Below are 113,331 nucleotides of genomic sequence, written 5' to 3'. Positions count from 1 at the left end.
CGGCCGCCACGGTGACCTTCCCCTACTTCTCCAGCAACGACAACCCGGTCCGCCTCCAGCGGGTGGCCGACTGGATGCTGGAGGCCAAGTGGCTGACGAAGGCCATCGACGTCAAGACGCTCATGTCGCCCACCACGTCCGGGTGAGCGCCCAGACCCTGTCCCCCGCCCGCCCGGCGTCGCCGGCCACCCGGTGGTCGCGCCGGGCGGCCGGGGCGCTCGCCTTCGCCGCGCTGATCGAGCTGCTCAGCAGGACAGGGCTCGCCGACCCCGAGTTCCTGCCCCCCGCCAGCGAGATCGTCGCCCGCGCGGTCACGCTGCTGGCCGACTCCGCCTTCCAGGCCCACGCCCTGACCAGCGCGCTCGCCTGGGCGATCGGGCTGTGCCTGGCGGCCGTGCTCGCGGTGCCGCTCGGCCTGCTGCTGGGCAGCGTGCCGATCATCGACGCGGCCACCCGCTCGGTGGTGGAGTTCCTGCGGCCGATCCCGTCGGTCGCGCTGATCCCGCTGGTGGCGCTGGTGATCGGCACGGGGCTGCAGCACCGTGTCGCGCTCGTCGTCTACGCCTCGCTCTGGCCGATCCTCTACAACACCATGTACGGCCTGCGCGGCGTCGACCCCCTGGCCAAGGAGTCGCTGCGCTCGTACGGCTTCGGCCCCCTGTCGGTGCTGCTGCGCGTCAGCCTGCCGAGCTCGGCGCCCTTCATCCTCACGGGCGTCAGGCTGGCCGCGGGGGTGGCGCTCATCCTCACCGTGAGCACCGAGATCGTGGCGGGACGCGGGGAGGGCATCGGCGTGTTCATCTTCTTCGCCGGCATCGCGGTGCCCGCCCGCATGACCGACATCCTGGCCGGGGTGTTCTGGGTGGGCCTGTTCGGCGTCGCCGTCAACGCCCTGCTGGTCTGGGTGGAGCGGCGCGCCTTCCGCTGGCACCACGAGCAGCTCGGGGAGCGCGCATGAGGAGGAGAGGCATGCGTACGGCCGTCTTCCGCGTCCTCGTGCTGGCCGGCCTGATCGCGGTGTGGGAGGTGGCCACGCTGCTGGCCGCCAGCCCGTTCTTCCCGACGCCGAGCACGATCGTGACCCGGATGCACGCCATGTGGTTCTCCGGCTCCCCCGCCACGCTCTTCCTGACCGACGCGGCCATCGGCAACATCCTGCCCAGCCTGGGCAGGATGGCGCTGGGCTTCGCCGGCGGCGCGCTCGCCGGGGTGCTGCTCGGCCTCGCGATCGGCCTGTCGGCCCGGGTGTACGACTACCTCGACGGCGTGCTGCAGTTCCTGCGCGCCATCCCGCCTCCCGCGCTGGTGACGGTGTTCCTCGTGGTGTTCGGCTTCGGGATGCGGATGCAGCTGGCGTTCATCGTCTTCAGCATCGTCTGGCCGGTGCTGCTCAACACCGCCGACGGGGCCCGCTCGGTAGAACCGCTGCACCTGCAGACCTGCCAGGCGTTCCGGCTGTCGCGGGCCGAGCGGCTGCTGCGGGTGGTCGTGCCCGCCGCGCTGCCCAAGATGTTCGCCGGGCTCCGGCTGGCCCTGTCGCTGTCACTGATCGTCATGGTCTTCTCCGAGCTGCTGCCAGGCACCACCAACGGCATCGGCTTCCAGCTCACCGACGCGTACTCGACGTTCGACCTGCCCGCCATGTGGGCCGGGATCGTGCTGCTCGGCATCCTCGGCTACCTGCTCAACGAGCTGTTCCTGGTCGTCGAGCGGCGCGTGCTCGCCTGGCACCACGCCGCCAGGGACCTCGTCGGTTAGAGTCCCTGAGGTGCGGACGATGATCGTGGGCGGCGGCATCGGGGGGCTCAGCACGGCGCTGAGCCTGCACGCCGCCGGGCTCGACTGTGTGGTGGTGGAGGCGGCCCGCTCGCTGCGACCGCTCGGCGTGGGCATCAATCTGCAGCCCCACGCCGTACGCGAGCTGACCGAGCTGGGTCTCGGCGGCGTGCTGGCGGAGCTGGGCGTGGAGACGACCTTCATGACCTTCGCCGACCGGCATGGCAGCGTCATCCTGGCCCTGCCGCGCGGCAGGTCGGCGGGTTACCGGTGGCCCCAATACAGCGTGCACCGCGGTGAGCTGCAGCTCGCGCTGCTCGCGGCGGTCGAGGAGCGGGGCGTGCCGGTGCGCACGGGCGTCAGGTTCGAGGACCTCGCACAAGACGGCGACGGCGTGCGCGTCACGCTGCGCGAGGGCGGCCGGGTGGTCGAGGAGCGGGCCGACGTGCTGGTCGGCGCCGACGGCGTGCAGTCGGCGGTGCGGGCGAGGCTGTGGCCGCAGGGCGGCCCGCTGCTGTGGTCGGGGATCCGGATGTGGCGCGGGGTGGCCGAGGGCGAGCCCATCCTGGACGGCGCCACCGTCCTGGTGGGCGGCTCCAACCGGGCCGGGAAATTCGTCACTTATCACATCTCGGCGCGTAATCCGCGGCTGATCAACTGGGTGGCCGAGGTGAAGGTGGGCGAGCCAGGAGCCGTTCCCGAGGCCGGCTGGCACCGCGAGGGAAGATTGGCGGAGGTGCTGGCGCATTTCTCGTCATGGAAGTACCGCCCCGCCGGCATCCATGCTTTGCTCTCCGCCACCGACCGGATACTCGAATATCCGATGGTCGATCGTGATCCGCTGCCGCAATGGGGGCGCGGACGGGTGACGCTGCTCGGCGACGCCGCCCATCCGATGTACCCGATCGGCTCCAACGGCGGGTCCCAGGCGGTGCTCGACGCACGGGTGCTGGCCAGGTGCCTGGCGACGTACGACGACCCGGAAAGCGCGCTCGCGGCGTACGAGGAGGAGCGCCGCGAGCCCACGTCGAAGCTGGTGCTGGCGCACCGGGCGCTGCCCATCGACGAGACGGTCACGCTGGTGACCGAGCGCGCGCCCCACGGGTTCACCGAGATCGGCGACGTGCTGACCGAGGAGGAGCTGGCCGCCATGGCGGGCGCGCAGCGGCGCATCTCCGACGCGGACGTGCGCGCCCTCAACGAAAGGGAGTCCTGGAGTGTGTGAACGGTCGATGGCCGTGACGTTCCGGCGAGAGTAAGATCGCGCCCTGAATAGGGTTACCTGACTGACATGTCCATCATTTACCGCTCCGCTAGAGTCATTTCCGGCTCTGAAAGAGTTGCCGCACTGCCCGCGGTCTCGCCCCCCTAGGAATTCCATTGCTCGAGATAGAGAACCTTTCCCATGTGTACGGCGGCGGTACTCCCAACGCGCACCACGCCATCGAAGGACTCAACCTGAGCGTCGCCGAGGGCGAACTGCTCTGCATCGTCGGCCCGTCGGGCTGCGGGAAGTCCACACTGCTGCGCTCCATCGCCGGCCTGATCACCCCGACGGGCGGGCAGGTCAAGGTCGAGGGCAACCTGGTCCGCCAGACGCCCGACAACCTCGCCGTGGTCTTCCAGGACTACAGCCGCTCGTTGTTCCCCTGGATGTCGGTCGCCGACAACGTGGCGCTGCCGCTGCGCCGCAAGAACATGGACAAGCGCCGGCGGCGCGAAGCCGCCCAGGAGGCGCTGGAGTCGGTGGGCCTGGAGGGCGCCGGGCGCAAATACCCGTTCCAGCTCTCCGGCGGCATGCAGCAGCGCGTCGCCATCGCGCGGGCGCTGGCCTACCGGCCCACGCTGATGCTCATGGACGAGCCGTTCGGCTCGGTGGACGCCCAGACCAGGGAGGACCTCGAAGACCTGGTGCTGAAGGTGCGCGGCCACCACCAGATGACGATCGTGCTCATCACCCACGACATCGACGAGAGCGTCTACGTGGGAGACCGGGTGGTCGTGCTGTCGAAGGCGCCGGCGCACGTCGTGGGCGACCTGAAGGTGGACCTGCCCGCCCCGCGCGACCAGATCAGCACCCGCGAGCACCCCGACTTCGTGCATCTGCGCGCCGAGGTCGGCAGGCTCGTCCGCGGCCACGCCACGGTCTAGCCGCTCACGACAGAGCTCACGACAGAGCTCACGACAGAGCTCATGACAGAGCAGGGTGCCGCCCGGCGATCGGGCGGCACCCTGCCGTGTCGTCAGACCGGTGAATGCATGTGGCGGGTCAGGGCGTGCTCCACCAAGGTGATCAAGGTGGACTTGACCGACTCGCGTTGCCGGGCGTCGAGCCGCACGATCGGGATGTGGTCGCCGATCGACAGCGCCTCCCTGATCTCGTCCTCGGCGTGCGCGAACTGGCCGTCCCAGCCGTTGATGCCGATCACGAAGGGCAGCTTGGCCTCTTCGAAGTAGTCGATGGCCGGGAAGCTGTCGGCGAGCCTGCGGGTGTCCACGAGGACGACCGCGCCGATGGCGCCGCGGACGAGGTCGTCCCACATGAACCAGAACCGGTGCTGCCCGGGCGTGCCGAACAGATAGAGGATCAGGTCACGGTCGAGGGAGACCCGGCCGAAGTCCATCGCGACGGTCGTGGTCGTCTTGTTCGGCGTGAGCGAGACGTCGTCGACGTGCGCCGAGGCGTCCGTCATGACCGCCTCCGTGGTCAGCGGCAGGATCTCCGAGACCGCACCCACGAATGTCGTCTTCCCCACGCCGAAGCCCCCGGCCACGACGATCTTCGTCGAGGTTAGGCCGGGGCTAGAGCCTGCGAAGTCCACTGAGCACCCTTTCGAGCAAGTTGAGGTCCGGCTTTCCCGCGTCCAGCGCAGGCTGGTGCACGCGGATCAGGCCTTCCGACGCCATGTCGGCGATCAGCACCCGGACCACGCCAAGAGGCTGGCGTAAAAGGGCGGAGATCTCGGCAACCGACCGGACGTTCCGAGTCAGCTGAATGATCGCCTGATACTCCGGACTTAGTAGGGAAATGTCTTGGTATTCAGACGTCACGGAGGACACGAGTGCCTCCATGGCGAACTTCATCCGCGGCGCCGTGCGCCCCCCGGTCACGGCATAGGGCCGTACCAAGGAGCTCGGCTTCTGCGGACGGGGAGCCGCCGGATGCGGCGGAGTGCTATCACCAGCCCAACCCTGCTGACCTGACACCATGTTCTCCTGTCACCGCCCGATTCAGCGGGGGCGGGCCGCTTGCAGCTCAGCGCGTACGGCCGGCGTCAGCACCTGACCGGCCCGCTCGACCAGCAACGTCATCTGGTACGCGACCAGACCCATGTCGCAGTCGGGAGCCGCCAGGACGGCCAAGCAGGATCCATCACTGATCGACATGATCATCAAGAGCCCACGCTGCATTTCGATAACGGTCTGGGTCACCATACCGCCCTCGAAAACCCGCGCGGCGCCCTGGGTCAAGGAGATCACGCCGGAGGCCACGGCGGCGAGCTGGTCGGCCCGGTCCTTGGGAAAACCCTCGGAGAAGGCCAGCGGCAACCCGTCAGACGACACCACGACCGTGTGGGCGACGCCTGGCACGTTGTTCACGAAGTCCGTGATCAGCCAGCTGATGCCGCGCGCTCCCTGGCTCATTTCTCTCATTTGTCCTCCTCATTCTCTTCTCCGCGGGTGAACGCCCGGCCTTGCCGGACACCCTGCTGGAAGCTGGAGAGCCGGCTGCGCAACCGCTCGGGTGAGATCTGCGGTGCTGGTGAGGTCGCCTGGGGCTCGGCCAGGCTGGCCGTACCGGGCACCAGGTTGGCCTTGGGAACGCGGCGCGGCAGGCCCGACGGCGTCGTGCCGCCCTGCTGCGGCTGGACCGCGGCCTGTGCGGCCTGGAAACCGGAGTCGGCGGGCGACGACCAGGACGCGCCCACGCCCGACGCTCCCGGCTTGCGCTGCGGGAGCCCGGACCTGCTCACGCCGCCCTGAGCCGTGCTCTGGCTCGGGCCGCCCTGAGCGGCCGCCTGCGGCGGCGGCCCGTCGGTCACCGGCGGGTGCACCGCGGTGATCTCGTGCTCGGACTCGGGCTCGATCTCGTGGCGCGGCGGCTTGAGCGCCTCCGGGTCGGGACGGCGGAACCAGTCCGACCCGACCGAGGAGAAGATCGGCAGGAACTCCTCGTTCTGCTCCTCCATCGGCGAGTTGCGGACCGCGGGAAGCGGACCGGTCATGTCCTGGGAGGAGTAGTCGCCGGGGCCGAACGGGTTGTAGGCGGAGTGCCCGTTCTGCTCGAACTGGTCGGCCGGCTTGGGCTCGTCGGCGAACGGCGAGCGGTAGCCGTCGCCGAACTGGGGCTTGACCCGGTCGTCCGACTCGAACAGCGACCTGCGGGGCGCCGGGTCGGCGAACGACGACCAGCGCGGCTCCTCCTGCTGCGGCTGCTGCTGGGGCGGCTCGGTCGCGAAGGACGGCCACTGCGGCTCGTCGTTCTGCAGAGGCGGCGGCTGCTCGGCGAACGACGGCCACCGGTTGTCCGCGAACGGCTTCGGCTCGGCCGCGGGCGGCTGCTCGTCGGCGAAGGACGGCCAGCGCTGCTCGCCCAGGGGCTGCTGCGGCACGTTGTTCTGCGGAGCGGGCGCCTCCTCGGCGAACGACGGCCAGCGCGGCTCCTCGGCCCGCGGCGGCTCGCCGAACGCGGGCGGCTGGTCGCCGCCGAAGACCGACGGCTGGTCGCCGAACGCGGACGGCGCCGGGTCGGGGAAGGACGGCGACTGCTCGCCGAAGGACGGCCAGTTGCCGGTGCCCGGCGCGGGCAGCGAGCCCGGCCACTGCGTGTCCATCACCTGGTCGGGCATGTCGTCGAACGACGGGTGACCGTTGCGCGACGGCTGGCCGAGCGAGCTCGGGTCGAACGTGGTGAACGCCTCGTACTGGCCCTGCCGGCTGCCCTGCCCGTTGCTGATGAGCATGTCGGGCATCATCACCAGGGCGCTCAGGCCCCCGTGCTCGCGCATGCTGAGCTGGACGCGGACGCCGTGGCGCAGGGCCAGGCGGCCGACCACGAACAGGCCCATGCGGCGGGAGACGGACACGTCCACGACCGGCGGGTTGGCCAGGCGCCAGTTGGCCTCGGCCAGCTCCTCCTGGCTCATGCCGATGCCCTGGTCGTTGATCGTGACCAGCACGCCGCCCTCGGCGGGGGTGCTGGTGACGGTGACCTTGCTCTCGCGCGGGGAGAAGGAGATGGCGTTCTCGATCAGCTCGGCGAGCAGGTGGACGGCGTCCGTGACGGCGGGGCCGACGATCTGGGTGCCGGACGGGATCTGGATCTGGACCCGCTCGTAGCCCTCGACCTCCGACAGCGAGGCGCGGGCGATGTCGACCAGCGGCACCGGCTCGCTCCACTTGCGTGCGGCCTCCTGGCCGGCGAGGACCAGGAGGTTCTCGCTGTTGCGGCGCATGCGGGTGGCCAGGTGGTCGAGGCGGAAGAGGTTGGCGAGCCGCTGCTCGTCCTCCTCGCCCTGCTCCAGGCCCTCGATGAGCTGCAGCTGCCGCTCGACCAGCGTCTGGCTGCGGCGGGAGAGGTTGACGAACATCGAGTTGACGTTGGCGCGCAGCTTGGCCTCGTCGCCCGCCAGCCGGATCGCCTCGCGGTGGACCTCGTCGAACGCCCGCGCCACTTCACCGATCTCGTCACGGGTGTTGACGCCGACCGACGGCACCTCGGGCACCTGCGCGCCCTCACCCGACTCGCGCAGCACGCGGACGGTCTCGGGCAGCCGGGTCGTGGCGACCTGCAGCGCCTCGGCACGCAGCCGGCGCAGCGGGCGGACCAGCGAGCCGGCCACGCGGGTGGTGATGATGAGGACCAGGAGCAGCAGGACCAGGATCAGCGCACCGGAGATGATGGCGTTGCGCTGCTCGGTCGCGCTCAGGTCGCGGGTCGTCGTCACGATCTTCGTGGCCAGGCCGTCCTCGACCTTGCGCATCGCGTTGGCGACGGTGGTGGTGCTCTCGTACCACTCGTTGAGGTCGCGGTGGGTGGTGACGTCGAGGTCGCGGATGCGGTTGGTAGCGCTCACCTGGGCGAGCGCCCGCTGCCGCATGGCGTCGGCGAGGTCGATCTGCGGGCCCTTGACGGTGTCGCGGTAGTTCTTGAGGTCCTGGGCGGCGGCCTCCAGCTCGAACGAGGTCAGCTCGGTCTGCTGCTTGTCCCAGGAGCCGAGGAAGTCCGACCAGTCGGAGCTGTCGACCTTGGTCCCGGGCTGCACCAGCATGTTGATGAGCAGGATCTGCTGGCGCGCGGTCTCCTCCTTCATCCGCTGGAGCGAGCCGAGCGCGGCCACGTCACCCTGGAGGGCGTCGTCGCTGACGCCGTCACCGAGGTCGCTCTGCAGCGTGGAGAACGTCTCGATCATCGTGCTGTACGTGCCGACGACGGCTCGGGCGGGGACGCTGCCCGTCATCGACTCCCGGAGGCTGTCGAGCCCTTCGAGCCAGCGGCGCATGTTCCTGACGCCGTCGCGCACGCGGGTGGAGTGGGAGGCGTCGATGGCCGCGGCGGCCGACAGCACCTGCTGCTTGGCCTTGTCGGTGGCCTGCCGCTGGGTCTTGAGCTGCACCAGGCGGCCGCCCCTGCGGCGGTCGGCGACGTACCAGGCGGTGAGCGTGCGCTCCCTGGCCAGCTCGTGGTTGAGGCCGCCGACGCGCTGCACCAGCTCGGCCACCTGGGTGAGCCGCTGGTACGCGGCGCTGGTGCCGATGGCGTTGGCCAGCTGGACGCCGGCGAGCAGCACACCCACGACGGTGGGGATGAGGATCAGCGCGACCAGCCTTGAGCGCACACGCCAGTTCGCCAGCCGGAACCGTCCGCCTGTGTACTCCCCTGACCTGGTGTGCCTGGGGTCTTTCGTCCTCACTGAGTCTCGCAACCTCTCGCCGGTACGTGCTCGAAGAAAATCAGACACGCGTGTGGCGCATGGGATTCTGTCCGGCCGGGTAATTGGAACACAACCCGTACCAGATCGGCCAACCGAACATATCCCATCACATGCGCCCAAAGAGGCACTTTGGGCACGATAGCGCCACCACGTTTTCAGGCGGGGCGGAACGAATCCCGCTCGGCCGGTGCCGCATGCTTCACCATCAGGTGCCGCGTCACCGAGTACTCCTGCACCGCCTCCTGGCTCATGTCCTTGCCGAACCCGCTGCCCTTCACCCCGCCGTGCGGAGCCTCGCTGGCGATGGGCAGGTGGTCGTTGACCCAGGTCACTCCCACGTCCAGCCGGTGTGATACGCGCATCGCGCGAGCCACGTCACGCGACCACACCGACGAGGCGAGACCGTATCTAGTGTCGTTGGCCAGCCGGACCGCTTCGTCCTCGCCATCGAACGGGAGCGCGACCAGGACCGGTCCAAACAGCTCACCTTGGACGATCTCGCTGGTCTGTGCGACATCGGTCACAAGCGTGGGTGGATAGAAAAAGCCGGAGCCCCCGATCGGGGAGCCGCCGTGCAGAACGCGCCCTCCGGCCCGCGCCACGAAGCCGTGCACGCGGTCGCGGTGCGCGGCGGAGATCAGCGGGCCGATGTCCGTCGCCGGGTCCCAGGGGTCGCCGGCGGTGATGCCGGCCAGGGTCTCCTTGATCGCCTCCACCGCGTCGCCGTAGACCTCCCTGGCGACGTAGACGCGGGTGGCCGCGGTGCAGTCCTGGCCGGTGTTGTACGTCGCCCCCATGGCGACGCCGCGGGCCATCTCCGCCAGATCGGCGTCCTCGAACACCAGGGCGGGCGCCTTGCCGCCGAGCTCGAGGTGGACCCGCTTGAGCGTGGCGGCCGCGCCGCTCATGACGGCGCGGCCGGTCTCGGTGGAGCCGGTGACGCTCACCATGTCCACGCCGGGGTCGGTGACCAGGGCCTGTCCGACCTCGGCGCCGCCGGTGACCGCCCGCACCAGGCCATCGGGTGCGCCCGCCGCGCCGAACAGCTCGGCCAGGCGCAGCGTCGTGCGCGGGGTCTGGGGGGCCGGCTTGATCACCACGGCGTTGCCCGCGGCCACCGCCGGACCGACCTTCCAGACCGCCATCACGAACGGGAAGTTCCACGGCGCGATCGACCCCACCACCCCGACGGGGCGGCGCAGCAGGACCGAGGTGTAGCCGGCGCTGAACACGCCGGCCCCCGTGCCCTCCAGCGACCGGGCGGCGCCGGCGAAGAAGCGCAGGTTGTCGACGGCGAAGGGCAGCTCGCCGTCGCGGAAGACCGCCGCCGGCTTGCCCGTCTCCTCGACCTCCAGCCTGGTCAGCTCCTCGGCCTCGGCCTCCACCAGGTCGGCCAGGCGCAGCAGCACCCGGGCGCGCTCGCCGGGAGTGGCCTGCGACCACTCCTCGTACGCCGCGCGCGCGGCCGAGATCGCCTTCGCGACCTCCTCGACAGGCGTGTCGGGGACCTCGGCGAAGGGCAGGCCGGTGGCGGGGTTGATCAGTTCGCGCATCAGGAAGACTTCAACTTTCGGGTCGTGCTACTGGCCGAGCTGCTCGATCAGGTCGGCGGCCTTGCGCAGGCCGTCGCGGCGCCTGATCTCCTCGCCCGCGGCGGCGAGCCGCGCCCGCAGCTCGGTGTCGCCGAGCAGCTTCGCGATCGCCCCTGTGAGTTCTTCGTCGGTGAAGGTGTAGGTGGAGAGCCTGACACCGTAGCCGAGCTCATCGACCCTCTGGGCGTTGTCGTACTGGTCCCAGAAGAGCGGCAGCAGGATCATCGGCTTGCCGAAGTGCAGCGCCTCGGTGGTCGTGTTGTTGCCGCCATGGGTGATGACCAAGTCACACAGTGGGATGATCTTAGTCTGCGGGAGGAACTCCTCGCCCCACATGTTGTCGTGCAGCTTGATCTCCTCGTGCAGCGGGCCCTTGGAGACGACGTACTGGTGCGGGGTGGTGCCCAGCACGTCGATCACCCGCTGCATGAGGCCCACGTCGGCGGAGCCGAGCGAGCCGAGCGAGAAGTAGATCAGCGCGTGCTCGTTGCGCTCGAAGGGCAGCTCGAAGTCCTGCTCCGTCTCGCGCACCGAGGAGTCGAGCCGGTGCCACGCCGGGCCCAGGGGGCGCTCGGCGACGTAGTCGAGGATCTCCGGGTAGACGTAGAGATTCAGGTCGCCCTCGTGGATGAAGTCGAGGTCGGGCAGCGGCGGCGTGCCCTGCTCGACGCACCACGCGTTGTAGGCGGTCCACAGCTCGCGGTGGGTGCGCTCGTACTCGGCGCGGAAGGCGTCCCACTCGGAGCGGTCGTTCGCGGGCAGGCCGGAGAAGACGGGCGGGATGTTCGGGCCGCGCACCTCCAGCGGCTGGCAGGAGACGATGCGCACGAACTTCTTGCCGGCGGTGATGAGAGCCGGGAACGTGAGCACGTTGTCCTCGATGATCACGTCCGGGTTCACCCGCTCGATGATGGCCTTGAGCTGGGGCTCGCAGTATTTGGCCCCGTCGATCAGCTCGGCCCAGATGGGCTTGGTGACGGTCTCCAGCTGCTCGCGCGTGCTCTTGCGGTACTCCGGCGCGGTGTCGCGGATGAAGTCCTTCCAGAACTGGCCGGGGTCCTGCTCCTCCTCGGACGGCGGGGCCAGGTCGACGAGGTCCTCCTCGAAGCCGAGCGCTTCGAGCTTGCCCTTCCAGGAGGCCTCGGCGGCGAAGACGACGCGGTGGCCGCGCTTGCGCAGGATGTCGCCGATGCCGATGGAGTTGTTGGTCGGTCCGTACGCGCTTTCCGGCATGAACAGGAAGGTGAGAGACATCGAAGCTCCGGGAGAACTCGTCATTTTGAAGGTGAATTCAAAAAGGGATCTAGCGTGAAGGTCAAGTTAAGGGCACTATGGTCAACGGCCAACTGAACAGTGGCCTAAGGAGTGAAGGTGGTGAGGGTGGCTCAGCGCAAGAGCCGCAGTGACCGGCGCATCGATTTGATCGAAGCCGCACGCAGGGCCATCATCCGCCATGGCATCGACGGTGTACAGCTCTCGCACGTCGCCGAGGAGGCCGGGCTGACCTCCGGCGCCGTGCTCTACCACTACCCCGACCTCAGCGAGCTGCTGGTCGAGGCGCAGCAGGCGGGCATGGAGCGCTTCTACGAGCAGCGGCTGCGCCAGCTCGCCACGATCACCGACCCGGTCGAGAAGCTGGTCGTCACGATCAGGTCGGGGCTGCCCACCGGGCCGCTCGACCCCGACGTGCGCCTGCTCAACGAGCTGGGCGGGGCCGCGGGCCGCAACCGGGTCTACGGCGTGCTGCTCACCTCCCTGTACGACCGGCAGGTCTCGATGTACCAGGCGATCCTGGACACCGGGGCCGCGCTGGGCGTCTTCAGGCTGAGCGCCGACTCGGTGACGATCGCCCGCAACCTGGTGGCCCTGGAGGACGCCTACGGCTACCGCATCACCGCCAGGCACCCCCTGATCGGCCCGGCCGAGGCGGCCGAGCTGATCCTGTCCTACGCCCGCGCGGCGACGGGCAACGACCTGGTTCACTGACCGGCCGCCATGATGACCGCGTCCTCGGCGTTCCAGCGCACCTTGACCTTGGCTCCGGCCTTGATCGCGCCGGCGCCCTGGACGGCGGCGAGCACCGGCTTGTCCTGACCCTCGACCTGCACCGACAGGTGCGAGACACCGCCGAAGAAGCTGACGTCGAGCACGGTGCCCGGCAGCCCTCTGGTGGCGCTCTCGCCGGCCAGCTCGATCTTCTCGGGCCGGACCGCCAGCAGCGCCTCGGCGCCCGCCTCCAGCTCGTCCAGCGGCGTGCCGGCGAGCATGCCGAACGTCGCGCTCTTGATGCCGTCGAGGCCGCTCGCGGTGCCGGTGAACAGGTTGTTGGCGCCGACGAAGTCGGCCACGAAGGGCGAGCGGGGCCGCTCGTAGAGGGCGATGGGCTCGTCCACCTGGCGGACCCGGCCGCTGTCGAAGACCGCGATGCGGTCGGCCAGCGACATGGCCTCCTCCTGGTCGTGCGTGACGACCACGAACGTGATGCCCACCTCGTGCTGCAGCCGCTTGAGCTCCAGCTGCATGTCGGCGCGGACCTTCTTGTCCAGGGCCGACAGCGGCTCGTCGAGCAGCAGCAGCCGGGGCCGCTTGACGATGGAACGGGCCAGCGCCACGCGCTGCCGCTGGCCGCCGGACAGCTGCGCGGGCTTGCGCCCCGCGTGCGCCGACAGGCCCACCGTCTCCAGCACCTCGCCGACGCGCTGCTTGACCTCCTGGCGGGGCAGCTTCTCCCGCTCCAGCCCGTACGCGACGTTCTTCGCCACGGTCATGTGCGGGAACAGCGCGTACGACTGGAACATCAGGCTGATCGGCCGCCGGTTCGGCGGCTTGGCCAGCAGGTCCTCCCCGTCGAGCGTGACACCGCCCGCGTCGGGCGTCTCGAACCCGGCGATGATGCGCAGCAGCGTGGTCTTCCCACAGCCGGAGGGCCCGAGCAGGGCGAAGAACTCCCCCTGCTCGATCTCCAGCGAGACGTCGTCCAGCGCGGTGACACTGCCGAACTTCCGGGTGATCCCGTCAATCTCGAGCACGCGATTCCCCGATCTTGGTCAGGCGCTGCCCGGCGATCACGGCCGTGAAGCTCACCAGCAGCACGATCGCGGCCAGCGCATTGATCTTCGGAGTGACCCCGAATCGGATCATGGAGTAGATGACGATCGGCAGCGTCTGCTCGCTGTTGCCGATCGTGAAGAACGCGATCACGAACTCGTCCAGCGACAACGTGAACGCCAGCAGCGCGCCGGCCACGATGCCCGGCATCAGCTGCGGCAGCGTGATCTTCATGAACGTGGTGACCGGTCCCGCGCCGAGGTCACGTGACGCCTCCTCCAGCGACGTGTCCGCGCCCGTCAGCCGGGTGCGCACCACCGCCGCCACGAACGCCATCGCGAACACGCCGTGGGCCAGCACGACCGAGTACAGGCCGAGCGTGAGCTGGATCGTCCCGTACAGGATCAGCAGGCCGATGGCGATCACCAGGTCGGGCAGCACGGCGGGCATCAGCGCGACCGCTTCGAGCACCTTGGACCTGGTGTGCCGGACCAGGCCGACGGCCAGCAGCGTGCCGAGCACGGTGGCGATCACCGTGGAGCCGGCGGCCACGATCAGCGTGTTCACCACGCCGGACAGGACCCGGTCGTCGCGGGCCAGCTCGCCGTACCACTTGAGGCTGAAGCCGTCGAAGCTGTACGCCGAGTCGCCCACGTTGAACGACATCACGACCAGGACGGCGATCGGGAGGTAGAGGAAGACGTACGTGGCCCAGAACGGCACGTACAGGAGCTTCGACCTACGCACGGCGCGTCACCCATGCCTGGATCATGAGCAGCACGATCAGCATCGCGATCACCGCCAGGGCCAGCGTCGAGCCGAACGGCCAGTCGCGCGCGGTCAGGAACTGCTGCCTGATGAGGTTGCCCACCATGATCGACTTGCTGCCGCCGAGCAGCTCGGGGATGACGAAGTTGCCCAGGCTCGGCACGAACACGAACATGCTCCCGGTCAGCACGCCGGGGATGGTCAGCGGCAGCGTGACCTTCCTGAACGTGGTGAACGCCGAGGCGCCCAGGTTGGCCGACGCCTCCCGCAGTTGCGGGTCGAGCCGCTCGATCGCGGCGTACAGCGGCAGCACCATGAGCGGCAGGTACGAGTACAACAGCCCCGTCACGATCGCGCCGTCGTTGTAGAGCAGCTGAAGGGGCTCGACGCCCAAGACGTCCAGCGCGCTGTTGATCAGCCCTGGGCCGCTCAGCAGGATGATCCACGCGTAGACGCGGATGATGAAGTTCGTCCAGAACGGCAGCACGACGGCGACCAGCGCGATGGTCTTCCACTTGCGCGGCAGCTGCGCGATCAGGTACGCCGTCGGATAGCCGATCAGCAACGCGATCACGGTCGTCACCGCCGCGATCTTCAGCGACTGCAGCACCACGCCGAAGTAGAGCGGGTCGATCAGCCGGCTGAAGTTCTCGGTGGTGAACTCGTAGACGACGCCGCCGAAGCGCCCCCGCTGGAACACCGTGTAGCTGAGCACCAGCGCCAGCGGCACCAGCAGCAGCACCAGCAGGTAGACGAGCCCGGGCGTCAGGAACACGAACGCGCCCAGCCGACGCCCTCGGGAACGGGACGCCGGCCGGGCCTTGACCTCTGACTTCACTACAACGACAACTACTTCGCCTGGATGTCGGCGGACAGGCGGGTGTACTTGGTGGACGCCTGTCCCAGGTCGATGATCGACTCACCGTCGAGCAGCTTGTCCGGCGCGATGCCGAGCAGCGAGCCCTTGGGGATCTTCACCTGCTCCATGGCCGCCTTGTTGGGGACCTTGTAGTTGATGTTCACGGCCGCCCAGCTGTGCACCTCGGGGCTCAGGATGTAGTTGATCAGGGCGTGCGCGGCCTCCTTGTTCTTGGAGGACTTCAGGATCACCATGGTGTCCACCCAGAGGTCGCTGCCCTCCTTCGGGTTCGCGAAGCCGATGTTGCCCTTGGGGTCGGTGGTCGGGCACCAGCCGTCCCACGCCTCGACCATGACGGCCTCGCCGTTGATCAGGCGGTCACCGAAGGTGGTGTCGTCGTAGGTGAGCAGGTGCGGCTTCTGCTCGACCAGCAGCTCGCGAGCCTTCTCGATCTCCTCGTCCTTGTCGGTGTTGACCGAGTAACCGAGGGCCTTGAGCGCGGGCAGGGCCAGCCAGCGCTCGGTGGTCATCATGGTGACCTTCTTCTCGGCCCAGGCCGGGGGCTTGAGAATATCGTTCCAACTGTCCGGGACCTTCTTCACGAGGTCCTTGCGGTAGCAGATGCCGGTGGTGCCCCAGGTGTAGGGCACGGAGTACTTGTTGCCCTTGTCGTAGGACAGCTGCGTGGCCTCGGGGTAGAGGTTGGCCAGGTTGGGGATCAGCTCGGGGTGGATCGGCTCCAGCAGGCCCATCGCGTTGAGCGCCTGGGCGTACTGGCCGGACACGAACGCCACGTCGATGCCACTGTCACCGGGGGCGGTGAGCTTGGTCATCGCCGTCTCGTTGGTGTCGTGCAGCTGGATCTTGATGTCCTTGACCTTGAGGGTCGCCTTGACCCTGTCGGCCAGCTCCTTGGGCAGATAGCCATCCCAGACCGTGACCTGCAACGACTGCTTCGTCAGGTCCGCGTTGGGCTTGAGCTCGGCCGCCGCCCCCGTCGTCTCCTGTGAACTTGACGAGGCCCCACCGCCGCACGCCGCGACGGCAAGCGCGAGGCCGACCACCGCGACGGTGGCCGGGAGACGACGGGTGAACCGGGAACGGGACACGGCCGCTACTCCTTCTGCAATTGAGATGTAAGAGGGGTCGCGCGACCTTACCGGACACAGCCGACCAGAGCAGGAGTGTTGCAGCAGAAATCAACATGAGCAAGACTTTTCATGACATTGCTACCTGGAAGTTTGGTCCGCGAGTTGAATTGGGATTCAATACACCGACGAGTGATCTCGCTCGGTGAGAGGCCGCTCACCCCACGAGATCGGGGGCTCAGCGCCGCCCTCGTGGCGTGCCTCGGGGAGGAGGCGCCGGAGCCGCTGTCCGTACGACGTTTTCTGCCGTTGCCCACCCTCTCGTACGGCTCTGCAGATCTCCACACTGGGGTCCCAGGTGAGCGCGATTTCGGTGCGCATGTGGATCAGACGAACCACTCGGTGATCGTGGACGAGCAGGTCGTGGTGAAGTGGCTCACCCCTCCCGCGCCGCTGCCGCATCCCGCCCCCGACATCCTCGCCCATCTGGTTGAGGCCGGATTCAACGACACCGCCCCTCCTTACGCGGCTCTGACCGGTGTGGTGGACGGCCGCGAACACCTCCTCGCCCTGGTGACCGGTTACCTGCCGGACGCCAGGGACGGCTGGGAGTGGTGCGTGGACGAGGCCGTCGCCGGCACCACCGCGTTCGCCGCCGCTGTCGGCCGCCTCACCGCCGACCTCCACCTCGCCCTGTCCACCCTCCCCCACTCCCCGACGACGGCAGAGACGGAGGGGACCGCCACGGGGCTGCCTGCCCCGCTTGGGGTGGGGCTTGTGGAACGGGCGGAGGCGGCGCTGTCCGAGGCGCTGGCGGTGACCGATGGCGAGGACGGGGTCTGGCTTGCTGAGCGGGCCGAGGTCATGCGGCGGGAGTTGGACGCCCTGACCGCGCCCGTCACCAAGCCCGTCACCACGCCGCTGATCAGGATCCACGGGGATCTGCACGTCGGCCAGATTCTCCAGTGGCGCGACGGCTATGCGGTCATCGACTTCGACGGCAACCCCACGGTGGCCGACGCCGGCCCTCGTCAGCCGGCCGCCCGTGACGTGGCGCAGCTCACCACCAGTCTGGAACACGTGGCCCAGGTCGCGATCAAGCGCCGCGGCACCCCTCCTGACCAGGCCGCCGCGTGGGCCCGCCGCGCCCGCGCCGGACTGCTCGCCGCCTACCGCGACCGCCTGGCCGCGCGGCACCGTCCCGACCTGCTGGACGAGCGGCTGATCCGGCCGTTCGAGGTGGAACAGGAGTGCCGCGAACTGATCTACGCCGCCCGCCATCTCCCCCGCTGGCGCTACGCCCCCATGGGCGTCCTGCACACCTGGTACGACGCCCAGAAGACGTCCGCAGACACCCCCGCGGCGACCCCCACGCCGAACCCGGCGCGGAAACCTGAGGAGAACATCGCGTGAAATCCGAGCTCTACCTGACCGACCTGGAGTCCAAGCCGCAGGCGCTGGCCGGCCTGGCCGCCGCGCTCAGGACGGCCGACCCCTGGGCCGGGCTGCCGCAGGGCGTCGACCGGGTGCTGTTCCTCGGCATGGGCAGCTCCCGTTACGCGGCGGGCGTGGCCGCCCGGCGCCTGCGCGCCGCCGGGGTGTCCGCCTTCGCCGAGTACGCCTCCGCCGCCGCCGCGCTCCCACCGGCCAAGGGCACCCTGGTCGTGCCGATCTCGGCCACCGGCGGCAGCCGCGAGACGCTCGACGCGATCGAGGCGTACGCGGGCGGCCCCTCCTTCGTCGCGGCGCTCACCAACCAGCCGGGCTCCCCGATCACGCAGGGCGCCGACCAGGTGGTGGAGATGCGGGCGGGCGAGGAGCGCGGCGGGGTCGCCTGCCGTACGTTCCAGCACACGCTGGCCCTGCTGCTCGCCCTGGAGAGCCGGCTCACCGGCCGCGCGCACGACCTGCCCGCCCTGGTCGAGCGGGCCGCCGAGGCCACCGCCGACCTGCTGGAGCGCAGGGACGAGTGGCTGCCGCTGACCATGGAGCTGCTCGACGGCCCGCACGGCGTCTACACGATCGCCCCCGCCGAGCGCCTGTCGTCGGCCGAGCAGTCGGCACTGATGCTGAGGGAGGGCCCGCGCCGCCCGGCCGACGCCTGCGAGAGCGGCGACTGGTCGCACGTGGACGTCTACCTCACCAAGACGCTCGACTACCGCGCCCTGCTCTTCCCCGGATCCCGCTACGACGAGCAGGCCATGGACTGGGTACGCGAGCGCGGTTCGACGGTGGTCACCGTGGGCGGCGAGGTGAAGGACGCCGCCGCGGCGATCCGCTACGTCCACGACGACGACCCCGACGTCGCGCTGCTCACGGAGACGCTGGTGGCCGAGCTGGTGGCGGCCTACTGGTGGTCGGCGCAGTAGCGGGGCCTCATGCCGACCGTACGGTGAGCGCGTGCTCCACCAGCGTGATCAGCGTCTGCTTGACCGCAGGCCGGGCCCGCGCGTCCGTCCGCACGATCGGCACGTGCCCGGAGATCGTCAGCGCCTCCCGCACCTCGTGCTCGGCGTGCGGGAACTCGCCGTCCCAGCCGTTCAGCCCGATGATGAACGGGATGCCGGAGTTCTCGAAGTAGTCGACGGCGGGAAAGCTGTCGGCCAGCCGCCGCGAGTCGACCAGCACGACGGCCCCGATCGCGCCGCGCACGAGGTCGTCCCACATGAACCAGAACCGGTGCTGCCCCGGCGTGCCGAACAGATAGAGAATGAGGTCCTGGGCCAGCGAGAGCCGGCCGAAGTCCATCGCGACGGTCGTGGTCGTCTTGCCCGGCGTGTGGCCGAGGTCGTCGATGCCGGCCGAGGCGTCCGTCATCACGGCCTCGGTCGTGAGCGGCATGATCTCCGACACCGCGCCGACGAACGTGGTCTTGCCCACGCCGAATCCGCCCGCCACGACGATCTTGGTGGCGGTGAGCCGGCTAGAGCCTTCGAAGTCCACTGAGCACCCTTTCGAGCAGGCCCCTGTCAGGCAGCCCCGCCTCAAGCTGCGGCTGGTACACCTTGACCAGCCCGTCCGCCTCCATGTCGGCGACCAGCACCCGCGCCACCCCGAGGGGCACGCTGAGCAGCGCCGAGATCTCCGCCACCGAGCGCACCTGGCGGCACAGCTCGCTGATCGCACGGTACTCCCGCGTGTACGTCATGCCCAGCTGCGCCGAGGTGGCCGATGACACGAGGGCCTCCATGGCGAGGTTCGTCCGTGGCGTGGTGCGGCCGCCGGTGACGGCGTACATGCGGACGAGCGAACTGCGCTCGGGCTCCTCTTCCCCGTTGTGCCACGATGCCAAGGTTCACTCCCATCACCAGGGGCGCACGGCGGACAGCTCCGCTCGCACGGCAGGAGTGAGCACCTGCCCCGCGCGCTCGACCAGGATCGTCATCTGGTAGGCGACCAAACCCATGTCACAGTCGGGCGCGGCCAGCACCGCGAGGCAGGATCCGTCGCTGATCGCCATCACCAGCAGCAGACCGCGTTGCATCTCCACGAGGGTCTGAGTGACCTCGCCACCGCCGAACACCCGCGCCGACCCCGCCGTCAGGCTCACCAGGCCGGCCGCGATGGCGGCGAGCTGGTCGGCGCGATCCTGGGGGAAGCCCCTGGAGTAGGCCATGGGGAGCCCGTCGGCCGAGACCACCACCGCGTGCGCCACGCCGGGGACCTCTTCGACGAAGCCGGTGACCAGCCAGTTGACGTCTCTGGCGGCCTGGCTCAGCTCCTTCATGCGTCCTCCTCGAGCTCGGCGCGTCCCTTGCGTACGCCCTGCTGGTAGCTGGCGAGCCGGCTGCGCAGCCGGTCAGGGGACACCGGAGGAGCGGAAACGGGCGGAGGTTGCGGGTTCGCGGTCCCCGGTACCAGGTTCGCGCGCGGGGTCCGCTTCGGCAAGCCGGAGTTCGTGGTGCCGTTCCTGACCGGCTCGGCGGCGGCGCCCGCGGCCTGCCAGCCCTGGTCGGCGGGGGACGACCAGGACGGGTCGCGGTGGTCGGCGGTGGGCGCCGACCTGCTGAACCAGCTGCTCGCCTCGGCAGCAAGCTCAGGAGCGAGCTCAGGGGCGGGCTCCTGAGCCGCGGGTTCCGGCGGGGCGATGCCCAGCTCGGCGGCGGGCGCGCTCAGCGGGTCGGGGAAGGACGTCACCGGCTCCGGCGCCGCCTGCTCCACCGAGTGCGAGGGGGTGTGGGTGACACTGAACCACGACGAGTCGGCCGCGTCCTGGCTCGCGGGAGTGGCGTTGCAGGACGGGACGCTCTCGTACGACGGCGGGGCCGCGGTGTCGAAGGAGGGATGTCCGCCGGAGAACGACGGCATGGACCGGGGAGCCGGGGCCGCATGCGCAGGCGCGTGCGCCGGCGCATGCGCCGGGTGGGGCGCCCGGTGCCGCTGTCCCGCTCCCGGCACCGGCCCGGGCACGCCGGTGAGCAGCGCGGGCGGGACCAGCACCATGGCGGTCAGCCCGCCGATGTCCTGCCGCCGCAGCTGCACCCTGATGTTGTGCCGCAGCGCCAGCCGGCCGACCACGAACAGGCCCATCCGCCGCGACACCGACACGTCCACGACGGGCGGGTTGGCCAGGCGCCAGTTGGCCTCGGCCAGCTCGTCGGGCGTCATGCCGATGCCGTGGTCGGTGACCGACAGCAGCAGGCTGCCGCCGTCGATGCGGCTGCTGGAGATGATGACCTTGGTGTCCCGGGAGGAGAACGACACGGCGTTCTCGACCAGCTCGGCGAGCAGGTGCACCACGTCGGTGACGGCCTGCCCGGCGATGGCGACGTCCGACTGGACCTGGATGCTGACCCGGTCGTAGCTCTCGACCTCGCCCAGCGCGGCCCGGACGATGTCCATCAGCTCGACCGGCTCCGTCCACTTGCGCGCGGCCTCCTGGCCGGCGAGGACGAGCAGGTTCTCACTGTTGCGCCGCATGCGGGTGGCGAGGTGGTCGAGCTTGAACAGGTCGCCGAGCCTGGCGTCGTCGCGCTCGCCGCGCTCCAGCTTCTCGATCAGGGTGAGCTGCCGTTCGACCAGGGTCTGGCTGCGCCTGGACAGGTTGACGAACATGGCGTTGACGTTGGAGCGCAGTTTGGCCTCGTCGCCGGCCAGCCGTACGGCCTCGCGGTGCACCTCGTCGAAGGCCCGCGCGACCTCGCCCACCTCGTCCTTGGTGAAGATGCCGATGGGCGGCACCTCGGCGTTCACCGCGCCGTCGCGGGACTCGCGCAGGTGCTGGACGAAGTCGGGCAGCCGCTTGCCGGCGATCTCCAGGGCCTCGCCGCGCAGGCGGCGCAGGGGGCGGACGAGGGAGCGCGCCACCCCGGTCGTGATCAGCAGCACGGCCACGAGCAGGGCGAGCACGGCGGCGGCGGTGATGACGGCGCGCTGCCGCTCGTCGGAGCTGAGCGCCTCGCTGCGCTGCACGATGCCCTCGGCCTGGCGCTGCTCGACCTTGCGCATGGAGTCGACGACCACGCTCGCCGCGTCGAACCACTCCTTGGCGTCGTCCTTCCTGGCGAGGTCGAGGCCGCGCAGCGGCAGCCCGGTGGTGGCCCTGATGAGCACCAGCTCGCGCAGGAACAGCATGCGGTCGGCGGAGCGGCCGTTGACGGTCTCGTCGAAGAAGCGGCGCTCCTCCGCGGCGGCCTCGGCGGCGAAGCCCCTGCGCTCGTTGGCCTCCCTGGACTGCTCGCCGAGCAGCCGCTTGAGCGATTCCGGCTCGAACGCGCCCTCGACCAGCGCCACGACGACGAGGGCCTGCTGGTACGACACGCTCTCCTTGGCCCGCGCGAGCGCGTCGAGCATGCGCGTCTGGCGGAACAGCTCGTCGTCCACGCTGCCCTTGACCAGCTCGTTGTGCACCGACAGCAGGCCGTTGACGATCACGGTGTAGAGCTCGACGGCCGGTCCCGGCAGCAGGTTGGCGTCCAGGGCCTGGCGACGCAGGGAGGTCAGGTCGTTGAGCCGGTTGAGCAGGTTCTCCAGCTGGTCGGCGGTGCGGCCGGTGGCGTCGGCGAGCAGGGCCCGGGCGACGTCGCGTACCTGCTTGGCGGACAGGTCCACCTGCGCCATGTGGGACTGCACCTCGGCGAAGGCGTCGGCGGGCCGGTCGCGGGCGATGTACCAGGCGGTTCTGGCGCGCTCGGTGGAGACGAGGTGGGTGAATTCGCCGAGTTCGGCGGACAGGCGGGCGAACTGGTTCGTCCTGGCGTAGTCGGAGGCGGCGGAGGTCGAGTTGAGCACCTGGACGCCGCCGAGCAGGACGGCGGCGGCGGTCGGTACCAGGATGAGGGCCACGAGCCGCGCGCGGACACGCCAATTGCGCAGCCGCCAGCCACCCTCGCTGGCCTGCCTGACGCCCACCTGTGTACTCACCGAACGCACCTCGTCGAATCGGCCTATATGCGGGCCGTGTGCCCTGGGGAAATCAGCAAGTGCCGGGTAATTGGAACACATCACATGGCTTGTGGCCAAGCGAACATAACGCGACAAATGATGGTCTGCGTGACTCATGAGGATAGAAGCTGGCACTCCATGCGGGAAGTGCTCGCGGCACGAAATAAACCTTCAACACGATAAATGTCCGCTTATGGGCGATTTGCTCGTTCCAATCGCGTAACGCGACCGGCGCGCAGTGATCTCCGGAAGGTCACGCCGTTGAGAATCACGCTATTCACCACATATGTTGAGCCACGTCAAACGAGGAGGCGAGGGTGGGAGATTCTCCCGGCAACGCGGCAATCACCGTTGCGGGCCTTTGGAAGATCTTCGGGCCGAAGGCGCAAAAGGTGCTGGACAGTGATGACAGACATCTGGCACCTGCCGCGCTCAGGGAGAAGACCGGCTGCACCGCCGCCGTCCGCGACGTGAGCTTCGAGGTACGCCCCGGCGAGGTCTTCGTCGTCATGGGCCTGTCGGGCAGCGGCAAGTCCACCCTCGTCCGCTGCCTCACCAGGCTCATCGAGCCCTCCGCAGGCCGGGTGACGATCGCCGGCGAGGACATCGGCGCCGCCTCCCCCGCCCGCCTGCGCGAGATCCGCCGCCACCAGGTCAGCATGGTCTTCCAGCACTTCGGCCTGCTGCCGCACCGCAAGGTCATCGACAACGTGGCGTACGGGCTGGAGATCCAGGGCGCCGCGAAGGCCGGCAGGCACGCGCGGGCCGCCGAGATCCTCTCGCTCGTCGGCCTCGACGGCTACGCCGACGCCTACCCCGACCAGCTCTCCGGCGGCATGCAGCAGCGCGTCGGCCTGGCCAGGGCGCTGGCCGTGGAGCCCCAGGTGATGCTGTTCGACGAGCCGTTCAGCGCGCTCGACCCGCTGATCAGGCGCGACATGCAGGCCGAGGTGATCAGGCTGCACCGCGAGGTCGGCAAGACGATGGTCTTCATCACCCACGACCTGTCCGAGGCGCTCAAGCTCGGCGAGCGCATCGCGATCATGCGGGCGGGCTCGATCGTGCAGCTCGGCACGGCGGAGGAGCTCGTGGGCGCGCCGGCCGACGACTACGTGGCCGACTTCGTCCGCGACGTGCCGCGCAGCCACGTGCTGACCCTGCGCTGGATCTGCCGCGACCCCGAGCCGGGCGAGCCGCTGGACGGGCCGGAGCTTCCCGTCACCACCGTCATCAAGGACGCCATCGGCGTCGCGTCGGGCTCCTCCCGCCCGATCAAGGTCGTGGACGGCGACGAGCTGGCCGGCGTCGTGGACCGGGTGGACTTACTGGGCTTCCTGGCCGGTCAGGACCCCGCCATGAAGGCGCCGGCATGAGCAGCACGGCCGTCACCACGCCCTCCGGGCTCGGCCTGCCGAGGTGGACGGCCCCCGCCGGGGTGGCGGTGCTGTTCGTGGCGGCGTACCTGGTCTTCCGAGGCTCGGGGACGCTGCCGCACGACAAGGAGGCGCCGCAGTTCCTCGCGGTGACCGAGCTGCGCGAGTGGATCGACGACCACCGCAACGACAACCCGCTCTTCCTGTACTTCCTCAACTACATCAGGCTCCTCGTGGGCCAGCTCTACACCCTTTTCCAGGCCACCCTGTACGCGCTCGGCTGGCCCGGCATCACCGGCGTCATGGGCGCCCTGGCCTGGCTGGCGGGCGGCTGGCGGATCGCGCTGCTCGCGGTCGGCGGGGTGAGCGCGTTCGGCGTGCTGGGGCTGTGGGAGTCGAGCGTCGACACGCTGGCCCTGGTCGGGGTGGCGGTGCTGCTGTCGCTGGCGATCGGGATCCCGATCGGCGTGTGGGCGGGCCTGTCCGCGCGGACGCGACGGGCGATCACCCCTGTGCTCGACGTCATGCAGATCATGCCGACGTTCGCCTATCTGGCGCCGCTCGCGCTGTTCTTCCACATCGGGGCGCCCGCCGGGGCCATCGCCACGATGATCTACGCGATCCCGCCCGCCATCCGCATCACCGCGCTGGCGATCTCGTCGGTCTCCCCCACGGCGGTCGAGGCGTCCACCTCGCTGGGCGCCACCAGGCGGCAGACGCTGTTCAAGGTCTATCTGCCGCTGGCCAGGTCCACGATGGCGCTGGCCATCAACCAGACCATCATGATGGCGCTGTCAATGGTGGTCATCGCGAACCTGATCTCGGCCCCCGGCCTGGGCGGCGACATCATCCGTGGCCTGTCGCGGGCGCAGGTCGGCATCATGCTCCCGGCCGGCGTGGCCATCGTGATCATGGCGGTGATGCTGGACCGGATGATGATGGCGGTCGCCCGCCGCGACGCGCACGCCAGGCTGCGCAGGACCGACCTCGTCGGCGCGGGCGTGCTGGGCGTGGCCGGGCTCGCGCTCATCCCCCTGCTGCCGCCGATCTGGCCGGAGAGCCTGACGGTGAACGTCGTCGCCGAGGTCAACGCGGCCGTGAGCTGGGCCGAGACGAGCTGGTACCCGGTCACCACGTTCATCAAGGACGTCACCTCGCACGCGCTGCTCAACCCGCTGGAGTCGCTGCTCACCGCCGCGCCGTGGTGGCTGGTCGCGCTCGCGGTGCTGAGTCTCGCCTGGCGGGTCAGCGGCACGCGCCCTGCGCTCATCGCGCTGGCCTGCCTGCTCGGCATCGCGCTGCTCGGCGTGTGGGAGCACACCATGCAGACGATGACCACGGTCGCCGTCGCGGTGCTGGTCACGCTGCTCATCGGCCTGCTGCTCGGCGTGGCGGCGGCCCGCTCGCCGCGCTACTCCGCCATCCAGCGCCCGCTGCTGGACGCTGCCCAGACCATGCCCGCGTTCGTGTACCTGCTGCCGGCGCTCGCGCTGTTCGGCACCACCCGGTTCACCGCGATCTTCGCGTCCATCATCTACGCGGTGCCGCCGGTGGTGCGCCTGGTCGAGGACGGCATCAAGGGCGTGCCCGCCACCGTCGTCGAGGCCGCCACCTCGGCCGGCTCCACCTCCGGCCAGCTGCTGTGGAAGGTGCAGCTGCCGATGGCCAGGCGCGCCATCCTGCTCGCGGCCAACCAGGGCATCGTGATGACGCTGGCCATGGTCGTCGTCGGCGGTCTGGTCGGGGCGGGGGCCCTCGGCTACGACGTGGTCGCCGGCTTCTCCCAGCGGACCGACTTCGGCATGGGCTTCGTGGCCGGCATCGCGACCGTGCTGCTCGGCGTCATGCTCGACCGCATCACGCAGGGCGCCGACACCAGGCGCCCGTCCCCCCGAAAGAGGAAGTTCACATGAAGATTCGCCTGCTCGCAGGCCTGCTCGCCTTGGGGCTCGCCGCCGGTTGCGGTGGGGCCACCGTGGAGACCTCATCCAGCGCCTCCGCGCCGGCGGCCGGGGCCAGCGCCTCCGGCGGGTCCGCCGGGACCGTGAAGATCGCCATCAACCCGTGGGTCGGGTACGAGGCCAGCGCGAACGTCGTGGCGTACCTGCTGAAGAACGAGCTGAACTACGAGGTGGAGCTGCCCGAGATCAAGGAGCAGCTGGCCTGGGAGGGCTTCGAGACCGGCGACGTCGACGTCATCATCGAGAACTGGGGTCACCCCGACCTGAAGAAGCAGTTCATCGAGGAGAAGAAGACCGCCCAGGAGGCCGGCTCGACCGGCAACAAGGGCGTCATCGGCTGGTACATCCCCAAGTGGATGGCCGACGAGCACCCCGGCATCACCGACTACAAGAACCTCAACAAGTACGCCGGCCTGTTCAAGACCTCCGAGTCGGGCGACAAGGGCCAGCTGCTGTTCGGCGACCCCTCGTACGTCAGCAACGAGGAGGCGCTGATCAAGAACCTCAAGCTCGACTACAAGGTCGTGGTCGGCGGCAGCGAGGCGGCCCTGATCAAGAGCGCCCAGCAGGCGCAGGAGCAGAAGAAGCCGCTGCTGTTCTACTTCTGGGACCCGCACTGGCTGTTCAGCAAGACCGAGCTGGTCCGGGTGAACCTGCCGCCGTACACCGAGGGCTGCGACGCCGACCCGAAGAAGGTGGCCTGCGACTACCCGGAGATGGACCTCGACAAGATCGTCAGTACGAAGTTCGCGCAGTCCGGCGGCAAGGCGTACGAGCTGATCAAGAACTTCAACTGGACCAACGAGGACCAGAACGCCGTGGCCGACGACATGACCAACGGCGGCATGACCGGCGAGGAAGCCGCCAAGAAGTGGGTCGAGGCCAACCCCGCCAAGTGGCAGGCCTGGATCCCCCAGTGACCCCCTCCTGACCCCCCATGACCGCGCGCCCGCTCGGCGCCGGCGCGCGGTTCCCGGAGACCTCATCATGATCCGAGTCAAGACGCTCGCCGGCCCGCTTGCCGCGGCCCTGCTGCTGACCGCCTGCTCCAGCGGTGAGCCCGGGACCACGGCCCAGGCCAAGGGGACCGTGAACATCGACGTGCACGGCTGGGTCGGGTACGAGGCCCAGGCGGCCGTGCTCGGCTACCTGCTGGAGCACGAGCTGGGCTACAAGGTCAACAAGCGGGCCGTGAAAGAGGACCAGTCCTGGCGGGATTTCGAGTCGGGCAAGGTCGACGTGATCGCGGAAAGCTGGGGTCACAACGACCTGAAGAAGGAGTACATCGAGGAGAAGAAGGTCGCGCTGTCGGCGGGGCTGACGGGCAACAAAGGCGTCATCGGGTGGTACGTGCCCGAGTGGATGGTCAAGAAGTATCCCGACATTACGGACTACCGAAACCTCAATAAGTACGCCGCCCTCTTTCGGACCGAGAAAACCGGAAATGCCGGACAAGTGCTCGACGGAGATCCGACATTCGTCACCAACGACGAGGCTCTCGTCAAGAATCTGGGGCTCAATTACAAGGTCGTCTACTCCGGCAGCGAGGCGGCGCTCATCAAGGCGGCACAGGAGGCGACGAAGAATCGGACGCCGCTGCTGATGTATTTCTACGAACCGCAATGGCTCTTCAGCAAGATCAAACTCGTCAAGGTCGCGCTGCCGCCCTACGCCGTGGGCTGTGACAGCGACCCGGCGAAGGTCGCCTGCGACTATCCGCCGTACCTGCTGGACAAGATCGTCAGCCGGCGGTTCGCGGAGACGGGCGGGCAGGCGTACGAGCTGGTCCGCAACTTCACCTGGACCAACGACGACCAGAACGCCGTGGCGAGCGACATGATCAACGAGCGGATGACCGCGGAAGAGGCCGCCGAGCGGTGGGTGCAAGAGAACAAGATCGTGTGGAAGGACTGGATTCCGCGTTGAGGTTCGACTTCGTCATCGTGGGCGGCGGGTCCGCCGGAAGCGCCCTGGCCAACCGGCTGAGCGCCGACCCCTCGACGTCGGTGCTGGTGCTGGAGGCAGGGCGTCCCGACTACCTGTGGGACGTCTTCATCCACATGCCGGCCGCGTTGATGTTCCCCATCGGCAACCGCTTCTACGACTGGAAATACGAGTCCGAGCCGGAGCCGCACATGGGCGGCCGGCGCATCTACCACGCCCGCGGCAAGGTGCTGGGCGGCTCGAGCAGCATCAACGGGATGATCTTCCAGCGCGGCAACCCGCTCGACTACGAGCGCTGGGCCGCCGGCCCCGGCATGAAGAGCTGGGACTACGCCCACTGCCTGCCCTACTTCAAGCGCATGGAGAACTGCCTGGCCGACCCCGGCAGCGACTTCCGCGGCGGTGAGGGGCCGCTCAGGCTGGAGCGCGGCCCGGCGCGCGGCCCGCTGTTCGAGGCGTTCTTCCAGGCCGTGCAGCAGGCCGGGCACCCCCTGACCGACGACGTCAACGGCTATCGCCAGGAGGGCTTCGCCGCCTTCGACCGCACCATCCACCGGGGCCGCAGGCTCAGCGCCGCCCGCGCCTACCTGCACCCCGTACGCCGGCGCGAGAACCTCACCGTCAGGACCCGTGCCTTCGTGGAGAAGGTGCTCTTCGACGGCACCCGGGCGATCGGCGTGCTGTGCGACGGCGAGCGCATCGAGGCAGGCGAGGTCATCCTGTGCGGCGGCGCCATCAACACCCCGCAACTGCTCCAGCTGTCGGGGGTGGGGCCGCGCGCGCTGCTCGAACCGCTCGGCGTCGAGGTCGTGCACGACCTGCCGGGCGTCGGCGAGAACCTCCAGGACCACCTGGAGGTCTACGTCCAGCACGCCTGCACCAAGCCGGTGTCCCAGCAGCCCTCGCTGGCCATGTGGCGGCGGCCGTTCATCGGGGCCGGCTGGCTGTTCCTGCGCGGCGGGCCGGGCGCGACCAACCACTTCGAGGCAGGGGGCTTCATCCGCTCCAACGACGAGGTGGCCTACCCCAACCTGATGTTCCACTTCCTGCCCATCGCCGTGCGCTACGACGGCACGGCCCCGGCCGGCGGGCACGGCTACCAGGTGCACATCGGGCCGATGTACTCCGACGCCCGCGGCTCGGTCCGCATCACCTCCGCCGATCCCCGGCACAAGCCCGCGCTGCGCTTCAACTACCTGTCCACCGAGCAGGACCGCCGCGAGTGGGTGGAGGCGATCAGGCACGCCAGGAAGATCCTCTCCCAGCCCGCCTGGGCGGACCTGGACGGCGGCGAGATCTCCCCCGGCCCGCGGGTGCGGACCGATGAGGAGATCCTGGCCTGGGTCGCCAAGGACGGCGAGACGGCCCTGCACCCGTCGTGCACCTGCAAGATGGGCACCGACGAGCAGTCGGTGGTGGATCCGGAGACCATGCGCGTGCACGGCCTCGACGGGCTGCGCGTGGTGGACGCCTCGGCCATGCCGTACGTCACCAACGGCAACATCTACGCCCCCGTGATGATGCTCGCCGAGAAGGCCGCCGACCTCATCCTCGGCAACACCCCGCTACCGCCCGAACCGGTGGAGTTCTACAGGGCCCACTGACCTCACCTGTCCAGCCGCTGGTAGAGGCGGACGGACAGCGTGAAGAAGACGACGGTGACGACGGCCGGCCAGACGAGAGCCATCAGCACGGCGTGCTGGGCCACCCAGGAGTCGCCGCCCCAGCCCGGGTTGCCGAACAGTTCCCTGGCCGCCGCCACCGTCGCCGACAGCGGGTTCCACTCCGCGACGGCGCCGAGCCAGCCCGGCATGGTGGCGGGGGCGACGAAGGCGTTGGACAGGAAGCCGATGGGGAACTCCATGGTCTGGATCGCCACCGCCGCCCCCGGGTCCTTGGTGCGCAGCCCCAGGTAGACGCCCGCCCACAGCAGCGAGAAGCGCAGGAACAGCAGCAGGCCGACCGCGCCCGCCGCGCCGGGGAGCGTCTCCGGGCGCCAGCCGACCGCCAGGCCGCAGAGCAGCAGGGCCGCCAGGATCAGGACCGAGTGCAACAGGTCGGCGACGGCCCGGCCGGTGAGCACGGCGGAGGGCGCCATGGGCAGCGACCTGAACCGGTCGGTGACGCCCTTGGCCGCGTCGGTGGTGACGGCGATCATGGTGGAGCTGAGGCCGAAGAGTATCGTCATGCCGTACATGCCAAGCCGCCCACCTCAGCGCACCCGCCCGAGGGGCGCAGGAGGGTGGTGAGGATGCGCACGGTGGTGCTCTTGCCGGCGCCGTTGGGGCCCAGCAGGCCGCAGACCGTGCCGGGGGCCACGTCGAGGTCGATGCCGTCGAGTGCCGCCTTCTCGCCGTAGGTCTTGCGCAGTCCCCGTACGCGTACCGCTGTCAAATGCCGCCTCCTCACTCCGCCGTACGCCGTACCGTACAGCATACGGTGGAGGAGGGCAAGCGTACGGTGTACCGTACGAAGGTGAGCGTTGAGTACTCGGGCAAGGGCGACCCGGCGCGCAGCCTCGCGCTGCTCTGGCGCACGAGCGAGCCGACCGGCCGCAAGGGCAAGCCGGAGCTGAGCGTCGAGCGGATCGTGCGCGCCGCCATTGAGGTGGCCGACGCCGAGGGGCTGCAGGCACTGTCCATGCGCCGGGTGGCCGAGCGGCTGGGCGTCGGGACGATGTCCCTCTACACGTACGTGCCGGGCAAGCCGGAACTCTTCGACCTCATGCTCGACACGGTCTACGGCGAGACCGCCAGACCGGCGGACGTGCCGGGCGGCTGGCGGGGCAGGCTGGAGCAGATCGCCAGGGAGAACTGGGCCCTCTACCTGCGCCACCCCTGGCTGCTGCAGGTGGCGGCGAACCGGCCGGTGCTGGGCCCCAAGCTCACGGCCAAGTACGACTACGAGCTGAGCGCGGTCGACGGCATCGGCCTGACCGACGTCGAGATGGACTCGGTGATCACCCTGATCACCGGCTTCGTGCACGGCACCGCCAGGGGCGCCGTGGAGGCCGCGCAGGCCGAGAGCATGACGGGGCTGAGCGACGAGCAGTGGTGGGCCGCGCACGCGCCCTTCCTCAGCCGCATCGCCGACACGGCGCGCTTCCCCACCGCCTCCAGGGTCGGGCAGGCGGCGGGCGAGGCGCTCAACTCGGCCTACAGCCCGGAGCACGCCTTCGAGTTCGGGCTCCAGCGCGTGCTCGACGGCATCGAGGCCCTGGTGAAGCAGCGAACCGGCGGCTGAGGCTCCAGCACGCCGGCTCGGTCGGGCTTCAGTAGGCGGCGGGCGCGGCGCGCAGGCGGACGACGTGCTCGACCAGCGAGATCAGCGTCGCCTTGACCGACTCGCGACTACGCGCGTCGGTGCGCACGATCGGCACCTGCGGCGAGAGCGCCAGCGCCTCCCTGACCTCGTCGTCGGAGTGCGGGAACTGGCCGTCCCAGCCGTTGACCCCGATCACGAAGGGCAGCTTGGCCTCTTCGAAGTAGTCGATGGCGGGGAAGCTGTCGGCCAGGCGGCGCGTGTCGAGCAGCACGACCGCGCCGATGGCGCCGCGGACGAGGTCGTCCCACATGAACCAGAACCGGTGCTGCCCGGGCGTGCCGAACAGGTACAGGATCAGGTCGCGGTCGAGCGAGAGCCGGCCGAAGTCCATCGCCACGGTCGTGGTCTGCTTGTTCGGGGTCAGGCCGAGATCGTCGATGCCCGCGGACGCGTCGGTCATCACCGCTTCCGTGGTGAGCGGGAGGATCTCGGACACCGCCCCCACGAAAGTCGTCTTCCCGACGCCGAAACCACCGGCGACGACGATCTTCGTCGACGTGAGGCCGGGGCTAGAGCCTGCGTAGTCCACTGAGCACCCTTTCGAGCATGTTGAGGTCTGGCTGTCCCTGGCTGAGGCGTGGCTGGTGCAGGCGGACGAGCCCTTCGTCTGACATGTCCGCCACGAGCACCCTGGCCACGCCCAGCGGGACGCGGAGCAGGGCCGAGATCTCGGCGACCGACCGGAACGACCTGCACAGCTGCATGATGGCCTCCTGCTCGGGGGTGAGCATGGCCATCTCGTCGTCCGGGATCGACATCGACGAGATCAACGTCTCCATCGCGAGGTGGTAGCGCGGCTCAGACCTGCCGCCCGTCACCGCGTAAGGACGGAACAGGGGCTCTTCTTCCCCGATTCCGTCAGCGCCGTACACGGCCCGCTCCCATCAGTTCCATCACATCACCGGGTCCTGGCGGCCTGCAGCTCCGCGCGCAGGGCCGGCGTCAGTGCCTGTCCAGCCCTGTCTACCAGCAACGTCATCTGATACGCCACGAGTCCCATGTCACAATCAGGACCCGCCAGAACCGTGAGCACCGAGCCGTCACTGATCGCCATGACGAGCAGCAGACCGCGCTGCATCTCGACCACGGTCTGCGTCACCGCGCCGCCCTCGAACACCCGCGACGCGCCCACGGTCAGGCTCAGCAGCCCCGCGGAGACCGCGGCGAGCTGGTCGGCCCGGTCCGGTGGGAACCCCTCGGACGCGGCCAGGCAGAGCCCGTCGGCCGAGACGACGACGGCATGGGCCACTCCGGGCGTGTGCCGGACGAAGTCGGTGATCAGCCAGTCGAACCTGTGGGCCTCACTGCTAAGGGTTGTCACGCATCCTCCCCGGCGGGACGCTTACTCACTCTTGTCCTCCTGTCCACGAATCTCCTGGCGACCCCTGCGCACACCCTGCTGGAAGCTGGCCAGCCTGCTGCGGATCCGGTCAGCGGAGACCGGAGGCGGCGGTGGTGCCTGCCGCTGCTGCTGCGGTGCCTGCGCGGGCCGGCTGCTCGCGGTGCCAGGCACCAGGTTGGCCTTGGGGGTGCGCTTGGGGAGCCCGGCGGCGGTGATGCCACCGAGGCTTGGCTCGGCGGCCGCTTTCGCCGCTTGCCAGCCGGCGTCCGCGGCCGTCCGCCACGCTTCCTCACCAGAGGGTACGGCGTGCGCGGCCGTGGGCTCTCCCGGCCCCTCCGCCGCCTCGCCCGGCGGCCTGCGGAACCAGGCCGACTCCACCGCGGCGAAGATCGGCAGGTAGTCCTCCCGCCCCTGCTCAGGCGGGGTGTCCGCCGAGGGGGCCGGATCGGGCGTACGCACGTCGTTGGTCGAGTAGGACGAGGGCGGCGGCGTCTGGAACGCGCCATTACCAGATGCGGCGGGAGGAGCGCCGGGGTACGAGGGGTAGGCGCCGGAGTCGTACGTCCCCTGACGCCTGCGGTAGGCGCCGCCGTCGGTGTCGGCGGTGAAGCCGTTGACCCCGGCACGACCAGGGTCGGAGGGGAACGATCCGTACGAGGGCCCGCTGTCGAACGACCGCGCCCCGGTCTCGGGCCCGGTCTGGGGCCCGGTCTGGGGGGCCGCAGGGCCGCCGTTCGCCGGAGGAGTCTGCGGCGGTGCGCCGTCGAAGGACCTCGGCCCCTGTCCAGGCGCGCCGTCGGACGAGCCGGGCGAGCGCCTGGGCAGGCCGCCCGGCCTGACCTGGCCACCATTGAGGGGCCCGTTGAGGGGCCCGTTCACGGGCCCGTTCACGGGGCGCGCCGGCCCGCCCTCGGCCGGACTGCCGGGGGCGCCGTCGAAGGACGGAGGCCCCTGCCTGCCGGGTCCGCCGTCGAACGCGGACGGGCTTTGCGGTGCGGGACCGCCGCCGAAGGCCGGGGCGCCGGGCCGCACGGGACCGCTGTCGAACGTCGAGGGACCCTGCCGCGCGGGGCCGCTGTCGAACGTGGCGGGTCCAGGCCGGTGTCCGTTGTCGAAGGAGCCCGCGCGGGGCCCCGCCGCGTCGAAGGAGTCGAAGCTGGCGAACGACCGGAACGACCCGTTCTGCACGGGCGCGCCCGCCTGCGACGGCACGGTCCCGCCACCGAACGCGGGCCGCTGCGGCAGCGGCTGCTGCTGGGTGCCGTCGGCGATCAGCGTCGGCGGCAGCAGCACCATGGCGATCAGGCCGCTGCCCTCGCCCTTGCGCAGCTGCACCCGGATGCCGTGGCGCAGTGCCAGGCGGCCGACCACGAACAGGCCCATGCGCCGGGAGACCGACACGTCCACGACGGGCGGCTCGGCCAGGCGGCGGTTGGCCTCGGCCAGCTCCTCCTCGGTCATGCTGATGCCGCCGTCGGTGACCGACAGCAGGGCGCCGCCGCCCTCGATGAGGCTGCTGGTGACGGTGACCTGGGAGTTGCTCGGGGAGAACTGGATGGCGTTCTCGACCAGCTCGGCGACCAGGTGGACGAGGTCGTTGGCGCAGCTGCCGAGCACGGAGGTGGCGCGGTGCACCCGCACCTGGACCCGCTCGTAGCCCTCGACCTCCGACAGCGCGGCGCGGACGACGTCGACCAGCTTGGCCGGCTGGCTGCGCCGGCGGGTGGCGTCGTGGCCGGCGAGGACCAGGAGGTTCTCGGAGTTGCGGCGCATGCGGGTGGCCAGGTGGTCGAGCTTGAACAGGTCGGCCAGCCGGCCGCCGTCCTGTTCGCCCTTCTCCAGGCCGTCGATGAGCGAGATCTGCCGCTCGACCAGCGTCTGGGTGCGGCGGGAGAGGTTGACGAACATCGAGCTGATGTTGCTGCGCAGCTCGGCCTCCTCGCCCGCCAGGCGGACGGCCTGCCGGTGCACCTGGTCGAAGGCCCTGGCCACCTCGCCGATCTCGTCGTCGCCGTCCACGGCGATGGGCTGCACCTCGCGCACGGAGGCGGGGTCGCCGCTGACGCGCAGCTGGCGCACCACGTCGGGCAGCCGGAACCCGGCCACCTCAAGCGCCTCGGTGCGCAGCCGCCGCAGCGGGCCGACCATCGAGCGGGCGATGGCCACGGTGAGCAGCAGCACGACCGCGAGCAGCGCGAGGATGAGGATGCCCGCGATGATCGCGTTGCGGATCTCCTGCGAGCGCAGCTCCTGGCTGCGCAGGTTCACCTTGTCCGCCAGGCCCTTCTCGATGCCGTGCAGCAGGTCGATGGCGGCGGTGTTGCTGTCGAACCACTCCTGCCGCTCGGCCCTGGCCGAGATCAGGTTGTCGACGATGCGGGCGCCCGGCTCCTTGCCGCTGACCAGCGCGATCGCCCGGGACTTGGTGAGCTGGATCTTGACGTACTCGGGCTTGGAGGCCAGCGCCTTGGACAGTTCCAGGCCGACCTCGACGCCGGCCTCGGCGCCCACGGTGGCGATGTCGCTCTGCTGGCGGGCGTTGGAGGCGATGAACTGCTCGACCTCCTTGGCGTCCACGCTCGCGGCGTCGTAGGACGCCTGCAGGAGCTGGACGCGCTGGCGGGAGATCTCCTCCTTGGCCGCGACGAGCGCGCTCAGGCCGCGGAACTGGCCGACGATCTGCGAGTCGTCGGACATCAGGGCCAGCTCGTCGTGCAGCTTGATCAGGGTGTCGGTGAGGAAGTCGTAGCGGATGGTGTTCTTCTGGCCCTCTTCCCTGATCTTGGGCAGCCGGCCGAGGTCGTACCTGACCTGCTCGGCGGCCTTGACCACGCGGGGGCCGTAGGACTCGTCCATGGTGTCGAGGTCCGCGCGGACGGCCTTGACCAGCGTGTCCACGGCGGCCTTGCGCTGGGCGAGCGGCGTGGCGAGCTTCTTGCGCATGGTCCGGCTCGCGCCGGCCCAGCCGCCTGTGTCGCGCTCCATCCCCAGCGCCTGCACCAGGTCGCGGATGCGGCCGGCCTGTTCGGCCGCGGTGGCCGTGCGGTCATAGACGGAGATGCTCTGGACCGAGCCCACCACCCGCGCTCCCCCGAGCACGACGGCGGCGATGGTCGGCACCAGGATGAGCGCGGTGAGCCGCCACCGCACCCGCCAGTTCCGCAGGCCGAGCCGCTGCAGCAGCCGCTTCGCGCGGTCTGGCCGCGCGGCCGGACCGCTGCCCGAATTCCCCGTAGTCACCGCTCCCGCTACCCCTCAATCGTCCCGTCCGCAACGGGTCGTCAGACCGTCCACAAGGTATCCGCAGCATCTGACTTAACAGGCATATCGGACACAATCGTTACAAACGTGACCGGTTGTCGTGTGTTGTTGGTTATCGCAGTGCGGCAAGGACTTGATCGCGGACTTGGGCCCTTTGCGCGTCGTCGCTGAGGGGGCGACCAGCGCGGTCCACAACGTAGAAGACGTCCACCGCCTCCGCGCCGAGAGTCTCCACGCGAGCGGCCCTCACGTCAAGACCGCACTCACCGAACGCCCGTCCAATGCGCCACAGGAGCCCCGGCCTGTCATGGGCCCTGACTTCGACCACCGTGGCGGTCGCAGAGGCGTCATCCACCAAGGTCACGCGGGGCGGAGCCACCGGTACGCGGGGCGGCCTGACCGCCCTCGCGCGGCGGGCCAGTCGTTGCTCTATGTCAAGACGGCCGGCAAGGACGAGACGGAGATCGGCTTCGAGGGTCGCGGGGTCCGGCGGGGAGCCGTACTCGGGGATGACGGAGAACTCGATCACCGCAGTCGAGCCGGCGGACGCCGACGACGCCGAGCGCACCACGAGCCGGTGCGCCGACAGCACACCGGCGGCGCTCCACAGCAGGCCCACCCGATCGGGCGCGACGACCGTGACCGCTCCCCCGTGCACCCGGACGGCCCCGCCTCCGTGGCGGGCGAGACCGGCCTGCTCGGGCGAGAGCGTCGGCGGCTTGGGAGGGGGCGAGCCGGCCAGCACCGAGCGCACCCGGCGGACCAGGTCGGCCACCAGGCCGGCCTTCCACGAGTTCCAGGCGGCCGGGCCGGTCGCGATGCCGTCGGCCACGGCCAGCGCGGCCAGCAGGTCGAGCACCTCGCGCGAGCCGACCGTGCCCGCGACCTTCTCGATCGTGACGGGGTCGTCGAGATCCCTACGGGTGGCGGTCTCGGGCAGCAGCAGGTGGTGGCGTACGACGGTGGCCAGCGTCTCGACGTCGGCGGGCGGCAGGCCGATGCGGGTCGCGATGTCGCGGACCACCACCTCGCCGGTCGCCGAATGGTCGCCCGGCCAGCCCTTGCCGACGTCGTGCAGCAGCGCCGCGATGAGCAGCAGGTCGGGCCTGGAGACCTCGCGGGTGTGGCTGGCGGCGTTGGCCGCGGCCTCGATCAGGTGACGGTCGACCGTGAAGCGGTGGATCGGGTTGCGCTGGGGGCGGTGGCGGACGCGCTCCCAGTCAGGAAGCAGCTTGACAAGGATGCCCGCCTGGTCGAGCTCCTCCCACACGGGCACGGCGGCGCGGCCCGCGCCGAGGATCGACACCAGCGCGTCGCGGGCCTCCTCGGGCCAGGGCACCGGCATCGGCGCCGACTGAGCTGCGAGCACGGAGACCGTCGCGGGCGCGAGCGGCAGCCCCGAGTCGGCCGCGGCGGCCGCGGCGCGCAGCACCAGGACGGGATCCCTGCGCGGATCGACCCCCCTGGCGAGCACGACCTCGCCGCCGTGCTCCACCACGCCGTCGGCCAGCGGGCGGCGCCCGCGTGGAGCCGGGCCTGACACCAGCCTGTCAACAGTGCGCCAGGTCGCGTCGAAGGCGTGGGAGATCGTGCGGCCCGCCTCGGCCAGCCGGCGCATCAGCGCCTCGGCGTCGAGCAAGCCGAGCAGCCCGGCCACCGCGTCCTGCTCCTGGAGCACCAGCCGGTCGGTGCCGCGGGCGGTGACGACGTGCAGCGCGTGCCGCACGTCGAGGATGAACTCGTACGCCTCGCGCGCCCGCGGTCCGGGGGCCGAGGCGACCCATGCGGCGGCCACCGCCTGCATGGCCTGGACGTCGCGGAGCCCGCCGCGGCCGTCCTTGAGATCGGGCTCCAGCAGGAACGCCAGCTCCCCGCTGACCTGCGCCCGCTGGTCGGCGGCCTCCCGCAGCTCGCCGAGCCGGCGCCGCGAGTCGGCCCGCCATTCGGCCAGCACCGCCTCCCTGGCCTTCCTGGTCAGGTCGGGGTCGCCGGCCACGTGCCTGGCCTGGATCAGGCCGAGGACCGCCTTGAGGTCCTGCCTGGCGACCGAGACGGCCTCTTCCACCGTGCGCACGGAGTGGTCGAGACCGACCGCCGCGTCCCAGATCGGATACCAGATCCGGTCGGCGATCCTCGCCACGTCGGCGCGGCCGGTGTGGAGCAGCACCAGGTCGAGGTCGCTGCCCGGCGCCGGCTCCCCCCTTCCCAGGCTGCCGACGGCGACCAGGGAGACCTGGTCGCCGTCGCTCGCCGTGCGGAAGAGATCCTTGAGCCAGCGGTCGGTGTCCGCGGTCCGCTCCTTGCGGGCCGCGGCGTACGAGCGGGCCTCTCCCCTCACTGCAGTGCCCCCTTGCAGAGCTCCGCCCGGACGCCCTCGTCCGGGCTTCGCCTCGAGTCCTTCCCCCTGTGAACCCCCCGCCGGACGTCGTCGGCCGGTCGGGCCTCGCTCCGCGCGGACGCCCCCGGGAGGGTGCCCGCGCTTCGCCGCGGATTCATCACAGGGCTTCCGGACCCCGTTCGCCGGTGCGTACCCGGATGACGGTGTCGACGGGCACGGACCAGACCTTCCCGTCGCCGATCTTGCCGGTGTGCGCCGCCTTGGTGATGACGTCGATCACGTCCTCGGCGTCGTCCTCCTCGATGAGGACCTCGAGGCGCACCTTGGGCACCAGGTCGACCTGGTACTCGGCGCCGCGGTAGACCTCGGTGTGGCCGCGCTGCCGGCCGTAACCGCTGGCCTCGCTGACCGTCATGCCCTTGATGCCGAACTGTTCGAGCGCGGCCTTCACGTCATCGAGCTTGAAGGGCTTGATGATCGCGGTGATGAGCCTCATGCGTCCACCTTCTTCGTGGCGGGAGCCGTGACGGGGCCGTTGGGGGAGCTCACGCCGGAGGCGTGAACGGTGCCGAGGTCGTAGCCGGTCTCGGCGTGCGTGGTGATGTCGATGCCGGTGATCTCGTCCTCGGCCTTGATGCGGAAGCCCATCGTCTTGTCGATGATCTTGCCGATGATCCACGTGATGACGAAGGAGTAGAGGCCCACGGCCACCGGGCCGAGCACCTGGAGTCCGAGCTGGCCGAAGCCGCCGCCGTAGAACAGGCCCTGGCTCTGCTCGTCGGTGGCGGGGTAGGCGGCCACGAAGCCGAGCGCGACGGCGCCGATCACGCCGCCGACCAGGTGCACGCCGACCACGTCGAGCGAGTCGTCGTAGCCGAGCTTGTACTTCAGGCCCACGGCGTAGGCACAGACGGCGCCGGCGAGCAGGCCGATGAGCATGGCCGCCCAGGGGTCGACGAAACCACAGGCCGGGGTGATGGCGACCAGACCGGCGACCGCGCCGGAGGCCGCGCCGAGGCTGGTGGCGTGGCCGTCACGCAGCTTCTCCACCGTGAGCCATGCGCCGACCGCGACCGCGGTGGCGATCTGCGTGTTCATGAAGGCCAGACCGGCGATGCCGTCGACCACCAGCTCGGAGCCGGCGTTGAAGCCGAACCAGCCGAACCACAGCAGCGCCGCGCCGAGCAGCACCAGCGTGAGGTTGTGCGGCCGCATCGGCTCCTTGCGCCAGCCCTGGCGCTTGCCCAGCACCAGCGCCAGCGCCAGCGCCGCGGCTCCCGCGTTGATGTGGACGACCGTGCCGCCCGCGAAGTCCTCGATGCCCATCGAGTTGAGCCAGCCGCCGCCCCACACCCAGTGGGCGACGGGGAAGTAGACGATCGTGGCCCAGATGACGCCGAACAGCATCCACGCGCCGAACTTCGCGCGGTCCGCGATGGCACCGCTGATCAGCGCGACGGTGATGATGGCGAACGTCATCTGGAAGGCGGAGAAGACGAGGCTCGGCATGCCGGTGCCGTCGTCCTTGGTCGCGGTGTCGACCAGGCTCTGCAGGCCCAGGGCGTCGAAGCCGCCGACGAAGCTGTTGAGCGCTGAACTGGGGTTCTCCGTGAAAGCGAGCGAGTGACCGTAGAGCATCCAGGTGACGCTCACGACGACGATGGCGCCGAACGACATCATCATCATGTTCAGGACACTCTTGGCCCTGGTCATGCCCCCATAGAAGAACGCGAGGCCCGGAGTCATCAACAGCACCAACGCGGTGGCCGCGAGCATCCAGGCAGTCGTGCCGCTGTCGATCTTCACGACGCGACCCTCCTTACATGTGACGTGTGGCCACAGCGTGTTCTCCCGGGGTTTCGTGGCTCGACCAGGTGTGTTTCACATTCGTGAATCTCGCCGCACAGGTGTTTCGCACGCGTTTCGGACGTCTCACAGAACGCTTTTGAGCATGGCGATATCGGTCGTGCGATACTTAGGTTTGCCTTACCTAACGATCAAGGAACGCCCATGCGCCTACGCCTGGCCATCGCCGCCATGCTGCCCGTTCTCGCCCTCGCCGCCTGTGGCACGTCCACCACGGCCGAGGACGCGGGCCCCACCCGTACCGTCAAGCACGCCATGGGTGAGACGAAGGTGCCCATGACGCCGAAGCGGGTCGTCGTGCTCGACACCGACAAGCTCGACTCCATGGTCTCGCTCGGCCTCGCGCCCGTCGGAGCCGCCCAGGCCCAGGAGAACCAGACCTGGCCCGAATACCTCGGCTCCGCCCTGGCCGGCACCAAGCCCGTCGGCACCCTCCAGCAGCCGAACATCGAGGCCATCATCGCGCTCAAGCCCGACCTCATCCTCGGCTCGAAGTTCCGCCAGGCCGCCTTCTACGACAAGCTCTCCAAGATCGCCCCGACTGTGTTCACCGAGCGGGTCGGCATCACCTGGAAGGAGAACTTCCTGCTCGACGCCGAGGCGCTGGGCAAGAAGGAGCAGGCGCAGCAGTTGCTGACGGCGTACGAGACGCGGGCCAAGGAGGTCGGCGCCAAGTACTCCAAGCTGCAGGTCAGCATCGTCCGGTTCATGCCGACCGAGATCAGGATGTACGGGCCGCAGTCGTTCAGCGGCATCGTGGTCGGCGACGCCGGCATCCCGCGGCCCGACGTGCAGCAGCTCAACGACCAGGAGGACCGGCGCTTCGGCAAGCTGAGCCAGGAGAACATCGCGAAGGCCGACGGTGACGCGATCTTCTACAGCGCGTACGGGGAGAACGCCGCGAAGGCGCAGGCCGAGGTCACCGGCGGCCCCCTGTGGAAGAACCTCGGGGCCGTCAAGTCCGGCAACGCCCACAACGTGGACGACGAGATCTGGATGACCGGCATCGGCGTCACCGCCGCCGGCAAGATCCTCGACGACCTCGACAAGCACCTCGCCCCGCTGGCGTGACTCCGAAGGTGTGGGCCGGGGCGTTCAGACGAGGGTGGCCCGGTCGCCCTTCCTGACGCGGCCGGGGCGGGTCACCCGCGCGTACACGCCGGCGCACGGCTGCGGCCCCATGTCGAACACCGGCACCCGGTTGTGCCTGGCCACGGTGCGCAGCGCGTCGGTGTCGCGGGCCAGCGCGCCGTGCTCCAGCGTCGGCATCGCGCAGCGCGGGCTGGCCACGATGACGTGCAGCTCCACCTCGTCGCCGACGCGCAGCCGCCGGTCCACCCAGCCGTTCTCGACGAACCCCTCCCCCTCGGTGGCGATCACCAGGTTGGGCCGGTAGCGCACGTCCTCGACCCGCCCGCGCGGCCCGAGCGCGCCGATCGCGCCGAGGGCGGAGGTGGTGATGAGGTGGACGGGCGCGAAGTCGAAGAACGTGCCCGCGGGAGCGCCCGCCCCCAGCGTCCCCACCGTGTACGGCACCTCCGCCTCGATCCCCTCGGCCAGCACCCGCTCCGGCACCGACCGCTCCAGCTCGGCTCCCTCCGGCGGCACGTCGATCACCCGCACCTCGCGCCCGAGCAGCTCCGACAGCTCGGCGTCACCGGGCACCCGAGCACCTTCGAGGGTGAGCAACCGCCGCCACAAGCGCGGGTTCTTGGCACTGGCGATCTTCCCGGTGGCCACGTCGAGCACCGCCCGCGCCCGGTCACCGGCCAGCCCGCGCTCGCTCACCACGCTCTCGGCGAGCTCTTCGCCCAGCATCGACTTCACGGGATAACGGCGCAGAATCTCCACATGCATGCACAAAAGCCTAGGGCCCGCCGACGTGCCTCCCCCTCCGGGACGTCGGCGGGCCCTCGGCTCGGTCGTCAGGCGGCGGCCGTGGCCATCTTGCGCAGGCGGGCCAGCGCGTCGCGCTCGATGCGGCGGGCGCGGTCGCGGCCGATGCCGTAGCGCTCGCCCACCTCGGTGAGCGTGTGCTCGCGCCCGTCTACCAGCCCGTAGCGCCAGCGCAGCATCTCGCTGGTCGGCCCCTCAAGGCCGGTGAGCCACTGGTCGAGCCGCTCACGCTCCAGGATGTCGATGGCCTGCTGCTCGGGATCGGCCCACGTCTCGTCGGCGATCATGTCGCCCAGCTCGGTCTCGTCCTCATCACCCACGCCGAGCTGCAACGACACCGGGTCGGACGCCCAGCGGCGCAGCTCGCGCACCCGCTCGATCGGCAGGTCGAGGATGCCGGCGAGATCGTCGTCGGTCGGCTCGGCGTCGAACTCGGCCAGCATGTCGCGCCTGACCCGCATGAGCCGGGTCATCTGCTCCCCCGCGTGGGTGGGCAGCCGCACCGGGCGGGCCTGCTCGTGGATGGCCCGGCCGACGGACTGCCTGATCCACCACGTCGCGTACGTCGAGAACTTGTAACCCCGCCGGTAGTCGAACTTCTCCACCGCCCGCACCAGGCCCAGGTTCCCCTCCTGGACGAGGTCGATCAGCGGCATCCCCCGGCCGGAGTATTTCCTGGCCACCGCCACCACCAGGCGCAGGTTGGCCTGGATGAACTCCTCCTTCGCCCGCCGGCCGGAAATGGCCAGCCGCTCAAGCTCCTCGTCGGCCGCGTCCCCGATGCGCGGCTCCGTGCCCCCGCTGTCGAGCAGCTGCTCGGCGAACAGGCCCGCCTCGATCCGCTTGGCGAGCTCCACTTCCTCCTCCGCCGTGAGCAGCGGGACCCGGCCGATCTCGGCCAGGTAGGTCCCCAGCAGATCGCGCTCGGCGACGTGCTGCTCCTGCGTGCGACTCCCCGTAGGCCTTGCCATCCCCTGGCACCTCGTTCCGCAGCTGCGTTCTATACCCGGCCAACGTCCGGCCAGAAGCAAAGATTCCCTAAAGCACTACGTCTGCGGGAGGGTTCTGGATGTCCTCCTCAAGGAGGAGAGCGCGCTGAAACCCCTGGTGAACGAGGGACGGGCCGGGCCGCCCTGCCGGGAGGGCACGCCGGGGCCACCCTACGTCCCCACGGCCGCGCGCGCGGGCCTCAGTTCACCGGACCGCCCCTGGGACGCAGGGTCAGCTCGGTGAGGTGCGCGTCGGGCCCCGCGGTGATCGTCGCGACGATGGCCCGCGCCACGCTCTCCGGCCGCAGGTAGCGCTCGGGCTCGAACTCCCCGCCCTCGTACGCCCGCACGCCCCGCTGCATGTCGGTGGCCGTCCTGCCGGGATAGACGGTGGTGACCCTGAGCAGGGGCTCCTCCAGCCGCAGCACGTCGGCGAACGCCTTCAGGGCGAACTTGCTCGCCGCGTACGAGCCCCAGTCGGGGTTGGCCCGCTGCCCGGAGCCCGAGTTCACGCACACGACGTGCCCGCCTGCCTGCCTGAGCGCGGGCAGCAGCAGCCTGGTCAGCTCGGCGACGGCGACCACGTTGACCTCGTACGTGCGCCGCCAGACGTCGGCGCTCTGGTCGGCGATGCGGCCGAGGGTGGCCACGCCGGCGGAGTGGACGAGCACGTCGAGCCGGTCGATGTCCGCGACGTCGGCCTGCGTGACCCCGGTCAGCTCCACCGGCCAGGGCCGCGCCCCGGGCAGCTCGGCGGCGAGCGCGGCCAGCGCCTGCTCGTCACGGCCGCCGAGCAGGACGTCGTGGGTGGGGGCCAGGGCCCGCGCGACGGCCGCGCCCACCCCTCGGGAGGCGCCGGTGACCAGTGCCTTCGGTCGTTCAGTCATAGCGGCAGCTTATTGACCTTGAGCGCCGCGCGGACGCACGGCGGGCTGGGCACGGGGCCTTGAGGTCCTGTCCGCCGCCGGGTCAGGCGGGGTCGCCGGTCAGGAAGGTGCCGGTCTCCTCGGTCATCCGCTCGTACTCCTCCAGCCTGGCCCGCGTCCGCAGCGGCACGGCCTCGGCCATGGCCTCCACCAGCGCCATGGCCAGCATCAGCGGCGCGGCGTGCGAGTTGAAGACGAAGCCGTCGCCCACGGGCGCGTCGAGCACGACCTCGGCGGGCAGCCCCGCCCTGTCGGTGATGGCGGCGACCCGCAGGCCGAGCTTGGTGGCGTACTCCAGGGCCTGCAACGTCTCGGCGGGATAGCGCGGCAGCACCACGGCCACCACCCACTCGGCGCCCGACCGCTGGGCGGCGTGCAGGCCCTCGGCCAGCTCGGAGCCGCCGTGGACGAGCAGCCGCACGTCGGGGTGGATGCGGCGGGCGTAGTAGGCGAACGTGGTGGCCAGCCCGCACGAGGTCCGCAGGCCCAGCACCGGCAGCGGCTCGGTGGCGGCGAGGTGCTCGCCCAGTTCCTTGAGCGGGAAGTGGGACAGGCGCTCCCTGACCGCGGCGAGGTTGCGGATCTCGCAGTCGATGGCGGTGCGCAGCAGGCTCTCGTGCGGCGACTCCGCGCCCCCGCCGAGCACGAGGGGGCGCAGCGCCTGCCGCAGCTCGGGGTAGCCGGTGAAGCCCAGCACCATCGCGAAGCGGGTCACGGAGGGCTGGCTGACCCCGGCCCGTTCGGCCAGCTCGACGCTCGACAGGAAGATCGCCTCGTCAAGGTGTTCGCTGAGGTAGTCGGCGATCCTGTGCTGTACGGGCGACAGCCTCCGGCCATCCAGCAGCATCTCAAGCCCACCGTGATATCCGTCCGCCACGCCACCCTCAACGCACGGGACCCGCCGTTCTCATCCCGCCCACCCGTGCGCCCACTCTCCATCAGCAACGTTTTCCCTGGTCAGAGCCCGTCAGCCGACCAGGAACTGGGTGGCCGCCAGCTCCCTGTAGAGCTCGTCGGAGCCCACCAGCTCGTCGTGGCTGCCGACCGCGCGTACGCCGCCGCCCTCCATCACCACGATCCGGTCGGCGCCCGTCACCGTCGAGAGGCGGTGCGCGATGACCAGCACCGTGGTCTCCGCCGCGACCTCGGCGATGACCTCGCGCAGCCGCAGCTCGTTGACCGCGTCGAGCTGAGAGGTGGCCTCGTCGAGCAGCAGCAGCCTGGGCTTGCGCAGCAGTGCCCTGGCGATGGCCACGCGCTGCCGTTCGCCGCCGGACAGCAGCACGCCGCGGTGGCCGACCGGGGTCTCCAGCCCGTCGGGCAGCCGGGCGACGAGGTCGTCGAGCCGGGTGCGCGCGATCGCCGCCCGCAGCTCCTCCTCGGTGGCGTCCTGCGCGGCGAAGAGCAGGTTCTCCCGCAGCGTGCCGGCCAGGACGGGGGCGTCCTGCTCGACGTAGCCGAGCGCGGCGCGCAGCTCGCCGAGCGGCCAGTCGCCGATGTCGCGGCCGTCCACCAGAATCTGCCCGCCCTGGTGCTCGTAGAAGCGTTCGAGCAGCGCGAACACCGTCGACTTGCCCGCTCCGGACGGGCCCACCAGCGCGGTCAGGCCGCCGGGCGGAACCTCGAAGGTGACGCCGTCGTGCACGACGGGCCGGTCCTCGCCGTACCGGAAGACGACGTCGCGGAACTGCACGCCGATCGGCCTGGCGTCCTCGCGCGGGACGACGCCGGCGGGCTCGGCCGGCAGGTCCTCGACCTCCTTGATCCGCCGCAACGCGGCCAGCCCCTGCTGGAGCTGCACCCCGCCCTGCACGAGCTGCCCGATCGGCGGCACCAGGTAGAACAGGTAGAGCAGGAACGCGATCAGCGACGAGACCTCAAGCGTGCCCGACGAGACCCGCGCGCCGCCGACGCCCAGCACGGCGAGGAACGCGATCTGCACCGCCATCCACGTCGCCACTCCCGCGAGCGACGTCCAGCCGGCGACCTGCAGCCCGCGGTCGCGGGCGCGCATGGCGGCCGCGCCGACCTCGGCGATCTCCCGCTCCTCCGCGCCGCTGGCCTTGACCGTCCGGTACGCCTGCAGCGCCCGGTCCAGCACGGCACCCATCTCGCCCACGGCCTCCTGGGCCTGCGTCTGCGCCCGCTGGATGCGCGGCATGATGAGCGCGACCAGCCCGCCGATCACCACCACGACGAGCAGGGTGACGAGCAGCAGCACGCCGTCCATGGCGGCCATCAGCACGATCGCGCCGACCAGCATGAACGCCGAGCTGACCGAGTCCACGACGCCGTTGGTGAGCACCGAGCGCAGCAACGTCGTGTCACCGGTCACCCGCGACAGCAGGTCGCCGGGCTTGAGCCGGTCCACGTCGGCCACCCTGAGCCGCAACATCCGGTCCACGAGCCTGCGACGGGCGCCGAGCACGATGCCCTCGCCCGTACGTTCCATCAGGTAACCGCCTCCGGCCGAGACCACGGCTCCGACCAGCACCGCGACGGTCAGCCCGAGTAACGGCCCGGCCAGGGAGCCGTTCTGGCCGAAGGCGTCCACGACGTACTTCGCCAGCAACGGCATCGCGAGGCCCGCCGCCGAGCCGATCAGGCCCAGCAGCCCGCCCACAAGAAGGATCTTCCTGTGCGGGCGCAGGTAGGCGAGCAACTCCTTGACCACCACATCTCCTCTCACGACATTTCTCGACTTGCCCAACGAACGGGACCACGCGAACCGCACCCCCGACACCGGTCAACCTAAATTGACGACCTGAGTATGTCAACTTTGGTTGACACCTCCTCCTTGAGGAGGAGCTGAAATCTCCTGCATCCAACGGCCACCGCCGGACGAATAGGGCGTCGAGGAACCCGGCCGGATCCCTCGTACGTCACGACCAGCCCTTCGAAAGGACCGAACATGGAGCTCCGGATCAACCGGCGCGCTCTAGTCGGGCTTGGCCTCGCCGCAGCGGTCGCCGCGTCGTCCCTGGCCGCGTTCCGCACCGACTCCGGCGACGCTTCCTCGCACCGCGAAGCCCCGATGATCTCGGGGGACCCTCAGCACGACAACACCGACGTGTACGCGTTCGTGAGCCCCGACAAAGCCGGCACCGTGACCCTGATGGCGAACTGGATCCCGTTCCAAGAGCCCAACGGCGGCCCGAACTTCTACCCGTTCGCCACCAGGTCCCGGTACAACATGAAGATCGACAACGACGGTGACGCCAAGACGGACGTCACCTACCAGTGGACGTTCCGCAACGAGGACAGACGCGGCACCACCACGTTCCTCTACAACAACGGCCCCGTCACCTCGCTCGACGACCCCAACCTGCTCTTCCGCCAGCGCTACACGCTCAAGCGGATCACCCCGGGCGGCACGAAGACGCTGGTCTCCGACGGCGTCGTCGCCCCCAGCAACGTCGGCCGCGCCTCGATGCCCGACTACGGCGCCCTGCGCGACCAGGCCATCAAGACCCTGCCGGGCGGCGGGAAGAGCTTCGCCGGGCAGTCGGACGAGGCGTTCTTCCTCGACCTGCGCGTGTTCGACTTCCTGTACGGGGGCAACCTGTCCCTCGTCGGCCAGGACACGCTCAAGGGCTACAACGTCAACACCGTGGCCGTCCAGGTCCCCGCCGCCGAGGTCGCGCTCAAGGGCGACCCCAAGCGCAACCCCGTGATCGGCGTCTGCTCCACCACCGACAAGTTCAACGGCAGCTCGTACGTGCAGGTCTCCCGCCTGTGCAACCCGCTGGTCAACGAGCTGGTGGCCGCCGCCGGGCTCAAGGACGCCTACAACGCGCTCGACCCCTCCAAGGACGCCGGCGTCAAGGCGCTCGTGGACCGCGTCACCGACCCCGAGGTGGCCAGGCTGCTGCAGGCCGTCTACGGCATCAAGGCGCCCGCCACCCCGCGCGCCGACCTCGTCGAGATCTTCCTGACCGGCATCGCCAAGCAGAACGGCCCCATCAAGGCCGACCTCAACTCGCAGGTGCTCAACAAGGACGCCGGCAAGCTGCGGCCCTCGGAGATGCTCAGGCTCAACATGTCGGTCCCGCCGGCCAAGGACCCGAACCGGCTCGGCGTGCTCGGCGGTGACCTCCAGGGCTTCCCGAACGGCCGGCGGCTCACCGACGACGTCGTGGACATCTCGCTCCAGGCCGTGGCCGGGGCCGCGCAGAGCGGCAAGCTGGTGGCCGGACTGACGGACAAGGTGGACGCCAACGACAAGCCGATGCTGCCCGCGTTCCCGTACATCCCGCTGCCGAGCAACGTGGCCGTCAACCAGCGCTGACGATCGTCGACCGGCCGGTCTCCTCTCCGAACCGGCCGGTCCTCCCCCGGCGGCAGACCTCCCGTCTCCCAACGTCTGCCGCCACCGGAAAGGAGCCGGCCGGCCGTGCCCCCGTCACAGCCGGCCGGCTCACCCCACCCGCCGCGGCCCCCTCTGGAGGCTCAGCACATGCGTGCCCTCGCCCTCTTCGCCGGACTCGCCCTCGTAGGGGCGGTGCTCATCACCCTCGTCTCCTTCTCATCGGCCCCGACGCCCGCGCCGGCGGCCGGCCCGCCCCGCCGGGAGACCCTGCAGGAACGGCTCAGGCGGCTGCCCGGCGACCACAGGGGCTGGGCCGAGCTCGCCATCCGCCACATCGACCAGGCACGCCTCACCGGCGACCCATCCGCGTACACGAAGGCGGAAGGCGCGCTGGCCACGGCCGCGAAGATCGCCCCGAAGGACGACGCGGTGCTCACGGGGCAGGCCGCACTGGCGGCGGCCAGGCACGAGTTCGCCAGGGCCGCCGAGCTGGCCGGGAGCGCCATCGCCGCCAACCCGTACGCGGCCGCCGCGTACGGCGTGCTCGCCGACGCCCGCACCCAGCTGGGCGACCTGCGCGCCGCCCAGCAGGCCGTGGACACGATGATGGCCCTGCGCCCGGGTGTGGCCGCCTTCACCCGCGCGTCCTACGCCGCCGAGCTGCGCGGGGACGTGGAGACGGCCCGCACGTACCTCGACTACGCCCACGAGGACGCCTGGCTCCCCGCCGACCGCGCCTACGCCCGCTACTACCAGGGCGAACTGGCCCTCCACGAGGGAGACGTGGAAACCGCCGCCCGCCACTACGCCGACGCCCTGAACACCTACCCCGCCTACACCCCGGCTCTCGCCGGCCAAGCCAAGGTCGCCGCCTTGGACGGCCGCCTGACCGAAGCCCTGTCCCTGTACGACCAGGTGGTCCAACGGCTCCCCCTCCCCCAGTACCTCATCGAGCAGGGCGAGATCCGCATCAAAGCCGGCCTCCCCGCCGACTGGACCCTCCTCGAAGCCCAGCGCAAGCTCTACGAGGCCGCCGGAGTGCGCGACGACCTGACCTGGGCCGAGTTCGAAGCCGACCACGGCGACCCGAAGGCCGCCGTCCGCCACGCAAGGGCGGAATACACCCGCAACCCCAACCTGGTGGCCGCCGACGCCCTGGCCTGGTCCCTCTTCAAGGCCGGCGCCCCCGAGAAAGCCCTCCCCTACGCAGAACGCGCCACCGGAACAGGCTGGAAGAACCCGCTACACACCTACCACCGCACCCGCATAGAACGCTCCCTCGGCCTCACCAAGACCTCCTACGCGCACCCCGGCCGCGGCTTCGACCCCGACCTCCCGGCCCTGGCGAGGTTCTCATGAGACGCGCCCTCCTCCTCACCGTCACCGCCCTCCTGACCTTGGGCCTGTCCCTGAGCCTGTCTCTGGGCCTGCCCCTGGGCGGCGCGCTGCCGCCCGGCGACACCGCCGCCGCTCAGGCGAGCGCGCCGCAGGTCGGCGTGGTGGCGCATCCGCTGGGGCGGTTCACGGTCAATCACTACAACGGGCTGCGGGTCACGCCCGCCCACGTCCGGAACCTCGCCGTCGTGGATCTGGCCGAACTGCCCACCGTTCAGGCCGAGCCGGAGGTGAGCGCCGCCGGCTCCGCCTACGCCGCCCGCCGATGCGCCGCGCTGGCCGCCGCCCAGCGGCTCCAGGTGGCGGGCCGGGTCGTGCCGTGGCGGGTGGAGTCCGCGGCGTTCGCGTACGCGCCCGGTGAGGGCGGGCTGCGGACCAGCCGCCTGTCCTGCCGGCTCGTCGCCGAGGTCCGCGCATCAGGGGCCGTGACCTTCACCGACGGATTCGAGCAGGACAGACTCGGCTGGCGCGAGATCACCGCCACAGGGGACGGCGTGCGCCTGACCGCCTCCTCGGTGCCTGCGACGAGCATCAGCCAAGAACTGCGCACCTACCCCGACGACCTCCTGACGGACCCCCTCGACCAGCGCACCGCCACCTTCACCGTCTCCCATGCCACAGACCCACCACCGCCCGGCAGCGAAGGGAACGAGACCGCCGCCACGCCGCCCGGCAGCCACAAAGCCGACCCCGGCGACGCGCTACCCGGCGGCGCAGGAGGCGGGCCCGGCGCCACGCTGCCCGGCGGGCTGGGGATCGAGATCGGCGGGCCGGTCGGGGCTGCGTTGGCCGCCTTGGATCGCACGTTCACCGCGCTGATCGGCTCGGACACGCTGACGGTGCCGTTGGGGCTGCTGGCGGTGGGGCTGGCGGTCGTCCTCGGGGCAGGGCACGCGCTGATCCCGGGCCATGGCAAGACCATCATGGCCGCGTACCTGGCCGGTCGCCGTGGACGCCCCCGCGACGCCTTGGTGGTGGGCGCGACGGTGACGGCCACCCACACGGCCGGAGTGCTGGTGGTGGGCCTGCTGCTGACCGTCTTCACGGCGCTGGCCGGCGAGACGGTGCTGGGCTGGCTCGGCGTGGCCAGCGGCGCCCTGATCGCCCTGATCGGCCTCCGCCTCCTCCTCACCACCCGCCACCACCCAGAAGACCACCACGAACACACCCACCCCCACACGTCCGGCCACGGCCACGGCCATGGGCACGGCCACACTTTCGGCCGTGGCCATGGGCACGGTGGTAGGCGGGGTGGGTTGGTGGGGTTGGGGGTGGCGGGAGGGCTGGTGCCGAGTCCGTCGGCGCTCATCGTGCTCCTCGGCGCGATCGCGCTCGGCCGGACCTGGTTCGGGGTGGCGCTGGTCACCGCCTACGGTCTCGGGATGGCGGCGACGCTCACCGTGACCGGCCTGCTCCTCGTCAGACTCGTGGACCGGCTGGAGCGGCGGGCCGCGAAGGGACGGCGGCTGGCCGCGCGGTTGTCGGGGCTGGCGCCGATGGGGACTGCTGCGATGGTGATCGTCCTGGGCACGGGGCTGGCCCTGCGCTCGGTGGCCGCCCTGTAAGCCCGTGCCCGGCCGTAGACCCTACGCCCGGTGTCTGCTCCAAGCCCATGTCACGGGTGCGCCGAGCCGTCCTGAAGTCACATCGTTGAACGCCTCACGTTCGGGAGCGACGAGTGCGGCGGGTGGAGGGGAGGTCGTGGCGGCCGGAGAGGAACTCCTGGAAGGCGATTTTCGCCCGGATGACCGGCCGGCGCCATCGTTCCTCCCGGTGTACGGCCTTGGCGAGCTTGCGGGGCGACCGCCCGGCGAGGAACCAGCGGGCCCACGGGGAGCCGGGCCGCGCCAGCCGGATGGCGCCCACCAGCAGCATGGGCGGGACGAACAGCCCGGCCATGCCCGTCCAGATCTTGCCCTTGAGCAGAGTGACGACGGCGAGGACGAGGTTGGCCACGATGAGCGCGGCCGGGTTGACGACGGGAGTGCCGTAGTCCCAGGTGAGGGGCCGCAGGCCGATGAGCAGCAGCCCGCTGACGGCGATCGCGATGAACACGGCGTCGACCGAGGTGCGCCCCTCCTCCTCCCAGTAGACGTCGTGCAGGTGCAGGATGAGCGCGAACTCGTCGAGCACGAGCGCGGACCCCACTCCGAAGACGGACGCGGCGGCGGCGGTGCCGACCTGGGAGCCGGGCGAGACGATGAGCGCGACGCCGCCGATCAGCATGAGCACGACGCCGAACACCACGTGGTGGATGTGCATCTCGCCGACGGTGAAGTTACGGAACCAGCCGATCTTCGCCCTGATCAGCCGGACGTTGATGCGGGTGGCGATGAAGGCCACGATGAGCATGACGAAGTAGCAGAACAGCGGAAGCCGTCCTGTGGCGACGATGCTGTGCTGAAACCAGTGCCCCATGACCTTGAGATCGATGGTACGAGCCGCACAAACCGGTCGGGTCACGCCAGGAACGCGCGCAGCAGCGCGGCGGTGCCCTCCAGGTGCTCGGCGACGGCCCGCCTGGCGGCGTCGGGGTCGGCGGCGAGGATGGCGTCCACGATGGCCCGGTGCTGTACGGCGGCGTGGTCGAGGTTGACCTGCAGCATGGGGATGGCGTCGAGCAGGTCGCTGACCCGGGAGCGGGCGTCGGCGCAGCTGGCGGCGAGCAGGGAAGAGCCGGTCAGCTCGGCGATGGACAGGTGGAAGGCGGTGTCGAGGCGGCGATAGTCGTCGAGCCCGGCGGCGTTCAGCTCGGTGAGCCGGCGCAGCAGCGCCTCGCGGGTGGCGTCGCTGAGCGGCGAGGCGGCGAGCACCTGGGCGGCGCCGCATTCGACGGCGAGCCGGAAGGTGAGCGCGTCGGACAGCTCGTCGGCCCCCATCTCCTGGAGGGCCTCGCGGGCCTTGCCGGCGTCGGGCTCGGGCGGCCGGTACGTCACAAAGGCCCCGCCATAGCGCCCCCTGCGCACGTCGAGGTACCCGGCGTCGGACAGCGCCCTGATGGCCTCACGCAAGGTGACCCGGCTGATGCCGAGCTGGACGGCCAGCTCGCGCTCGGGCGGCAGCTTGCCCCCCGGCGGGACGACGCCGAGCTTGATCGCCTGGAGCAGCCGCTCGACCGTCTCCTCGAAGGCGTTGCCGGCCCTGACCGGCCGCAACACCGTCATCAAACGCGCCGACTCGTCCAACGTGTCCTCAGGCCTTGACAAGTGATCCCACCATGCACATCAATGGTCTGAGACTAGCCCAATCAGCGGGAAAGCGCGTCAGGCCAGATCGGAGCGACGTAGCGTGAGCGATCGTGCGAGCAGCGGCTTCCTGTCCGTGACCGAGCTGCGCGACGAGATCGCCGCCGGCCGGATCGACACCGTGCTCCTCGCGCTCGCCGACATGCAGGGCAGGTTGCAGGGCAAGCGGCTGTCCGCGCGCTACTTCCTCGACGAGGTGCTGCAGCACGGCTCCGAGGGCTGCACCTACCTGCTGGCCGTCGACGTGGACATGAACACCGTCCCGGGTTACGCCATGTCGTCCTGGGAGCGGGGTTACGGCGACTTCGTCATGAAGCCCGACCTCTCCACGCTGCGCCGGGTGCCCTGGCACGAGGGCACCGCGCTGGTCATGGCCGACCTCGCGTGGGAGGGCGGCGCCGAGGTGACCGCCTCGCCGCGTCAGATCCTGCGCCGCCAGCTCGCCCGGCTGCACGAGCGGGGCCTGGCCGCGTACGTCGGCACGGAGCTGGAGTTCGTCATCTACGACGACACCTACGAGGACGCCTGGCGCCGCGCGTACCGCGACCTGACCCCCGCGAACCTCTACAACGTCGACTACTCGCTGCTCGGCACCGGCCGCGTCGAGAAGCTGCTGCGCCGGATCAGGCGCGAGATGGAGGGCGCGGGCCTCTACGTCGAGTCGGCCAAGGGCGAGTGCAACCTGGGCCAGCACGAGATCGCCTTCCGGTACGCCGAGGCGCTGGCGACCTGCGACAACCACGTCATCTACAAGACGGGCGCCAAGGAGATCGCCGCCCAGGAGGGCCGGTCGATCACGTTCATGGCCAAGCCGAACCAGCGCGAGGGCAACTCCTGCCACATCCACATCTCGCTGCGCAGCGTGGACGGCGACCCGGTGATGGCGGGCGAGGGGCCGTACGGGCTGTCCCAGCTCGGTGCGGGCTTCGTGGCCGGGCAGCTGGCCGCGATGCGGGAGCTGACCCTGCTGTACGCGCCCAACATCAACTCCTACAAACGTTTCGTGCCCGGCAGCTTCGCCCCCACGGCGCTCAAGTGGGGCGTGGACAACCGCACCTGCTCGCTGCGCCTGGTCGGCCACGGCCTGTCGCTGCGGGTGGAGAACCGCGTGCCGGGCGGCGATGTGAACCCGTACCTGGCGGTGGCGGGGCTGATCGCGGCGGGGCTGCACGGCATCGACGCGGAGCTGCCGCTGGAGGATGCGTACGCGGGCAACGCCTACGCCTCGGGGGCGGAGCGGGTGCCGGCGACGTTGCGCGAGGCGCTGGCCGTGTTCGAGGGGTCGAAGCTGGCCAAGGAGGCGTTCGGCGAGGACGTGGTCGAGCACTACGCCAACAACGCGCGGGTGGAGCTGGCCGCATTCGACGCGGCGGTGACGGACTGGGAGATGTTCCGTGGTTTCGAGCGGATGTGACGGGCTCGCATGAAGATCGTGAATCCGGCCACGGAAGAGGTGCTGGCCGACGTCGAGCTCGCCGACGCGGCCGAGGTCGACCGGGCCGTGGAGCGTGCCAGGAAGGCGTACGCGGGCTGGCGCGCGGTCGCGCCGGGTGACCGGGCGAGGCTGCTGCGCAGGTTCGCGGACCTGGTGGACGCGCACGGCGCGGAGCTGGCCGAGCTTGAGCTGGCCAACGCCGGGCACCCGATCGGCAACGCCCGCTGGGAGGCCGGCGCCGTACGCGACGTGCTGCACTTCTACGCGGGCGCGCCCGAGCGCGAGCACGGCAGGCAGATCCCGGTCGCGGGCGGCGTGGACGTCACCTTCCACGAGCCGCTGGGCGTGGTCGGGGTCATCGTGCCGTGGAACTTCCCGATGCTGATCATGTCGTGGGGCGTGGCCCCCGCGCTGGCGGCCGGCAACACGGTGATCGTGAAGCCGGCCGAGTGGACCCCGCTGACGGCGCTGAGGCTGGCCGAGCTGGCCTTGGCGGCGGGCCTCCCCGAGGGGGTGCTCCAGGTGCTGCCTGGGGCAGGGGAGGTCGCGGGCGCCCGCCTGGTCGAGCATCCCGGCGTGGCGAAGATCGTGTTCACCGGCTCGACCGAGGTGGGCAAGGAGATCGCGGCGAAGGCGGCGCGCCAGGTCAAGCGGGTGACGCTGGAGCTGGGCGGCAAGTCGGCCAACATCGTCTTCGCCGACGCCGACCTGGAGAAGGCGGCGGCGACGGCGCCGTACGCGGTGTTCGACAACTCGGGCCAGGACTGCTGCGCCCGCTCCCGCCTGCTCGTCCAGTCGAGCGTGTACGACGAGTTCATGTCGTTGCTCGCCCCCGCCGTGCTGGGCGTCAAGGTCGGCGATCCGCGCGACGAGGCCACCGAGATGGGCCCCCTCATCAGCGCCGAGCACCTGGCCCGCGTCGCGAGCTTCGTCGACGGCGACCCCTACGTGCAGGGCTCGTGCCCCGAGGGCAGGGGCTACTGGTTCCCGCCGACCGTGCTGACCCCCGAGGTCACCGACCGGGCGTTCACCGAGGAGATCTTCGGGCCCGTCCTGTCGGTGGCCAGGTTCGAGGACGAGGCCGACGCCGTCCGCATCGCCAACGACACCCCGTACGGGCTGAGCGGCTCCATCTGGACCCGCGACGTGGGGCGGGCGCTGCGGGTGGCCAGGGCCGTCGAGTCGGGGGCGCTGTCGGTCAACTCCCACTCCTCCGTCCGCTACTGGACCCCGTTCGGCGGCTTCAAGCAGTCCGGACTCGGCAGGGAGCTCGGCGCGGACGCCCTGGCGGCGTTCACCGAGGTCAAGAACGTCTTCATCGCAACGGAGTGACACGGGATGCAGCGGTTGCAGGATCGGGTGGCGGTCATCACGGGCGCGGCGGGCGGCATCGGGCTGGCCACGGCCCGCCGGTTCGCCGAGGAGGGCGCCAAGGTCGTCTGCGCGGACGTCGACGAGGAGGCGGGCAAGCAGGCCGCGAGCGAGGTCGGCGGCCTGTTCGTGCGGGCCGACGTCACGAGTGAGGACGACGTCGTCCGCATGTTCGCCACCGCGTACGAGACGTACGGCAGCGTGGACATCGCCTTCAACAACGCCGGCATCTCGCCGCCCGACGACGACTCGATCCTGGAGACCGGCATCGACGCCTGGCGCCGCGTCCAGGAGGTGAACCTGACCAGCGTCTACCTGTGCTGCAAGCACGTCATCCCGTACATGCGGCGGCAGGGCAAGGGCTCGATCATCAACACGGCGTCGTTCGTGGCGGTGATGGGATCGGCGACCTCGCAGATCTCCTACACCGCCTCCAAGGGCGGCGTGCTCGCGATGTCGCGTGAGCTGGGTGTGCAGTTCGCCAGGGAGGGCATCAGAGTGAACGCGCTGTGTCCAGGCCCGGTGAACACGCCCTTGCTCCAGGAGTTGTTCGCCAAGGACCCGGAGCGGGCGCAGCGGCGGCTGGTGCACGTGCCGGTCGGCCGCTTCGCGGAGGCGTCGGAGATCGCGGCGGCGGCGGCGTTCCTCGCCAGCGACGACGCCTCGTTCGTCACGGCCAGCGAGTTCCTGGTGGACGGCGGCATCTCCGGCGCGTACGTCACGCCGCTCTAGAGGGGGGCACGCCATGCGGCGTCCGGTCATCGGCATCACCTGCTACGTCGAGCAGGCCACGTTCACGGTGTGGCGGGACACGCCTGCCGCGCTGCTGCCGTACGCGTACGTGGAGAAGGTGGCGGCGGCCGGCGGGCAGCCGGTCGTGCTGCCGCCGGCCGGTGAGCCCGCCGCGCTCGTGGGCCGGCTGGACGGGCTCGTGCTGGCGGGCGGCGGCGACATCGACCCGGCCAGGTACGCCGCGGCCCCGCACGAGCGCACCGGCTACGTGCGGGAGTTCCGCGACGAGGCGGAGTTCGCGCTGCTGCGCGCGGCGCTCGACGCCGGGCTGCCCTACCTGGGCGTCTGCCGGGGGCTCCAGGTGCTGAACGTGGCGCTCGGCGGCAGCCTGCACCAGCACCTGCCGGACGTCGTGGGCCACACCGGCCACTGCCCAGGCCCTGGGCGCTTCGGCGACCTGCCGGTGACGCCCGTCCCCGGCTCGCGCCTGGCGAAGGCGCTGGGCACGGAGCCGCTGCCGGTGCCGCACTACCACCACCAGGGCGTGGACCGGCTCGCGCCTGACCTGTCGGTCACCGCGACGGCGGCGGACGGCACGATCGAGGCGGTGGAGCTGGAGGGCGCCGGGTTCGCGATGGCGGTGCAGTGGCACCCTGAGGTGGCGGAGGATCGGGCGCTCTTCGAGACGCTGGTCGCGGCCTGTTGAACTGCGAACGCGACAACAGCCCCATATCCCCACTAGGCTGGCGGACATCACCGACGAAACCGTGCGGGAGAGTGCCCTGACAGCCGGTCAGGGCCCCTGAAGGAGCAAGCCCTCCCCGCGAACCTCTCAAGGCAAAGGACCGCACGGCTACGGTGTCTCTGGAAAGCAGGCCCCGCGGCCTCGCCGAAGGTGAAAGTCCGGCAAAAGTCGGGCGAAGCTCTCAGGCACCGATGACAGAGGGGGAGGATGCTGGCATCCACTCCTGTCCTGAGGTGCGTCCAATGTCCCGACCGACACCGCTCCGAGACGTTCACGAGAGCCTCGGCGCCACCCTGACCGACTTCGCCGGCTGGCTCATGCCCCTCCGGTACGGCAGCGAGTCCGCCGAGCACCGAGCCGTCCGCGAGGCGGCCGGTCTGTTCGACCTGTCGCACATGGGCGAGATCTTCCTGACCGGCCCGCAGGCCGCCGAGGCGCTCGACTACGCGCTGGTCGGCCACCTGTCGGCGCTGGCCGCCGGCCGGGCCCGCTACACCATGATCGTGAACGAGCGCGGCGGCGTGCTCGACGACCTCATCGTCTACCGGCTCGGTGACGAGGAGTTCATGGTCGTGGCGAACGCCTCCAACTACGAGAAGGTCGCCCGCGAGCTGCAGGAGCGCGCGAAGGCGTACGACGCGGTGGTCGAGGACCGCTCCGGCCGGTACGCGCTGATCGCCGTCCAGGGCCCGCGCTCGCAGGAGATCCTGGCCACGCTCACCGACGCCGACCTGGCCGGGCTCAAGTACTACGCCGGCCTGCCCGGCACGGTGGACGGCCGGCAGGCGCTCATCGCCCGTACCGGTTACACCGGCGAGGACGGCTTCGAGCTGTTCGTCGCGGGCGAGGACGCCGTCCCGCTCTGGCACGCGCTCACGGCGGCCGGCGAGCCGTACGGGCTCAAGCCCGCGGGCCTGTCCAGCCGCGACACGCTCCGCCTGGAGGCGGGCATGCCGCTGTACGGCAACGAGCTCAACGCGGAGCTGACCCCGTTCGACGCGGGGCTGGGCAGGGTGGTGAAATTCGACAAGCCCGGTGACTTCGTCGGCCGGTCTGCGCTCGAGGCGGTCAAGGACGACCAGCCACGGCGCCGGCTCGTCGGCCTGGTCGCGCGGGGCCGCCGGGTGCCGCGCCACGGTTACCCGGTCACCCGAGACGGCGCCGTCGTCGGCGAGGTCACCAGCGGTGCGCCTTCCCAGAGTCTGGGCAAGCCCATCGCGATGGCCTACGTGGACACCGGCGCCGATTCAGGTCTGGCTGTGGACATCCGGGGCAGCCATGAACCTGTGGACCTGGTCGAGCTGCCCTTTTACAGGAGGAACAAGTGAGCAACATCCCTGACGACCTGAGCTACACCAAGGAGCACGAGTGGGTGCGCGGTGTCGAGGACAGCGTCACCGTGACCGTCGGCATCACGGCCTTCGCCGCCGACTCCCTTGGTGACGTCGTCTACGTGCAGCTCCCCGAGGTCGGCAGCAACGTCGAGCCGGGTGACTCCGTCGGCGAGGTGGAGTCGACCAAGTCGGTGAACGAGATCTACACGCCGGTCGGCGGTGAGGTCGTCGAGGTCAACCAGGCGGTCGTGGACGACCCGAGCCTGGCCAACAGCGACCCGTACGGCGAGGGCTGGATGTTCAAGGTCCGCGTGGAGGGCGACCCCGAGGAGCTGCTCTCACCTGAGGAGTACACCGCCCTGACCGCGGGCGACTCCTGACCCACCCGCCGGGGCCCGCCGAGCTGCCCGCCGAGCCGGGCCCCGGCCCTTCATGAAGGGCGCACATCAATGGCGATCAGCGTCTTCGACCTCTTCAAGATCGGCATCGGCCCGTCGAGCTCCCACACGGGCGGCCCGATGGCCGCCGCCCACAAGTTCGCCCGCGGCCTGCACCAGGACGGCCTGCTCGACCAGGTGTCCCGCGTGGAGGTCATCCTGTACGGCTCGCTCGGTCTGACCGGCAAGGGCCACGGCAGCGACAAGGCCGTCCTGCTGGGACTGTCGGGCGACAAGCCCGAGCTGGTCGACGTCGACACCGTGGACGCCCGCATCGCCGCCATGCGCGAGTCGGGCACCGTCTCGCTCTTCGGCACCCGCGAGATCCCGTTCGTCGTCGGCGAGCACCTCGTCTTCGAGCGCAAGATCTCGCTGCCCGAGCACCCCAACGGCATGCGCTTCACCGCCTGGGACGCCTCGGGCGAGCGGCTGCGGGAGAAGGTCTACTTCTCCGTCGGCGGCGGCTTCGTGGTGGACGAGCAGGCCACCGGCGCCGACCGCATCAAGCCCGACGACACCGTCCTGCCCTACCCGTTCACCACCGCCGAGGAGCTGCTCAAGCACTGCTCCGCCACCGGCCTGTCGATCTCCGCGCTGATGCTGGAGAACGAGAAGGCGTTCGGCCGCACCGAGGAGGAGATCAGGGGCGGCCTGATGAACCTGTGGCGGGTCATGTCCGAGTGCGTCACGCGCGGCATCGCCAAGGAGGGCGTGCTGCCCGGCGGCCTCAAGGTCAAGCGCCGCGCCAACCAGCTGCACCGCCGCCTGCAGTCCGAGCCGCCGGAGAAGGACCCGTTGCAGGCGATGGACTGGGTGACGCTGTTCGCGCTGGCCGTCAACGAGGAGAACGCGGCGGGCGGCCGGATCGTCACCGCCCCGACCAACGGCGCCGCCGGCATCATCCCGGCCGTCCTGACCTACTACACCCGGTTCGTTCCGCACGCCGACGACGACGGCGTCATCAGGTTCCTGCTGACGGCGGGCGCGATCGGGGTGCTGTTCAAGGAGAACGCCTCGATCTCCGGCGCCGAGGTGGGCTGCCAGGGTGAGGTGGGCTCGGCCTGCTCGATGGCCTCGGCGGGGCTCACCGAGGCGCTGGGCGGCACGCCCGAGCAGGTGGAGAACGCCGCCGAGATCGGCATCGAGCACAACCTGGGGCTGACCTGCGACCCGATCGGCGGCCTGGTGCAGATCCCGTGCATCGAGCGCAACGCGGTGGCCTCCAACAAGGCGATCACCGCGGCCAGGATCGCGCTGCGCGGCGACGGCAAGCACTTCGTCTCGCTCGACCGGGCCATCAAGACCATGCGCGACACCGGCCGCGACATGCTCGACAAGTACAAGGAGACCTCGCGCGGCGGCCTCGCGGTCAACGTGATCGAGTGCTGACCTGACGCCGTACGTGCAGGCGGACCACGGCGGGGCACTCGTCGTCGCGGACCTCGCGCCGGATCCGCCCCACGATGTCCTGGTCCAGCTTGCTCACGATCGCGCCGACGTCGGCGGCGGCCGGGCAGGTCAGGCCGATGCGCAGGCCGTCGGCGGCCACGCGGACGCCTGCCCTGCCCAGCCCGTCCACGCCCTTGAGCCCGACGAAGAGCATCGCGGTGCCGGTGCCGTTGTGGGTGCCGCGGCGGCCCCAGCCGAGGCTGAGCAGCAGCCAGCGCAGCGCGAGCAGGGTCAGGAACAGCAGGGCGAAGGCGACGAACCAGAGCGGCCACGGCTCCTCGGCCAGCGTCCTCCTGGCGGCGGCGGGCAGCACCTTGGCGCCCGGCGGCAGCTCGAAGAAGCGGTTCTGGCCGCGCAGCCACGCGTACCCGCCGAGAGCCAGCAGGATCGCCCCGACGACCGCGAGGCCCACCCGGTTGCCCGCGTACTGGCGCATCAGGCGGCCCTCCTGCGCAGACGGACGACGACCTCGCAGGTGCTCAGCGTGCCGACCCCGGCCAGGCGGTCGCCCACGACGGTGCCGACCTGCCTGAGCATCTGCCCCGAGCTCTCCCCGCTGGTCATGACCGTGACCTCGATCGTGCGGCGGCGCAGCCTGACGCTCGCCCGGTCCACGCCGGCCACCTGCTGGGCGGCGGCGCGCAGGGTGCGGCGCAGGCCCGCGCGGGTGATGCCGATGACGATGAGCGGGTCGTTGGTCTCCACCGGCACCAGCCGGGTACGTCCCGGCATGATCGCGAGCAGCAGCATGAGCGCGCCCGCTCCGGCCAGGCCCATCGCGACGGTCTCCAGCTCCGGCCAGGTGCTCCGGCCCGCCAGCTCGATCAGCTCGTTGACCGGCACCCAGCCGAGCGGCCTGCCGAGCAGCGCGGCGACCACCTCGGCCGCGGTCGCCCCCAGCCCGGTGGCCAGCGTGAGCGCCACGAGGGCGCCGGGGACGGTACGCGCCGGCCGCAGCGCCCTGGTCGCCCGGCGCAGCCCGGTGTTCCGCGGGGCGACGACGGCACCGGGCAGGAGCTGCTGAAGCGTGGTCATCACACCGACAGACGTACATGCAGGGCGCCGGGGCGGTACCGCGCCCTCGCCGCCGGTTTGCCCGATCATTACGGGGACCGCAACTAACACGAACAAGCCTCATGTTAATTTGCCCGATATGCGGATACGCTGCCGGTATGGATGACCGGCAGCGGTACGACCGGGCCACCGCCGCCCTCGAACCGCCGTTCGCGCTGCTCGACCTCGCCGCCCTGCGGGCCAACGCCGCCGGCCTCGTACGCCGCGCCGCCGGCAAGCCCATCAGAGTGGCCACCAAGTCCGTACGCAGCCGGGCACTCCTCGACCGCGTCCTCGCCATGGGCGGCTTCCGCGGCCTCATGGCCTTCACCCTGCCCGAGGCGCTCTGGCTCGCCGGGCACGGCCACACCGACATCCTCGTCGCCTACCCCACCGCCGACCGGCACGCCCTGGCCGCACTCGCGGGAGACGCGCAGGCCGCCGAACGGATCACCGTCACCGTCGACTCGGCCGCCCACCTCGACTTCATCGAGGCCGCCGTGGCGGGCGTCCGGCCGCGCGCCGAGATCAGGCTCTGCCTCGACATCGACGCCGGCTACGTCGCCTTCGGCGGCAGGTTCAGGGCGGGCGCACTGCGCTCCCCCATCCGCGAGCCCGGCCAGGCCGCCGACCTGGCCGCGAGCATCGCCAAGCGGCCCGGCCTCCGCCTCGCCGGGCTGCTGGCGTACGAGGCGCAGATCGCCGGGGTCGGCGACGACCCCCCGGGCAACGCCGCCTACACCCGGCTCATCAGGCTCATGCAGGCCCGCTCCGCCAGGGACCTCGTCCTGCGCAGGGGCAGGATCGTCAACGCCGTACGCCAGGTCGCCGACCTCGAGTTCGTCAACGGCGGCGGCACCGGCAGCGTCGAGCGGACCGTCCGCGAGAAGGCCGTCACCGAGGTGGCCGCCGGGTCCGGCCTGTTCCATCCGCGGCTCTTCGACTTCTACCGCGGGTTCACCGGGGTGCCCGCCGCGCTCTTCGCGCTCCCCGTCGTACGCCGCCCGGCCAGGGACGTCGTCGCCGTGCTCGGCGGCGGTTACATCGCCTCAGGGCCACCGGAGCCCAGCAGGGCGCCGCAGCCGTACCTGCCGGCCGGGCTGCGCTACGCGCCCGACGAAGGCGCGGGCGAGGTGCAGACCCCGCTGCTCGGCCAGGCGGCCGAGGACCTGCGGATCGGCGACCGGGTCTATTTCCGGCACGCCAAGGCGGGCGAGCTGTGCGAGCGCTTCGACACGCTGCACCTGGTCGAGGGCGACACGCTGGTGGAGTCGGTGCCGACCTACCGGGGCGAGGGGCGTACGTTTCTCTGAGGCGTCGGCGGCTGAGCGGTCAGCGGCGCTTGCGGCGGCGGCGCATGAGCACGATGGCCGCCCCCACGACCAGCACCGCGCCGATCCCGATCAGCACCGGCCCCAGGTCGGGCCGCTCGTCGTCCCACATCTGGTCGGGGTTGTCGCCGAACTCCGCGGGCCTGGCCGTCACCCCCAGCGCGTCGCCCACCGACGCGACGAAGTGCCCCGCCCTGGTCTTGACGTCTTCCACCGTGCGCTCGGCGACCCGCTTCGGGCTCACCCGGTCGGCGATGGCGTCGACCGTCCGCGCCAACTCCGCGCGCGTCCGCGCGATCTGCCGCTCCAGCTCATCGGGATCGGTGTCAGCCATGGCTCTCCTTTCGACCGTACGCGTGCCCTCAGCGGCGAGGCGTCCGTTCTGGTCGTGATCAGTCTGTCAGGTCGGCGCCCCGGACGGCACGGCGGCCGCACAGTGAGTCGGGCCGGTAGGTTGGTGGCAGTTCATCAGGAGGGCCCAGTGACAGAAACCAAGCTCGCGCCCGGCGACGCCGCACCCGAGTTCGCGCTTCCCACCGCCGACGGCGGCACCGTCTCACTCGACGACTACCGCGGCAAGCGCGTGATCCTCTATTTCTACCCCGCCGCGATGACCCCCGGCTGCACCAAGCAGGCGTGCGATTTCCGCGACAACCTCGGGCAGCTGACCGACGAGGGTTTCGTCGTCCTCGGCGTGTCGAAGGACAAGCCGGCGAAGCTCGCCAAGTTCGCCGAGCGCGACGCGCTGACCTTCCCCCTGCTGTCCGACCCCGAGCTGACCGTCCATCAGGCCTACGGCGCCCACGGCACGAAGAAGCTGTACGGCAAGGAGGTCGTGGGCGTGATCCGCTCGACGTTCGTCATCGACGGCGACGGGAAGATCGAGCAGGCGCTCTACAACGTGAAGGCGACGGGTCACGTGGCCTCGCTGAAGAAGAAGCTCGGCCTCGCCTAGACCTCCCCGGCGGGCGGCGTTATTCGTGTGATAACGCCGCCGACCGGGCGGGCGCCGGATCGCGTACGCAGGCGGTAAGATTGGCGGCACGTGGCACTTCCCGTGCCCGAATTGTCATTTCCCGACCGAAATCTCGGGGCATGGCAATGGCAAAGGGGTCGTAGCCCAATGGCAGAGGCGCAGTCTTTAGGTGGCTGTTAGTGTGGGTTCGAATCCCACCGGCCCTACGAGCGATTGTGTTTCCACGCCCCTGACCGGCCGTTTCTCAGTCGTCGTAGGGGGGCGCGACGAGCGCCGCAGGGGCGTCCCCGGGGCGCGGCGGTCGCGGCACGCGGGGCGGCGAGGGCGCACTGCAGCGCACCTCATTCTCGCGCTCCCAGCAGCTCACGTCGGGCACGGCGTGGACGCGGAAACGGTCCGGGCGCGGCATGTCATACCAGACGTCGAACCTGCCGTGATCATGGTCGGCGTCGTTGACGGCGGCCACGCTCACACCGCCGATCAGAACTCCCGCGAGCAGTCCGACGAGTCCCGCGCCGATGAGCATCTTGCGCCCGCGACCGCCACCGCTCCGCGGCGTCTCCCAGTCGACGCGCTGCGTGGGAGGGATCTCGGCGTACGCCTGATCGGCCTGTTCGCCGTACTTCAGAGCCGGCTGCTCGGGACTCGGGCCGCGCGGCGCTTCCTCATCGCCGCGCGACCCGGCATCGCGATCATGATCCGCCATCACGATCTCCCTTTACTCGCCCCGCAGGGGGCGCTCCCGGTAATGAGAATGCCAAATCCACCGTAAGCCGTGCGTAAGCTCCCCGTCATGTAAGACCTGGGTCGTACTCACACTTCAGTCTTCAGGTGGACAGAAGCTTTGGGTGCGCTGCATATCGTGAGGATGTGTTCGGCAGGGTACGGGCGTGGTCGCGACGCCACGAGAAGCTGGCCAACGCCCTGTGGGCGAGCCCTCTGGCGCTGTTCTGCGTCCTGACCGGGGTTGCGGCGGAGGGCTCCGCGCAGCTGGGCGCCGGTTCCGCGCCCGGCCTGCCCGGTTACCTCGCCCTGACGGCGCTTCTGCTGCTGCCGCTGGTGTGGCGGGAACGTCCGCTGCTGTCGTTCTCGGCCGTCGCGCTGGTCAGCTTCGGGCAGTGGCTGGCCGGCCTGGCCCCGGTGCCCGCCAACCTGGCCGTGCTGGTCGCGCTCTACGCGGTGGCCTCGCAGTGCCTGTTCCGCTGGGCGATGGCGGCCTGCCTGGTGGCGGAGCTGGGGGTGGCGCTGGCCATGGTCAACTGGTACCGCCCCACGTTCGGCATGTTCTTCAGCTGCTCGATCCTCGTGGTGACGGTCTGGCTGACCGGCCTGTACGCCAATACCCGCCGCCGCTACCTGGAGAGCCTGGAGGAACGCGCCGAGCGCGCCGAGCGCGAGCGCGACCAGCAGGCCAGGATGGCCGCGGCGGCCGAGCGGGCCAGGATCGCGCGGGAGCTGCACGACGTCGTGGCCCACAACGTCAGCGTCATGGTGGTGCAGGCCGACGGCGCGAACTACGCCCTCGGCACCGACCTCGACCAGGCCCGCGCGGCCGTCGCGACCATCTCGGCCACCGGCAGGGCCGCGCTGGCCGAGATGCGCAGGCTGGTCGGCGTGCTGCGCGAGAACGAGAGCGCGCCCACCGACTACACCCCGCAGCCGGGTCTCGGCCAGCTCGACGAGCTGGTCAGCGGCTTCGCGGTGCCCGCCAGCCTGCGCGTCGCGGGGACGCCGGCCGAGCTGCCCGAGGGCCAGCAGCTCGCCGTCTACCGCATCGTCCAGGAGGCCCTGACCAACGCGCTCAAGCACGGCGGCCCCGGCGTCAGCGCCACCGTCGAGATCGACTACAGCGGCACGGACGTGCTCGTCCGGGTCACCGACGACGGCAGGGGCGCCGCCGCGCCGCGCGGCGCCGGCGGCCACGGCCTGATCGGCATGCGCGAGCGGGCCGGCATGTACGGCGGCGCGGTGTCGGCCGGCCCCCGCCAGGGCGGCGGCTTCGAGGTGCTGGCCAGGCTGCCCCTGGCGAAGGAGGCGGCGTGATCAGGGTGATGCTGGTCGACGACCAGGAGCTGCTGCGGGCCGGCTTCAGGATGGTGCTCGGGGCGCAGCCCGACATCGAGGTGGTGGCCGAGGCGGGCGACGGCGCGGCGGCCCTGCGGCTGCTTGAGCGGGTCGAGGTGGACGTCGTGCTCATGGACGTCCGCATGCCGGTCATGGACGGCGTGGAGGCCACCAGGCTCATCAGAGGGCCACGGGTGCTCATCCTGACCACGTTCGACCTCGACGAGTACGCCTTCGCGGCGGTCAAGGCGGGCGCGGCCGGGTTCCTGCTCAAGGACGTGCCGCCCGCCGACCTGGTCAGCGCGATCAGGGTGGTGCACGCCGGCGAGTCGGTCATGTCGCCGAGCACGCTGCGCCGCATGCTCGACCGCTTCGCCGCCCAGCTCCCCAGCGGGCAGGCGCCGCCCGGTGCGGGCGACCTGACGCCGCGCGAGCGCGAGGTGCTGCTCATGGTGGGGCGCGGGCTGTCGAACGCGGAGGTCGCGGCCCGCCTGGAGGTGGCGGAGGCGACGGTCAAGACGCACCTCGGCCGGGTGCTGGCCAAGCTGGGGCTGCGGGACCGGGCGCAGGCGGTCGTGTACGCCTACGAGGCGGGGTTGATCGTCCCCGCGCAACCACCCGCGCAACCGCCCGCGCAACCGCCCGCCCAGCCGCCCGTGCATCGGCCGGAAGGCTGACCCGGGGTCAGCTGGCGGCGTACACGAAGTCCCTCCTCAAGGCCCAGGGAAAGGGACATTTCCCCTCCTAGCGTTGGTCGCGTTCCACGACCCCCGCGACCAAGGAGTGAACGTGACGCTCACCGAGACCCGGCGGCAGGCACCGGCCGCCGTGGTGGCAACAGAACTGACCAAGGTGTACGGCCAGGGCGACGCCCAGGTCCACGCGCTGCGCGGGGTGAGCGTGTCCTTCGCCACGGGGGCGTTCACCGCGATCATGGGGCCGTCCGGGTCCGGCAAGTCGACGCTCATGCACTGCCTGGCCGGGCTCGACACGGCCACCTCCGGCACCGTGCACGTCGGCGACGTCGAGCTGACCGGGCTGAGCGACCGCCGGCTGACGTTGCTGCGCCGCGAGCGGATCGGGTTCATCTTCCAGGCGTTCAACCTGCTGCCCACGCTGACCGCCGAGCAGAACATCCGCCTGCCCCTCGACATCGCGAGCCGCCAGGCCGACGAGACGCTGTTCGAGCGGGTCATCGACACCGTCGGGCTGCGCGAGCGGCTCGCGCACCGGCCCGCCGAGCTGTCCGGCGGCCAGCAGCAGCGGGTGGCGGTGGCCAGGGCGCTGATCAGCAAGCCGCAGGTCATCTTCGCCGACGAGCCCACCGGCAACCTCGACTCGCGCAGCGGCGCGGAGGTGCTGGCGTTCCTGCGGGCGTCCGTACGCGAGCTGGGCCAGACCATCGTCATGGTCACGCACGACCCGGTGGCGGCCTCGTACGCGGACCGCGTGGTCTTCCTGCGCGACGGCGAGCTGGTCACCGAGGTCGCCGCGCCGACGCCGCAGTCCGTGCTGGACACGCTCGTCCGGCTGGAGGCGTGAGGTGCTGAGGACCACGGTGGCCGGGCTGCGCGCGCACCGGCTGAGGTTCCTGCTGACGTCGCTGGCGATCCTGCTCGGGGTGGGCTTCATCGCGGGCACGTTCGTGCTGAACGACACCGTCGAGGCCGGCTTCGCCCAGCGGGTGACCGCCGACGCGGGCAAGGTGGACGTGGCCGTGCTGCCCAAGGGCTCCGGCGAGCCGCTGCCCGCCGCCCTGCTCGACCGGATCAGGAGCCTGCCTGGCGTCACCGACGCGCAGGGCATCGTACGCGGCGCCGCGCCCCTGCTCGGCAAGGACGGCAAAGCCGTCGGCACCCTGCCCACCACGGCCGTCTCGGTCGTCACCGGCCCGCTCGACCGTACCGACGTGGTCGCGGGCACCGGGCCTGGCACCGACGACCACGCCGCCGTCCTGGACGAGAACACCGCCGAGGCCCAGGGCCTGCGCCCCGGCGACACGATCACCGTGCTCGACTCCCGCCGCAGGCCGCACCCCTTCCGCCTGGTCGGGCTCATCGACACCGGGCTCGACCAGCAGCTCGCCTTCACCGGCGCGGTCGGCTTCACCACGGACACCGCGCGGCGCATGACCGGCGCCAAGGGGTACGCCGAGATCGACGTCAAGGGCTCCGGCCCCGGGCTGAAGCAGGCCGTCGCGGCGGCGGCCGGCGGCTCGTACACGGTCAGGACCGGCGCCGAGCTGGCCGACGAGCTGGCCGCGTCCGCCGGCGTGGACGCCCGGCTGCTCACGGTGGGGCTGCTGCTGTTCGGGCTCGTCGCGATGCTGGTGGCCGCGCTCGTCATCTACAACACCTTCACCATCCTCGTCGCCCAGCGCACCCGCGAGATGGCGCTGCTGCGCTGCATCGGGGCGACGCGGGGGCAGGTGTTCTCCCAAGTGCTGCTGGAGTCGGCCGCCGTGGGCCTGCTGGCCTCGCTGGCCGGTCTCGCCACCGGGTACGGCCTGGCCGCGCTCACGCTGACCGTGCTCGGCGCGCTCGACGCCCCGCTGCCCACCGACGCGGCCGTCACGCTCTCCCCCGTCACCGCCGGCATCGCCCTGACCGTCGGCGTGCTGGTCACGGTGGGCGCGGCGCTGCTGCCCGCGAGGTCCGCCACCCGCGTGGCGCCGGTCGCCGCGCTGCGCAGCGAGCCGGAGGAGCGCACGTTCCGCGCCGGGCGGGCGCGGATGCTGTTCGCGGCGCTCTTCCTGCTGGCAGGAGCCGGTACGACCGGCGCGGGCGCGTTCGCGCTGCCCCCTGGGCAGGTCGCGCTGGTCGTCGTCATGGCCGGGGGCGCGCTCACCTTCCTGGCGGTGCTGATACTCGGGCCGGTGCTGGTCAGGCCGCTGAGCGCGGTCGTGGGATGGGTGCCGCGCCGCTCGTTCGGGGTGCCGGGCCGGCTCGCGGTGGAGAACTCCGCCCGCAACCCCAGGCGGGCGGCCACCACCACGGTCGCGCTGACGATCGGGGTGACGCTGATGACGCTCATCTCCGTGATCACCGCCTCGACCCGGCTCACCATGACGGCCAAGCTGGACGACCAGTTCCCCGTCGACTACCTGCTGGCCGATCAGGAACGCGAGCCGCTCATCCCGCGCTCGGTGGGCGAGGAGCTGCGTACCCGGCCCGAGCTGGCCTCGGTGGGGCAGATCCGCCGGGTCGAGGCCGGCTTCGGCGGCAGGACGCAGAGCGTGGGGACGTTCGCCGGGCACGTGGAGCCCTACGTGACGGCCGGGTCCCTGCGCGGGTTCGCGGCCGGGCAGGTCGCGGTCGATGAGCGGACGGCGGCCCGGCTCGGGCTGCGGCTCGGCGGCACGGCCACGCTCGCGACCAAGCGAGTGGGCACGGTCTCCCTGCGGATCGTCGCGCTGCTCGACGGCGACCAGACGATGCTGCCCTCCGTCACCGTGCCCGAGCGCGCGTTCGACGCCTACTTCGGCGCGGTGCCCGACGCGCAGGTGCTCGTCACGATCAAGGACGGCGTGTCCCCCGCGCGGGCCCGCGCGGTGGTGGACGCCGCCGCGGCCCCCTATCCGACCGTGATGGTCAACAGCGCGACAGAGGTACGCGGGCAGTTCGACGAGACGCTCGACATGGTCCTGATGATCATGACGGGACTGCTCGGGCTCGCCATCCTCATCTCGTTGCTCGGCATCGCGAACACCCTGTCGTTGTCCGTCCACGAACGCACCCGCGAGTCCGCCCTGCTGCGCGCACTCGGCCTGACCCGGCCGCAGCTGCGCCGCATGCTGTCCGTCGAGGCGCTGGTGCTCGGGCTGATCGGGGCGCTGGTGGGCGTCGCGCTCGGGCTCGTCTTCGGGTGGGCGGCGATGCGGGCGATGCTGGAAGGCTCGCAGTACGCGGTGCCCGTCCCCCAGGTGCTGCTGTTCGTGGTGCTGTCGGGGGCGGCGGGGGTGCTGGCGGCCGTGATCCCGGCGCGGCGGGCGGCGCGGGCGTCCATCGTAGGGTCGCTCGCGGCCGGCTGACCGGGACGAATAGCGACATTGTCGAATAAACCCGAAAAAGCCGGATAGAGGGTAGGAAGCAGGTCGGGCGTCCGATGGGGGCGACGCCCGGCCTCGCCCGCGCACCTCACACCCTTCGGGTGGTCAGCGAGGGGTGCGGCCGGGCCACAACTCCGCGACGGTCTCCACGTCCAGCAGCGGGCGCGCCACCACCTCGCCGGTCGCTCTGTCGATCACGATGCAGGCGCCGCCGGCCGTCTCCGGCAGGCTGGCCGGGTCGTCCGGCTCCAGGTCGCGGACCCAGCCGACGTAGCCGCCCTCGAAGCCGTAGACGCCCACGGGGACCGCTTCCCCGGGCGGGCGCACCCCGTTGAAGTACTCCTCGGCCAGCGCCCTGGCCTGGTCCAGGTTCATCGCGGACGCCCCCACCGGTCAAGGATCACGCAGAACACCCCGGTCACCGTCCGGTACGGCGGCTCGACCGACATGTGACCCCGCTGCGCGTCGATCCAGATGACCTCGCCGTCGAAGTTGACCGCGTTCCAGGCGTGACTCCCGCCGCCCGGCCAGCGCACCACGATCACCGCGCTCGCCCCATGGCCGGCCTCGACGAGCCGGTGGGCGATCATCGGGTAGGCGTGCCGTCCCTGCCCGGCGTACTGGAGACGGTGGCCCACCCAGCTCTCGATCCTGGCCACGCTCCCCTGCTCGCCGGTCAGCACAGGGCGGCCGATCCGGTCGTACTCGGGCAGCCGGGGCGCGGCCGCCGCGGGCTCGCCGTGCCAGGTGGACAGCACGGCCAGCGCGCAGTCGGCGGCGTTGGAGGCCCGGAACGGGTCGTCGGCCGGGCCGCCGCCGTTGACCAGGCGCACCCAGGTGCCGCGCGGGTCGGGAAAACGGGCGCCGCCGCGTACGGCTTCGGCGAGGTCCCGCTCCACCTGCGGGTCGGGCTGCGCGAGCCCGCCCGGCACGCCGTACGGGCGGCTGTCGGCCAGCCTGGGCGGCCGGTGCGGCCCGTCGAACCAGTCACCGTCCTCGGCAGCGATCAGAGGCTCGGCAGCGAAGGACCCTGCCGAGGACCCTGCCGAGGACCCTGCCGAGGACGCGGCTGAGGACGCTGCCGAGGATCCTGCGGAAGACTCGTCAGAGGGGGCTGCAGGCGAGTCGGCATCGCTCTCGGCGGCGTGCTCGTAGTCGAGCCACCGCATCCCGTCGGCCACGACGGGGTTGTATCGGCCATCTGGAAGAACCCATCGGACACTCGGCTTGTGCTCGCGGAACACGGCCTGCCTCCTGTCATGCTTCAACGAACGATCGTAGAGGCGACGCGGTGACAAGGGGGCGAAGTCGGCGAGATTCCCCGTCCGAGCTGGGGGCTCTACCTGGGCGAACGGGGCATACCTCAGCTCACTTGCACGGTGACCGTGTGCCAGCCGGTGGCACCGTCGGGGGCCGGCGGGGCGAGCTGGTCGGTCTGCGTACGCCCGGCCGCGTCGGTCGCGCGTACCTGGATCGCGTGCTCGCCCGGAGTCGCGTCCCAGTCGATCGACCACTGCCGCCAGGTGTCGGGCCCCGGCACCTCGGCCAGCTTCGCCACCCGCCACTGGCCGCTGTCCACCCGCACCTCGACGGCGTCCACGCCGGTGTGCTGCGCCCAGGCCACCCCGGCGATCGTGGTGCGGCCCGCCTTGAGCCGGTCGCCGTAGCCGGGGATGTCGATGCGCGACTGGGTCTTGATCGGGCCCTTGGCGGCCCAGCCGCGCGGCGTCCAGTACGCCTCGTCCTCGTCGAACCTGGTCACCTTGATGTCCACGACCCACTTGGTGGCCGAGACGTACCCGTACAGGCCGGGCACCACCTGACGTACCGGGAAGCCGTGGTCCACCGGGAGCGCCTCGCCGTTCATCGCGATCGCGAACAGCGCGTCGCGGCCGTCCATGACGACGTCCACCGGGGTGCCGCAGGTGAAGCCGTCGGCGGAGGTGGACAGCAGCATGTCGGCGCCGGAACGCAGGCCCGCCTCGCGCAGCACGTCGGCCATGCGCACGCCCAGCCAGCGGGCGTTGCCGACGTACGGGCCGCCCACGTCGTTGGAGACGCAGGTCAGGGTCACGTCGGCCTCGGTGAGCGGGCGCCCCAGCAGGTCGGCGTAGGTGAGCTCGACGGGACGATCGACCAGGCCGTGGATGCGCAGCGTCCAGTCGTTCGGGTCCACCTGGGGGACGACGATCGCGGTGTCCACCCGGTAGAAGTCCTTGTTCGGCGTGACGAACGGCGACAGGCCCGGGAGCTTGAAGTCGACGCCCGCGGGGAGCGGCTTTGCCGGGGTGGCGGGCTTGGGCAGGGCCACGCTGGTCCTGGCGGCGTCCACCGCCTGCCGGCCGCCGAACTCCCGGCCCAGCCAGGTCGCGGCGCCCGCCACGACCACGCCGCCGGCGACGCCGGTCAGCAGCCGCCGCCGGTCGAATTCGGGCACCCAGCCACCGGCCCGCATCACCGCCGGACGCTCGGGCCCGTCCTCCGGCCCCTCTGCGGGCCCCTCCTCGGGCGCCTCTTCGAGCCGCGCGTCCTCGTCGTCCACAGATGCGCCCGGCACCATCGCGGGCTGGGGAGCCCGATCGTAGGCGGAGGCCAGGGCGGGGGTGAACGTGGTGGCACGGCGCAGCAGCCATCTGAGGGCCCACGCGCCGGCGAGCGTACCCACGACGGTGGGCAGCAGGTCGAGCACCCCCGTGTCGGGCCTGGTGAGCACGGCCAGCAGCCCGACCACCCCGAACACCGCGAACCCGGCGAACCCCAGGCTGAGCCGACGCCTGGCCAGCACCCCGATGAACGCCGCCACTACGGCCAGCACCACCAGCACGCCACCGACCAGCACGGCCTTGTCGTTTTCGCCGAACGCGGCGATGGCGAAATCCTTGAGCGGCGCGGGCGCCGCGTCCACAGCGGCATCTCCGACGGCCACCACGGGAAACGCCGCGGGCCCGACGGCCCCGGCCACGAGCTGCGCGACCCCGAGAGCCACACCACCCGACACCAGCCCCACAAGCCAGCCCGCCCAAGCGGGAACGCGCACATTCCTCATCACAACCCGACGCTACGCCCCCGCACGCGGCAGGTTTCTTACGCGATGGTTACGGGTGCCACGAGCCCAGGAAGGCCACCCCCCACGACCACCAGGCAGCAGGCCCGCCATGAGCGCGGGGCCGGAGGGGTCAGGAGCGGCGAGGGCTCCCCAACGTCTCCGCCGTGTTCACTCGTGAGCGGGCCATTCCTCGGCCAGGAGCGCGTATGAGAGACCGTCGAGCCATCCCTTGGTGCGGTGGAGTGAGTCTCTCACCGTGTGCTGTTCGCGGCGCATCCCGACCCGCTCCATCAGCCGCCACGAGGGTTCGTTGTCATAGAAGCAGTCCGCGTGCAGGCGGCGCAGGCCAAGACGCCTGAAGGAGATGTCGATGAGGGCGCGTACCGCTTCTGTGGCGTAGCCCTGGCCGCCGTGGGCGGGATCGAGCGTCCACCCGAGCTCTCCCTGGACGTTCTTTGCCTGGTCAGCGACCTCTTCCTGAGCCCAAGCGTCCTCGACCCTCAGCATCAGGTCGCCGATCACCCGGCCGTCCAGTTCGACGATGAGCAGGTCCGCGAGGCGCTCTTCGCGGAGGAAGCGCTCGCGGTAGTCGGCGTAGGTCTTTGTGGCGGCCGTGATCCACTCGTGGATCTCCGGCAGCTGCCGGAAGGCCCACGTCGCGTCCACGTCGTCGGGGGCAGCCCGGCGCAACAGCAGCCGCTCGGTGAAGATCGGCCAGTCCAGCGTGTCAAGAGGGTGACGCATGGACCCTCATACTGACAGCGGGCTGTCGTGACCGACAAATGGATTTATTGCGGACGGCGTCTCCGGCAACGCATCAACCGCGAACGCCGCAAAGCGATCGCCCCACAGGAACCGACCGCCGAGAGCACGAAGGCCGGGTGGGGTGGAAAAGCCACCCCATCACCGCCGAAAGCACGAAGGCCTGGTGGGGTCAGGTGGTGAGGAGGGTTCTGACCATGGGAGCGAGGGCGCGGAAGGCGCGGCCGCGGTGGCTGATCGCGTCCTTTTCCTCTGGCGCCATCTCCGCTGTGGTGCGCTCTTCGCCCTCGGGGATCAGGATCGGGTCGTAGCCGAAGCCGTTGGTGCCCCGGGGTGTCTTGATCAGGCGGCCAGGCAGGGTGCCGCCGGCGACGCGGTGCTCGCCCGAGGGCAGGGCCAGGGCGGCGGCGCAGGCGAAGTGGGCGGTGAGCTTGTCGTCCGGCACGTCGGCGACCTGGGCGAGCAGCAGCTCAAGGTTGGCCTGGTCGTCGCCGTGGCGGCCGGCCCAGCGGGCCGAGAGGACGCCGGGCATGCCGTTGAGCACGTCGACGCAGAGCCCCGAGTCGTCGGCGACGGCGGGCAGGCCGGAGCCCTGGGCCACGGCGTGCGCCTTGAGCAGGGCATTTTCCTCGAACGTGACCCCGGTCTCGGCGACCTCGCCGATCGAGGGGAACTCTTCGAGCCCGACGATGTCGAACCCGTCGAGGATGCGGCGCAGCTCCGCGATCTTGCCCGCGTTGCGGGTGGCCAGCACGATCTTCATGACGCCAGCGCCTCCTGCTGCAGCAGGGTCAGCTCGGCGCAGCCGGTGACGGCGAGGTCGAGGAGCTGGTCGAGCACGCCCCGGTCGAACGGTGTGCCCTCGGCGGTGCCCTGCACCTCGACGAAGCGGCCGTCGCCGGTCATCACGACGTTCATGTCGGTCTCGGCGGCGACGTCTTCGCCGTAGCAGAGGTCGAGCATCGGGACGGTGCCGACCACGCCGACGGACACGGCCGCGACGGAGCCGATGAGCGGCTCACCCGGGCACATGCGGCGCTGGCGCATCCACGCGACGGCGTCGGCGAGCGCGACGTAGGCGCCGGTGATGGCGGCCGTCCTGGTGCCGCCGTCTGCCTGCAGGACGTCGCAGTCGAGCAGGATGGAGTTCTCCCCCAGCGCCTTGTAATCGACGCAGGCCCGCAGCGACCGACCGATCAGCCGGGAAATCTCGTGGGTGCGGCCGCCGATTTTCCCGCGGACCGATTCGCGATCGTTACGGGTATTGGTCGCCCGCGGCAGCATCGCGTATTCGGCCGTAACCCAGCCCTGGCCGCTGCCCCTGCGCCAGCGAGGCACGCTGTCCTGCACGGACGCCGCGCACAGGACCTTGGTGCCGCCGAACTCGACCAGCACCGATCCTTCGGCGTGGGCCAGCCATTGCCGGGTGATGGTGATGGGACGGAGCTGGTCAGGGTTGCGGCCATCCTGTCGGGACATACTGCGGCCATCCTGTCGGGACATACAGATCACCCTATCTCCGCGCCACCGCACGCTTGACCAAATGTGTCCGCCACATGGATCCTTACGCAATGACAACGGGGGTGTTGCGTAACCCTGACTTCCTCCGGTTCCTCAGCTCGCACGCCGCGAACGAACTCGGAGCGAACATTTCGCGTGTGGCGCTGCCGCTCGTCGCGGTCATGACGTTGCACGCCGGTCCGGCTCAGGTCGGTCTGCTGTCGTCGCTGCAGACGGTGGCGTTCCTCCTGCTCGGCCTGCCTGCGGGGGTGTGGGTCGACAGGCTGCGCAAACGCCGCGTCATGATGGCGTCGGACCTCGCGCGGTTCGTGCTGCTCGGCAGCATCCCGTTGGCGGCCGGTCTCGACCTGCTCAGCATCGAGCTGCTGTTCGTGGTGGCGCTGCTGGCGGGCGTCTCGCAGGTGTTCAACGACGTGGCCGACTCGACGTACCTGCCCAACCTGGTCAGCACCACGCAACTGAGCGACGGCAACGCGAAGCTGGAGACCGTACGGGCGAGCGCGTTCCTCGCCGGCCCCGGCGTGGGCGGGGCGCTGGTGCAGTTACTCGGCGCGCCCCGGACGGTCCTGACCACCGCTCTCGGGGCGCTCGCGTCAGTGTTCTTCCTGTCCACGGTGAAGGTGCCGGACAAGCCGCCGGCCGACACCGAGCGCGGCCCGATGCTGCGGGGCATCAAGGAAGGACTGGCGTACGTGTGGCAGGACCGCCTGATGCGGGCCTTCGGCGCCTCGTCCGCGCTCGGCAATCTGTGCGTGAGCGGCGTGCTCGGCCTGTCGGTGCTGTTCCTGGCGGAGACGGTCAAGCTGGCCCCGGGCGCTGTCGGGGCCTTACTCATGTCCGGCGGCATCGGCGGGGTGCTGGGCGGCCTGACCGGCGGATGGCTGTCACGCAGGTTCGGCAGCGCCAGGACGACCCTGGTGGCCACCGCCGTCGGGGCGCCGTTCGGGCTGCTGCTGCCGCTGACCGAGCCCGACTGGCGGGTGGTCTGCTTCGCGCTCGCCTCGATGGGGATCTCGTGGGCCGCGGCCATGTCGAACGTCGGCCAGAGCACCTATCGCCAGACCGTCACCCCCGATCACCTGCTCGGCCGGGTGAACGCGTCCGTGCGGTTCGTGACGTGGGGCGTGATGCCGCTGGGCGCGCTGCTCGGGGGCATCGTGGCGCAGCAGATCGGGGTGCGGCAGGCGCTGTGGCTGCTGATGGTGGGCAGGGCGGTGGCGTTCGTGCCGCTGCTGTTCTCGCCGCTGCCGCGGATGCGTGACTTCGCCGACGCACGGCCTCACCAGTGACGGGCTCGCGAACGGGCCGGGCTCAGGCCAGTTCGTAGACGGCGCCGCTGCGGGCCAGCTCGACGGGCCCCGCGAAGCCGCCCGCCGACGCCTCCTCCAGCACGGTCGCCGAATCGTTCCACGGCACGAGGTGGGTCAGCACGAGCCGGCCGACGCCCGCCTTCGCGGCGTGCTCGGCCGCCTGCCGGCCGGTCAGGTGGAGGCCGGGCGGCAGGTCGGGGCCCTCGACGAACGACGCCTCGCACAGCAGCAGGTCGGTGCCCGTCGCCAGCTTGACCAGCTCCTGCGACTCGCCGGTGTCGCCGGAGTAGGCGACGCTCCTGCCGCGGTTGGCGACGCGGAAGCCGTACGCCTCGACCGGGTGGTTCACCAGGCCGGCGGTCAGCGTGAACGGGCCGATCTCGAACGAGCCAGGACGCAGCGGGACGAACTCGAAGGCCGTCTCCAGCGCGGGCTCCTCCGGCATGCCGTACGCGCCCGCCAGCCGCCTCGGCGCGTCGGCCGGGGCGTAGACGGGGACGAGCGGGTAGGGCGCGGCCGGCCCGTACGTCCTGGCCACGTGGTAGCCGCAGATGTCGAGGCAATGGTCGGCGTGCAGGTGGGACAGGCAGATCGCGTCCACGTCGTACAGGCCGATGTGGCGTTGCAGCGCGCCCAGCGAGCCGCTGCCGAGGTCGAGCACCAGCCTGAACCCGTCGGCCTCGAGGAGGTAGCAGGACGCGGGACTGTCGGGCCCGGGGTAGCTGCCCGAGCACCCGACGATGGTCACCTTCATGTGGGCCTCCCGTTAAAGGTAGTACCCCCCACTGGTGCGACTTCGACCGCGTCGATCTCCGGCCCCAGGAAACGCCGCCCGAGCCGGGCGAAGAGCAAAGAGTCGCCGGTGGCGCGGAAACGGTGCCGGGGGGTGGCCTCGCCTCCTGCCGCCAGTCCGCGGTCGTGCAGGATCCGATAGACGTCCTTGGCCGTCTCGTCGGCGCTGGAGATGAGCGTGACCCCCTCGCCGGCGACGTAGGAGATCGCGCCGGCGAGCAGCGGGTAGTGGGTGCAGCCGAGGATGAGCGTGTCGCAGCCGGCGGCCCTGACGGGCTCCAGGTAGCCGCGTACGGCCTCGATCAGCTCGTCGCTCATCGTCTCGCCGCGCTCGACGTACTCGACCAGGCGCGGGGCGGCCACGCCGGTGAGCTGCACGTCTGGGGCGGCGGTGAAGGCGTCGTGGTAGGCCATGGACTCGATGGTGGCCCTGGTGGCGATCACGCCGACCTTGCCGTTGCGGGTGGCGCGCACCGCCCGCCGCGTGGCCGGCATGATCACTTCGACGACCGGGACGTCGTACCGCTCACGAGCGTCGCGCAGCACGGCCGCGCTGGCGCTGTTGCAGGCGATCACGAGCATCTTCACGTTCTGCTCGACCAGGTGGTCCATGACCTCCAGCGCGTACGCCCGCAGCTCAGCGATGCGCTTCGGCCCGTACGGCTGGCGGGCCGTGTCGGCCACGTAGGTGATGGACTCGTGGGGCAGCTGGTCGATGATCGCTCGCGCGACCGTAAGTCCGCCCACCCCGCTGTCGAAGATCCCAATGCTCGCGTCCGGCACGCTCTTGAGGGTAGGCGACCTGCACGATCAGCACTGCGTAAGAATGCTCACACCTGCGACACATGAGCATGATGCGGTGTTGCCTTGGTCACAGGCCGACCTTCAGCCTCTTCCGACGCGGGCGAGCTGGCGCGACTGGGCGACGAGGCGGCCGGTGGAGTCGCGTACCTCGACCTCCTCGTCGAACCAGCCGTCGGCGACCAGCCGGCCGCTGCCGAGCAGCGTGAGCCAGCCGGGGGCGGGCAGGGCGCGCAGGTGCCAGGTGAGGTCCACGGTGGGCGCCCAGCCCCGCGAGCCGGAGGAGAAGATGACCGGCGGCAGCACGTCCACGGCCAGCGCCAGCACGTACGGGTCGGCGTCCTGCGGCTCGGCCATCCTGAAGTACGCCCGCGACTCGGGCCTGCCGCTGGGCTTGCCGTGCAGCCAGCCGATGGTGGGCGGGTCGAAGCGCAGCTCCATCTGGGCGTTGAGGGTCATGCCCGACTCGGGCTTGGGGTCGGGCAGCTTGGCGCACTCCTCGACGGGCGGCATCTCGAAAGCCGGTTCGTCAGCATAGATCGGCTCGACGTCCTGCAACGTGGCCGTCGTGATCAGGCTCTCGATCTGCGTCACGCCGTCCTGCACCAGCCTCGCGCGCGCGAACGCCACCGTCCTGCCCGCCTTCAGCGGCTCAACGACGACCTGCGCGGGACCGGCCACGGGCGCCTTGTGGAACTGCGCCGTCGTGCTCACCGGATGCTCGAACGGCGAGGCGTCCACCGCTGCCCGCAGGATCACGGCCATCAGATAACCGCCGTTGAGCGGCCCGCCGATCGCGTATCCGGGATCGAGACAGACGTCATAGGTGTGCTCGTCGACCCTGATCGCCTGCGTCGCCTCGTCGAACTTCGTCATCAGTCCCGCCTCATGTCCGAACTATGTTCTAGACATGCTAGAGCATTCGCCCATCAGCGCGCCTACCTGCGAAAACGTGATTCGGCTGACAACGTTTGATCATGGCAAGTGTCACCGAACTCATCGGTCAGTCCGTTTGGGACTCCAACGGGGTGTGGGTCGGTTTCGTGGTGGACATCCGCGTGGTCAGGCACAAGGGCGAGCTCCAGCAGAGCCACACCGTCTACGGCCTCGTCGTCTCCGGCCTGCGGGCGCCGTTCCTGCTCGGGCTCACCCGTGATCGCCAGGGCCGATCGGCGTGGTTGTCACAGCTGCTCGCCCGGGTCGTGTACGCGGGGTGCACGTTCGTCCCGTGGGACAACGTCGTCGATTACGGAGGAGGGGAGGTGTACATCGATGTCCTGAGAAAAGAGCTGAATCGGGTCTAATCGCAACTTCAGTACATTGCAAGCGCCCGTCTAGCAACATCAGCTACCTTCTCTGTGGTCAAAAGTCCACATTGTGAGTTGAGTGATGTCTGCTAACAATCCCCCCTATGGCCAGGATCCTGACCGGACCACGGCGTACAACTGGAACCAGGGGCAGCAGCCGGAGGGCGCGCCGGCGGCGCAGTATCCGGGGCAGCCTTACCCTCCCCAGCAGCCTTACGGGCAGCAGCCGGCTCAGGGGCAGGGGGCCTACGGCCAGCAGGCGTCCTACGGCCAGCAGCCCCCCTACAACCCCCAGTACGGCCAGCAGCCCCCTCAGCAGCAGCAGCCGTACGGCGGCCAGCAGGCCCAGGGCGGCTGGCAACAGCAGCCCCAGCAGCAGTACCCCCAGCAGGGCGGCTGGGACCAGCAGCAGCAGGGCTGGCAGTACGAGCAGCAGGGCCCGCAGCAGGGCCCGCAGCAGGGCGGCTGGCAACAGCAGGGCTGGCAGCAGCAGGGTCCTGAGGGCTTCGGCCCGGCGGAGCCCGCCAAGAAGGGCCGCAAGAGCTGGATCATCGCGGTGGCGGCGGCACTGGCCGTCGTCCTGCTCGGCGGCGGCGCGGTGTGGGCCGTGGGCGCACTCGGCGGCGGCGGCACCCAGCCGAGCGACGTCCTGCCGGCCGACGCGATCGCCTACGCCCGCCTCGACCTCGACCCGGCCGCGAACCAGAAGGTCGCGCTGTTCCAGCTCGCGAGCAAGTTCACCGCCACCAAGGACTCCTTCACCGGGGACGACCCGCGCAAGGCGCTGTTCGACCTGCTGAACGAGGACGGCGACAGCAAGATCGACTTCGCCAAGGACGTGGACCCCTGGCTGGGCAGCCGCGTCGGCTTCGCCGCCATGCCGTCGGGCAAGACGCAGCCCGACTTCGCGGTGGCCATCCAGATCACGGACGAGGAGGCCGCCAAGGCCGGCATCGCCAAGATCATGGAGAACGACAAGTACGGCATCGCCTTCCGCGACGACTACGCGCTGCTGACCCCGACCCAGGACCTCGCCACCAAGTACGCCCAGGCCGAGGGCAGCCTGTCGGACAACGCCGGGTTCAGCGAGGACATGGGCGCCCTCGGAGAGCAGGGCGTGCTGTCGTTCTGGGCCTCCATGGGCGGCCTGATCGAGCTCGCCAAGAAGGAGGTCCCGGCCGACCAGACCGCGATGCTCGACCAGGTCAAGGACGCCAGGTTCGCCGGCGCGCTGCGCTTCGACAGCGCCTACGTCGAGCTGGCCGGCGTCGTGCGCGGCGCCAAGGGCATGGCCCCGGAGGGCGACCTGCCCAAGGCGAACATCGGCACGCTGCCCGCCACCACGGCCGGCGCCGTCTCGATCTCCGGCCTCGACCAGGTGCTCACCAAGCAGTGGGCCGAGATCGAGAAGCAGGCGAGCGCGACCGGCGGCGCCCAGGTCGCGCAGATGCTGCAGCAGGTCAAGACCCAGTTCGGGCTGAGCCTGCCCGGTGACCTCGCCACCGTCGTCGGCAAGAACTTCACCGTCGCCGTCGACAGCGAGGGCCTGGACACCAACCAGATCAAGGGCGGCGTGCGGGTCGCCACCGACGCGGCCAAGGCGCAGGCGATCGTGGACAAGGTGCTGAACGCGATGTCGCAGAACGGCCAGCCCGCGCCGCAGATCGCCAAGGTCGCCGGCGACGGCGTCTTCACCGTGGCCACCTCCCAGGACTACGCGAAGAAGCTGGCCGAGGAGGGCACGCTGGGCGAGTCGGAGACGTTCCGGACGGCCATCCCGAACGCCGACGACGCCAACTACGCCATCTTCGTCGACCTGGACAAGATCGAGAAGCTGTACCTCGCGTCGATGCAGGGCGACGACAAGGCCAACGCCGAGGTGCTGCGGGCGGTCGGCCTGAGCGGCAGCCAGACCGACACCGAGGCGACGTTCTCGCTGCGCCTGCTGTTCAACTGACCCACCCGGAGAGAACGCGAAAGGCGGCCGGCCCCCTGAGGGGACCGGCCGCCTGGCGTTTCCGTGGAAATCAGGCCCAGAGCTGGCCTTCGAGGCGTTCCTCCGCCTCGTCGAGCGTGCCTTCGTACGCGCCCGTCGACAGGTATTTCCACCCGCCGTCGGCCACCACGAACACGACGTCGGCCCGCTGCCCCGCCTTGACCGCCTTCTTCGCCACCCCCAGCGCCGCGTGCAGCGCCGCGCCGGTGGAGACGCCGGCGAAGATGCCCTCGGCGGCCAGCAGCTCGCGGGTGCGCCGCAGCGCGTCGGCCGAGCCGACCGAGAAGCGGGTGGTCAGCACGGACTCGTCGTAGAGCTCGGGGATGAACCCCTCATCGACGTTGCGCAGCCCGTAGACCAGCTCGCCGTAACGCGGCTCGGCGGCGACGATCTGCACGTCGGGCACGTGCTCGCGCAGATAGCGCCCGACGCCCATGAGCGTGCCGGTGGTGCCGAGCCCGGCCACGAAGTGGGTGACCGTGGGCAGGTCGGCGAGGATCTCGGGGCCGGTGCTCTCGTAGTGGGAGCGCCAGTTGGCCGGGTTGCCGTATTGGTAGAGCATCACCCACGACGGGTTCTTCGCCGCCAGCTCCTTCGCCACCCGCACGGCCTCGTTGGAGCCGCCGGCGGCGGGCGAGGAGATGATCTCCGCGCCCCACATGCGCAGCAGCTGGCGGCGCTCCTCGGAGGTGTTCTCCGGCATCACGCAGATCAGCTTGTAGCCCTTGAGCTTGGCCGACATGGCGAGCGAGATGCCGGTGTTGCCGCTGGTGGGCTCAAGGATCGTGCAGCCGGGGGTGAGCAGCCCGTCCTTCTCGGCCTCCTGGATCATCCAGAGCGCCGGCCTGTCCTTGATCGACCCGGTCGGGTTGCGGTCTTCGAGCTTGGCCCAGACGCGCACCTCGCCGGAGGGCGACAACCGGGGCAGCCCGACCAGCGGGGTGCGCCCGACCGAGTCGATCAGCGAGTCGAAACGCATGTCATCCGCCGGCGACGGCAGGCAGGACGGTCACCGTGTCGCCGTCGGCCAACGGGGTGCCGAGACCGCCGAGGAAGCGGACGTCCTCGTCGTTCAGGTAGACGTTGACGAACCGGCGCAGGCTGCCGTCGTCGACCAGGCGGTCCTTGATGCCGGGGTGGCGGGACTCGAGATTGCTGATCAGCTCTTCGAGCGTGGCGCCCTCGGCGTTCACGGCCTTCGCGCCGTCGGTGTAGTTGCGCAGGATCGTCGGAATGCGTACCTCGATGGCCATCGCGGTCAGTCTCCTCAAGGTGTCAGTCGTCGTCCCATCGGCAGCAACACCGATGGAGGGGTGGGGATTCCATGGGCTCGTACGCCGATGGCGCCACGCGCGGACGGAGGTCCTACGGGCGGGAAACCGGCGGTTCGCCCGCCGGACAGTCGTAGACGACGACGGCAGGAGTGTGTGCGAACAGGAAGCTCTGCACAGGCCTGACCATCATGGGAGAAACCTTACCTCTTCCTCGGTGATCTGCCCGTCGAGGATCCGGTAGGAGCGGAACTCCACCTCGTTCTCGTCCCGCGTGGAGACCAGCACGTAGTGGGCGTCGGGCTCGGAGGCGTAGGAGACGTCGGTGCGCGACGGGTACGCCTCGGTGGCCGTGTGGGAGTGGTAGATGACGACGGGCTCTTCGTCGCGTTCGTCCATCTCCTTCCACACCCTGAACTGTTCCATCGAGTCGAAGCGGTAGAAGGTGGGCGAGCGCTCGGCGTTCTCCATCGGGATGAAACGCTCGGGCACGCCGTTACGGCCCGCGATGACGCCGCACGCCTCGTCGGGATGATCGGCGCGGGCGTGGGCGACGATCTTGTCCGCCAGTTCCTGCGAGATCGACAGCATGCCCGGAAGCTACCAGAGGGCCCGGACCAGGCTGTCCTGGAGGTAGGTCAGCCAGTCGTAGGTGACGTAGGCCGGGTAGCGGGGGTCGTCCTCGGACATGACCGCGATCTCGTCGTGGACCTCCTCGGTCACGTCGAGCTTGGTGCCGAGCGTCAGGCGCAGGTCGTTGAGCGAGCGCAGCCACGCCTGCGCCTCCTCGGCCGACAGCTCCGCCCGGCCCGCCCTGGCCGTGGCGTGCACGGTCTGGGCGTCGGCCCGCTTGCCGTCGCGCAGCGTCGCCTCGGTGTAGCGCCGGAACTCGGCGGAGTCGTCGTCGTCCTCGTACGCCGAGGGGAACAGCCTGGCCAGCACCGGATCGGACGGCGCCGCGCTGTCACCGATGCCGAGCGCCCGCTCGAGCGGGTCGTCGCTGGTCCGACCCGGCGAGACGATGCCCAGCATCATGGAGACCAGCGAGCGCAGCAGCGAGATCTCCGCCGCCTCGAACTCGGCGACGACGCCGCCGTCCTTGCCCCGCGAGAACCCCGAACTCACCTGTGCCTCTTCCCGGTAGGAGTGCCGTGACCCGTGGATCTCACTTGACCGAGTCCGGCTGGAGCGTCGCCCACAGGCCGTAGGAGTGGAGAATCTGCACATCCCTTTCCATCTCCTCGCGCGTGCCGCTGGACACGACGGCCTTGCCCTTGTGATGCACGTCGAGCATCAGTTTCTCGGCCTTCTCGCGGGTGTAGCCGAAGACCGTTTGGAAGACATAGGTCACGTAGGACATGAGGTTGACGGGGTCGTTCCAGACGATGGTCACCCATGGCAGATCGGGCCGGACGTCCGATGACGGACGCTCAACGGCGATTGGAGCGGTGCTACCCACATCCCCGAGTCTGCCCTATCTGGGCCGTAGTCTTCGAGTCGTGAGAATGACCATGAGCACTGCGTTGCTCACAGATCACTATGAGCTGACAATGTTGCAGGCCGCCCTGCGCAGCGGTGCGGCGCACCGGCGGGCGGTTTTCGAGGTGTTCGCCCGGCATCTCCCCGGTGGACGGCGTTACGGTGTCGTCGCAGGTATCGGGCGCGTCCTGGACGAGCTGGAACACTTCCGTTTCGGTGACAATGAACTCACCTTTCTGCGCGACCACCACGTCGTGGACGAGGCGACCCTGGCGTTTCTCGCCGATTACCGGTTTTCCGGCAACATCTACGGCTATCTCGAAGGCGATCTCTACTTCCCCGCCTCCCCGATCATGGTCGTGGAGGGCACGTTCGCCGAGGCCGTGCTGCTGGAGACGCTCACGCTGTCGATACTCAACCACGACTGCGCCATCGCCTCCGCCGCCTCCCGCATGACCAACGCGGCGGGCAAGCGGCCGATCATCGAGATGGGCTCGCGGCGTACGCACGAGCACGCCGCCGTGGCCGCCGCCAGAGCCGCCTACATCGCCGGGTTCGCCTCCACCTCCAACCTGATGGCCGGTCACCTGTACGGCGTGCCCACGGCCGGCACGGCGGCCCACGCGTTCACGCTGCTGCACGACAGCGAGCGCGACGCGTTCAAGGCCCAGATCGCCTCGCTGGGGCCGGAGACGACGCTGCTGGTGGACACGTACGACGTGGCCGAGGCCGTGCGCACCGCCGTCGAGCTGGCAGGACCCAAGCTGGGCGCGGTCCGCATCGACTCGGGCGACCTGGCCGCCGCCGCCCAGGAGGTACGCGAGCAGCTCGACTCGCTCGGCGCCTTCGACACCCGCATCCTCGTCACCTCCGACCTCGACGAGTACGCCATCGCCGCGCTCGCCGCCGCCCCCGTCGACGGCTACGGCGTCGGCACGTCCCTGGTGACCGGCTCAGGGGTGCCGACGGCGGCCCTGGTCTACAAGCTGGTGGCCCGCGAGACGGCCACGGGCAAGCTGGAGGCCGTGGCCAAGCGGTCGGTGGGCAAGCCGTCGCGCGGGGGGCGCAAGGACGCGTACCGGATATTCGACGCGGCCGGCCACGCCGAGACCGAGCTGATCACCACCGGCGGGCTCGTCCCCGAGGGCGGGGTGCCGCTGCTGCACGAGCTCGTCCGCGACGGCGAGGTCGTCGGCCGCGAGCCGCTGCCGGCCGCCCGCGACCGCCACGCCGCCGCCGTAGCCACCCTTCCCCAGGAGGCGCTGCAGCTCGGCAGGGGGTACGCGGCGATTCCGACCGAGTTCGCCTGACGTATGGTGCTACCTATGGGCACCGCGTTGATCATCGTTGACGTGCAGAACGACTTCTGCGAGGGCGGCAGCCTGGCCGTCGCGGGCGGGTCGCAGGTGGCCGCGGCGATCAGCCGCCACGTGGCCGGCCGCCCCTACGACCACGTCGTGGCCACCCGCGACTACCACGTCTCCCCCGGCGACCACTTCGCCGAGACCCCCGACTACGTGGCCGGCTGGCCCGCCCACTGCGTGGCCGGCTCGCCCGGGGCCGAGTTCCACCCCGACTTCGACGTCTCGAAGGTTGAGGAGGTCTTCAGCAAGGGGGCCTACGAGGCGGCCTACAGCGGCTTCGAGGGCGCCTCCGGCGACGAGGTGCCGCTGGATCAGTGGCTGCGCGAGCGCGGGGTCACGGAGGTCGACGTGGTGGGCATCGCGACCGACCACTGCGTCCGCGCCACCGCCCTCGACGCGGTCAAGCACGGCTTCGCGGTGCGGGTCCTGCTCGACCTGACGGCCGGCGTGGCCCCCGCGACGACGCAGGCGGCGCTGGCGGAGATGGAGCAGGCGGGCATCACCCTCAAGGGCGCCCCCGCCGTCGGCTGAGCCGATAACGATACGTACACAGTTTGCAACGCTGCGGTCATGTGATATCGAGGAGAACGGACCCCGCTCCGAAGCCGGAGTACCACGGAGAGTGATCACTCTTCCAAGCGGTGGGAGGTTCTCCATGCTGCCTCTGTCCCTCGGCGTGGCCTGGCTCGTCCTCGGGCCCCTCGCCCTGTGGTTGCTGGTCAGGGGCACCACGATCGACCGCGCCGCAGCCGTCGTGACACTGGTCCTGCTGGAGGCGGGCACCGTCGCCATGAGCGCGCTGCGCCCGCCGCCCGCACCCGCCGCCGAGCCCTCCCCGCCGGCCGCGACTGTCGCCGCCACCCCGGCCGTGCCGTCCTGCCATGGGCGCGCGCCCGTCCCCCGCACAGCCGACGTGAGCCGGCATCTGGTGCTGACGTGGCCCGCGGTCCCCGGCGAGTGCCGCACCGCCGAGGTCGTCGTGCTCCCCCGCGGCCACAAGCTGCTCATCTGGCTGTACGCGGCCGGCCGCACCGGCCGGGCACCCTCGCGCCACTCCTACACCCGGCCCGTCCACGTGAAGGACGGCACCGCCTCGCTGACGGTGCCCCTGCACCCGGAGACGGGCGTGGTGCCGGTCGACGGCCGCACCGGCCGCCCGATCCCCTCACGCGCCGCCTGAGCCGCGTCAGGCGTGGGTGACGGCCAGCCGCAGCGCGTCGTCGATCCTGGCGTACACCTCGAACGCGTGCCGCAGCCCCGTGATCGACAGCACCCGCGCCATGACCCCCTGCACCCCGCCCAGCACCAGCCTGGTGCCGCCCGCCTCGCAGTGCTGCATGAGGTGGACGAGCTCGTTCATGCCCATGGAGTCGCAGAACGAGACCTCGCTGAGGTCGAGGATCAGGAAGGGCTGGGGCAGCAGCTCCCAGATCTGCTGCAGGTGCTCCTGGAAGGTCGGCAACGCGTTGACGTCCAGCTCGCCTTCGAGCCTGACGATGATGGCGTTTCGAGAGAGGCCTGCAGTGACGGTGAGCGTCGGCTTGCCGGTGGCCTCAGACGACATGGGCAAAGTCCTTCTGCGTATCCCAAGACAGCCAAGAGTGGTTGTTGCCGGTTCCGCCGAGCTTCTAACAGAAGGCCAGTGCTCTGTGACCAAATGCGCATAGTCACGTACCGTGACGGCCATCCCCACCCTTGCTGACCTGCGCCTCGGCCGGCGGGCGCGCCCGCCGGCCGTGACGGTCAGCGGCGCTGGGTGGCCCAGCGGCGGATCATGGCGATGCGCTCCTGGATCTGCTCCACCGTCGCCTGCGCGATCGGCGGCCCGCCGCACGCCCGCCGCAGCTCGTTGTGGATCACCCCGTGGGGCTGGCCGGTGCGGTGGTTCCAGGCGCCGACGAGGCCGTTGAGCTCGCGCCGCAGCTCGGCGATCTGCTCGTGGGGCGCGAGCTCCTGCCGGGGCTCAGCGGTCTGCTGCTTACGCCTGGCCGCCTGCTGGTCGGACTGCCGCTTGCGCAGCAGCGTGGCCACCTGGTCGGGCTCGAGCAGGCCGGGCAGGCCGAGGAAGTCCTCCTCCTCGGCGGAGCCGATCTCCGCGCCCGTGCCGAACTCACCGCCGTCGAACAGCACCCGGTCGAACGTCGCCGACGTCTCCATGGTCTCGAACGGCAGCTCGTCGCCGAGGACGTCGGGGTTGTCCTTTTGCCGGTTGGCCTGGTCGAGCAGGGTGTCGTCGAGGCCGTCCTCGGGTGGCCGCTTGTTGAGCACATGGTCGCGCTCGGCCTCCATCTCGTTGGCCAGGCCCATGAGGGTCGGCACCGAGGGGAGGAAGACGGACGCGGTCTCGCCGCGCTTGCGGGCGCGCACGAAGCGGCCCACGGCCTGGGCGAAGAAGAGCGGGGTCGAGGTGGAGGTGGCATAGACGCCCACGCACAGGCGCGGGATGTCGACGCCCTCGGACACCATGCGGACGGCGACCAGCCAGCGGTCCTCCGAGGCCGCGAACTGCTTGATCTTCTTCGACGCGCCGGGGTCGTCGGACAGCACGACCGTGGCGCCCTCGCCGGTGATGTTGCGCAGGTGGCGGGCGTAGGCGCGGGCGGTCTCGTGGTCGGTGGCGATGACCAGGCCGCCGGCGTCGGGCACGCCTCTGCGCACCTCGGTGAGCCGGCGGTCGGCGGCCTGCATGACCTGGCGGATCCAGTCGCCCTTGGGGTCGAGCGCGGCCCGCCACGCCTGGGAGAGCTGGTCTTTGGTGAGCGGGGTGCCGAGCGTCGCGGCGATCTCGTCGCCGGCGCGGGTGCGCCACTTCATCTCGCCGGAGTAGGCGAGGAAGATCACTGGACGGACGACGCCGTCGGCGAGCGCGGGGCCGTAGCCGTAGGAGTAGTCGGAGACGCTGCGCTTGACGCCCTCGCCGTCCTCCTCGTAGGCGACGAACGGGATGGGGTTGTCGTCGGACCTGAACGGCGTGCCGGTGAGCTGCAGCCGCCGGGTGGCGGGCTCGAACGCCTCGCGCACGCCGTCGCCCCACGACTTGGCGTCGCCGGCGTGGTGGATCTCGTCGAAGATGATGAGCGTCTTGCGGGCCTCGGTGCGCGCCCTGTGGAGCGCGGGATGCATGGCGACCTGCGCGTAGGTCACCGCCACCCCGGTGTAGTCGCGCGAGGTGGTGCCCTGGCTGTTCTTGAACTCGGGATCGATGGCGATGCCCACCTTGCCCGCGGCGTCGGCCCACTGGCGCTTGAGGTGCTCGGTGGGCGTCACGATGGTGATCGCTTTGATCACCCCGTTGGCGAGCAGTTCGCTGGCGATGCGCAGGGCGTAGGTGGTCTTGCCGGCGCCCGGCGTCGCCACGGTGAGGAAGTCACGCGGCTCGCGCCTGAAGTAGAGGTCGAACGCCTCCTGCTGCCAGGCCCTGAGCTTGGGAGCGGTGCCCCATGCGGCGCGGTCTGGATAGGAAGGCGAAAGGTGGGACGCGGCGAAGGTGCTCACCGCATCACCTCTGAGGTTGGTGTGCTTCGCTCTCTCACAGTGACCCAAGGGTAATCGGGCCCACCGACAAGACGTGCCGTGAGACGAGGATTCTGGCCAACGTTCTCCTCACGTGCTATGCGGCTTATCGGAGGCTCGTCAGCACCGTGTCGAGTGCCTGCCTGCGGCTTTCCTCCTCTGGCTGGAGCAGCCCGAGCAGCAGCACCGGCTTGCCCTGGCGAGTGACGAGCATCACGCGCAGGTACGCCGGCCGGTTGACCACGTCGCGGTATTCGGCGCGCAGCGCCCGCGTGTGGCCGTCCTGGGTGCGGCGGTCGTCCACGACCGTGACGCGGTCGCCCTTGAGCAGCAGCTTGGAGTAGAGCTCGGTGGCCTGGGCCGTGGCCTTCTTGGCGTCCTCGATCGGCCCCTCCATCGGGCGGGCCATCACGAGCCCGCCGGCGTCGTCGCGAGCGACCGAGGTGAAGCCCGTGACCGGGGGCACCGGGTCCGTCTGCCAGCCCTCGGGGAGTGTCGCCGTCACGCCGGCCCGCGGGTCGCTCAGGCGGCCTGGCTCGGGCTCCTCGGCGACGAAGCGCGGGGCGGTGACCATGGCCGCCGCCACGAGCGCCGCTGCCGCCGCCAGGGCCGTCAGCACGGCGGCCACCTTCCGCGGCGTCCCCGTGCCGCTCTGCGCGACTCCCGCGCGCTGTCCGGGGGCGGTGGGAGCGCCGTAGAGGTGCGCCGACGGCGGCAGGTCGTCGGAGTCGTCGCGGGCCGCGCGGCGGATGCGCGGGCTCCACGACGGCTCGTCCGCGTCGTCCGGGTCGTCCTCGTTCCAGAACGACTCGTCCGGCTCCAGGTCGAGCGGATGCCGCCGCTGCTGCCGGTCTTCGGCACGGGCCCACCCTGAGCCGTCGGAGCGGCCCCACTCCGCGTCGTCGGGCGGCTCGTCGCGGCGCCCCCAGCCGGCCGGCGGCTCGGACAGGGGCGCGGCGGGGCGGGCCTCCGCCCAGTGTTGCTCGGCCCGCCGGCGTTCGACCAGGCGCTGCTGATCCTGGTACGGCGGCCGCGTCCTCTTGGGGCGCGGCGGCGGGACGTCGTCGGGCGGGGCCGGGTCGGGGGGAGGCGACGGCGGGCGGCGGTGCCTGGGCCCCGGTTGCGGGGGCCAGACCCGGTGATCATCGTCCATGTCACCTCCTCGCCCGCTGTCCTATCACTCCTGGCGACCGGTGACAGGCGAACTGTGACCGGTGTGACGGGAGGGACGTAATTTCAGCGCGTACGACCGGCGAGCAGCGTCCCGCTGAGCGCGATGGCCGCCATGAGGCCCGAGATGACGAGGAACCCGGCGGCGATCTGCTGCGGCGCGTGACCGATCACGTTCACCAGCGCGCCGCCGATCCCGACGGACAGCGCCGAGCCGAGCTGGTCGGAGACCGACAGCGAGGCCGAGTTCGCGCCCTGCTCGTTGACCGGCGACTGCTTGAGCGCGGTGACGTTGGTGGTGGTGATGCCGTAGCCCATGCCGAGCCCGGCCAGGATCCACGCCGGCACGGCGATCCACCCCGTGACGCCCGGGAGCACGGACAGCAGGCTGACCAGGATGCCGGCGGTGACGCAGCCGGCGCCCAGCCTGATGCGCCTGTGCGGGTCGGCGGACTGCCTGCTCTGCAGGTACGCCCCGGCCGACCAGCCCAGCGCGCCCGTGGTGAGCGCGATGCCGGCCGTGGTGGTCTCGAACCCCTTCACCTCCTGCAGAGCCAGCGGGATGAAGGAGTTGACCCCGAAGAACGAGGCCGAGAAGAACCCGCGCATGAGGACGGTCGTCGGCAGCCCGCGCCGCAGCACCAGCGAGCCCGGCGGCAGCAGCCGGTAGAGGCCGAGGACGAGCAGCGCCAGCCCGGCCACGCTCGCCACCGCGGCGGGCAGGACGTCGCGGTGCAGCCCGTCCACGCCGTACAGCAGCAGCCCCGCGCCGCCGGCGGTCGAGGTGGCGGCCAGCGTCATCGCCACCGGCTTGGAGCGCGGCCCGGTGCCGGGCTGGGCCTCGTGCGCCGAGCCCATCCGCAACGCCGGTACGAGCATCACCAGCGCGGGAATGACCAGCGGGACGATGCCGTAGAAGACGTAACGCCAGCCCCACGTGTCGCCGACGAACCCGGCCACGGACGGCCCCACCATGGCGGGCACGACCCAGGCGGCCGACAGCGCGGCGAACGCCTTCGGCCGCACGTCCATGGGGTAGACGCGGGCGATCATCACGTACAGGGCGACGATCGCGGAGCCGCCGCCGAGTCCCTGCACGACCCGCGCCAGCAGGAACATCTCCGCGGACGACGCGGCGCCGGCCAGCCCCATGCCGGCCGCGAACAGCACCACCCCGGCCAGGAACGGCGCCGGGTAGCCGCGCTTGTCGGACCAGAGCCCGGAGACGACGTTCATGAACAGGCTGGCGATGAGGAAGGCGGAGAAGCTGATGCCGTAGAGGTCGAGGGCGTTCAGCTCCTTGGCGATGGACGGCATCACCACACCGACCGACATGCCCTCGAAGGCGATCAGCGTGACCACCAGGAGGATCCCTAACGTGGCCGCCCGGTACGCGGAGTCGAAGATGCCAGGCGGTTTTGTGGGAGTGTCGAGTGCTTTTGGTGCTGTCACCCCGACATCGTAGTTCGCCCCGTTCAGGCCGCGGACGAGGCCCGGAACGCGGCCCACATCTCGTGCATCCGGTGCGCCTGGCCTGCGGTGAACTCCCACATGCAGCGGTCGTGGGCGTAGTCCATGAAGTTGTGCGCCGGGTCCTTGCCGGGCCGGTCGGCGCAGGTGTCCTTGTCCTGCGGGCACGCCTCGGTGGGCCTGGCCTCGGCCGGCGTGTCGTCGATGCCGTCGCCGGGCTCGCGGCAGCCGTTCTCGAACGTGTGGAACAGGCCGAGCCAGTGGCCGATCTCGTGCACGCCGGTGAAGCCCTGGTTGTAGTTGGTCATCGCGCCGCCCGGCAGGCTCCGCCAGTCGATCACGACGCCGTCGAGCGCGGGGGCGCCCGCGTACCAGTAGGGGTAGCTGGCGAAGCCCAGCATCAGCTCGCTGAGCTGGGCGATGTAGAGGTTGAGCGTGTCGGCTCCGCCTTCGTGCAGGGCCTTCTTCATGACCTTCTCGTTGCCGACGGGGTCGGTGAACCAGGCCGCGCTGCGCCGGACCGAGACGTCGTCGAGGCGGAAGCGCACGCCGGTGTCCACGCCGCCGAACTTGCCGGCGTACGCGGCGTTGAGCACCTCGATCTGGGCCTTGACCGTCTCGTCGGAGACCTGGCGGTCGGGGGTGGAGGCGATCACGTGCACGCGGGTGGGCACGGTGATGTGGGTCGGCGGGGTGACCCCGGCCAGGCGGCGGCCGAGCTCGCCGACGACCTTGGCGACGTCTTCCGGCTTGGGCGAGCGCGGCACGGGCGCGCGAGCAGGGCCGGGCATCGGATGCTGCCCGGCGTGGTGCCCAGCGCGGCGCTCGGCGTGGTGCTCGGCGTGGTGCGTGACGTGCCGGCCCGAGCGGTGCCCAGGGTGCTGCTCGGCGTGTTGCTCCCCCGCACACCGATCCGCCGGCGCGGCCCCCGACCTCAGCGCGGCGCCGGCGCCCGCCGCCGATCCGTCAGGAAGTGGCGGGATGAGCCCGGCGGCGAGCAGGCATGCCAACGAGACGGCGGTCGCGCGCCGGACCATGCATATCCCCCACGGCTTGAGACGATCTGGCTACAGACCGTAACCCTCCGTGCGGGGATTAGCGCACAGCAACACTCACTGCTTGTCGTCGCCCTCGCCGCCACCGGGAGGCAGACCTTCGTAGATCTCCTTGCACTCCGGGCAGACCGGATATTTCTTGGGGTCGCGGCTGGGCACCCAGATCTTGCCGCACAGGGCGCGAATGGGCGTGCCGGTCACCATGCTCTCGGTGATCTTGTGCTTGTCCGCGTAGTGGGCGAACCGCTCGTGATCGCCGTCGCCGTGCGACGTCCGCGGAGTGGTCTCCTGCTCTGGGAGGATCTTCGTGCTCACCCCATCGAGTTTATGCCCGTCCACGACCCCGCACAGCGCGACGGCCCCCGCCCGCGAGGGACGGAGGCCGTACGTGAGAAGGGATCAGCCCACGTGGACGGGAGCGCCCTCGGTCTTCCTTCCGGCCCTGACGAACATCGTCAGCGCGGCGGTCAGCACCGCGATGCAGGTGCTCACCACGAAGGCGAGGTGCATGCCGTCCATGAAGGAGTGGTGCACGGCGCTGACGATGGGCTCGGGCAGCCCGGGCGGCGCCGCGCCGAAGGCGGCGGCCTTCTCCAGCGCCGTCATCTGCTCCGGCGGGATCTGCTGGGCGATCGGGCCGAGGTAGCCGGGCATCTTGCTGGAGATCTCAGACGCCATCACGGCGCCCAGGATCGCGGTGCCGAGCGCACCGCCGACCTGCATGGCCGACTGCTGCACGCCACCGGCGACGCCGCTCAGCTCGACGGGAGCGTTGCCGACGATGATCTCGGTGGCGCCCACGAAGACCGGCGAGAGACCGAAGGCCAGCAGCACGAACGGGATGCCGCTCTCGATGAACGAGGCGTCGATGCCGAGCCGCGACATGAGGAACATCGCGAACGCGGTGATCAGCAGACCGCCCGCCATGGTGATCTTCGGGCCGAACCTGCTCAGCATCATGCCGGCCAGCGGCGAGGCGACAATCATGCCCGCGCTCATCGGCAGCATGCGCAGGCCGGCGTCCAGCGGTTCGAGCCCGTGCACGCCCTGGAAGAAGAAGCCCAGGAAGAACATCGCGCCGAACATCGCGAAGGCGACCATCATCATCAGGAACGTGCCGATGGAGATGGACGGGTTGGCGAACAGCGACAGCGGGACCAGCGGCTGGCTCGCCCGGCTCTGCCAGAAGACGAACAGGCCGATGAGCACCACGAACACGGCGAGGAAGGTCAGCGTCGTGCTGTCACCCCAGCCCCAGTCGGGGGCTTTGATGATCATCCAGACCAGCGAGAACATCGCGCCGGACAGCAGCACCACGCCGAGCCAGTCGATCCTGGCCAGGCTCTTGGCGCGGTTCTCCTTGATCAGGATGATGCCCATGACCAGCGCGATGACGCCCACGGGGGCGTTGATGAAGAAGACCGACTCCCAGTTGCCACCGCCGACGAGCAGGCCGCCCACGATCGGGCCGGCCGCGCTGGACAGGCCGATGATGGCGCCCCAGGCGCCCATCGCCTGGTTCAGCTTCGGCCCGGGGAACGCGCTGCGCAGCAGCGCCAGGGCGGCGGGCTGCAGCAGGGCGCCGAACAGGCCCTGCAGCACGCGCAGGCCGATCAGCGCGCCGATGGGCGTGACACCGGGAACGACGTCGGCGAGCTCGGCACTGAAGCCGATGCCCACCGACGAGACGGCGAAGCCCCCCACACCGATGAGAAAGACGCGCTTGTGCCCGAACAGGTCACCGAGCTTGCCGGCGGTGATCAAGAAGACCGCGAGCGCCAGCAGATAGCCGCTGGTCACCCACTGCAGGTCGGAGAGCGACGCCTTGAGGTCCGTCTGGATGACCGGGTTGGCGATGCCGACGACCGTGCCGTCGAGCATCACCATGATGACGCCCAGACTGACCGCCAGCAGAACGAGCCACGGGTTGCCCCCGGTCCCCGTGCCGGCCGGGCCGGGCGATGGCGGTGCGTCGACCGCCTTCGCGTGAGCCATTAAGTCCCCCTATTTCCACAGATCGCCCCACACCGGGGCAGAAAAGTCCTAAGCCTCCGGTAATCTATGGCACAGGGTGACACTTCACAACTGACTTAAACTCGGCGGACTATGACTTATGGCACACTATGACAGTTTTGTGTCAAGGAGATGACAACCGTGGGTCTGCGGGAACGCAAGAAAGAGAAGACGCGCCTGGCGATCCTTGACGCGGCGCTCGATCTCTTCCTCGAACAAGGATACGAATCGACCACCGTGGAGCAGATCGCGGGGGCCGTCGAGATCTCCCCCCGCACCTTCTTCCGCTACTTCACCAGCAAGGATCACCTGGTGCTGTGGTTCCACGACCACGGCGAGGAGATCATGCTCGACGCCCTGGCCGAGCGCCCGCACGACGAGCCGCCGTTCGCCTCGCTCATGTGGGGCCTGCGCGCCCTGCTCGCCGACCTGGATGAGTCAACGCCCGAGGACGCGGAGAGGTTCCTCAAGCTTCGCAGATTGTTCGAGTCGCACCCGCACCTGGTCGGCCTCTCGGCGGCCAGAGGCGCCGAGACCGAGCGGCGGCTGGCGGAGAAGGTGGCCGCCCGCCGCGGCACCGACCCCGACGAGGACCAGCTCGCTCACCTGATCGTGGCGTTCGCGATGTCCACCATGCGGGTCGGGTTCGAGTGCCCGCGCCGCGACGCCCCGATGGCGGAGATCAAGGAGCGGATGGCACAGACCCTGGAGCTGACCGAGCGCTGCCTGCGGCCCGGGTGGGACCAGCAGCCCTGAGCCGGCCTCAGTTCATCGTCGGGTCGTCGGGGCAGGTCGCCACGAACGCCAGCTCCCCGCGCTGGCGGCGCAGCACCTGGCGCCACAGGGAGGACGGGTCGGCGTGGAAGGTGTCGCCGACCTCGGAGTCGACGACGTACCAGGCCCCTTCGGCGATCTCGCTCTCCAGTTGTCCCGACGTCCAGCCCGCGTAACCGGCGAAGATGCGCATCTGGGCGATCTCGCCCTGGAGGATCTCGGGGGGCGCGTCGAGGTCGACCGTGCCCAGCCTGGCCACCGCGTCGGTGCCCGCGTGCAGCCGGCGCCAGCCCAGCGGCTCCTCGCCGCTCGGCACCGCGGCGAGCGCGAGCGCGCTGTCGGTCTGTACGGGCCCGCCCTCGAACAGCACCGGCGGCCCGGTCACCAGCGGATCCCAGACCGGCAGGACCTGGGTCACCGAGATGTCGCTCGGCCTGTTGAGCACGACGCCCAGGGTGCCGCCGTCGTGGTCGTGTTCGAGGATGAGCACGACGCTACGCCGGAAGTTGGGGTCGTCGAGAAGCGGCGTCGCCACCAACAAACCGCCGACGTAGATCGCTTCCGCCATACCTCCATCATGAAGGCTCCGGTGGGGTGCGCGCTCCCCCGAGCCCCCCATGTTACTTTTCGTGCACGCTTGGGAACTTTAGGTAGCGAAGATCACATTCGGGGGGAGCACATGCGCATCGGTACTCGTCTCGTCCTGGTCTGCCTCCCTTTGGGAGCTTTCCTGCTCTTCCTGACCCTGCCGGCCCACGCCTGGCCGGGGTCGGACACCGGTGACCCGTTCACGATGACGGTGGACGGCGTGGCCTGCCGTACCGGCCGCGCCACCGTACGCCTGCACAACCAGACCCGCCGGCTGGCCAGGTTCGACCTGAAGTCCGACGGGGTCAGCGTGGCCAGCGGCTCGATCCCGGCACGCAAGACGATCGTCCGGCACGTACGGGTGGCAAGGGGCAGCGGCGCCGAGATCGAGGCGTTCTCGGTGAGCGACAACACCCCCGAGACGCTGATCGACTCCACCCGGCTGGAGAACGACTGCCCGTGGGGCCACCACCGCAAGCAGCTGCCGTTCACGGGCCCGCCCACCGATCTCCTGGCCAAGCTCGCGACGGCGGGCGGCATGGTGGTGATGGGCGGGATCCTGTGGTGGTACGGCTCGATCTGGCCGCGCTCGTCCTAAGGGGAGCGGTCTCCTGCGGTCACGAAGGCTCCCGCCCTGGCGGCGGCCAGCGCGCGGGCCACGGACGCCTCCGCGACCTCCCGGGTGACCGGCTCGCGCGTGACGACCAGCCGGTAGTAGAGCGGCGCTGAGACGGCTCTGATGAGCTCCTCCGCATGGGTGCCCTGGGGCAGCTCGCCCCTGGCGACGGCGAGCTCCACGACGGTGGCCCACTCGTCGATGCGGCGCAGGTAGAAGGTGCGCAGCGCGAGCGCCGCCTGCTCGTCGCTGGTGGCAGCGGCGATGACGGCCTGGAGCGTGACACCGAGCCGCGGGTCGTTGAGCGCCTCCATCACCATCAGCGCGTTGGCCCGCAGGTCACCCTCGACGCTTCCGGTGTCGGCGTGCGGGGAGGACTGGTTGGCGAACTCGTTCATGAGATCGGTCACGAGGCCGGCGGGGCTTCCCCAGCGCCGGTAGACGGTGGTCTTGCCGACGCCCGCCCTGGCCGCGATCTGATCCATGGTCAACGCGTGGAAGCCGTGCTCGACCAGCGCGTCCTGCGTGGCCTCCAGGACGGCGGCGCGCACCCGCGCGGTACGGCCACCCGGCCGTACGGTTCCCGCGGAACGGGAGGGTTGGTCCATCGAGTCTCCTCGCCGCATAGCCGACAATATTATCGAAACTCTTGTTCCATTAGCCGTCCGTTCGGCATTACCGAACGATACTGCGCTAGGGTCGCTCCTGTGGGAGAGACGATTCAGTCCGTCGAACGAGCCGCCGCGATCCTGCGGCTGCTCGCCTCCGGCCCGCGACAGCTCGGGGTCGCCGAACTGGCCAGAGCCCTGGGCCTGCCGAAGGGGACGCTACACGGCATCCTGCGGACTCTGGTGCGCGTCGGGTTCGTCGAGCAGGACCAGGCGACGGGAAAGTACCGCCTCGGGGCCACGCTGCTCCACCTCGGCAGCAGCTACCTCGACGTCAACGAGCTGCGCGGCAGGTCGATCAACTGGGCCGACGCGCTGGCCGGCCGCAGCAGGGAGAGCGCCTGGATCGGCACCCTGCACGAGGACCACGTGCTGGTCATCCACCACGTCTTCAGGCCCGACGACAGCATGCAGACCCTCCAGGTGGGCACGTATCTGCCGGTGCACGCCAGCGCGCTCGGCAAGGTGCTGCTCGCCTACGACCCGTACGACGAGCCGCCCGCGGCCCCTCTGGAGCCCTACACCAAGCACACGCTGGCCGATCCCGCCGCGCTGGCGGCGGAGCTCGACCGGGTCAGGTCGCGCGGCTGGGCGTGCGAGATGGAGGAGCTGACCGAGGGCGAGGTGGCCATCGCCGCGCCCATCAAGGACCCGCGCGGCATCGTCGTGGGCGCGATCGGCATCCGCGGCGCCGTCGAGCGGCTGGCGCCCGGCGGCGAGCTGCACATGGAGTTCGTCTCCTACGTCCGCGACGCGGCCCGGGCGATAAGCCGTGACCTGGCCAGATGACACTTGAACACCTACCAGTCACCCCATAGCATTCGTTCGGCCAGACCGTTCGACAATGTCGAACCAGCAGCACTAGCGAGGAACCCGTGCCTGGACCCCAGTACATCGCCGCCATCGACCAGGGCACCACGTCCAGCCGGTGCATCGTCTTCGACGAGGGCGGCCACATCATCTCCGTCGCCCAGCACGAGCACCGCCAGATCTTCCCCCGCCCCGGCTGGGTCGAGCACGACGCCGACGAGATCTGGCAGTCCGTACGCGGCGTGCTGGCCGAGGCGGTGACCGGGGCCGGCATCGACGACGGGCAGATCGCCGCGCTCGGCATCACCAACCAGCGCGAGACCACCGTGCTGTGGGACCGCGCCACCGGCCGCCCGGTCTGCCCCGCCGTGGTCTGGCAGGACACCCGCACCGACGCGCTCACCCGGTCGCTGGCCGAGCAGGAGCCGCTGTTCAGGGAGCGGGCCGGGCTGCCGCTGCACACCTACTTCTCCGGGCCCAAGATCCGCTGGCTGCTCGACGCGTACGATCTGCGCGAGCGCGCCGAGCGCGGCGAGGTGCTGTTCGGCACGATGGACAGCTGGCTGCTGTGGAACCTCACCGGCCGCCACATCACCGACGTGACCAACGCCAGCCGCACGATGCTGATGAACATCCACACCCTGGCCTGGGACGACGAGCTGCTGGCCGCGCTCGGCGTGCCACGCGCGATGCTGCCGGAGATCCGGCCGTCGGCCGAGGTCTACGGGCACACGGAGGCGGGCGTGCCGGTGGCGTCGGCACTGGGCGACCAGCAGGCGGCGCTGTTCGGCCAGACCTGCTTCTCCCCCGGCGAGGTGAAGAGCACATACGGCTCGGGCAGCTTCCTGCTGATGAACACCGGCCATGAGCCGGTCGTCTCCAAGCACGGCCTGCTGACCACCGTGGGCTACCAGATCGGCGAAGGCCCGGCCACGTACGCGCTGGAGGGCGCCATCGCGGTCACCGGCTCGCTGGTGCAGTGGCTGCGCGACAACCTGGGCCTGATCTCCAGCGCCGCCGAGATCGAGACCCTCGCCAAGACCGTGGACGACAACGGCGGCTGCTACTTCGTCCCGGCCTTCTCGGGGCTGTTCGCGCCGCACTGGCGCTCCGACGCGCGCGGCGTGATCGCGGGGCTGACCGGGTTCGTGACGAAGGGGCACATCGCGCGGGCCGTGCTGGAGGCCACGGCGTGGCAGACCCGCGAGGTCGTGGACGCCATGAACGCCGACTCGGGGCTCGACCTGACGACGCTGCGCGCCGACGGCGGCATGACGGCCGACAACCTGCTCATGCAGACGCTGGCCGACGTGCTGGCGGTGCCGGTGATCAGGCCGATGGTGTCGGAGACGACCGCGCTCGGCGCCGCGTACGCCGCGGGCCTGGCCACCGGCTACTGGCCCGACCTCGACAGCCTGCGCGCCAACTGGCACAAGGCGGCCGAGTGGCGACCGGCCATCGACGAGGAGGTCCGCGAGCGCGAATACCGCAACTGGAAGAAGGCCGTGGCGAGGACCCTCGACTGGGTCGAGCAGGAGGAGACCGCATGACGACCACGATCGGCACCGACCGGGCGCAGGTCCGGCAGGAGCTCTCCACCACCACCTTCGACCTGCTGGTGATCGGCGGCGGCATCCTCGGCACCTCGGTGACCTGGATGGCCGCGCAGGCCGGGCTGCGGGTGGCGATGGTGGACGCGGGCGACTTCGCCGGCGCCACCTCCAGCGCCTCGTCCAAGCTCGTCCACGGCGGCCTGCGTTACCTGCAGACCGGCAACGTCAAGCTGGTGGCCGAGAACCACCGCGAGCGCCGGGCCCTGGCCGCCGACATCGCACCCCACCTGGTCAAGCCGCTGACCTTCCTGGTGCCCATCTACAAAGGCGGGCCGCACGGCGCGGCCAAGCTGGGCGCGGGCGTGTTCCTGTACTCGGCGCTGTCGGTGTTCGGCGACGGCATGGGCAAGGTGATCACGCCGCACCAGGCCCTCGCCAAGGTGCCGGCGCTGCGCACGGAGGGGCTGCGGGGCGCCGCCGTCTACGGCGACCACCAGATGAACGACTCCCGCGTGGCCGTCATGACCGTACGCGCGGCCGTGGACGCGGGCGCCACCGTGCTCAACCACGCCGAGGTCGTCGGCCTGCGCAAGACGGGCGGCACCGTGACCGGCACCGTGACGGGCGCCGAGCTGCGCGACCGGCTCGACGGCGCCGAGTTCGGGGTGTCGGCCAGGCTCGTGCTGAACGCCACCGGGCCGTGGGTCGACCACCTGCGGCGCATGGAGGACCCCGACGCGACGCCCAGCATCCGGCTGTCCAAGGGGGCTCACCTGGTGCTGCGCCGGCACGAGCCGTGGAAGGCGGCGCTGACCACGCCGATCGACAAGTACCGGGTGTCGTTCGCCATCCCGTGGGAGGACCACCTGCTGCTCGGCACCACCGACGAGGCGTACGAGGGCGACCCCGCCGACGTGCGCCCGACCGAGGCCGACATCGCGCAGATCCTCGACGAGGCGGGCCATTCCGTACGCGACGCCCAGCTCAGGCGCGAGGACATCACCTACGCCTTCGCCGGCCTGCGGGTGCTGCCCGGCGGGCCGAAGGAGGTGACCGCCGCCAAGCGGGAGACCGTGCTGAGCAGGGGTTCGGGCGGCATGCTGTCGGTGGCGGGCGGCAAGTGGACGACATACCGGCACATCGGCAAGCACGTGCTCGACATCCTCGCCCACCTGCCCGGCCGGCCGCTCGGCGACGACCTGGCCGACATCCTGCCCGCGGTGCCGCTGCCCGGCCTGGCCAGCCCCGACGCGGTGGCGCTGCGGCTGTGGACCGACCGCGACCGCGACGCCCGCATGGACCCGCTGGTCGCCAGGCACCTCGCCACCCACTACGGCTCGATCGCGTTCGACCTGGCCAGGCTCATCCGCGAGGACCCGGCGCTCGGCGAGCGCATCCACCCCGACGGGCCCGACATCTGGGCGCAGGCGATCTACGCCCGTGACCACGAGTGGGCGGCCACGGTGGACGACGTCGTACGCCGCCGCACGACCCTGACCGTCCGGGGGCTCGACACGCCCGAGGTGCGGGAGCGGATCGCCACCCTGCTGGGGTGAGGTCACGTGGTCGCCTGGCGGCGCACGGCCATCAGCACGCCGACCGCCGCCAGGCAGGCCACGATCGACGAGCCGCCGTACGAGACGAACGGCAGCGGCACGCCCACGATCGGGGTCAGCCCCACCACCATGCCGACGTTGATGAACGTCTGTGCGGCCAGCCAGCAGGCGATCCCGGCCGCGGCCAGCCTGCCGTACGCGGTGGGAGCCGTCGCGGCGATCGCCAGCGCCCTGCGCAGCACCAGCCAGAGCAGGGCCAGCAGCAGCGCCGCTCCCGCGAACCCCAGCTCCTCGCCAGCGACGGTGACGATGAAGTCCGTGTGCTGCTCCGGGACGAACCTGCCGCCGGTCTGGTCACCTTGGAACAGGCCGCGGCCGAACAGCCCGCCGGAGCCGACCGTCTCCAGCGCCTGCGCCGCGTTGTAGCCGGCGCCCTGCGGGTCGGCCATCGGGTCGGCGAACGTGAGCAGCCGCTGCACCTGGTGCGGGCGCAGCAGCCCGAGGAACCAGGCCGCGACCGCCGCCCCCGCGCCCGCCCCGGCCAGCAACGCCAGCCACCGCCGGCGGACGCCCGCCACCACCAGCATGCCACCGGTCGTCACCACCATGATCATCGCGGTGCCGAGGTCGGGCTGCAGCATGATGAGGCCGAGCGGCAGCCCGGCCGCCGCCAGCGCGAGCGGCACCCGCTGCCGTGACCGCTCGGCGAGCAGCGCGGCCAGCATGAGCACCAGCGTGACCTTGGCCGGCTCCGACGGCTGCACCTCAAGGCCGCCGGCGCTCAGCCACGACTGGGCGCCGTTGGCGGTCCTGCCGAGCGGGGTCAGCACGGCGGCCAGGCCCAGCACGCCCGCCAGGTAGGCGGGCAGCGTCCAGGCGCGCAGCGCTCCGGGGAGCGCCGCGACGGCGGCCATGACGGCCAGGCCGACCAGCACGTTCGCGGCCTGCTTCACCAGGTACGTCTGCGGGTCCTCCCCGGCCGCCGCCATCCTCGGCCGGGTCGCCGACCAGACCAGCAGCACGCCCGCCAGCGAGAGCACGAGCGCGGGCACGACCGACGCCCAGTCCACGGCCCGGGCGAGCCGCCGCGTCCGCCCGGCCGGCAGCGCCCCGTCGGCCCGCAGGCGCCTGATGACCTGGGGGTCCTGCGTCGCGGTCATCGGCGGGTCCGTTCGGGGAGGGCGGGCTTTTCGGGGAGGGCGGGCCTCTCGCCTTCCAGGCCGTACATGCCGGACCAGATCTCGCGGACGGCGGGTGCGGCGGCCTCGCCGCCGGCGCCGCCCTTGGAGACGACGGCCACCACCACGTACTGAGGCTTGCCGGCGGGGGCGAAGGAGGCGAACCAGGACGTGTCGGTGGCCCCGTACGCCTCCGCCGTGCCGGTCTTCCCGGCCACCGCGAGCTTGCCGAACGGGAAACCGGCGAACGCCTGCGCCGCCGTGCCCGACCTCGGCACCTCGGCGAGGGCGTCCCGCAGGTACCGCAGGGTCGTCGCGGGCACCGGCAGCCGTCCCGCGACGGGCGGGGTGATCTCGCGGACCAGCGTGCCGTCAGGCCCGCGCACCTCCTTGCCGACGCGCGGGCTGAACAGCGTGCCGCCGTTGGCCAGCGCCGCGTACGCGCGGGCCAGCTGCAGCGGCGTGACCAGCACGTCCCCCTGCCCGATCGAGACGTTCGCGGCGTCACCCGCACTCCACGCGTGCCCGCCCGCGCAGTGCTCGGCGGCCACCGCCTTGAGGTAGGCGGCCCTGCGCGGGTCCTTCCTCGCGGTCTCCGGATACCCCTTCCGGGCCCGCTCGCACGTCTCGTCCCTGGTAGCCGCCCAGTACGCCTTCTTCCACGCCCGATCGGGCACCCGGCCGGCGGCCTCCCCCGGCAGGTCCACGCCGGTCTTCGCGCCGAACCCGAATGCCCGCGCCATGCGCTGCATCACCTCGTCGCCGCCCTTGCCCCACAGCTGCGCGGCGAACCGGTAGAAGATCGTGTCGCAGGAGACGACGAGCGCGCGGTGCAGGTCCATGGTGCCGAGGTCGGCGCCGCCCGCGTTGCGGAACGCGCGGTCGCCCACCCGGTACGAGCCGGGGCAGTCGTAGCGGCCGTCCAGGGCGGATCCGGAGGCAGCGGCGGCGACCGTGGAGACGATCTTCCAGGTGGACGCGGGCGGCCACTGGCCCTGCACGGCCCGCGACAGCAGCCGGTCGTCGCTGGTCAGCCGCCGGTAGCCGGCCGCGCCGATGCCGCCCGTCCATACCCGGGGGTCGTAGCCGGGGACGGAGGCCATGGCCACGACCCTCCCGGTACGCGCCTCCAGCACCACGGCCGCCCCCGAGTCGGCGCCGCGCGCCCCGCGTACCGCCTTCTCGAGCGCCCGTTCCACGACCCGCTGCACGTCGGCGTCGATGCTGGTGACGAGCGTCGAGCCGGGCACCGGCGGCTGCTCGCGCACCGTGCGCAGGACCTGGCCCGCGCTGTCCACCACCACCTCCCTGCTGCCGGGGCGGCCTCGCAGGTCGGCCTCGTACGCGGCCTCCAGCCCGTCAGCGCCCTTCCCCTCGCCGGTCGACAGGTAGCCGAGCACGTGCGCGGCCAGGTCGCCGCGCGGGTGGTCGCGTACGGGGGCGGGCGCCGCGCTCACGCCGGGGAAGTCCTCGGGCCGCTCGAGGATCTGCGTCGCCGTACGCTCCCGCACCCCCTCCGCCACCGGGATCGGCTGGTACGGCGAGCCCGCCCAGCACGGCTTGCCCGTCCGCGGCCCGCACAGCCGCAGCCGGCGGGCCAGCTCCTTGTAGGGCCGGTCGAGCAGTTCGGCCAGCGCGCGCAGCGTGGCGCGGCCACCGTCGGGCTGCCGGCGCAGCGCCACCCGGTCGACAGAGACGGTCAGCTCGGCGCGGTTGCGGGCCAGCGGGCGGCCCCGGTCATCGAGGATGCGCCCGCGCACGGGCGGGACGGTGATGTGGCGTACGTGGTCGGCGACGGCGGCCCTGGTGTAGCGCTCGCCGTCCAGGATCTGCACCTGCCACAGGCGTCCGAGCAGGGTGAGGAAGAGCGCGGCCACCAGCAGGTGCACCAGCGGCAGCCGGGAGCGTGATTGTCGCATCGGGAAGTCTCCGTGAGGCCCTGCGGCGCCCGGTCAGCAGGCGCCACATCAGCGGGCCGGCGATCAGGTTGCACGGGAACGCGGCGAGCGCCGCCTCCACGTCAGGCGGCGGCGCGACCGCCGTGGCGTCCGGCGATGGCACGGCCGTAGCGTCGGGCATGCCCGGCCAGACCTGCAGGACCAGCGCGGCGAGCACCGGCACCAAGCCACCCGCCGCGCTCGCGGCGAGCACCCCCGTGGTGCCCGGCAGCCGCCGCGCGAGCAGCCCGGCGACGTGCCCGGCCAGGCAGAGCAGCAGCGCGGTACGCCCGGCGGGCGGCAAGGCGGGCGGCACCAGGTCGGCCGCCAGCCCCGCCGCGAACCCGGCTGCCGCTCCCCCGGACGGCCCCGCCGCCGCACCCGCCGCCACCGCGACGAGCAGCGGCAGGTCGGGCACTGGGAACGACAGCCGCCCCAGCAGCATCACCTGGAGCAGCGGGGCCAGCGCCACCGCCGCCGCGAGCCTAATCCGCATCCCTGACCACGCCCACCACGTCGAGAGTGCCGAAGGTGACGGCGGGGCGTACCAGGGCGGTGCGGGTGAGCTGGTCATGGGCGGGATTCACGCGTTCGACGGTGCCCACGGGCACGCCGGGCGGGTATGGCTTGCTCCCGCTCGATCCCAGCGTCTCCACCCGCTGACCGGGCCGCAGGTCGGTGTCGGGGTCGAGCAGCCGCAACGTGAGCAGCCCGTCGCGGCGGCCCTCGACCGTCCCGATCGCGCCCGTCCCTGCCACCCTGACCCCGGCGGCGGCCGAGGGGGCGGTGGCCGCGAGCACGGTGGCGACGTCGGGCCCGGCCTCGACGACCCGGCCCGCCAGACCGTCGGCGGTGACGACGGCCATGTCCGCGCCGATGCCCGCCCTGGTGCCCGCGTCGATGGTGACGCTGCCGCCGCGTACCGCGACCACCCGGGCGGGCACGAGCGACAGGCGCGGATGCGCGGCCTCGACCCGGTGACGCTGGGCCTCACGGGCACGCGCGGCCCGCTCGGCCCACAGCTCGGCCGCCAGCCGGGCGGCCCGCCGCTCGGCCTGCTCGGCACGCCGCTGAGCATCCCCAGCCCCCGCGATCGTCTCGAACGGCCTCGTGGCCGCCCCGATCACCCGCTCGGCCGGCCCCAGCACGGCGGCGGACGCGGCCCGCACCACCGACGCGTGTCCCCGCACGTCGATCGTGACCAGCACCGCGCCGGCGACCAGCAACACCACCAGCAAGCGATGACGCCGCATCGGGGTCACCGCCTCGGTTCTGGGATCAGGACGCCGTGCAGGCGGTCGAACTCCTCCACACAGCGTCCTGAGCCCAGCGCCACCGAGTGCAGCGGGTTGTCCACGGTGTTGATCGGCATGCCGGTCGCCTGGCTCAGCCGCCGGTCGAGGCCGCGCAGCAGCGCGCCGCCGCCGGTCAGCGTGATGCCGGTCCTGACCAGGTCGCCGGCCAGCTCGGGCGGGCACTGGTCGAGCGCCGTCTGCACGGCGTCGATGATCGCGTGCACCGGCTCCTCGATCGCCTCGCGGACCTCGCCCGCCGAGATGGTGACCGTCCTCGGCAGCCCGCTGACCAGGTCACGGCCTCTGATCTCGGCCTTCGGCTCCTCCTCCTGCGGCCAGGCGAAGCCCAGCTCGATCTTGATCTGCTCGGCCGTGCGCTCGCCCAGCAGCAGCGAGTGCTCCTTCTTGACGTACGCGATGATCGCCTCGTCCAGCTCGTCACCGCCGACCCGCAGCGACCGGGCGGTCACGATGCCGCCCAGCGAGATCACCGCCACCTCGGTGGTGCCGCCGCCGATGTCGACGACCATGCTGCCGACCGCCTCGTGCACCGGCAGCCCGGCTCCGATGGCGGCCGCCATGGGCTCCTCGATGACGTACACCTTGCGGGCGCCCGCCTGGTAGCCCGCCTCCTTGACCGCCCGCTGCTCCACCCCGGTGGTGCCGCTCGGGATAGCCACGACCAGGCGCGGCTGGGTGAAGAGACGGCGGCGGTGCACCTTTTGGATGAAGTACCGCAACATGCGCTCCGCCACCTCCAGATCGGTGATGACGCCGTCGGCGAGCGGGCGGATGGCCACGATGTGACCCGGCGTGCGGCCGATCATCTGTTTGGCCTCGGCGCCGACCGCGACGATCTTCTCGGTCCTGGTGTTCAGCGCCACGACCGAGGGCTCGTCGAGGACGATGCCCCTGTTGCGGACGTAGACGAGCGTGTTGGCCGTGCCAAGGTCGACTGCCATGTCACGGCCGAGGAAATCCAGCACAGACATGTCCCCCCACAAGGACTCCTGGCCCCACGGCTGACAGAGGAACAGCGGTCGGGGCGGTGTCGCACTTCCCCCGGATCAGCAAAACTTATAACTCCACGAGCAGCTTTTCGCAACTTTCGCATAGAGATTCCCTACAGAGGGAGTTGCACCCGGACAGAGGTGGCGCGGGGCTCGGCCAGGGCAGGGGGTGGGCATGCGTACACCGATGAACGAAGCCCTGATCAGGCACTTCACGGACCTGCGCGACGGCGTGCACGGCCAGGCCGTCACGCGGGACGACAAAGAACGCCTCTTCGCCCGAGCCGTCGAGTTGCTCGACCCGGTGGCGCGCAGGGCGCTCGACGAGGCGAACGCCGACCTGCTGCTCGGCACCGGGGAGGTGGTCGCGAGCGGCGTCACCCGGTCGAGGGAGGGCGGGCTGAACGCGATGTGGTCGCTCACCTGGCCGGAACAGCGCGCCACGGGCGAGCAGCCGATCGCGGTCGTCGCCCACTTCGGCTGCGACTTCCACCACCCGCACCTGCGCGGCAACACGGTCGGCGACTGGCCGCTGAACGTCTTCGACGAGTCCGACGCGGCGGGGCAGCTCGACCTGCTCCGCGCGATCGCGGCCGCCGACGCCCACAACCTGGTCTTCCAGGAGAGCTACCGCCTGATGCCCGCCCTGACCACCGCCATCCCCACCTCCTGACCGCCACGGGGCGGCCCCAGCCGGGAAGGGCAGGCTCGGCGTCGCTCCAGCCCGGCCACGACTGTTGGGCAAGCACGCAGCCCGACCGGCCCAGGTGCGGTGGGCGGGTCGGGCTGGATGAGAGAAACGCTCGCGAGGCGGGGCCGCGGGGTCACATGAGCGCCCCGGCCCGGGAGATCAGCCGGGAGGTCAGGCCTCGGTGAAGCCGCGGGCGCGGCCGCCGGCCGACTCGCGGACGGCGGCGGCCACCGCGGTGGCGACGTCGGGGTGGAAGACGCTGGGGATGATGTAGTTGGGCCCCAGCTCCTCGGGGGTGACGACGGCGGCGAGCGCTCCGGCGGCGGCCAGCAGCATCTCCTGCGTCACCTCGGTGGCCTGCGCGTCGAGCAGCCCGCGGAACACCCCCGGGAAGGCCAGCACGTTGTTGATCTGGTTGGGGTAGTCGGAGCGCCCGGTGGCGACCACGGCGGCGTGTTCGCGGGCCTCGTCGGGTGAGACCTCGGGCTCGGGGTTGGCCAGCGCGAACACGACCGGGTCGTCGGCCATCGTGGCGATGTCGTCGCCGGTGAGGATGCCGGGCGCGGACACGCCCACGAACACGTCGGCGCCCTTGACCGCGCCGCGCAGGTCACCGGCGTAGCCCTCGGCGTTGGTGTGGTCGGCGATCCAGCGCAGCGACTCGTCGAGGTCGTCGCGCCCCTTGTGGACGGCGCCGAGGTAGTCGCAGACGACGACGTTGCGGGCGCCGGCCGCCAGCAGCAGCCGCAGCACGGCGTTGCCCGCCGCGCCCGCGCCCGCCATGGTGATCTTGACGGTTTCGATGCTCTTGTCGACCACCCGCAGCGCGTTGGTGAGCGCCGCGAGCACGCAGATGGCGGTGCCGTGCTGGTCGTCGTGGAAGACCGGGATGTCGAGCAGCTCGCGCAGCCGCCGCTCGACCTCGAAGCAGCGCGGCGCCCCGATGTCCTCGAGGTTGATGCCGCCGAACCCGGGCGCGATGACCTGCACGGTGCGGACGATCTCGTCGACGTCTTGGGTGTCGAGGCAGATCGGCCAGGCGTCGATGCCGGCGAAGCGTTTGAACAGCGCCGCCTTGCCCTCCATGACCGGCAGCGCCGCCTCGGGCCCGATGTTGCCGAGACCCAGCACGGCCGAGCCGTCGGTGACGACGGCCACGGTGTTGCGCTTGATGGTCAGGCGCCGCGCGTCCTCCTTGTTGCGCGCGATCGCCATGGACACGCGCGCCACCCCCGGCGTGTACGCCATGGACAGCTCGTCGCGGTTGCGCAGCGGCACCTTCGACTTCATCTCGATCTTGCCGCCGAGATGCATGAGGAACGTGCGGTCGGACACCTTGTGGATGACGACGCCCTCGACGGCCTCGAGCTGGTCGACGATGGCCTGGGCGTGGTCGGTGTCCCTGGCCGCGCAGGTCACGTCGATGCGGAGCTTCTCGTGCCCCGCGTTGGTGACGTCGAGGGCGGTGACGACGCCCCCCGCCGACTCTACGGCGTGGGTGAGCAGGCTGACGGCCTTGCCGCCTGCGGGCACCTCGAGCCGCACGGTGATGGAGTACGACACACTCGGGACGGTCGCCACGTCAATCGCTCCTTCGGGACTGACCAAGAATGCCTCCCATGTTAGAGGGCTTTCGGTCAACCCAGTGCCTCGGCGGCCAGGACGATCAGCTCGACGCACGCCGTCACGGGAATGGTGGTGCTGTCGAGAACCAGGTGATATTGGCACGGATCGGCCGGGTCGACGCGGTAGAAGTGGCGTACGTACGCGGTCCTCGCCCGGTCGTTGTCCTCGATGACGCGCCGCGCCTCGCGCTCGCTCAGCTCGGCGAGCGTGGCCGTCTGCCTGACGCGCCGCTTGAGCGGCGCGTCGAGCCGCACGTGGAGGGCGCCGGGATGGTCGGCCAGCACCACCGCGCCCGCCCGGCCGAGGAACACGCCGCCCTGGTCGCCGGCCATCTCCTTGAGCAGCCGCTCGGTGTGGCGGACGAACTCCTCGGGCGCGAGCGGCATCGCGCCCGGGACGTACATGTCGACGCCGCCGAACGTCACCGTGGGCAGCCGCATGGCCCCGGAGAAAAGCCGGCCGAGGCCGTGTTCGGCGCGGTCGTCGTGGGCCAGCGCCTCCTCCAGCGTGCAGCCCAGCTGCTGGGCCACCACGCTGGGGATGGCCCGGTCGACGAAGGGCACGCCGAGCCGCTCGGCCACGGCCGGGCCGATCTGGTTGCCGGCCGTGCCGTATGTCGCCGATATGGTGACGACCCGCATATCCCCAGGTTAGAACAGGGCGCTCGCCAACGCCCTGCGCGCCTTCGCCAAAGATGGGTCTTCGGCCGGCAAGGCGTCGAAAAGCCCCAGCAAATGCTTTCTCGCCCGGTCGCGGTCGTCACCCGAGGTGCGCTTGACCACCGCGATGACGCGGTTGAACGCCTCATCGACCGAGCCGGACAGCATCTCGAGGTCGGCGGCCATGAGCTGGGCGTCGAGGTCGTCAGGGTCCTGCAGGCGGCGCTGGACGTCGGCGGGGTCGGCCTCGGCGGTGCGCTTGATCAGGCTGACCCCCGCCAGCCCCATCTTCGCGTCCTCGTTGCCGGGCGCGCGGGCCAGCAGCCGCTCGTAGGCCGCGATCGCCGCGTCGTAGTCGGCCGCGTCGATGGCCTGCTCCGCCGCCACCAGATCGGGGTCGGCGGGCGGGCCGGCCTGCGCCTCGGGCTCGCCGCCCTCGGCCGCCGGCGGCCTGGCGCCGGGGTTGGCCTGGTAGAACTGCTCGACCGCGCCCATCAGCTCGTCGAGCCAGCGCCGCACCTCCTGCTCGGGCAGCACCTGCTGGAAGCCGGTCACGGCCTGGCCCTGGAAGATCGCCAGCACGGTCGGCACGGCCTGCACGCGCAGCGCCTGGGCGATCTGCGGGCTGGCATCGACGTTGACCTTCGCCAGGACGGCCTTGCCGCCCAGGTCGCCGACGACCTTCTCCAGCACCGGGCTGAGCTGGGCACTGCCAGGAGCCCGCGGCGACCAGAGGTCGAGGACGACCGGCACGGTCATCGAGCGCTCGATGACATCGGCCGTGAACGTCTCCTCGGTCACGTCGACGACTGAGGCCGACGCCGCCTGGGGACCTGCCGCCTCCCGCCGGGCCTGCGCCTCAAGAGCCTGCTTGCGCGCGCCCAGGTCTATCGCTCCGTAGAGTGACCCGGGCTTAGAGAAGTCCGCCATGCCCTTCATCTTGCCGCATGGACGAAGCCGGGAAGTCACCCGCCGCCACCCGTAGCGTGCGCAACTGGTCGAACATCCGGTGGAGTTCGTCCTCGGCGTACATCGACAGGCCGAACTCGGCGGCCATGAGGTCGGCGGTGGCGCGGCGCACGACGTCGCGGCCGGCCTCGGTGATCTCGGCGAGCACGCCGCGCCCGTCGCGGGGATTGGGGCGGCGCGCCACGAACCCGGACTTCTCCAGCCTGTCCACCGTGTTCGTCACGCTCGTGGGATGAACCATGAGACGTTCGCCGATCCTGGACAGCGGGAGCGCGCCCGTTCTGCTGAAGGTCAACAGCACCAGCGCCTCGTATCTGGCGAAGGTCAAGTCGTATGGCTTCAGGAGCGAGTCAAGTTGCGACAGCAGGATCTGATGCGCTCTCATGATCGAGGTAACGGCGGCCATGGCGGAGGAAGGTCCGAAGTGAGCGCGCCAGCTCTCCGCGGCGCGGTCGATGGGGTCGAACGGCAGGTTGAGCGGCTTCGGCTGCGACACAGCGATACGGTAGCGCGCCGGTCATCCCGGTTCGTCTGATTACTCTCCGCGACAGCTCCCTTTGCTTGACCAAGAATCCGGACGTCAATCATCACGCTCAGTTATGGTTCTCGTACGTATGGTGACGCGGACGCCAAGTTCACGGCCTGTGGGGACGGGCCAGGACCGCGCGGCGGCCGCATCGCCTAGGGGCACGGGGGGTGCTTGATGAACGTCAACGGGAATAAGGGTGCGTGAGCACGCGGGCGTTTCACGGGAGGAGCTGAAGCACAGCGCGGCCGTCACGGTTGCCGTCCTGCTTGCTGTCGGCCTGATCGCGGCGTGGAACGTCCTGATCCCGGGTGTGGACGCGTGGGAGAACATCGTGGCCGCGGTCATCGGCTCGCTCCGGCTGACCGGGCCCGTCGCCGCGGCCTTCGCCGCCTGGGTGGCGCTGCGCAAGCGCCGCGCGCTGCGCGGGCGCTCGCTCACGACGTGGCGGGCGCTCAAGGCGCCGCTGGCGATCGTGGTGGTGGTGCTGGGCTCGTTCGGCGCCACGGTGCTGGTGCTCGCCGTCAAGACGGTGCTCACCGACCAGGCCGGCCGGCTCAGCCTGTCGGGGCTCGGCATGGGCATGGCGGGGCTGGCGCTCTACTCGGTGATCGGGTGGGTGGCCGGATGGGTGGTGCCGAAGCCGTACACGCCGCCGATCGCGGGGCTGGCCTGCTACGGGGTGTTCTCGTGGCTGGCCGACGACCGCGGGTGGGCCGACAAGCTCGCGCCGGGCACCGGCGAGCCCTACGACCTGTTCCAGGGGCTCAGCGGGGCGCCGTTCTTCGACCAGACGATCTGGCTGCTCGGCCTCACCGCCGCGCTGCTGCTCGGCTGGGCGGCGCTGGTCACCAGGCAGGCGATGGTGCTGGCGTGCGCGCTGCTCGCGGTGCTCGCGGCCGGCATGGGCGTCTCACGGGTGCTGACCCAGGCGAAGCCGGCCGCGGCGGTGGACATCGCCTACAGCTGCCAGGAGTGGCCGATCACCGTGTGCGTGCATCCCGGCATGCGGGCGGGGCTGACCGAGCTTGGGGCGGCGTTCACGCAGATCGCCTCGCGGCTCGCGGGCACGCCCGCCGCGTTCACGCGGGTGGAGCAGCGCCCGCTGGACGACGCGCTCAAGCCGGCCAACGGGCTGGCCCCCGTGCACGTGCCCGACCTGTCGGCGGGGTTCGCCGAGGAGGCGGCGTACGAGTACGTCGAGTCGCTCGCGCCCCGCTGCCCCACCACGGTCGCCGAGGGCTACCGCCAGATCGTCACGGCCTGGCTGCGCGGCGAGCCGCTGCCGGGGACCCCGCTGCCCGAGCACCAGTACGCGACCCAGTGGTTCTCCTCGCTGAGCGAGCCGCAGCGCCGCGAGTGGCTGCGCATGTTCTACACCGACTTCCAGGGCTGCCGGCTGTCGAGCACGCACTTCGGCGGCGGCCCCGCGCACGCGGGCATGGCCCCGTCGGTGCGCCCGACCCCGGAGTCGAGCCACGTCTACCCCGTCTACCCGACGCCCGGCGGTTCCGCCAGGTCGGCGCCGCAGACGCCCGGCGCGGGTGGGGTGAGCGCGGTGGCGAACACCGGGGACGTCTCCTAAAAGGAGCCAAGTTGTCACCATAGGGCGGGCACTGATGATCGCCCAGCGGGTAGTCATGCTCGCATGACGACTTCCCAGACGACGCCGCCCGCGGTGGCCTCGGGGCGGCGCCGGTGGTGGCGGCTCGCGGCCGTCCTGCTGGTCGTGGCGGTGCTACTGGTGGTGGCCGGGCGGCTGGCCTGGTCGTGGCTCGACCCGCTGGGCGAGCGGACCATCGACCGCAGCCAGCCGGTGCTGCTGCAGTCCATCAAGGACCTGAGCAGGTTCGAGGCCGCGACGGGGAACTTCCAGGTGGTCGTCGACCTGGAGAAGGACGCCGCCTTCCTGCCGGACGCCATCAAGGGCACGCGCACGTTGTTCGTCGGCGCGGGCGGCGTGGACGCGTACGTGGACTTCTCGACGCTCGCCACGAACGGCGTGACGGTGTCGCAGGACCGCACCGAGGCCACCGTACGCGTGCCGCGCGCCCAGCTCGAGAAGCCGAACCTGGACAACAACCGCTCCTACGTCTTCGCCCACCAGCGCGGCCTGTTCGACCGGGTGAGCGACTTCCTGTCCGGCTCCCCCGCCGACCAGCGCGAGCTCTATCTCCTGGCGGAGAAGAAGATCACCGAGGCGGCCGTGGCGAGCGACCTGCGGGCCAGGGCCGACGCCAACACCAAGGCGATGCTGTCCGGCATGCTCAGGTCGCTGGGCTTCACGAAGGTCACGGTGAAGTTCACCGACGAGCCCTAGGAGCCTTCTGAAGATGTTGCTGGTGTGATGGAGCGGGGGTTGAAGGTGCGGGGCTTAAGGGGCCGGGGGTTGGGCCTTCCCTCGGGTTGCT

110 protein-coding genes, 1 tRNA gene, 1 pseudogene and 1 riboswitch (1 of these 113 only partly in view) are annotated in these 113,331 nt (G+C 70.9%); of the genes and pseudogenes, 46 read left to right on the top strand and 66 right to left on the bottom strand.

What is annotated here, in order from left to right; genetic code table 11:
- The 5 genes from ABZW11_RS25140 to ABZW11_RS25120 form a co-directional block, all read left to right on the top strand.
- Positions 1–146, top strand: the 3' end of a protein-coding gene (locus ABZW11_RS25140; RefSeq protein WP_355421442.1) for an ABC transporter substrate-binding protein. The gene continues 856 nt to the left of window position 1, outside the view; the window shows 146 of its 1,002 coding nt (coding positions 857–1,002); its start codon lies off the left edge, out of view; the stop codon is at positions 144–146.
- The gene (locus ABZW11_RS25135) at positions 143–958 is read left to right on the top strand and encodes an ABC transporter permease (RefSeq protein ID WP_355421439.1); all 816 of its coding nucleotides are present in this window, start codon (positions 143–145) and stop codon (positions 956–958) included. Before ABZW11_RS25140 ends, ABZW11_RS25135 begins: the two co-directional genes overlap by 4 nt.
- An 11-nt stretch (positions 959–969) precedes the next feature.
- Positions 970–1,758 carry an ABC transporter permease gene (locus ABZW11_RS25130; RefSeq protein WP_355421436.1) on the top strand — a complete coding sequence of 263 codons (789 nt, stop codon included), beginning with the start codon at positions 970–972 and terminating at the stop codon, positions 1,756–1,758.
- Positions 1,759–1,777: 19 nt separating this feature from the next.
- Positions 1,778–3,001, top strand: coding sequence for a flavin-dependent oxidoreductase (locus ABZW11_RS25125; RefSeq protein WP_355421454.1), 1,224 nt, complete (start codon positions 1,778–1,780; stop codon positions 2,999–3,001).
- Between the two features lie 182 nt (positions 3,002–3,183).
- Positions 3,184–3,927 (top strand): ABC transporter ATP-binding protein, encoded by a 744-nt coding sequence (locus tag ABZW11_RS25120; protein ID WP_355421433.1) that lies wholly within the window; start codon positions 3,184–3,186, stop codon positions 3,925–3,927.
- A gap of 92 nt (positions 3,928–4,019) precedes the next feature.
- On the opposite strand, the gene ABZW11_RS25115 is transcribed toward ABZW11_RS25120, so the two are convergent.
- From ABZW11_RS25115 to ABZW11_RS25090, 6 genes are all read right to left on the bottom strand, one after another.
- Positions 4,020–4,598 (bottom strand): ATP/GTP-binding protein, encoded by a 579-nt coding sequence (locus ABZW11_RS25115; RefSeq protein WP_355421430.1) that lies wholly within the window; start codon positions 4,596–4,598, stop codon positions 4,020–4,022.
- The gene (locus ABZW11_RS25110) at positions 4,579–4,986 is read right to left on the bottom strand and encodes a DUF742 domain-containing protein (RefSeq protein ID WP_245956307.1); all 408 of its coding nucleotides are present in this window, start codon (positions 4,984–4,986) and stop codon (positions 4,579–4,581) included. Before ABZW11_RS25110 ends, ABZW11_RS25115 begins: the two co-directional genes overlap by 20 nt.
- A 21-nt stretch (positions 4,987–5,007) precedes the next feature.
- On the bottom strand, positions 5,008–5,421 hold the full coding sequence (locus ABZW11_RS25105) for a roadblock/LC7 domain-containing protein (protein ID WP_201760494.1): 414 nt from the start codon (positions 5,419–5,421) through the stop codon (positions 5,008–5,010).
- Between the two features lie 5 nt (positions 5,422–5,426).
- The gene (locus ABZW11_RS25100) at positions 5,427–8,615 is read right to left on the bottom strand and encodes a nitrate- and nitrite sensing domain-containing protein (protein WP_355421427.1); all 3,189 of its coding nucleotides are present in this window, start codon (positions 8,613–8,615) and stop codon (positions 5,427–5,429) included.
- Positions 8,616–8,866: 251 nt separating this feature from the next.
- Entirely contained in the window at positions 8,867–10,264 is a 1,398-nt protein-coding gene (locus ABZW11_RS25095) for an aminobutyraldehyde dehydrogenase (RefSeq protein ID WP_355421424.1), read from the bottom strand.
- A gap of 27 nt (positions 10,265–10,291) precedes the next feature.
- A complete protein-coding gene (locus ABZW11_RS25090; protein WP_355421421.1) occupies positions 10,292–11,557 on the bottom strand; it encodes a glycosyltransferase in 1,266 nt (421 codons plus the stop codon).
- Between the two features lie 117 nt (positions 11,558–11,674).
- Between ABZW11_RS25090 and ABZW11_RS25085 the strand changes: the two genes are divergently transcribed.
- Positions 11,675–12,289 (top strand): TetR family transcriptional regulator, encoded by a 615-nt coding sequence (locus ABZW11_RS25085; RefSeq protein WP_355421419.1) that lies wholly within the window; start codon positions 11,675–11,677, stop codon positions 12,287–12,289.
- On the opposite strand, the gene ABZW11_RS25080 is transcribed toward ABZW11_RS25085, so the two are convergent.
- The 4 genes from ABZW11_RS25080 to ABZW11_RS25065 form a co-directional block, all read right to left on the bottom strand.
- Entirely contained in the window at positions 12,283–13,332 is a 1,050-nt protein-coding gene (locus ABZW11_RS25080; RefSeq protein WP_355421418.1) for an ABC transporter ATP-binding protein, read from the bottom strand. The two genes, ABZW11_RS25085 and ABZW11_RS25080, sit on opposite strands and share 7 nt — an antisense overlap.
- Positions 13,319–14,098: an ABC transporter permease gene (locus ABZW11_RS25075; RefSeq protein ID WP_355421417.1), complete on the bottom strand. Its 780-nt coding sequence runs from the start codon at positions 14,096–14,098 to the stop codon at positions 13,319–13,321. The genes ABZW11_RS25080 and ABZW11_RS25075 overlap by 14 nt, the downstream gene beginning before the upstream one ends.
- A complete protein-coding gene (locus ABZW11_RS25070) occupies positions 14,091–14,894 on the bottom strand; it encodes an ABC transporter permease (RefSeq protein ID WP_355421415.1) in 804 nt (267 codons plus the stop codon). Before ABZW11_RS25070 ends, ABZW11_RS25075 begins: the two co-directional genes overlap by 8 nt.
- Positions 14,895–14,968: 74 nt before the next feature.
- Complete coding sequence (locus tag ABZW11_RS25065; protein ID WP_355421413.1) at positions 14,969–16,087, bottom strand: spermidine/putrescine ABC transporter substrate-binding protein; 1,119 nt, start codon at positions 16,085–16,087, stop codon at positions 14,969–14,971.
- A 360-nt stretch (positions 16,088–16,447) separates the two neighbouring features.
- Here ABZW11_RS25065 and ABZW11_RS25060 point away from each other — a divergent pair, with 360 nt between their 5' ends.
- Positions 16,448–17,479, top strand: a complete 1,032-nt coding sequence (locus tag ABZW11_RS25060) for a hypothetical protein (RefSeq protein WP_355421410.1) — start codon at positions 16,448–16,450, stop codon at positions 17,477–17,479.
- On the top strand, positions 17,476–18,435 hold the full coding sequence (locus ABZW11_RS25055) for an SIS domain-containing protein (protein ID WP_355421408.1): 960 nt from the start codon (positions 17,476–17,478) through the stop codon (positions 18,433–18,435). Before ABZW11_RS25060 ends, ABZW11_RS25055 begins: the two co-directional genes overlap by 4 nt.
- A 7-nt stretch (positions 18,436–18,442) precedes the next feature.
- Here ABZW11_RS25055 and ABZW11_RS25050 read toward each other — a convergent pair whose 3' ends face one another.
- From ABZW11_RS25050 to ABZW11_RS25035, 4 genes are all read right to left on the bottom strand, one after another.
- The gene (locus ABZW11_RS25050; RefSeq protein WP_355421405.1) at positions 18,443–19,009 is read right to left on the bottom strand and encodes an ATP/GTP-binding protein; all 567 of its coding nucleotides are present in this window, start codon (positions 19,007–19,009) and stop codon (positions 18,443–18,445) included.
- Positions 18,990–19,304: a DUF742 domain-containing protein gene (locus ABZW11_RS25045; RefSeq protein ID WP_345409593.1), complete on the bottom strand. Its 315-nt coding sequence runs from the start codon at positions 19,302–19,304 to the stop codon at positions 18,990–18,992. Before ABZW11_RS25045 ends, ABZW11_RS25050 begins: the two co-directional genes overlap by 20 nt.
- A 66-nt stretch (positions 19,305–19,370) precedes the next feature.
- Positions 19,371–19,793, bottom strand: a complete 423-nt coding sequence (locus tag ABZW11_RS25040) for a roadblock/LC7 domain-containing protein (RefSeq protein WP_355421402.1) — start codon at positions 19,791–19,793, stop codon at positions 19,371–19,373.
- Positions 19,790–22,429 (bottom strand): nitrate- and nitrite sensing domain-containing protein, encoded by a 2,640-nt coding sequence (locus tag ABZW11_RS25035; RefSeq protein WP_355421399.1) that lies wholly within the window; start codon positions 22,427–22,429, stop codon positions 19,790–19,792. The genes ABZW11_RS25040 and ABZW11_RS25035 overlap by 4 nt, the downstream gene beginning before the upstream one ends.
- Positions 22,430–22,767: 338 nt before the next feature.
- Here ABZW11_RS25035 and ABZW11_RS25030 point away from each other — a divergent pair, with 338 nt between their 5' ends.
- The 5 genes from ABZW11_RS25030 (at position 22,768) to betA (ending at position 29,332) form a co-directional block, all read left to right on the top strand.
- Entirely contained in the window at positions 22,768–23,823 is a 1,056-nt protein-coding gene (locus ABZW11_RS25030) for a glycine betaine/L-proline ABC transporter ATP-binding protein (RefSeq protein WP_355421396.1), read from the top strand.
- Positions 23,820–25,736: an ABC transporter permease subunit gene (locus ABZW11_RS25025; protein WP_355421393.1), complete on the top strand. Its 1,917-nt coding sequence runs from the start codon at positions 23,820–23,822 to the stop codon at positions 25,734–25,736. The genes ABZW11_RS25030 and ABZW11_RS25025 overlap by 4 nt, the downstream gene beginning before the upstream one ends.
- On the top strand, positions 25,733–26,704 hold the full coding sequence (locus ABZW11_RS25020; protein ID WP_355421391.1) for an ABC transporter substrate-binding protein: 972 nt from the start codon (positions 25,733–25,735) through the stop codon (positions 26,702–26,704). Before ABZW11_RS25025 ends, ABZW11_RS25020 begins: the two co-directional genes overlap by 4 nt.
- A gap of 67 nt (positions 26,705–26,771) precedes the next feature.
- The gene (locus ABZW11_RS25015) at positions 26,772–27,710 is read left to right on the top strand and encodes an ABC transporter substrate-binding protein (RefSeq protein WP_355421388.1); all 939 of its coding nucleotides are present in this window, start codon (positions 26,772–26,774) and stop codon (positions 27,708–27,710) included.
- Positions 27,707–29,332 (top strand): choline dehydrogenase, encoded by a 1,626-nt coding sequence (gene betA, locus ABZW11_RS25010; RefSeq protein ID WP_355421385.1) that lies wholly within the window; start codon positions 27,707–27,709, stop codon positions 29,330–29,332. Before ABZW11_RS25015 ends, betA begins: the two co-directional genes overlap by 4 nt.
- A 2-nt stretch (positions 29,333–29,334) precedes the next feature.
- On the opposite strand, the gene ABZW11_RS25005 is transcribed toward betA, so the two are convergent.
- Complete coding sequence (locus ABZW11_RS25005; RefSeq protein ID WP_355421382.1) at positions 29,335–29,916, bottom strand: ABC transporter permease; 582 nt, start codon at positions 29,914–29,916, stop codon at positions 29,335–29,337.
- A gap of 14 nt (positions 29,917–29,930) precedes the next feature.
- Positions 29,931–30,164, bottom strand: a pseudogene (locus ABZW11_RS25000) (ATP-binding cassette domain-containing protein); the annotation flags it as partial.
- A 39-nt stretch (positions 30,165–30,203) separates the two neighbouring features.
- Between ABZW11_RS25000 and ABZW11_RS24995 the strand changes: the two are divergent.
- Positions 30,204–30,971 (top strand): TetR/AcrR family transcriptional regulator, encoded by a 768-nt coding sequence (locus ABZW11_RS24995; protein WP_355421379.1) that lies wholly within the window; start codon positions 30,204–30,206, stop codon positions 30,969–30,971.
- 28 nt (positions 30,972–30,999) lie between these two features.
- On the opposite strand, the gene ABZW11_RS24990 is transcribed toward ABZW11_RS24995, so the two are convergent.
- The 7 genes from ABZW11_RS24990 to ABZW11_RS24960 form a co-directional block, all read right to left on the bottom strand.
- A complete protein-coding gene (locus ABZW11_RS24990; RefSeq protein WP_355421376.1) occupies positions 31,000–31,581 on the bottom strand; it encodes an ATP/GTP-binding protein in 582 nt (193 codons plus the stop codon).
- Entirely contained in the window at positions 31,562–31,924 is a 363-nt protein-coding gene (locus ABZW11_RS24985) for a DUF742 domain-containing protein (RefSeq protein ID WP_345397859.1), read from the bottom strand. The genes ABZW11_RS24990 and ABZW11_RS24985 overlap by 20 nt, the downstream gene beginning before the upstream one ends.
- Before the next feature lie 26 nt (positions 31,925–31,950).
- Entirely contained in the window at positions 31,951–32,373 is a 423-nt protein-coding gene (locus ABZW11_RS24980) for a roadblock/LC7 domain-containing protein (RefSeq protein ID WP_355421373.1), read from the bottom strand.
- A 21-nt stretch (positions 32,374–32,394) separates the two neighbouring features.
- Positions 32,395–35,634, bottom strand: coding sequence for a nitrate- and nitrite sensing domain-containing protein (locus tag ABZW11_RS24975; RefSeq protein WP_355421370.1), 3,240 nt, complete (start codon positions 35,632–35,634; stop codon positions 32,395–32,397).
- A 133-nt stretch (positions 35,635–35,767) separates the two neighbouring features.
- On the bottom strand, positions 35,768–37,993 hold the full coding sequence (locus ABZW11_RS24970; protein ID WP_355421367.1) for a [protein-PII] uridylyltransferase: 2,226 nt from the start codon (positions 37,991–37,993) through the stop codon (positions 35,768–35,770).
- Between the two features lie 157 nt (positions 37,994–38,150).
- Positions 38,151–38,489: a P-II family nitrogen regulator gene (locus ABZW11_RS24965; protein WP_345397847.1), complete on the bottom strand. Its 339-nt coding sequence runs from the start codon at positions 38,487–38,489 to the stop codon at positions 38,151–38,153.
- Entirely contained in the window at positions 38,486–39,799 is a 1,314-nt protein-coding gene (locus ABZW11_RS24960) for an ammonium transporter (RefSeq protein ID WP_355421364.1), read from the bottom strand. Before ABZW11_RS24960 ends, ABZW11_RS24965 begins: the two co-directional genes overlap by 4 nt.
- A gap of 204 nt (positions 39,800–40,003) precedes the next feature.
- On the opposite strand from ABZW11_RS24960, the gene ABZW11_RS24955 reads away from it, so the two are divergent.
- On the top strand, positions 40,004–40,930 hold the full coding sequence (locus ABZW11_RS24955) for an iron-siderophore ABC transporter substrate-binding protein (RefSeq protein ID WP_355421361.1): 927 nt from the start codon (positions 40,004–40,006) through the stop codon (positions 40,928–40,930).
- Between the two features lie 24 nt (positions 40,931–40,954).
- On the opposite strand, the gene ABZW11_RS24950 is transcribed toward ABZW11_RS24955, so the two are convergent.
- From ABZW11_RS24950 to ABZW11_RS24930, 5 genes are all read right to left on the bottom strand, one after another.
- Entirely contained in the window at positions 40,955–41,716 is a 762-nt protein-coding gene (locus tag ABZW11_RS24950) for an MOSC domain-containing protein (protein ID WP_355421358.1), read from the bottom strand.
- A 68-nt stretch (positions 41,717–41,784) separates the two neighbouring features.
- Complete coding sequence (locus tag ABZW11_RS24945; protein WP_345397839.1) at positions 41,785–42,726, bottom strand: sigma-70 family RNA polymerase sigma factor; 942 nt, start codon at positions 42,724–42,726, stop codon at positions 41,785–41,787.
- Positions 42,727–42,944: 218 nt separating this feature from the next.
- Positions 42,945–43,631, bottom strand: a complete 687-nt coding sequence (locus ABZW11_RS24940; RefSeq protein ID WP_355421355.1) for an SDR family oxidoreductase — start codon at positions 43,629–43,631, stop codon at positions 42,945–42,947.
- A gap of 82 nt (positions 43,632–43,713) precedes the next feature.
- The gene (locus tag ABZW11_RS24935) at positions 43,714–44,517 is read right to left on the bottom strand and encodes a MurR/RpiR family transcriptional regulator (RefSeq protein WP_355421352.1); all 804 of its coding nucleotides are present in this window, start codon (positions 44,515–44,517) and stop codon (positions 43,714–43,716) included.
- A gap of 120 nt (positions 44,518–44,637) precedes the next feature.
- Positions 44,638–46,344, bottom strand: a complete 1,707-nt coding sequence (locus ABZW11_RS24930; RefSeq protein ID WP_355421349.1) for an ABC transporter ATP-binding protein — start codon at positions 46,342–46,344, stop codon at positions 44,638–44,640.
- 237 nt (positions 46,345–46,581) lie between these two features.
- On the opposite strand from ABZW11_RS24930, the gene ABZW11_RS24925 reads away from it, so the two are divergent.
- The 3 genes from ABZW11_RS24925 (at position 46,582) to ABZW11_RS24915 (ending at position 50,939) form a co-directional block, all read left to right on the top strand.
- A complete protein-coding gene (locus tag ABZW11_RS24925) occupies positions 46,582–47,958 on the top strand; it encodes a DUF4331 domain-containing protein (protein ID WP_355421347.1) in 1,377 nt (458 codons plus the stop codon).
- 168 nt (positions 47,959–48,126) lie between these two features.
- Positions 48,127–49,338: a hypothetical protein gene (locus ABZW11_RS24920; protein ID WP_355421344.1), complete on the top strand. Its 1,212-nt coding sequence runs from the start codon at positions 48,127–48,129 to the stop codon at positions 49,336–49,338.
- Entirely contained in the window at positions 49,335–50,939 is a 1,605-nt protein-coding gene (locus ABZW11_RS24915; RefSeq protein WP_355421341.1) for a sulfite exporter TauE/SafE family protein, read from the top strand. Before ABZW11_RS24920 ends, ABZW11_RS24915 begins: the two co-directional genes overlap by 4 nt.
- A 94-nt stretch (positions 50,940–51,033) precedes the next feature.
- Here the strand turns inward: ABZW11_RS24915 and ABZW11_RS24910 are convergent, their stop codons facing one another.
- Complete coding sequence (locus ABZW11_RS24910) at positions 51,034–51,792, bottom strand: hypothetical protein (protein WP_355421339.1); 759 nt, start codon at positions 51,790–51,792, stop codon at positions 51,034–51,036.
- A 41-nt stretch (positions 51,793–51,833) separates the two neighbouring features.
- On the bottom strand, positions 51,834–52,538 hold the full coding sequence (locus ABZW11_RS24905) for an FCD domain-containing protein (RefSeq protein WP_355421451.1): 705 nt from the start codon (positions 52,536–52,538) through the stop codon (positions 51,834–51,836).
- Between the two features lie 124 nt (positions 52,539–52,662).
- Here ABZW11_RS24905 and ABZW11_RS24900 point away from each other — a divergent pair, with 124 nt between their 5' ends.
- From ABZW11_RS24900 to ABZW11_RS24870, 7 genes are all read left to right on the top strand, one after another.
- Complete coding sequence (locus tag ABZW11_RS24900) at positions 52,663–54,033, top strand: glutamine synthetase family protein (RefSeq protein WP_355421336.1); 1,371 nt, start codon at positions 52,663–52,665, stop codon at positions 54,031–54,033.
- Between the two features lie 9 nt (positions 54,034–54,042).
- Positions 54,043–55,386 (top strand): aldehyde dehydrogenase family protein, encoded by a 1,344-nt coding sequence (locus ABZW11_RS24895; RefSeq protein WP_355421333.1) that lies wholly within the window; start codon positions 54,043–54,045, stop codon positions 55,384–55,386.
- Positions 55,387–55,392: 6 nt separating this feature from the next.
- Positions 55,393–56,157, top strand: coding sequence for a 3-oxoacyl-ACP reductase (locus tag ABZW11_RS24890; RefSeq protein ID WP_355421330.1), 765 nt, complete (start codon positions 55,393–55,395; stop codon positions 56,155–56,157).
- A gap of 13 nt (positions 56,158–56,170) precedes the next feature.
- Positions 56,171–56,863, top strand: a complete 693-nt coding sequence (locus ABZW11_RS24885; protein WP_355421329.1) for a gamma-glutamyl-gamma-aminobutyrate hydrolase family protein — start codon at positions 56,171–56,173, stop codon at positions 56,861–56,863.
- 54 nt (positions 56,864–56,917) lie between these two features.
- Positions 56,918–57,015: riboswitch (glycine riboswitch) on the top strand.
- A gap of 129 nt (positions 57,016–57,144) precedes the next feature.
- A complete protein-coding gene (gene gcvT, locus ABZW11_RS24880) occupies positions 57,145–58,230 on the top strand; it encodes a glycine cleavage system aminomethyltransferase GcvT (protein WP_355421326.1) in 1,086 nt (361 codons plus the stop codon).
- On the top strand, positions 58,227–58,616 hold the full coding sequence (gene gcvH / locus ABZW11_RS24875) for a glycine cleavage system protein GcvH (RefSeq protein WP_345397800.1): 390 nt from the start codon (positions 58,227–58,229) through the stop codon (positions 58,614–58,616). Before gcvT ends, gcvH begins: the two co-directional genes overlap by 4 nt.
- A 69-nt stretch (positions 58,617–58,685) precedes the next feature.
- Positions 58,686–60,062 carry an L-serine ammonia-lyase gene (locus ABZW11_RS24870; RefSeq protein ID WP_355421323.1) on the top strand — a complete coding sequence of 459 codons (1,377 nt, stop codon included), beginning with the start codon at positions 58,686–58,688 and terminating at the stop codon, positions 60,060–60,062.
- Here ABZW11_RS24870 and ABZW11_RS24865 read toward each other — a convergent pair.
- Positions 60,043–60,558, bottom strand: a complete 516-nt coding sequence (locus ABZW11_RS24865) for a hypothetical protein (RefSeq protein ID WP_355421320.1) — start codon at positions 60,556–60,558, stop codon at positions 60,043–60,045. The two genes, ABZW11_RS24870 and ABZW11_RS24865, sit on opposite strands and share 20 nt — an antisense overlap.
- On the bottom strand, positions 60,558–61,157 hold the full coding sequence (locus ABZW11_RS24860) for a DUF6286 domain-containing protein (protein WP_355421317.1): 600 nt from the start codon (positions 61,155–61,157) through the stop codon (positions 60,558–60,560). The genes ABZW11_RS24865 and ABZW11_RS24860 overlap by 1 nt, the downstream gene beginning before the upstream one ends.
- A 137-nt stretch (positions 61,158–61,294) precedes the next feature.
- Between ABZW11_RS24860 and ABZW11_RS24855 the strand changes: the two genes are divergently transcribed.
- Positions 61,295–62,488 carry an alanine racemase gene (locus ABZW11_RS24855; RefSeq protein WP_355421314.1) on the top strand — a complete coding sequence of 398 codons (1,194 nt, stop codon included), beginning with the start codon at positions 61,295–61,297 and terminating at the stop codon, positions 62,486–62,488.
- Positions 62,489–62,507: 19 nt separating this feature from the next.
- Here the strand turns inward: ABZW11_RS24855 and ABZW11_RS24850 are convergent, their stop codons facing one another.
- Positions 62,508–62,840: a DUF3618 domain-containing protein gene (locus tag ABZW11_RS24850; protein WP_355421312.1), complete on the bottom strand. Its 333-nt coding sequence runs from the start codon at positions 62,838–62,840 to the stop codon at positions 62,508–62,510.
- A gap of 147 nt (positions 62,841–62,987) precedes the next feature.
- Between ABZW11_RS24850 and bcp the strand changes: the two genes are divergently transcribed.
- Positions 62,988–63,461, top strand: a complete 474-nt coding sequence (gene bcp, locus ABZW11_RS24845) for a thioredoxin-dependent thiol peroxidase (RefSeq protein WP_355421310.1) — start codon at positions 62,988–62,990, stop codon at positions 63,459–63,461.
- A gap of 154 nt (positions 63,462–63,615) precedes the next feature.
- Positions 63,616–63,688, top strand: a tRNA-Leu gene (locus ABZW11_RS24840).
- Between the two features lie 38 nt (positions 63,689–63,726).
- On the opposite strand, the gene ABZW11_RS24835 is transcribed toward ABZW11_RS24840, so the two are convergent.
- Positions 63,727–64,188: a hypothetical protein gene (locus tag ABZW11_RS24835; RefSeq protein ID WP_355421307.1), complete on the bottom strand. Its 462-nt coding sequence runs from the start codon at positions 64,186–64,188 to the stop codon at positions 63,727–63,729.
- Positions 64,189–64,352: 164 nt separating this feature from the next.
- Between ABZW11_RS24835 and ABZW11_RS24830 the strand changes: the two genes are divergently transcribed.
- From ABZW11_RS24830 to ABZW11_RS24815, 4 genes are all read left to right on the top strand, one after another.
- A complete protein-coding gene (locus ABZW11_RS24830; RefSeq protein WP_355421304.1) occupies positions 64,353–65,525 on the top strand; it encodes a histidine kinase in 1,173 nt (390 codons plus the stop codon).
- A complete protein-coding gene (locus ABZW11_RS24825; RefSeq protein WP_355421301.1) occupies positions 65,522–66,223 on the top strand; it encodes a response regulator transcription factor in 702 nt (233 codons plus the stop codon). Before ABZW11_RS24830 ends, ABZW11_RS24825 begins: the two co-directional genes overlap by 4 nt.
- A gap of 112 nt (positions 66,224–66,335) precedes the next feature.
- Positions 66,336–67,088, top strand: coding sequence for an ABC transporter ATP-binding protein (locus ABZW11_RS24820; protein ID WP_355421298.1), 753 nt, complete (start codon positions 66,336–66,338; stop codon positions 67,086–67,088).
- A 1-nt stretch (position 67,089) separates the two neighbouring features.
- Entirely contained in the window at positions 67,090–69,576 is a 2,487-nt protein-coding gene (locus tag ABZW11_RS24815; protein WP_355421297.1) for an FtsX-like permease family protein, read from the top strand.
- Between the two features lie 123 nt (positions 69,577–69,699).
- Here ABZW11_RS24815 and ABZW11_RS24810 read toward each other — a convergent pair whose 3' ends face one another.
- The 6 genes from ABZW11_RS24810 to rph form a co-directional block, all read right to left on the bottom strand.
- On the bottom strand, positions 69,700–69,969 hold the full coding sequence (locus ABZW11_RS24810; protein WP_355421294.1) for a hypothetical protein: 270 nt from the start codon (positions 69,967–69,969) through the stop codon (positions 69,700–69,702).
- On the bottom strand, positions 69,966–70,775 hold the full coding sequence (locus tag ABZW11_RS24805) for a toxin glutamine deamidase domain-containing protein (protein WP_355421291.1): 810 nt from the start codon (positions 70,773–70,775) through the stop codon (positions 69,966–69,968). The genes ABZW11_RS24810 and ABZW11_RS24805 overlap by 4 nt, the downstream gene beginning before the upstream one ends.
- Positions 70,776–70,957: 182 nt before the next feature.
- Positions 70,958–72,631, bottom strand: coding sequence for a molybdopterin-dependent oxidoreductase (locus tag ABZW11_RS24800; RefSeq protein ID WP_355421288.1), 1,674 nt, complete (start codon positions 72,629–72,631; stop codon positions 70,958–70,960).
- Positions 72,632–72,808: 177 nt separating this feature from the next.
- Positions 72,809–73,384: a GNAT family N-acetyltransferase gene (locus ABZW11_RS24795; RefSeq protein WP_355421285.1), complete on the bottom strand. Its 576-nt coding sequence runs from the start codon at positions 73,382–73,384 to the stop codon at positions 72,809–72,811.
- Between the two features lie 190 nt (positions 73,385–73,574).
- Positions 73,575–74,165, bottom strand: coding sequence for an RdgB/HAM1 family non-canonical purine NTP pyrophosphatase (gene rdgB / locus ABZW11_RS24790; protein WP_355421282.1), 591 nt, complete (start codon positions 74,163–74,165; stop codon positions 73,575–73,577).
- Complete coding sequence (rph, locus tag ABZW11_RS24785) at positions 74,162–74,881, bottom strand: ribonuclease PH (protein WP_355421280.1); 720 nt, start codon at positions 74,879–74,881, stop codon at positions 74,162–74,164. The genes rdgB and rph overlap by 4 nt, the downstream gene beginning before the upstream one ends.
- Positions 74,882–74,958: 77 nt before the next feature.
- On the opposite strand from rph, the gene ABZW11_RS24780 reads away from it, so the two are divergent.
- On the top strand, positions 74,959–76,212 hold the full coding sequence (locus ABZW11_RS24780; RefSeq protein ID WP_355421277.1) for an MFS transporter: 1,254 nt from the start codon (positions 74,959–74,961) through the stop codon (positions 76,210–76,212).
- Between the two features lie 22 nt (positions 76,213–76,234).
- On the opposite strand, the gene ABZW11_RS24775 is transcribed toward ABZW11_RS24780, so the two are convergent.
- The 3 genes from ABZW11_RS24775 to ABZW11_RS24765 all read right to left on the bottom strand — a co-directional run bounded on the left by ABZW11_RS24775 (position 76,235) and on the right by ABZW11_RS24765 (position 78,702).
- Positions 76,235–76,987, bottom strand: coding sequence for an MBL fold metallo-hydrolase (locus ABZW11_RS24775; protein WP_355421274.1), 753 nt, complete (start codon positions 76,985–76,987; stop codon positions 76,235–76,237).
- Positions 76,984–77,808, bottom strand: coding sequence for a glutamate racemase (murI, locus tag ABZW11_RS24770; protein WP_355421271.1), 825 nt, complete (start codon positions 77,806–77,808; stop codon positions 76,984–76,986). The genes ABZW11_RS24775 and murI overlap by 4 nt, the downstream gene beginning before the upstream one ends.
- Before the next feature lie 102 nt (positions 77,809–77,910).
- A complete protein-coding gene (locus ABZW11_RS24765) occupies positions 77,911–78,702 on the bottom strand; it encodes a thioesterase family protein (RefSeq protein ID WP_355421268.1) in 792 nt (263 codons plus the stop codon).
- Positions 78,703–78,803: 101 nt separating this feature from the next.
- Between ABZW11_RS24765 and ABZW11_RS24760 the strand changes: the two genes are divergently transcribed.
- Positions 78,804–79,130, top strand: coding sequence for a hypothetical protein (locus tag ABZW11_RS24760; protein WP_355421265.1), 327 nt, complete (start codon positions 78,804–78,806; stop codon positions 79,128–79,130).
- 85 nt (positions 79,131–79,215) lie between these two features.
- Positions 79,216–81,090: a DUF3352 domain-containing protein gene (locus ABZW11_RS24755; protein WP_355421262.1), complete on the top strand. Its 1,875-nt coding sequence runs from the start codon at positions 79,216–79,218 to the stop codon at positions 81,088–81,090.
- Between the two features lie 70 nt (positions 81,091–81,160).
- On the opposite strand, the gene ABZW11_RS24750 is transcribed toward ABZW11_RS24755, so the two are convergent.
- From ABZW11_RS24750 to clpS, 5 genes are all read right to left on the bottom strand, one after another.
- Positions 81,161–82,108 carry a cysteine synthase gene (locus ABZW11_RS24750; RefSeq protein ID WP_355421259.1) on the bottom strand — a complete coding sequence of 316 codons (948 nt, stop codon included), beginning with the start codon at positions 82,106–82,108 and terminating at the stop codon, positions 81,161–81,163.
- A 1-nt stretch (position 82,109) separates the two neighbouring features.
- Entirely contained in the window at positions 82,110–82,382 is a 273-nt protein-coding gene (locus ABZW11_RS24745; RefSeq protein WP_355421256.1) for a MoaD/ThiS family protein, read from the bottom strand.
- A 207-nt stretch (positions 82,383–82,589) separates the two neighbouring features.
- Entirely contained in the window at positions 82,590–82,991 is a 402-nt protein-coding gene (locus ABZW11_RS24740; protein ID WP_345397733.1) for a M67 family metallopeptidase, read from the bottom strand.
- Between the two features lie 9 nt (positions 82,992–83,000).
- Positions 83,001–83,525, bottom strand: a complete 525-nt coding sequence (locus ABZW11_RS24735; RefSeq protein ID WP_355421252.1) for a DUF2017 domain-containing protein — start codon at positions 83,523–83,525, stop codon at positions 83,001–83,003.
- 40 nt (positions 83,526–83,565) lie between these two features.
- Positions 83,566–83,859 carry an ATP-dependent Clp protease adapter ClpS gene (gene clpS / locus ABZW11_RS24730; RefSeq protein WP_345397727.1) on the bottom strand — a complete coding sequence of 98 codons (294 nt, stop codon included), beginning with the start codon at positions 83,857–83,859 and terminating at the stop codon, positions 83,566–83,568.
- 46 nt (positions 83,860–83,905) lie between these two features.
- Between clpS and ABZW11_RS24725 the strand changes: the two genes are divergently transcribed.
- The 3 genes from ABZW11_RS24725 (at position 83,906) to ABZW11_RS24715 (ending at position 86,423) form a co-directional block, all read left to right on the top strand.
- A complete protein-coding gene (locus ABZW11_RS24725; protein ID WP_355421249.1) occupies positions 83,906–85,189 on the top strand; it encodes a nicotinate phosphoribosyltransferase in 1,284 nt (427 codons plus the stop codon).
- A gap of 15 nt (positions 85,190–85,204) precedes the next feature.
- A complete protein-coding gene (locus tag ABZW11_RS24720; protein WP_355421246.1) occupies positions 85,205–85,774 on the top strand; it encodes a nicotinamidase in 570 nt (189 codons plus the stop codon).
- A gap of 124 nt (positions 85,775–85,898) precedes the next feature.
- Positions 85,899–86,423, top strand: a complete 525-nt coding sequence (locus ABZW11_RS24715) for a hypothetical protein (RefSeq protein WP_355421244.1) — start codon at positions 85,899–85,901, stop codon at positions 86,421–86,423.
- Positions 86,424–86,429: 6 nt separating this feature from the next.
- Here the strand turns inward: ABZW11_RS24715 and ABZW11_RS24710 are convergent, their stop codons facing one another.
- The 7 genes from ABZW11_RS24710 to ABZW11_RS24680 all read right to left on the bottom strand — a co-directional run bounded on the left by ABZW11_RS24710 (position 86,430) and on the right by ABZW11_RS24680 (position 94,446).
- Positions 86,430–86,807: an STAS domain-containing protein gene (locus ABZW11_RS24710; RefSeq protein ID WP_355421241.1), complete on the bottom strand. Its 378-nt coding sequence runs from the start codon at positions 86,805–86,807 to the stop codon at positions 86,430–86,432.
- 179 nt (positions 86,808–86,986) lie between these two features.
- Positions 86,987–88,738, bottom strand: a complete 1,752-nt coding sequence (locus ABZW11_RS24705) for a DEAD/DEAH box helicase (protein WP_355421238.1) — start codon at positions 88,736–88,738, stop codon at positions 86,987–86,989.
- Positions 88,739–88,862: 124 nt separating this feature from the next.
- The gene (locus tag ABZW11_RS24700; protein WP_355421235.1) at positions 88,863–89,909 is read right to left on the bottom strand and encodes a hypothetical protein; all 1,047 of its coding nucleotides are present in this window, start codon (positions 89,907–89,909) and stop codon (positions 88,863–88,865) included.
- 83 nt (positions 89,910–89,992) lie between these two features.
- Positions 89,993–91,378, bottom strand: a complete 1,386-nt coding sequence (locus tag ABZW11_RS24695) for an MFS transporter (protein ID WP_355421232.1) — start codon at positions 91,376–91,378, stop codon at positions 89,993–89,995.
- 23 nt (positions 91,379–91,401) lie between these two features.
- Complete coding sequence (locus tag ABZW11_RS24690) at positions 91,402–92,433, bottom strand: zinc metalloprotease (protein WP_355421229.1); 1,032 nt, start codon at positions 92,431–92,433, stop codon at positions 91,402–91,404.
- 75 nt (positions 92,434–92,508) lie between these two features.
- Positions 92,509–92,766: a DUF3039 domain-containing protein gene (locus tag ABZW11_RS24685; protein WP_237101223.1), complete on the bottom strand. Its 258-nt coding sequence runs from the start codon at positions 92,764–92,766 to the stop codon at positions 92,509–92,511.
- A gap of 84 nt (positions 92,767–92,850) precedes the next feature.
- Positions 92,851–94,446 carry a DHA2 family efflux MFS transporter permease subunit gene (locus tag ABZW11_RS24680; RefSeq protein WP_355421226.1) on the bottom strand — a complete coding sequence of 532 codons (1,596 nt, stop codon included), beginning with the start codon at positions 94,444–94,446 and terminating at the stop codon, positions 92,851–92,853.
- A gap of 150 nt (positions 94,447–94,596) precedes the next feature.
- Between ABZW11_RS24680 and ABZW11_RS24675 the strand changes: the two genes are divergently transcribed.
- Positions 94,597–95,220: a TetR family transcriptional regulator gene (locus ABZW11_RS24675; RefSeq protein ID WP_355421223.1), complete on the top strand. Its 624-nt coding sequence runs from the start codon at positions 94,597–94,599 to the stop codon at positions 95,218–95,220.
- 7 nt (positions 95,221–95,227) lie between these two features.
- On the opposite strand, the gene ABZW11_RS24670 is transcribed toward ABZW11_RS24675, so the two are convergent.
- Positions 95,228–95,806 (bottom strand): YqgE/AlgH family protein, encoded by a 579-nt coding sequence (locus tag ABZW11_RS24670; protein WP_355421221.1) that lies wholly within the window; start codon positions 95,804–95,806, stop codon positions 95,228–95,230.
- A gap of 111 nt (positions 95,807–95,917) precedes the next feature.
- Here ABZW11_RS24670 and ABZW11_RS24665 point away from each other — a divergent pair, with 111 nt between their 5' ends.
- Entirely contained in the window at positions 95,918–96,424 is a 507-nt protein-coding gene (locus ABZW11_RS24665; RefSeq protein ID WP_355421218.1) for a hypothetical protein, read from the top strand.
- Here ABZW11_RS24665 and ABZW11_RS24660 read toward each other — a convergent pair.
- Positions 96,421–97,050 carry a TetR/AcrR family transcriptional regulator gene (locus ABZW11_RS24660; protein WP_355421215.1) on the bottom strand — a complete coding sequence of 210 codons (630 nt, stop codon included), beginning with the start codon at positions 97,048–97,050 and terminating at the stop codon, positions 96,421–96,423. The genes ABZW11_RS24665 and ABZW11_RS24660 overlap by 4 nt on opposite strands.
- Before the next feature lie 99 nt (positions 97,051–97,149).
- Between ABZW11_RS24660 and ABZW11_RS24655 the strand changes: the two genes are divergently transcribed.
- The 3 genes from ABZW11_RS24655 (at position 97,150) to ABZW11_RS24645 (ending at position 101,029) form a co-directional block, all read left to right on the top strand.
- A complete protein-coding gene (locus tag ABZW11_RS24655; RefSeq protein WP_345397677.1) occupies positions 97,150–97,899 on the top strand; it encodes an IclR family transcriptional regulator in 750 nt (249 codons plus the stop codon).
- A gap of 86 nt (positions 97,900–97,985) precedes the next feature.
- Entirely contained in the window at positions 97,986–99,470 is a 1,485-nt protein-coding gene (glpK, locus tag ABZW11_RS24650) for a glycerol kinase GlpK (protein ID WP_355421212.1), read from the top strand.
- On the top strand, positions 99,467–101,029 hold the full coding sequence (locus tag ABZW11_RS24645) for a glycerol-3-phosphate dehydrogenase/oxidase (RefSeq protein WP_355421210.1): 1,563 nt from the start codon (positions 99,467–99,469) through the stop codon (positions 101,027–101,029). Before glpK ends, ABZW11_RS24645 begins: the two co-directional genes overlap by 4 nt.
- A gap of 2 nt (positions 101,030–101,031) precedes the next feature.
- On the opposite strand, the gene rodA is transcribed toward ABZW11_RS24645, so the two are convergent.
- The 5 genes from rodA to ABZW11_RS24620 are packed head-to-tail and all read right to left on the bottom strand — an operon-like array spanning position 101,032 to position 106,431.
- Positions 101,032–102,189, bottom strand: a complete 1,158-nt coding sequence (gene rodA, locus ABZW11_RS24640) for a rod shape-determining protein RodA (RefSeq protein ID WP_355421207.1) — start codon at positions 102,187–102,189, stop codon at positions 101,032–101,034.
- The gene (gene mrdA, locus ABZW11_RS24635; protein ID WP_355421448.1) at positions 102,186–104,063 is read right to left on the bottom strand and encodes a penicillin-binding protein 2; all 1,878 of its coding nucleotides are present in this window, start codon (positions 104,061–104,063) and stop codon (positions 102,186–102,188) included. The genes rodA and mrdA overlap by 4 nt, the downstream gene beginning before the upstream one ends.
- Positions 103,945–104,640, bottom strand: coding sequence for a hypothetical protein (locus ABZW11_RS24630; RefSeq protein ID WP_355421204.1), 696 nt, complete (start codon positions 104,638–104,640; stop codon positions 103,945–103,947). The genes mrdA and ABZW11_RS24630 overlap by 119 nt, the downstream gene beginning before the upstream one ends.
- Entirely contained in the window at positions 104,630–105,397 is a 768-nt protein-coding gene (gene mreC, locus ABZW11_RS24625) for a rod shape-determining protein MreC (RefSeq protein ID WP_355421201.1), read from the bottom strand. The genes ABZW11_RS24630 and mreC overlap by 11 nt, the downstream gene beginning before the upstream one ends.
- 5 nt (positions 105,398–105,402) lie before the next feature.
- A complete protein-coding gene (locus ABZW11_RS24620; RefSeq protein WP_355421198.1) occupies positions 105,403–106,431 on the bottom strand; it encodes a rod shape-determining protein in 1,029 nt (342 codons plus the stop codon).
- Between the two features lie 193 nt (positions 106,432–106,624).
- Here ABZW11_RS24620 and ABZW11_RS24615 point away from each other — a divergent pair, with 193 nt between their 5' ends.
- Positions 106,625–107,122 carry a hypothetical protein gene (locus tag ABZW11_RS24615; protein WP_355421195.1) on the top strand — a complete coding sequence of 166 codons (498 nt, stop codon included), beginning with the start codon at positions 106,625–106,627 and terminating at the stop codon, positions 107,120–107,122.
- 189 nt (positions 107,123–107,311) lie between these two features.
- Here ABZW11_RS24615 and ABZW11_RS24610 read toward each other — a convergent pair whose 3' ends face one another.
- Genes ABZW11_RS24610 through ABZW11_RS24595 form a run of 4 tightly spaced genes read right to left on the bottom strand, consistent with a single transcriptional unit; the run spans position 107,312 to position 110,890 of the window.
- The gene (locus ABZW11_RS24610) at positions 107,312–108,721 is read right to left on the bottom strand and encodes an NAD-dependent malic enzyme (protein ID WP_355421193.1); all 1,410 of its coding nucleotides are present in this window, start codon (positions 108,719–108,721) and stop codon (positions 107,312–107,314) included.
- Positions 108,722–108,777: 56 nt separating this feature from the next.
- Positions 108,778–109,407, bottom strand: coding sequence for a cytidylate kinase-like family protein (locus tag ABZW11_RS24605; RefSeq protein WP_355421190.1), 630 nt, complete (start codon positions 109,405–109,407; stop codon positions 108,778–108,780).
- Between the two features lie 9 nt (positions 109,408–109,416).
- Positions 109,417–110,355, bottom strand: coding sequence for a tetratricopeptide repeat protein (locus ABZW11_RS24600; protein ID WP_355421188.1), 939 nt, complete (start codon positions 110,353–110,355; stop codon positions 109,417–109,419).
- On the bottom strand, positions 110,339–110,890 hold the full coding sequence (locus tag ABZW11_RS24595; protein WP_355421185.1) for a MarR family transcriptional regulator: 552 nt from the start codon (positions 110,888–110,890) through the stop codon (positions 110,339–110,341). Before ABZW11_RS24595 ends, ABZW11_RS24600 begins: the two co-directional genes overlap by 17 nt.
- Positions 110,891–111,119: 229 nt before the next feature.
- Here ABZW11_RS24595 and ABZW11_RS24590 point away from each other — a divergent pair, with 229 nt between their 5' ends.
- A complete protein-coding gene (locus ABZW11_RS24590) occupies positions 111,120–112,505 on the top strand; it encodes a hypothetical protein (protein WP_355421183.1) in 1,386 nt (461 codons plus the stop codon).
- A 63-nt stretch (positions 112,506–112,568) separates the two neighbouring features.
- Entirely contained in the window at positions 112,569–113,240 is a 672-nt protein-coding gene (locus ABZW11_RS24585) for a DUF4230 domain-containing protein (protein ID WP_355421180.1), read from the top strand.
- Positions 113,241–113,331 lie beyond the last annotated feature (91 nt).

It is taken from the genome of Nonomuraea sp. NPDC004580, assembly GCF_040609855.1.
Taxonomy (GTDB): domain Bacteria; phylum Actinomycetota; class Actinomycetes; order Streptosporangiales; family Streptosporangiaceae; genus Nonomuraea; species Nonomuraea salmonea.
This window is presented reverse-complemented; position numbering and strand designations above follow the sequence as displayed.

Coding starts and splice junctions, on each gene's coding strand:
- ABZW11_RS24955 (WP_355421361.1), top strand. CDS start 40,004: ATGCGCCTACGCCTGGCCATCGCCGCCATGCTGCCCGTTCTCGCCCTC.
- ABZW11_RS24760 (WP_355421265.1), top strand. CDS start 78,804: ATGGCAAGTGTCACCGAACTCATCGGTCAGTCCGTTTGGGACTCCAAC.
- ABZW11_RS24965 (WP_345397847.1), bottom strand. CDS start 38,489: ATGAGGCTCATCACCGCGATCATCAAGCCCTTCAAGCTCGATGACGTG.
- ABZW11_RS25090 (WP_355421421.1), bottom strand. CDS start 11,557: ATGTCTCTCACCTTCCTGTTCATGCCGGAAAGCGCGTACGGACCGACC.
- ABZW11_RS24885 (WP_355421329.1), top strand. CDS start 56,171: ATGCGGCGTCCGGTCATCGGCATCACCTGCTACGTCGAGCAGGCCACG.
- ABZW11_RS24725 (WP_355421249.1), top strand. CDS start 83,906: ATGACCATGAGCACTGCGTTGCTCACAGATCACTATGAGCTGACAATG.
- ABZW11_RS25015 (WP_355421388.1), top strand. CDS start 26,772: ATGATCCGAGTCAAGACGCTCGCCGGCCCGCTTGCCGCGGCCCTGCTG.
- ABZW11_RS24715 (WP_355421244.1), top strand. CDS start 85,899: ATGCTGCCTCTGTCCCTCGGCGTGGCCTGGCTCGTCCTCGGGCCCCTC.
- ABZW11_RS25045 (WP_345409593.1), bottom strand. CDS start 19,304: ATGTACGCCGTCACCGGCGGCCGCACCACGCCACGGACGAACCTCGCC.
- ABZW11_RS25040 (WP_355421402.1), bottom strand. CDS start 19,793: ATGAAGGAGCTGAGCCAGGCCGCCAGAGACGTCAACTGGCTGGTCACC.
- ABZW11_RS24720 (WP_355421246.1), top strand. CDS start 85,205: ATGGGCACCGCGTTGATCATCGTTGACGTGCAGAACGACTTCTGCGAG.
- ABZW11_RS25125 (WP_355421454.1), top strand. CDS start 1,778: ATGATCGTGGGCGGCGGCATCGGGGGGCTCAGCACGGCGCTGAGCCTG.
- ABZW11_RS24865 (WP_355421320.1), bottom strand. CDS start 60,558: ATGCGCCAGTACGCGGGCAACCGGGTGGGCCTCGCGGTCGTCGGGGCG.
- ABZW11_RS24895 (WP_355421333.1), top strand. CDS start 54,043: ATGAAGATCGTGAATCCGGCCACGGAAGAGGTGCTGGCCGACGTCGAG.
- ABZW11_RS24870 (WP_355421323.1), top strand. CDS start 58,686: ATGGCGATCAGCGTCTTCGACCTCTTCAAGATCGGCATCGGCCCGTCG.
- ABZW11_RS24780 (WP_355421277.1), top strand. CDS start 74,959: ATGGATCCTTACGCAATGACAACGGGGGTGTTGCGTAACCCTGACTTC.
- ABZW11_RS24665 (WP_355421218.1), top strand. CDS start 95,918: ATGCGCATCGGTACTCGTCTCGTCCTGGTCTGCCTCCCTTTGGGAGCT.
- ABZW11_RS24915 (WP_355421341.1), top strand. CDS start 49,335: ATGAGACGCGCCCTCCTCCTCACCGTCACCGCCCTCCTGACCTTGGGC.
- ABZW11_RS24615 (WP_355421195.1), top strand. CDS start 106,625: ATGCGTACACCGATGAACGAAGCCCTGATCAGGCACTTCACGGACCTG.
- ABZW11_RS24660 (WP_355421215.1), bottom strand. CDS start 97,050: ATGGACCAACCCTCCCGTTCCGCGGGAACCGTACGGCCGGGTGGCCGT.
- ABZW11_RS24920 (WP_355421344.1), top strand. CDS start 48,127: ATGCGTGCCCTCGCCCTCTTCGCCGGACTCGCCCTCGTAGGGGCGGTG.
- ABZW11_RS24700 (WP_355421235.1), bottom strand. CDS start 89,909: ATGGACGATGATCACCGGGTCTGGCCCCCGCAACCGGGGCCCAGGCAC.
- ABZW11_RS25130 (WP_355421436.1), top strand. CDS start 970: ATGCGTACGGCCGTCTTCCGCGTCCTCGTGCTGGCCGGCCTGATCGCG.
- ABZW11_RS25105 (WP_201760494.1), bottom strand. CDS start 5,421: ATGAGCCAGGGAGCGCGCGGCATCAGCTGGCTGATCACGGACTTCGTG.
- ABZW11_RS24675 (WP_355421223.1), top strand. CDS start 94,597: ATGACAACCGTGGGTCTGCGGGAACGCAAGAAAGAGAAGACGCGCCTG.
- ABZW11_RS24890 (WP_355421330.1), top strand. CDS start 55,393: ATGCAGCGGTTGCAGGATCGGGTGGCGGTCATCACGGGCGCGGCGGGC.
- ABZW11_RS24670 (WP_355421221.1), bottom strand. CDS start 95,806: ATGGCGGAAGCGATCTACGTCGGCGGTTTGTTGGTGGCGACGCCGCTT.
- ABZW11_RS24750 (WP_355421259.1), bottom strand. CDS start 82,108: ATGCGTTTCGACTCGCTGATCGACTCGGTCGGGCGCACCCCGCTGGTC.
- ABZW11_RS24850 (WP_355421312.1), bottom strand. CDS start 62,840: ATGGCTGACACCGATCCCGATGAGCTGGAGCGGCAGATCGCGCGGACG.
- ABZW11_RS24645 (WP_355421210.1), top strand. CDS start 99,467: ATGACGACCACGATCGGCACCGACCGGGCGCAGGTCCGGCAGGAGCTC.
- ABZW11_RS25025 (WP_355421393.1), top strand. CDS start 23,820: ATGAGCAGCACGGCCGTCACCACGCCCTCCGGGCTCGGCCTGCCGAGG.
- ABZW11_RS24860 (WP_355421317.1), bottom strand. CDS start 61,157: ATGACCACGCTTCAGCAGCTCCTGCCCGGTGCCGTCGTCGCCCCGCGG.
- ABZW11_RS24940 (WP_355421355.1), bottom strand. CDS start 43,631: ATGACTGAACGACCGAAGGCACTGGTCACCGGCGCCTCCCGAGGGGTG.
- ABZW11_RS24925 (WP_355421347.1), top strand. CDS start 46,582: ATGGAGCTCCGGATCAACCGGCGCGCTCTAGTCGGGCTTGGCCTCGCC.
- ABZW11_RS25005 (WP_355421382.1), bottom strand. CDS start 29,916: ATGACGATACTCTTCGGCCTCAGCTCCACCATGATCGCCGTCACCACC.
- ABZW11_RS24810 (WP_355421294.1), bottom strand. CDS start 69,969: ATGAACCTGGACCAGGCCAGGGCGCTGGCCGAGGAGTACTTCAACGGG.
- ABZW11_RS24910 (WP_355421339.1), bottom strand. CDS start 51,792: ATGGGGCACTGGTTTCAGCACAGCATCGTCGCCACAGGACGGCTTCCG.
- rodA (WP_355421207.1), bottom strand. CDS start 102,189: ATGACCGCGACGCAGGACCCCCAGGTCATCAGGCGCCTGCGGGCCGAC.
- ABZW11_RS24600 (WP_355421188.1), bottom strand. CDS start 110,355: ATGGCGGACTTCTCTAAGCCCGGGTCACTCTACGGAGCGATAGACCTG.
- ABZW11_RS24680 (WP_355421226.1), bottom strand. CDS start 94,446: ATGGCTCACGCGAAGGCGGTCGACGCACCGCCATCGCCCGGCCCGGCC.
- ABZW11_RS25110 (WP_245956307.1), bottom strand. CDS start 4,986: ATGGTGTCAGGTCAGCAGGGTTGGGCTGGTGATAGCACTCCGCCGCAT.
- gcvT (WP_355421326.1), top strand. CDS start 57,145: ATGTCCCGACCGACACCGCTCCGAGACGTTCACGAGAGCCTCGGCGCC.
- ABZW11_RS24690 (WP_355421229.1), bottom strand. CDS start 92,433: ATGGTCCGGCGCGCGACCGCCGTCTCGTTGGCATGCCTGCTCGCCGCC.
- ABZW11_RS24745 (WP_355421256.1), bottom strand. CDS start 82,382: ATGGCCATCGAGGTACGCATTCCGACGATCCTGCGCAACTACACCGAC.
- ABZW11_RS24855 (WP_355421314.1), top strand. CDS start 61,295: ATGGATGACCGGCAGCGGTACGACCGGGCCACCGCCGCCCTCGAACCG.
- ABZW11_RS24755 (WP_355421262.1), top strand. CDS start 79,216: ATGTCTGCTAACAATCCCCCCTATGGCCAGGATCCTGACCGGACCACG.
- ABZW11_RS24905 (WP_355421451.1), bottom strand. CDS start 52,538: ATGACGGTGTTGCGGCCGGTCAGGGCCGGCAACGCCTTCGAGGAGACG.
- rdgB (WP_355421282.1), bottom strand. CDS start 74,165: ATGAAGATCGTGCTGGCCACCCGCAACGCGGGCAAGATCGCGGAGCTG.
- ABZW11_RS24950 (WP_355421358.1), bottom strand. CDS start 41,716: ATGCATGTGGAGATTCTGCGCCGTTATCCCGTGAAGTCGATGCTGGGC.
- mreC (WP_355421201.1), bottom strand. CDS start 105,397: ATGCGGCGTCATCGCTTGCTGGTGGTGTTGCTGGTCGCCGGCGCGGTG.
- ABZW11_RS24945 (WP_345397839.1), bottom strand. CDS start 42,726: ATGGCAAGGCCTACGGGGAGTCGCACGCAGGAGCAGCACGTCGCCGAG.
- ABZW11_RS24740 (WP_345397733.1), bottom strand. CDS start 82,991: ATGCTGTCGATCTCGCAGGAACTGGCGGACAAGATCGTCGCCCACGCC.
- ABZW11_RS24710 (WP_355421241.1), bottom strand. CDS start 86,807: ATGTCGTCTGAGGCCACCGGCAAGCCGACGCTCACCGTCACTGCAGGC.
- ABZW11_RS25020 (WP_355421391.1), top strand. CDS start 25,733: ATGAAGATTCGCCTGCTCGCAGGCCTGCTCGCCTTGGGGCTCGCCGCC.
- ABZW11_RS24935 (WP_355421352.1), bottom strand. CDS start 44,517: ATGCTGCTGGATGGCCGGAGGCTGTCGCCCGTACAGCACAGGATCGCC.
- rph (WP_355421280.1), bottom strand. CDS start 74,881: ATGTCCCGACAGGATGGCCGCAACCCTGACCAGCTCCGTCCCATCACC.
- ABZW11_RS24585 (WP_355421180.1), top strand. CDS start 112,569: ATGACGACTTCCCAGACGACGCCGCCCGCGGTGGCCTCGGGGCGGCGC.
- ABZW11_RS24630 (WP_355421204.1), bottom strand. CDS start 104,640: ATGCGGATTAGGCTCGCGGCGGCGGTGGCGCTGGCCCCGCTGCTCCAG.
- ABZW11_RS24795 (WP_355421285.1), bottom strand. CDS start 73,384: ATGCGTCACCCTCTTGACACGCTGGACTGGCCGATCTTCACCGAGCGG.
- ABZW11_RS25095 (WP_355421424.1), bottom strand. CDS start 10,264: ATGCGCGAACTGATCAACCCCGCCACCGGCCTGCCCTTCGCCGAGGTC.
- ABZW11_RS24620 (WP_355421198.1), bottom strand. CDS start 106,431: ATGTCTGTGCTGGATTTCCTCGGCCGTGACATGGCAGTCGACCTTGGC.
- ABZW11_RS24835 (WP_355421307.1), bottom strand. CDS start 64,188: ATGGCGGATCATGATCGCGATGCCGGGTCGCGCGGCGATGAGGAAGCG.
- ABZW11_RS24775 (WP_355421274.1), bottom strand. CDS start 76,987: ATGAAGGTGACCATCGTCGGGTGCTCGGGCAGCTACCCCGGGCCCGAC.
- ABZW11_RS24765 (WP_355421268.1), bottom strand. CDS start 78,702: ATGACGAAGTTCGACGAGGCGACGCAGGCGATCAGGGTCGACGAGCAC.
- ABZW11_RS24605 (WP_355421190.1), bottom strand. CDS start 109,407: ATGCGGGTCGTCACCATATCGGCGACATACGGCACGGCCGGCAACCAG.